The sequence below is a fragment of the Enterococcus sp. AZ011 genome, from assembly GCF_050548355.1.
Lineage (GTDB): Bacteria > Bacillota > Bacilli > Lactobacillales > Enterococcaceae > Enterococcus > Enterococcus faecalis.
In genome coordinates this window covers 870,001-985,343 of record NZ_CP172959.1, presented here as the reverse complement: position 1 = coordinate 985,343, position 115,343 = coordinate 870,001, and the positions used below count along the sequence as shown (strand labels likewise).

At 37.2% G+C, this 115,343-nt stretch carries 110 protein-coding genes, 5 tRNA genes, 2 other RNA genes, 1 pseudogene, 2 riboswitches and 1 other annotated feature (2 of these 121 only partly in view); of the genes and pseudogenes, 30 read left to right on the top strand and 88 right to left on the bottom strand.

Annotated elements, in window-relative coordinates; genetic code table 11:
• Positions 1-848: the 5' portion of a YitT family protein gene (locus tag IGL36_RS04835; protein ID WP_002381974.1), read on the bottom strand. 109 nt of this gene lie to the left of the window's left edge; the window shows 848 of its 957 coding nt (coding positions 1-848); its start codon is at positions 846-848; the stop codon falls past the left edge of the window.
• A gap of 234 nt (positions 849-1,082) precedes the next feature.
• Between IGL36_RS04835 and IGL36_RS04830 the strand changes: the two genes are divergently transcribed.
• Positions 1,083-1,577, top strand: coding sequence for a YajQ family cyclic di-GMP-binding protein (locus tag IGL36_RS04830; protein ID WP_002357974.1), 495 nt, complete (start codon positions 1,083-1,085; stop codon positions 1,575-1,577).
• A gap of 16 nt (positions 1,578-1,593) precedes the next feature.
• Here the strand turns inward: IGL36_RS04830 and IGL36_RS04825 are convergent, their stop codons facing one another.
• The 16 genes from IGL36_RS04825 to IGL36_RS04750 form a co-directional block, all read right to left on the bottom strand.
• Positions 1,594-2,277 carry an HD domain-containing protein gene (locus tag IGL36_RS04825; RefSeq protein WP_002397807.1) on the bottom strand — a complete coding sequence of 228 codons (684 nt, stop codon included), beginning with the start codon at positions 2,275-2,277 and terminating at the stop codon, positions 1,594-1,596.
• A 21-nt stretch (positions 2,278-2,298) separates the two neighbouring features.
• Positions 2,299-3,264, bottom strand: coding sequence for an asparaginase (locus IGL36_RS04820; RefSeq protein ID WP_002357976.1), 966 nt, complete (start codon positions 3,262-3,264; stop codon positions 2,299-2,301).
• Positions 3,261-5,723 (bottom strand): helicase C-terminal domain-containing protein, encoded by a 2,463-nt coding sequence (locus tag IGL36_RS04815; RefSeq protein ID WP_002397806.1) that lies wholly within the window; start codon positions 5,721-5,723, stop codon positions 3,261-3,263. The genes IGL36_RS04820 and IGL36_RS04815 overlap by 4 nt, the downstream gene beginning before the upstream one ends.
• Before the next feature lie 36 nt (positions 5,724-5,759).
• Positions 5,760-6,278, bottom strand: a complete 519-nt coding sequence (locus tag IGL36_RS04810; RefSeq protein WP_002360563.1) for a GrdB-related putative oxidoreductase — start codon at positions 6,276-6,278, stop codon at positions 5,760-5,762.
• Between the two features lie 17 nt (positions 6,279-6,295).
• Positions 6,296-7,651 (bottom strand): PTS cellobiose transporter subunit IIC, encoded by a 1,356-nt coding sequence (gene celB / locus IGL36_RS04805; RefSeq protein WP_002397805.1) that lies wholly within the window; start codon positions 7,649-7,651, stop codon positions 6,296-6,298.
• Positions 7,652-7,669: 18 nt separating this feature from the next.
• A complete protein-coding gene (locus IGL36_RS04800) occupies positions 7,670-7,999 on the bottom strand; it encodes a PTS sugar transporter subunit IIB (RefSeq protein WP_002397804.1) in 330 nt (109 codons plus the stop codon).
• 19 nt (positions 8,000-8,018) lie between these two features.
• Entirely contained in the window at positions 8,019-8,972 is a 954-nt protein-coding gene (locus IGL36_RS04795) for a N(4)-(beta-N-acetylglucosaminyl)-L-asparaginase (RefSeq protein ID WP_002380170.1), read from the bottom strand.
• Between the two features lie 169 nt (positions 8,973-9,141).
• Positions 9,142-10,440: a Sapep family Mn(2+)-dependent dipeptidase gene (locus IGL36_RS04790; protein WP_002396912.1), complete on the bottom strand. Its 1,299-nt coding sequence runs from the start codon at positions 10,438-10,440 to the stop codon at positions 9,142-9,144.
• Positions 10,437-11,201, bottom strand: a complete 765-nt coding sequence (locus tag IGL36_RS04785) for a GntR family transcriptional regulator, LSA1692 subfamily (protein WP_002357984.1) — start codon at positions 11,199-11,201, stop codon at positions 10,437-10,439. Before IGL36_RS04785 ends, IGL36_RS04790 begins: the two co-directional genes overlap by 4 nt.
• A gap of 172 nt (positions 11,202-11,373) precedes the next feature.
• A complete protein-coding gene (gene nth, locus IGL36_RS04780) occupies positions 11,374-12,021 on the bottom strand; it encodes an endonuclease III (protein WP_002397803.1) in 648 nt (215 codons plus the stop codon).
• Positions 12,022-12,035: 14 nt separating this feature from the next.
• The gene (locus IGL36_RS04775; protein WP_002357986.1) at positions 12,036-12,752 is read right to left on the bottom strand and encodes a DnaD domain protein; all 717 of its coding nucleotides are present in this window, start codon (positions 12,750-12,752) and stop codon (positions 12,036-12,038) included.
• 32 nt (positions 12,753-12,784) lie between these two features.
• On the bottom strand, positions 12,785-14,281 hold the full coding sequence (locus IGL36_RS04770; protein ID WP_002397801.1) for a carboxypeptidase M32: 1,497 nt from the start codon (positions 14,279-14,281) through the stop codon (positions 12,785-12,787).
• A gap of 18 nt (positions 14,282-14,299) precedes the next feature.
• On the bottom strand, positions 14,300-15,463 hold the full coding sequence (locus IGL36_RS04765; RefSeq protein WP_002357989.1) for a THUMP domain-containing class I SAM-dependent RNA methyltransferase: 1,164 nt from the start codon (positions 15,461-15,463) through the stop codon (positions 14,300-14,302).
• 237 nt (positions 15,464-15,700) lie between these two features.
• Positions 15,701-16,069, bottom strand: an RNA gene (gene rnpB, locus IGL36_RS04760) — RNase P RNA component class B.
• A 107-nt stretch (positions 16,070-16,176) separates the two neighbouring features.
• Positions 16,177-16,587, bottom strand: a complete 411-nt coding sequence (gene gpsB / locus IGL36_RS04755; protein WP_002357990.1) for a cell division regulator GpsB — start codon at positions 16,585-16,587, stop codon at positions 16,177-16,179.
• 93 nt (positions 16,588-16,680) lie between these two features.
• Positions 16,681-17,223 (bottom strand): DUF1273 domain-containing protein, encoded by a 543-nt coding sequence (locus IGL36_RS04750; RefSeq protein WP_002363720.1) that lies wholly within the window; start codon positions 17,221-17,223, stop codon positions 16,681-16,683.
• 62 nt (positions 17,224-17,285) lie between these two features.
• On the opposite strand from IGL36_RS04750, the gene recU reads away from it, so the two are divergent.
• Together recU and IGL36_RS04740 are read left to right on the top strand one after the other, a co-directional pair.
• Complete coding sequence (gene recU, locus IGL36_RS04745) at positions 17,286-17,903, top strand: Holliday junction resolvase RecU (protein ID WP_002388848.1); 618 nt, start codon at positions 17,286-17,288, stop codon at positions 17,901-17,903.
• 41 nt (positions 17,904-17,944) lie between these two features.
• A complete protein-coding gene (locus IGL36_RS04740) occupies positions 17,945-20,281 on the top strand; it encodes a PBP1A family penicillin-binding protein (protein WP_002360569.1) in 2,337 nt (778 codons plus the stop codon).
• An 83-nt stretch (positions 20,282-20,364) separates the two neighbouring features.
• Here IGL36_RS04740 and IGL36_RS04735 read toward each other — a convergent pair whose 3' ends face one another.
• From IGL36_RS04735 to IGL36_RS04725, 3 genes are all read right to left on the bottom strand, one after another.
• The gene (locus IGL36_RS04735; protein ID WP_002357995.1) at positions 20,365-21,975 is read right to left on the bottom strand and encodes a CTP synthase; all 1,611 of its coding nucleotides are present in this window, start codon (positions 21,973-21,975) and stop codon (positions 20,365-20,367) included.
• A gap of 307 nt (positions 21,976-22,282) precedes the next feature.
• A complete protein-coding gene (gene rpoE / locus IGL36_RS04730; protein ID WP_002357996.1) occupies positions 22,283-22,900 on the bottom strand; it encodes a DNA-directed RNA polymerase subunit delta in 618 nt (205 codons plus the stop codon).
• A 76-nt stretch (positions 22,901-22,976) separates the two neighbouring features.
• Complete coding sequence (locus tag IGL36_RS04725) at positions 22,977-23,414, bottom strand: DUF1934 domain-containing protein (RefSeq protein ID WP_002382132.1); 438 nt, start codon at positions 23,412-23,414, stop codon at positions 22,977-22,979.
• A 331-nt stretch (positions 23,415-23,745) separates the two neighbouring features.
• On the opposite strand from IGL36_RS04725, the gene IGL36_RS04720 reads away from it, so the two are divergent.
• The 3 genes from IGL36_RS04720 to yidA are packed head-to-tail and all read left to right on the top strand — an operon-like array spanning position 23,746 to position 26,759.
• Positions 23,746-24,561, top strand: a complete 816-nt coding sequence (locus IGL36_RS04720; protein WP_002397799.1) for a lipoate--protein ligase family protein — start codon at positions 23,746-23,748, stop codon at positions 24,559-24,561.
• Entirely contained in the window at positions 24,558-25,928 is a 1,371-nt protein-coding gene (locus tag IGL36_RS04715; RefSeq protein ID WP_002357999.1) for a dNTPase, read from the top strand. The genes IGL36_RS04720 and IGL36_RS04715 overlap by 4 nt, the downstream gene beginning before the upstream one ends.
• Positions 25,929-25,946: 18 nt before the next feature.
• Positions 25,947-26,759: a sugar-phosphatase gene (gene yidA, locus IGL36_RS04710; protein WP_002397798.1), complete on the top strand. Its 813-nt coding sequence runs from the start codon at positions 25,947-25,949 to the stop codon at positions 26,757-26,759.
• A gap of 63 nt (positions 26,760-26,822) precedes the next feature.
• Here the strand turns inward: yidA and IGL36_RS04705 are convergent, their stop codons facing one another.
• Positions 26,823-27,269 (bottom strand): NUDIX hydrolase, encoded by a 447-nt coding sequence (locus tag IGL36_RS04705; protein WP_002397797.1) that lies wholly within the window; start codon positions 27,267-27,269, stop codon positions 26,823-26,825.
• A gap of 148 nt (positions 27,270-27,417) precedes the next feature.
• On the opposite strand from IGL36_RS04705, the gene gloA reads away from it, so the two are divergent.
• Both gloA and IGL36_RS04695 read left to right on the top strand, forming a co-directional pair.
• Positions 27,418-27,792, top strand: coding sequence for a lactoylglutathione lyase (gene gloA / locus IGL36_RS04700; protein WP_002358003.1), 375 nt, complete (start codon positions 27,418-27,420; stop codon positions 27,790-27,792).
• A gap of 142 nt (positions 27,793-27,934) precedes the next feature.
• The gene (locus tag IGL36_RS04695) at positions 27,935-28,657 is read left to right on the top strand and encodes a gamma-glutamyl-gamma-aminobutyrate hydrolase family protein (RefSeq protein WP_002397795.1); all 723 of its coding nucleotides are present in this window, start codon (positions 27,935-27,937) and stop codon (positions 28,655-28,657) included.
• A gap of 50 nt (positions 28,658-28,707) precedes the next feature.
• Here IGL36_RS04695 and IGL36_RS04690 read toward each other — a convergent pair whose 3' ends face one another.
• Positions 28,708-29,580 (bottom strand): aldo/keto reductase, encoded by an 873-nt coding sequence (locus IGL36_RS04690; protein WP_408938825.1) that lies wholly within the window; start codon positions 29,578-29,580, stop codon positions 28,708-28,710.
• 28 nt (positions 29,581-29,608) lie between these two features.
• On the bottom strand, positions 29,609-29,971 hold the full coding sequence (locus tag IGL36_RS04685) for a hypothetical protein (RefSeq protein ID WP_002358008.1): 363 nt from the start codon (positions 29,969-29,971) through the stop codon (positions 29,609-29,611).
• A 165-nt stretch (positions 29,972-30,136) separates the two neighbouring features.
• Between IGL36_RS04685 and IGL36_RS04680 the strand changes: the two genes are divergently transcribed.
• Positions 30,137-31,057, top strand: coding sequence for a mechanosensitive ion channel family protein (locus tag IGL36_RS04680; protein ID WP_002382128.1), 921 nt, complete (start codon positions 30,137-30,139; stop codon positions 31,055-31,057).
• Positions 31,058-31,101: 44 nt separating this feature from the next.
• Here the strand turns inward: IGL36_RS04680 and IGL36_RS04675 are convergent, their stop codons facing one another.
• The 10 genes from IGL36_RS04675 to ulaG form a co-directional block, all read right to left on the bottom strand.
• The gene (locus tag IGL36_RS04675; protein WP_002397792.1) at positions 31,102-32,271 is read right to left on the bottom strand and encodes an N-acetyldiaminopimelate deacetylase; all 1,170 of its coding nucleotides are present in this window, start codon (positions 32,269-32,271) and stop codon (positions 31,102-31,104) included.
• A gap of 36 nt (positions 32,272-32,307) precedes the next feature.
• Positions 32,308-33,009, bottom strand: a complete 702-nt coding sequence (gene dapD, locus IGL36_RS04670) for a 2,3,4,5-tetrahydropyridine-2,6-dicarboxylate N-acetyltransferase (protein ID WP_002358012.1) — start codon at positions 33,007-33,009, stop codon at positions 32,308-32,310.
• A gap of 80 nt (positions 33,010-33,089) precedes the next feature.
• Positions 33,090-33,578, bottom strand: coding sequence for a cyclic-di-AMP-binding protein CbpB (gene cbpB / locus IGL36_RS04665; RefSeq protein ID WP_002382126.1), 489 nt, complete (start codon positions 33,576-33,578; stop codon positions 33,090-33,092).
• Between the two features lie 257 nt (positions 33,579-33,835).
• On the bottom strand, positions 33,836-34,546 hold the full coding sequence (locus IGL36_RS04660) for an L-ribulose-5-phosphate 4-epimerase (protein WP_002397791.1): 711 nt from the start codon (positions 34,544-34,546) through the stop codon (positions 33,836-33,838).
• Positions 34,536-35,396 (bottom strand): L-ribulose-5-phosphate 3-epimerase, encoded by an 861-nt coding sequence (locus IGL36_RS04655; RefSeq protein ID WP_002397790.1) that lies wholly within the window; start codon positions 35,394-35,396, stop codon positions 34,536-34,538. The genes IGL36_RS04660 and IGL36_RS04655 overlap by 11 nt, the downstream gene beginning before the upstream one ends.
• A gap of 4 nt (positions 35,397-35,400) precedes the next feature.
• Positions 35,401-36,039 (bottom strand): 3-keto-L-gulonate-6-phosphate decarboxylase UlaD, encoded by a 639-nt coding sequence (locus IGL36_RS04650; protein WP_010716941.1) that lies wholly within the window; start codon positions 36,037-36,039, stop codon positions 35,401-35,403.
• 13 nt (positions 36,040-36,052) lie between these two features.
• On the bottom strand, positions 36,053-36,352 hold the full coding sequence (locus IGL36_RS04645) for a PTS sugar transporter subunit IIB (RefSeq protein WP_002358018.1): 300 nt from the start codon (positions 36,350-36,352) through the stop codon (positions 36,053-36,055).
• 14 nt (positions 36,353-36,366) lie between these two features.
• Positions 36,367-37,854: a PTS ascorbate transporter subunit IIC gene (locus tag IGL36_RS04640; RefSeq protein WP_002361608.1), complete on the bottom strand. Its 1,488-nt coding sequence runs from the start codon at positions 37,852-37,854 to the stop codon at positions 36,367-36,369.
• 12 nt (positions 37,855-37,866) lie between these two features.
• Entirely contained in the window at positions 37,867-38,325 is a 459-nt protein-coding gene (locus IGL36_RS04635) for a PTS sugar transporter subunit IIA (RefSeq protein ID WP_002358021.1), read from the bottom strand.
• Positions 38,326-38,342: 17 nt separating this feature from the next.
• Positions 38,343-39,410, bottom strand: a complete 1,068-nt coding sequence (gene ulaG / locus IGL36_RS04630; protein ID WP_002358022.1) for an L-ascorbate 6-phosphate lactonase — start codon at positions 39,408-39,410, stop codon at positions 38,343-38,345.
• A 193-nt stretch (positions 39,411-39,603) separates the two neighbouring features.
• On the opposite strand from ulaG, the gene IGL36_RS04625 reads away from it, so the two are divergent.
• Positions 39,604-40,368 carry a DeoR/GlpR family DNA-binding transcription regulator gene (locus tag IGL36_RS04625; protein ID WP_002381990.1) on the top strand — a complete coding sequence of 255 codons (765 nt, stop codon included), beginning with the start codon at positions 39,604-39,606 and terminating at the stop codon, positions 40,366-40,368.
• 93 nt (positions 40,369-40,461) lie between these two features.
• On the opposite strand, the gene IGL36_RS04620 is transcribed toward IGL36_RS04625, so the two are convergent.
• Genes IGL36_RS04620 through racE form a run of 3 tightly spaced genes read right to left on the bottom strand, consistent with a single transcriptional unit; the run spans position 40,462 to position 43,162 of the window.
• Positions 40,462-40,974: a metallophosphoesterase gene (locus tag IGL36_RS04620; RefSeq protein ID WP_002386618.1), complete on the bottom strand. Its 513-nt coding sequence runs from the start codon at positions 40,972-40,974 to the stop codon at positions 40,462-40,464.
• Positions 40,975-40,986: 12 nt separating this feature from the next.
• On the bottom strand, positions 40,987-42,342 hold the full coding sequence (gene rph, locus IGL36_RS04615; RefSeq protein WP_002358026.1) for a ribonuclease PH: 1,356 nt from the start codon (positions 42,340-42,342) through the stop codon (positions 40,987-40,989).
• On the bottom strand, positions 42,335-43,162 hold the full coding sequence (gene racE / locus IGL36_RS04610) for a glutamate racemase (protein WP_002358027.1): 828 nt from the start codon (positions 43,160-43,162) through the stop codon (positions 42,335-42,337). Before racE ends, rph begins: the two co-directional genes overlap by 8 nt.
• Before the next feature lie 264 nt (positions 43,163-43,426).
• On the opposite strand from racE, the gene IGL36_RS04605 reads away from it, so the two are divergent.
• From IGL36_RS04605 to IGL36_RS04590, 4 genes are read left to right on the top strand one after another with little or no spacing between them, the layout of a single operon-like run.
• The gene (locus tag IGL36_RS04605; RefSeq protein WP_159154316.1) at positions 43,427-44,158 is read left to right on the top strand and encodes an amino acid ABC transporter ATP-binding protein; all 732 of its coding nucleotides are present in this window, start codon (positions 43,427-43,429) and stop codon (positions 44,156-44,158) included.
• A 34-nt stretch (positions 44,159-44,192) separates the two neighbouring features.
• Positions 44,193-45,020 (top strand): transporter substrate-binding domain-containing protein, encoded by an 828-nt coding sequence (locus IGL36_RS04600; protein ID WP_002360586.1) that lies wholly within the window; start codon positions 44,193-44,195, stop codon positions 45,018-45,020.
• A 45-nt stretch (positions 45,021-45,065) separates the two neighbouring features.
• Positions 45,066-45,779, top strand: coding sequence for an amino acid ABC transporter permease (locus IGL36_RS04595; RefSeq protein WP_002363695.1), 714 nt, complete (start codon positions 45,066-45,068; stop codon positions 45,777-45,779).
• Positions 45,780-45,790: 11 nt separating this feature from the next.
• Positions 45,791-46,456 (top strand): amino acid ABC transporter permease, encoded by a 666-nt coding sequence (locus IGL36_RS04590; protein WP_002382114.1) that lies wholly within the window; start codon positions 45,791-45,793, stop codon positions 46,454-46,456.
• 197 nt (positions 46,457-46,653) lie between these two features.
• Here IGL36_RS04590 and pheT read toward each other — a convergent pair whose 3' ends face one another.
• The 9 genes from pheT to IGL36_RS04545 all read right to left on the bottom strand — a co-directional run bounded on the left by pheT (position 46,654) and on the right by IGL36_RS04545 (position 62,079).
• Positions 46,654-49,077 carry a phenylalanine--tRNA ligase subunit beta gene (gene pheT / locus IGL36_RS04585; RefSeq protein ID WP_002397789.1) on the bottom strand — a complete coding sequence of 808 codons (2,424 nt, stop codon included), beginning with the start codon at positions 49,075-49,077 and terminating at the stop codon, positions 46,654-46,656.
• Positions 49,078-49,084: 7 nt separating this feature from the next.
• A complete protein-coding gene (gene pheS / locus IGL36_RS04580) occupies positions 49,085-50,131 on the bottom strand; it encodes a phenylalanine--tRNA ligase subunit alpha (RefSeq protein ID WP_002358034.1) in 1,047 nt (348 codons plus the stop codon).
• Positions 50,132-50,187: 56 nt separating this feature from the next.
• Positions 50,188-50,406 (bottom strand) — a binding site (T-box leader).
• 43 nt (positions 50,407-50,449) lie between these two features.
• Complete coding sequence (locus tag IGL36_RS04575) at positions 50,450-50,794, bottom strand: winged helix-turn-helix transcriptional regulator (protein ID WP_002358035.1); 345 nt, start codon at positions 50,792-50,794, stop codon at positions 50,450-50,452.
• 69 nt (positions 50,795-50,863) lie between these two features.
• Positions 50,864-54,658: a helicase-exonuclease AddAB subunit AddA gene (addA, locus tag IGL36_RS04570; RefSeq protein WP_002405248.1), complete on the bottom strand. Its 3,795-nt coding sequence runs from the start codon at positions 54,656-54,658 to the stop codon at positions 50,864-50,866.
• Entirely contained in the window at positions 54,651-58,241 is a 3,591-nt protein-coding gene (locus IGL36_RS04565; RefSeq protein WP_002397786.1) for a PD-(D/E)XK nuclease family protein, read from the bottom strand. Before IGL36_RS04565 ends, addA begins: the two co-directional genes overlap by 8 nt.
• A 110-nt stretch (positions 58,242-58,351) precedes the next feature.
• Entirely contained in the window at positions 58,352-58,900 is a 549-nt protein-coding gene (lepB, locus tag IGL36_RS04560; RefSeq protein ID WP_002358039.1) for a signal peptidase I, read from the bottom strand.
• A gap of 220 nt (positions 58,901-59,120) precedes the next feature.
• A complete protein-coding gene (locus IGL36_RS04555; protein ID WP_010716939.1) occupies positions 59,121-59,840 on the bottom strand; it encodes a LutC/YkgG family protein in 720 nt (239 codons plus the stop codon).
• Entirely contained in the window at positions 59,833-61,305 is a 1,473-nt protein-coding gene (locus IGL36_RS04550) for a LutB/LldF family L-lactate oxidation iron-sulfur protein (protein ID WP_002360595.1), read from the bottom strand. The genes IGL36_RS04555 and IGL36_RS04550 overlap by 8 nt, the downstream gene beginning before the upstream one ends.
• A gap of 12 nt (positions 61,306-61,317) precedes the next feature.
• On the bottom strand, positions 61,318-62,079 hold the full coding sequence (locus IGL36_RS04545; protein WP_002360596.1) for a (Fe-S)-binding protein: 762 nt from the start codon (positions 62,077-62,079) through the stop codon (positions 61,318-61,320).
• 369 nt (positions 62,080-62,448) lie between these two features.
• On the opposite strand from IGL36_RS04545, the gene IGL36_RS04540 reads away from it, so the two are divergent.
• The 4 genes from IGL36_RS04540 (at position 62,449) to IGL36_RS04525 (ending at position 65,137) form a co-directional block, all read left to right on the top strand.
• Positions 62,449-62,736: a hypothetical protein gene (locus IGL36_RS04540; protein WP_002405250.1), complete on the top strand. Its 288-nt coding sequence runs from the start codon at positions 62,449-62,451 to the stop codon at positions 62,734-62,736.
• Positions 62,737-62,916: 180 nt separating this feature from the next.
• Positions 62,917-63,102 carry a hypothetical protein gene (locus IGL36_RS04535; protein ID WP_002358046.1) on the top strand — a complete coding sequence of 62 codons (186 nt, stop codon included), beginning with the start codon at positions 62,917-62,919 and terminating at the stop codon, positions 63,100-63,102.
• A 170-nt stretch (positions 63,103-63,272) separates the two neighbouring features.
• The gene (locus IGL36_RS04530; protein WP_002382100.1) at positions 63,273-64,625 is read left to right on the top strand and encodes an amino acid permease; all 1,353 of its coding nucleotides are present in this window, start codon (positions 63,273-63,275) and stop codon (positions 64,623-64,625) included.
• A gap of 110 nt (positions 64,626-64,735) precedes the next feature.
• Positions 64,736-65,137 (top strand): YxeA family protein, encoded by a 402-nt coding sequence (locus IGL36_RS04525; RefSeq protein WP_002358048.1) that lies wholly within the window; start codon positions 64,736-64,738, stop codon positions 65,135-65,137.
• Here the strand turns inward: IGL36_RS04525 and IGL36_RS04520 are convergent.
• The 3 genes from IGL36_RS04520 to IGL36_RS04510 all read right to left on the bottom strand — a co-directional run bounded on the left by IGL36_RS04520 (position 65,134) and on the right by IGL36_RS04510 (position 69,541).
• Complete coding sequence (locus IGL36_RS04520; RefSeq protein ID WP_002397783.1) at positions 65,134-65,868, bottom strand: class I SAM-dependent methyltransferase; 735 nt, start codon at positions 65,866-65,868, stop codon at positions 65,134-65,136. The two genes, IGL36_RS04525 and IGL36_RS04520, sit on opposite strands and share 4 nt — an antisense overlap.
• Positions 65,869-65,937: 69 nt before the next feature.
• The gene (locus IGL36_RS04515; RefSeq protein WP_002397782.1) at positions 65,938-67,533 is read right to left on the bottom strand and encodes an ATP-binding cassette domain-containing protein; all 1,596 of its coding nucleotides are present in this window, start codon (positions 67,531-67,533) and stop codon (positions 65,938-65,940) included.
• 124 nt (positions 67,534-67,657) lie between these two features.
• Positions 67,658-69,541, bottom strand: coding sequence for a collagen binding domain-containing protein (locus tag IGL36_RS04510; protein WP_029888233.1), 1,884 nt, complete (start codon positions 69,539-69,541; stop codon positions 67,658-67,660).
• A gap of 334 nt (positions 69,542-69,875) precedes the next feature.
• On the opposite strand from IGL36_RS04510, the gene IGL36_RS04505 reads away from it, so the two are divergent.
• Both IGL36_RS04505 and ssrA read left to right on the top strand, forming a co-directional pair.
• A complete protein-coding gene (locus tag IGL36_RS04505; RefSeq protein ID WP_002360604.1) occupies positions 69,876-70,181 on the top strand; it encodes a DUF898 family protein in 306 nt (101 codons plus the stop codon).
• Between the two features lie 138 nt (positions 70,182-70,319).
• Positions 70,320-70,686, top strand: a transfer-messenger RNA (tmRNA) gene (gene ssrA / locus IGL36_RS04500).
• 98 nt (positions 70,687-70,784) lie between these two features.
• Here ssrA and IGL36_RS04495 read toward each other — a convergent pair.
• The 5 genes and pseudogenes from IGL36_RS04495 to IGL36_RS04475 form a co-directional block, all read right to left on the bottom strand.
• Positions 70,785-71,002 (bottom strand): annotated as a pseudogene (locus IGL36_RS04495) (helix-turn-helix domain-containing protein).
• 646 nt (positions 71,003-71,648) lie between these two features.
• On the bottom strand, positions 71,649-72,473 hold the full coding sequence (locus tag IGL36_RS04490; protein WP_002391597.1) for a hypothetical protein: 825 nt from the start codon (positions 72,471-72,473) through the stop codon (positions 71,649-71,651).
• 551 nt (positions 72,474-73,024) lie between these two features.
• Entirely contained in the window at positions 73,025-73,210 is a 186-nt protein-coding gene (locus IGL36_RS04485) for a hypothetical protein (RefSeq protein WP_002384733.1), read from the bottom strand.
• Positions 73,195-73,707: an enterococcin EntV gene (gene entV, locus IGL36_RS04480; protein ID WP_002358120.1), complete on the bottom strand. Its 513-nt coding sequence runs from the start codon at positions 73,705-73,707 to the stop codon at positions 73,195-73,197. Before entV ends, IGL36_RS04485 begins: the two co-directional genes overlap by 16 nt.
• Positions 73,708-74,066: 359 nt before the next feature.
• On the bottom strand, positions 74,067-74,270 hold the full coding sequence (locus IGL36_RS04475) for a DUF378 domain-containing protein (protein WP_002381996.1): 204 nt from the start codon (positions 74,268-74,270) through the stop codon (positions 74,067-74,069).
• 194 nt (positions 74,271-74,464) lie between these two features.
• On the opposite strand from IGL36_RS04475, the gene IGL36_RS04470 reads away from it, so the two are divergent.
• Together IGL36_RS04470 and IGL36_RS04465 are read left to right on the top strand one after the other, a co-directional pair.
• On the top strand, positions 74,465-74,758 hold the full coding sequence (locus tag IGL36_RS04470) for a hypothetical protein (RefSeq protein WP_002358125.1): 294 nt from the start codon (positions 74,465-74,467) through the stop codon (positions 74,756-74,758).
• Between the two features lie 13 nt (positions 74,759-74,771).
• Positions 74,772-75,050, top strand: a complete 279-nt coding sequence (locus IGL36_RS04465; protein WP_002363681.1) for a hypothetical protein — start codon at positions 74,772-74,774, stop codon at positions 75,048-75,050.
• Between the two features lie 21 nt (positions 75,051-75,071).
• Here the strand turns inward: IGL36_RS04465 and srtC are convergent, their stop codons facing one another.
• From srtC to ebpA, 4 genes are all read right to left on the bottom strand, one after another.
• Entirely contained in the window at positions 75,072-75,929 is an 858-nt protein-coding gene (gene srtC / locus IGL36_RS04460) for an Ebp pilus assembly class C sortase (protein ID WP_002360607.1), read from the bottom strand.
• 93 nt (positions 75,930-76,022) lie between these two features.
• Positions 76,023-77,906, bottom strand: coding sequence for an endocarditis and biofilm-associated pilus major subunit EbpC (gene ebpC / locus IGL36_RS04455; RefSeq protein ID WP_002358127.1), 1,884 nt, complete (start codon positions 77,904-77,906; stop codon positions 76,023-76,025).
• Positions 77,903-79,333 carry an endocarditis and biofilm-associated pilus minor subunit EbpB gene (ebpB, locus tag IGL36_RS04450; RefSeq protein WP_002371618.1) on the bottom strand — a complete coding sequence of 477 codons (1,431 nt, stop codon included), beginning with the start codon at positions 79,331-79,333 and terminating at the stop codon, positions 77,903-77,905. The genes ebpC and ebpB overlap by 4 nt, the downstream gene beginning before the upstream one ends.
• Before the next feature lie 3 nt (positions 79,334-79,336).
• Positions 79,337-82,801, bottom strand: coding sequence for an endocarditis and biofilm-associated pilus tip protein EbpA (gene ebpA, locus IGL36_RS04445; RefSeq protein ID WP_002371619.1), 3,465 nt, complete (start codon positions 82,799-82,801; stop codon positions 79,337-79,339).
• Positions 82,802-82,975: 174 nt separating this feature from the next.
• On the opposite strand from ebpA, the gene IGL36_RS04440 reads away from it, so the two are divergent.
• Positions 82,976-84,397: a helix-turn-helix domain-containing protein gene (locus IGL36_RS04440; protein ID WP_002382000.1), complete on the top strand. Its 1,422-nt coding sequence runs from the start codon at positions 82,976-82,978 to the stop codon at positions 84,395-84,397.
• Between the two features lie 180 nt (positions 84,398-84,577).
• Here IGL36_RS04440 and IGL36_RS04435 read toward each other — a convergent pair whose 3' ends face one another.
• The 18 genes from IGL36_RS04435 to IGL36_RS04350 form a co-directional block, all read right to left on the bottom strand.
• A complete protein-coding gene (locus tag IGL36_RS04435) occupies positions 84,578-84,973 on the bottom strand; it encodes a DUF805 domain-containing protein (RefSeq protein ID WP_002358131.1) in 396 nt (131 codons plus the stop codon).
• A gap of 70 nt (positions 84,974-85,043) precedes the next feature.
• Positions 85,044-85,757 carry a DsbA family oxidoreductase gene (locus tag IGL36_RS04430; protein WP_002369662.1) on the bottom strand — a complete coding sequence of 238 codons (714 nt, stop codon included), beginning with the start codon at positions 85,755-85,757 and terminating at the stop codon, positions 85,044-85,046.
• Between the two features lie 139 nt (positions 85,758-85,896).
• Entirely contained in the window at positions 85,897-86,343 is a 447-nt protein-coding gene (locus tag IGL36_RS04425) for a GNAT family N-acetyltransferase (protein WP_002397743.1), read from the bottom strand.
• A 369-nt stretch (positions 86,344-86,712) separates the two neighbouring features.
• Positions 86,713-86,955, bottom strand: a complete 243-nt coding sequence (locus tag IGL36_RS04420) for a hypothetical protein (RefSeq protein WP_002358134.1) — start codon at positions 86,953-86,955, stop codon at positions 86,713-86,715.
• A 70-nt stretch (positions 86,956-87,025) separates the two neighbouring features.
• The gene (locus tag IGL36_RS04415; protein ID WP_002391595.1) at positions 87,026-87,457 is read right to left on the bottom strand and encodes a universal stress protein; all 432 of its coding nucleotides are present in this window, start codon (positions 87,455-87,457) and stop codon (positions 87,026-87,028) included.
• 52 nt (positions 87,458-87,509) lie between these two features.
• Positions 87,510-87,815, bottom strand: coding sequence for a hypothetical protein (locus IGL36_RS04410; RefSeq protein WP_002397742.1), 306 nt, complete (start codon positions 87,813-87,815; stop codon positions 87,510-87,512).
• A 17-nt stretch (positions 87,816-87,832) separates the two neighbouring features.
• Positions 87,833-88,030, bottom strand: a complete 198-nt coding sequence (locus tag IGL36_RS04405) for a hypothetical protein (protein ID WP_002360617.1) — start codon at positions 88,028-88,030, stop codon at positions 87,833-87,835.
• A gap of 71 nt (positions 88,031-88,101) precedes the next feature.
• On the bottom strand, positions 88,102-88,491 hold the full coding sequence (locus IGL36_RS04400; RefSeq protein WP_002358138.1) for a hypothetical protein: 390 nt from the start codon (positions 88,489-88,491) through the stop codon (positions 88,102-88,104).
• 4 nt (positions 88,492-88,495) lie between these two features.
• Complete coding sequence (locus IGL36_RS04395) at positions 88,496-89,812, bottom strand: Y-family DNA polymerase (protein WP_002361586.1); 1,317 nt, start codon at positions 89,810-89,812, stop codon at positions 88,496-88,498.
• A gap of 771 nt (positions 89,813-90,583) precedes the next feature.
• Positions 90,584-91,738: a multidrug efflux MFS transporter EmeA gene (gene emeA, locus IGL36_RS04390; RefSeq protein WP_002358140.1), complete on the bottom strand. Its 1,155-nt coding sequence runs from the start codon at positions 91,736-91,738 to the stop codon at positions 90,584-90,586.
• A gap of 192 nt (positions 91,739-91,930) precedes the next feature.
• Complete coding sequence (locus IGL36_RS04385; protein WP_010716936.1) at positions 91,931-92,371, bottom strand: GNAT family N-acetyltransferase; 441 nt, start codon at positions 92,369-92,371, stop codon at positions 91,931-91,933.
• Between the two features lie 48 nt (positions 92,372-92,419).
• Positions 92,420-92,932 carry a GNAT family N-acetyltransferase gene (locus IGL36_RS04380; RefSeq protein WP_002384748.1) on the bottom strand — a complete coding sequence of 171 codons (513 nt, stop codon included), beginning with the start codon at positions 92,930-92,932 and terminating at the stop codon, positions 92,420-92,422.
• 66 nt (positions 92,933-92,998) lie between these two features.
• A complete protein-coding gene (locus tag IGL36_RS04375) occupies positions 92,999-93,298 on the bottom strand; it encodes a hypothetical protein (RefSeq protein WP_002384750.1) in 300 nt (99 codons plus the stop codon).
• 27 nt (positions 93,299-93,325) lie between these two features.
• Positions 93,326-93,892, bottom strand: coding sequence for a kinase (locus IGL36_RS04370; RefSeq protein WP_002414355.1), 567 nt, complete (start codon positions 93,890-93,892; stop codon positions 93,326-93,328).
• Between the two features lie 9 nt (positions 93,893-93,901).
• On the bottom strand, positions 93,902-94,906 hold the full coding sequence (locus tag IGL36_RS04365; protein WP_002358146.1) for a LacI family DNA-binding transcriptional regulator: 1,005 nt from the start codon (positions 94,904-94,906) through the stop codon (positions 93,902-93,904).
• A 6-nt stretch (positions 94,907-94,912) separates the two neighbouring features.
• On the bottom strand, positions 94,913-96,403 hold the full coding sequence (gene galT, locus IGL36_RS04360; protein ID WP_002397739.1) for a UDP-glucose--hexose-1-phosphate uridylyltransferase: 1,491 nt from the start codon (positions 96,401-96,403) through the stop codon (positions 94,913-94,915).
• Between the two features lie 14 nt (positions 96,404-96,417).
• Positions 96,418-97,407, bottom strand: coding sequence for a UDP-glucose 4-epimerase GalE (gene galE, locus IGL36_RS04355; protein WP_010716934.1), 990 nt, complete (start codon positions 97,405-97,407; stop codon positions 96,418-96,420).
• Between the two features lie 15 nt (positions 97,408-97,422).
• Positions 97,423-98,586, bottom strand: coding sequence for a galactokinase (locus IGL36_RS04350; protein WP_002397856.1), 1,164 nt, complete (start codon positions 98,584-98,586; stop codon positions 97,423-97,425).
• Positions 98,587-98,784: 198 nt separating this feature from the next.
• Here IGL36_RS04350 and galM point away from each other — a divergent pair, with 198 nt between their 5' ends.
• The 3 genes from galM to IGL36_RS04335 all read left to right on the top strand — a co-directional run bounded on the left by galM (position 98,785) and on the right by IGL36_RS04335 (position 100,879).
• Positions 98,785-99,843: a galactose-1-epimerase gene (gene galM, locus IGL36_RS04345; RefSeq protein ID WP_002397857.1), complete on the top strand. Its 1,059-nt coding sequence runs from the start codon at positions 98,785-98,787 to the stop codon at positions 99,841-99,843.
• A 130-nt stretch (positions 99,844-99,973) separates the two neighbouring features.
• Entirely contained in the window at positions 99,974-100,120 is a 147-nt protein-coding gene (locus IGL36_RS04340; protein ID WP_002384758.1) for a hypothetical protein, read from the top strand.
• 120 nt (positions 100,121-100,240) lie between these two features.
• A complete protein-coding gene (locus tag IGL36_RS04335) occupies positions 100,241-100,879 on the top strand; it encodes a sugar O-acetyltransferase (RefSeq protein WP_002379300.1) in 639 nt (212 codons plus the stop codon).
• 45 nt (positions 100,880-100,924) lie between these two features.
• Here the strand turns inward: IGL36_RS04335 and IGL36_RS04330 are convergent, their stop codons facing one another.
• From IGL36_RS04330 to IGL36_RS04310, 5 genes are all read right to left on the bottom strand, one after another.
• A complete protein-coding gene (locus tag IGL36_RS04330) occupies positions 100,925-101,356 on the bottom strand; it encodes a VOC family protein (RefSeq protein ID WP_002399473.1) in 432 nt (143 codons plus the stop codon).
• A gap of 66 nt (positions 101,357-101,422) precedes the next feature.
• On the bottom strand, positions 101,423-101,902 hold the full coding sequence (locus IGL36_RS04325) for a GAF domain-containing protein (RefSeq protein WP_002365470.1): 480 nt from the start codon (positions 101,900-101,902) through the stop codon (positions 101,423-101,425).
• 234 nt (positions 101,903-102,136) lie between these two features.
• On the bottom strand, positions 102,137-103,354 hold the full coding sequence (locus tag IGL36_RS04320) for an amidohydrolase (protein ID WP_002358156.1): 1,218 nt from the start codon (positions 103,352-103,354) through the stop codon (positions 102,137-102,139).
• The gene (locus IGL36_RS04315; protein WP_002363657.1) at positions 103,351-104,601 is read right to left on the bottom strand and encodes an amidohydrolase family protein; all 1,251 of its coding nucleotides are present in this window, start codon (positions 104,599-104,601) and stop codon (positions 103,351-103,353) included. The genes IGL36_RS04320 and IGL36_RS04315 overlap by 4 nt, the downstream gene beginning before the upstream one ends.
• Positions 104,602-106,263, bottom strand: a complete 1,662-nt coding sequence (locus IGL36_RS04310) for a peptide ABC transporter substrate-binding protein (RefSeq protein ID WP_002365468.1) — start codon at positions 106,261-106,263, stop codon at positions 104,602-104,604.
• A gap of 380 nt (positions 106,264-106,643) precedes the next feature.
• On the opposite strand from IGL36_RS04310, the gene IGL36_RS04305 reads away from it, so the two are divergent.
• On the top strand, positions 106,644-108,314 hold the full coding sequence (locus IGL36_RS04305; RefSeq protein WP_002363655.1) for a PucR family transcriptional regulator: 1,671 nt from the start codon (positions 106,644-106,646) through the stop codon (positions 108,312-108,314).
• 54 nt (positions 108,315-108,368) lie between these two features.
• On the opposite strand, the gene IGL36_RS04300 is transcribed toward IGL36_RS04305, so the two are convergent.
• The 3 genes from IGL36_RS04300 to IGL36_RS04290 all read right to left on the bottom strand — a co-directional run bounded on the left by IGL36_RS04300 (position 108,369) and on the right by IGL36_RS04290 (position 111,176).
• Entirely contained in the window at positions 108,369-108,794 is a 426-nt protein-coding gene (locus IGL36_RS04300; RefSeq protein WP_002358161.1) for a universal stress protein, read from the bottom strand.
• On the bottom strand, positions 108,794-110,392 hold the full coding sequence (locus IGL36_RS04295; RefSeq protein WP_002382010.1) for an Nramp family divalent metal transporter: 1,599 nt from the start codon (positions 110,390-110,392) through the stop codon (positions 108,794-108,796). Before IGL36_RS04295 ends, IGL36_RS04300 begins: the two co-directional genes overlap by 1 nt.
• A gap of 268 nt (positions 110,393-110,660) precedes the next feature.
• Positions 110,661-111,176 (bottom strand): AAA family ATPase, encoded by a 516-nt coding sequence (locus IGL36_RS04290; protein ID WP_002397861.1) that lies wholly within the window; start codon positions 111,174-111,176, stop codon positions 110,661-110,663.
• A gap of 314 nt (positions 111,177-111,490) precedes the next feature.
• Positions 111,491-111,658, top strand: a riboswitch (M-box (ykoK) riboswitch).
• Between the two features lie 41 nt (positions 111,659-111,699).
• Between IGL36_RS04290 and IGL36_RS04285 the strand changes: the two genes are divergently transcribed.
• The 3 genes from IGL36_RS04285 (at position 111,700) to IGL36_RS04275 (ending at position 114,886) form a co-directional block, all read left to right on the top strand.
• The gene (locus IGL36_RS04285; RefSeq protein WP_002397862.1) at positions 111,700-113,472 is read left to right on the top strand and encodes an ABC transporter permease subunit; all 1,773 of its coding nucleotides are present in this window, start codon (positions 111,700-111,702) and stop codon (positions 113,470-113,472) included.
• Between the two features lie 88 nt (positions 113,473-113,560).
• Positions 113,561-114,340: an ABC transporter ATP-binding protein gene (locus IGL36_RS04280; RefSeq protein ID WP_002360638.1), complete on the top strand. Its 780-nt coding sequence runs from the start codon at positions 113,561-113,563 to the stop codon at positions 114,338-114,340.
• A 62-nt stretch (positions 114,341-114,402) separates the two neighbouring features.
• A riboswitch (M-box (ykoK) riboswitch) is annotated at positions 114,403-114,570 on the top strand.
• A gap of 64 nt (positions 114,571-114,634) precedes the next feature.
• The gene (locus tag IGL36_RS04275; RefSeq protein WP_002397866.1) at positions 114,635-114,886 is read left to right on the top strand and encodes a hypothetical protein; all 252 of its coding nucleotides are present in this window, start codon (positions 114,635-114,637) and stop codon (positions 114,884-114,886) included.
• A 25-nt stretch (positions 114,887-114,911) separates the two neighbouring features.
• On the opposite strand, the gene IGL36_RS04270 is transcribed toward IGL36_RS04275, so the two are convergent.
• The 5 genes from IGL36_RS04270 to IGL36_RS04250 form a co-directional block, all read right to left on the bottom strand.
• A tRNA-Leu gene (locus IGL36_RS04270) sits at positions 114,912-114,995 on the bottom strand.
• 13 nt (positions 114,996-115,008) lie between these two features.
• A tRNA-Cys gene (locus IGL36_RS04265) sits at positions 115,009-115,079 on the bottom strand.
• 25 nt (positions 115,080-115,104) lie between these two features.
• A tRNA-Gln gene (locus IGL36_RS04260) sits at positions 115,105-115,176 on the bottom strand.
• A 14-nt stretch (positions 115,177-115,190) separates the two neighbouring features.
• A tRNA-His gene (locus IGL36_RS04255) sits at positions 115,191-115,263 on the bottom strand.
• 36 nt (positions 115,264-115,299) lie between these two features.
• Positions 115,300-115,343: transfer RNA gene (locus IGL36_RS04250), tRNA-Trp, on the bottom strand; it runs 30 nt beyond the window's last position.

Genomic DNA, 115,343 nt, shown 5'->3' with positions numbered 1-115,343 from the left:
CCTAAAACCGATTGTGTTGGTAAAATATTTACAAAGGCATTCTCATCGATACTGTAAACTGCTTGTTCTAAATCATAGAGTTCGTAGCGAGTAATGACCATCATAATCATCCGACCTTCTGCACCTGAATAGCCGCCGATTGAAGGCAACAAGGTCATGCCACGAGCGATTTGTTGAGAAACTTCTAAGGCAACGGCTTCTGGTCTCGTAGTGACAATCATTGCTGTGACTTTTTGGTGACTGGTATGAATCATGTCGACCACCTGACTCAAACAGTAAATAGAAATAATAGTATACAACGCACTTTCCCAGTTAAATACAAAACCAGCCAACAGCACAATAATACCATTTAATAAGAACATAAAATTACCAACGGTTTTCCCTGTTGTTTTTGAAAGAATCAGTGAAATAATGTCCATGCCGCCAGTGTTAAAGCCCATTTTCAATGAAAGCCCTGCGCCAACGCCGACTAAGACACCACCCATAATTGCGTTCATCAAAGGATTCGTTGTGACTGTTACGATTGGCACAAACATAGTGACAACGGAAATGCCAATAACATTGATGAAACTAAGAATCGTTGATTGTTTCCCTAATTTTACAAACCCTAGAATGAAGACGGGAATGTTTAAAAATAAAATGAAGATCCCTGTATTAATATGGATTCCTAAATTTGTATATAATAATGTAGCAATGATTTGCGCAATTCCGTTCATCCCTGCCGAAAAAACTTTTGCCGGAATCAAAAAGAAATTCAAACCGACCGCAGAAGTCAAAGCGGTTATCGCCATCACTGCTATTTTTTTTATCGATTCATTCCTTTGGTAAGTACTAACCAATCGACTCATTTTTCTTCGCTCCTTCGCTATTCTTCTGACTTAGAATAACAGGTTCTATCCTAAAAGAAAAGGGGCTAAAAGCGAACATTGAAAAAAATTTTTTTGCAACGTTTCCATGAAAGAATGCGGGAAGATATCCCTAAAAACTGATCTTCTTATTTCTCTATTCAAAATGATTCTAGCCTAACCTTTTTTACTATTTCATGATATGATGAAGCAAAGAATATTTTAGGAGGTTTTTACATGGCTGCAAAAGAAGCAAGTTTTGATGTAGTTTCAGAGGTCAATATGGAGGAAGTCAAAAACGCAATTCAAATTGCCTTGAAAGAATTGAAAAATCGTTTTGACTTTAAAGGGTCAATTGCTGATATTAAATTGGAAAACGATAAACTAGTAGTCGTAGCTGAAGATGATTATAAAGTCGAGCAAGTGAAGGATATTTTATTTGGAAAATTAGTCAAACGCAATGTTCCGATTAAAAATATTCATTTCTCAGAAAGTGAAAAAGCCTTAGGCGGTACCGCTCGCCAATATGGTGATTTAATCAGTGGTATTGATAAAGAAAATGCAAAAAAAATCAACACAGCTATCAAAAACTCTGGTATTAAAGTTAAGTCACAAATCCAAGAAGACAAAATTCGGGTAACTGGAAAAAGTCGGGATGATTTACAAAAAGTCATGGCTCTTTTACGAGAATTAGATTTACCCATGGCTCTTGAGTTTAATAATTATCGCTAAAAAAATCCTTCAACTGTTAATGAACAGTTGAATGATTTTTTTGTTTTGGTACCGGCCATTCTTGATTATTCAATAAAACGATTGGTCGGCGTTGGATTTTTCCTGAAAAAGCGGCAATTGCTTTGAAAACCTTTGGCATAAAATAAAACGCATTTAATTCTTCTAAATCCAGTTCTTCTTCTGCCGTAAATGAGACACAAACCTCTTGTTCTGAAAGCATAATTTCAATTTTCTTTAAAAATTGAAATTGCCGCATTCCTGGTACGAAATAACCAGCCTTTGCAACACGAGAGGTTGTAATATCTAATTTATCACTAATGATTAGCGCTAGCGTCATTAACTCTTCCGAATCAAAGCCATTACTATGATTTTCTATAGAAGATAAAATTTCTTCTTGATAAGGCAAACAAATCTTTTGCTTACGAAAATATGCTTCTGCAAATTGTTTCCCCCGAAGCGCATGTCCTGCTTTTCCTTGTAGCGCACCCACATCATGGAGCAGTGCCGCAATTTTTGCCGCTTCTAAATACTCCTCTGAAACAGCAAGTTGTTTCAAAATCATTTCCGTCATGGCCACGACATTGGTTACATGAAACCAATTGTGGTATGCCCACCCAGCTTCTTCATCTTCCATTTGACCAATTGCATCATAAATTTGTCGAATTTCAGTATCTTGATGAATGCGTTCAAACAGCTTCATTTATTTTCTCCTTAAAATTAGTTACTGTTCCAAAAATTCTTTTAACTCTGCAGGATTTTTTTCGCTGTTTAAACCAACAATTAAACGAATCCGCGCTTTCGGTCCGTTTAAACCACGGGCAAAAACGACCCCCATTTTTTTCAAGCCAACGCCACCACCAGCATAATCATAGATATCTTCAGCAATGCCATTGGAACAACGAGAAACTAAAACGACTGGAATCCCGTTGTCTAGCATTTTTTGTAATGCTGGGAGCGTTTCTGGCGGTAAATTACCCGCGCCTAGCGCTTCAATTACTAACCCATCCGTTTCTGGGGTGTTTAATAATTCAAACATCCGTTCACCCATCCCCGCATAGGCCTTCACTACGTGGACATTTCCTTTCACAGAAGAAACATCGCAGACTTCTTGCGGTAAGACCTCTTTCGCAAAAAAAGCACGTTCTTTCGCAATGGTTCCAATTGGTCCAAAAGTTGGCGTCCGAAACGTTGCTACGTTCGTTGTATGTGTTTTTGTCACATAACGCGCCGTATGAATTTCATCATTCATCACGACTAAAACACCTTTATCGTACGATTCGTCTGAACAAGCAGTCCAAATAGCACTGATGAAATTATACAAGCCATCACTACCGATTTCGTTACTTGACCGCATTGCTCCTGTTAAAACAATGGGGATTTTTTTCTCTAAGGTTATATCTAAAAAATAAGCTGTTTCTTCTAATGTATCTGTTCCATGCGTAATAACCACGCCATCAATTGGTTCAGAATAAGCTTTTTGAATCCGTTCTTTTAATTGAAACATCCGTTCTAAGGTCATGTGTGGTGAGGGAATATTAAAAATATCTTCGACAACTAAATGAACCTTGCCAGAAAATAATGCTTCTTGTTCCATCAACGGATTTTTTTCATTCGGGGCAACACTTCCTCCTGCTACTTTCGACATGGAAATGGTCCCACCTGTATGAAGGACTAAAATGGTCTTCATTTGTTTCCTCCTTTGTTTTCTTTATTTTTTAACCAAAATTGTTTCACTTGTTGAATGAGTTGTTCATTGGTGTTTGCCTTTCGATGCGCCAACCAATGCGGCGGAAAGAAACGCTGGACACTTGGTAATTCAAATCGTTCGTCTAATAACAACACAAAGCCTTTATCTTGCGCATCTCGAATGACACGTCCAGCCGCTTGCAAGACTTTATTCATACCTGGAATTTGATACGCAAATTGAAACCCTTGCCCTCGCTCTTCTTGATAAAAAGTGCGAATCAGTTCTTGCTCCGGATTCATTTGTGGTAGCCCGACACTAACAATTATCGTACCAATCAATCGGGTACCTTTCAAGTCAATTCCTTCTGAAAATATACCACCTAAAACACAAAAACCGATGAAAGTTTCTTGAGGATTCTCTTTAAATTCAGCTAAAAATGCTTCTCGCTCTTTTTCGTTTAAGTCCGTTCCCTGAATTTGAGTTTTTACTTGCGGGTAACGTTGGCTAAATACTTGATAGACATCATCCATATAGGCGTAGGAAGGAAAGAAAATTAAATAATTACCTGTTTTTGTTTCACTTAACTTCCCTAAAAGTTCACTAATCTGTGGATAACTTTTTTCACGGTTTTTATAGGTTGTTTGAAGATGACTACCAATCATCAACAATTGATTTTCTTCTGGAAAAGGATACGGAATCCGATAACGTAGGCTTTCTTCACCTCCACCAAGCACTTCTTGATAATAATTCAGAGGTGTTAAACTTGCCGAAAATAAGATACTCGCTTTCCCTTTATCTAATCGTTGTGACAATAAATAAGCCGGATCGACACAAAATTGTTTCACAACACAGTCATAGTTTCGCAAAGAAATAGACGTATAAAAGCCGTTGTCGTAATACTCGCTGATTCGAAGATAACTTAAACAATCAAAATAAAAACTGAGAATCGACGCCAATTCCTCAATGTGTTGATTTTCTGGCAACCATTCTGCAATTACTTCTGTTAATCGATGTATCTGTTTAACTAATGAATCAATTGGCGCACGTTGGGCAAAAAAATCCGTGTCTTTTTCTTCACAGATTGCTTCAATATCATCAAACGTAGTTAAGACTTTTTGACAAGCTCTTTTTAATTGAACAGATTCTTTTTGCAATCTTTTTTGAATTTGCGAAACCGCATTCCTAGAAATAGCGGCCGAATACATCTCCCGTGAACGATTAACCAAATTATGGGTTTCATCAACTAAAAAAATATTCTCTTCTGCACTTTGGGGTTCTTCAAAGAAGCGCCGTAAATAAACCGTTGGATCAAATAGATAATTGTAATCGCCAATAATTAAATCACACCAAAGACTTGCATCTAGCGACAACTCGAATGGACACAAATGGTGCTTTTGTGCATACCGTTCAATAACCTCTCTCGTTAAATGATTTTCATGTTGCAATAAATCCCACAGTCCCTCATTTAAACGATCATAATAGCCGTCAGCAAACGGGCAATGTTCTGGTGTACAATTTCGTTCAGTTAAAAAACAAATTTTATCTTTTGCTGTTAACGTAATACTCTTAGTTTGCGCTTGTTTTTCGGACAGCGCTTTGACGGCATCTTCAGCCACTTGACGCGTAATTGTCTTAGCTGTTAAATAAAAAATCCGTTCACCTTCTTCTTCACCAATTGCTTTCATCGCTGGAAAAAGAGTGGACATTGTCTTGCCTGTTCCAGTTGGTGCTTCCACGAAGAGCCGCTGTTTACTAAGAATTGTTTTATAGACGGCTACCGCCAATTCTCGTTGCCCTTTGCGATACTCCCCGTAAGGAAAACTAAGATTTTTTAATGATTTATTTCTCAAAATACGCCACTCTTCTTTAAAAATTACCCACTGTTCATAGCGCTTCATCAAATCAGTAAAAAACTCCGCTAATGCAGCTTCTGTAAAATGGCGTTCTTGTCGTGTGATTTGTTTTGTGGTGGTCTGATAATAAGTGAGTTGCAGCGTTATTTCAGAAAGTTGTTCTTGTTGGCAATACATGTGACCATAACACATCGCTTGATACCAAAACAATTCGACCTTTTCTGGCGGCAATTCTTCAAACGCTGGCTCGGATGTTTTAATTTCATCAATGACCACTTGCCCAGTTTCTTTCACAAAAATGCCGTCTGCACGACCTTCTACACAATAATTATGTCCATTTAAAGGCACCTCAATTTTTAAAGATACTTCCTTTTGATAAAGGCTCCCCGCTTCCTTTTGCAGCATTCGATGAAGGCGACTACCTTCTTGTGGTGTATGTTCACTTACATGGCGAGAATCAATACTTCCCCGCCTTAAAATAAATTCGACCACTTGACGAACCGCAATTTTTCTCGTTGATTTCACGTAATCCCACCTATCTGCCTCCCTATTATAGAACATACATTCGCTAAACAAAAGCAAAAAATCCAAAACGAACACAATCATGCGTTCATTCTGGATTTCTCTTTAGATTATCAACAATTAAAAACAACTTGTTTCTTCTAACTGTTTGGTTTCTTTTCCATTTGCTTTTGCCACGACCAATTGCGCCATTTGTTTAAACGAATTATTTAAACCAATGCCGCCCTTTTTGGGCATCTTCACAATCGGTACTTGCTGATAATAGTGACTAACTGCTGGATTTTCTTCTGCCATTGCTGCAATTGCAGGAATGCCCGCAGCATTAAACTTACAAGCTAGATGAGCGGCCATTTCTCCAAAATTAGGATAATGCATGGCAGGTCCGCAAAGAACCGCATCGGCATGAAACTTTTTTGCAAAGCCAATAAATTTCTTTGCTACCTCTTCCTCGTTTTCCAAATAATATTGGTCTCCACAATAAAGTGTCGCAACAATTTCCGCTCCTTGCTTCTGTAAAAATGGTAGCAATGTTACCCCTGGGCCTAAGGGAGCTTTTTTACCACTTGGTTTCAGCTGAGCTTGTTCATCACTGCCAAATCCTGCTAAACTGTGGTTTAAGACTAAAAGGATTTTTTTCATGCCTATTTCCTCCTTATTTATAAATCATCGAAGTCAAAGGAATCAAAATCAATTTCTTCACTCTCTTCTTCTTGTGCTTTCCATTCTTCACGTAAATATTGGTCATCCATAACTCGAATAAAAGGATAGTAAATGAACATTCCTAGTACCAATAAGAGAGCTTGCAGAATTGATCCTTGCCAACCGCTGACTAAAAATCCTGAGATAATTGGTGGGGTCGTCCACGGCAATTGAATACCATTCGTCAATGGAACTAAGCCCCAATCCATAGCAAAATAGGCAATAATAATATTAATTGCGGGTACTAAAACAAATGGAATTAAAAGGATTGGATTTAAAACAATTGGTAACCCAAAAATGATTGGTTCGTTAATCCCAAAAACACCAGGAATTAGTGAAAGTTGCGAAAGCTTTTTAATTCGTTGACTTTTACAGAATAAGACCATCACAATGATTAATGAGAGTGTGGAACCGGCGCCACCAAATGTTGCAAACATGTCTTGAAATTGTCCAGTGATGATGTTGGGAATTTCATGGCCGTCTTTAAATGCTTGTAAATTTTCAACAGACAATGCCCGCAAAACAGGATTAAAGACTGCGCCAACCACACTACCTCCGTTAATGCCAAAGAACCAAAAGAAGTGTAAAAATAAATAAGCAATGCTCATTGCACCTAAGGTATTACCAAGACTCAATAAGGGCGTTTGTAGAAATTCAAAAATAACATCTTGTAAATTACCATAAGGAGTTAAAGCAGCCAGCCAATTAACTAAAAACATGAGAGTAACAACTAAAAAACTCGGAATCAGGGCCTCAAAAGACTTAACCACTGTTGGTGGCACTCCTTCTGGCATTTTTATTGTCCACCCTTTACGAACAATGGCCACAAATAAACGAGTCGCAATTAATGCGACAATCATTCCTAAAAACAAGCCACTGGAACCCATCCATTTTAAAGGTAAACTAGTAACTTCATAAACCTTTGAACTATTTTCCGGTGTAAATAATGTTTGATAAGGCGTTACAATAAAAAATGAAACCAATGCGATAATTCCTGCTTGCATTGCATCCACATTGAATTGTTTCCCTAAACTATAGGCAATACCGACAACGGCCAGAATGGTCATTACATCAAAACTAGCACTAGCTGGAACAGACATCATTGTCGCCCATTCTTTACCAAGCAAATGAGACATCCAAGTATCCCATTGTGGCAAAGGGAAATTAGCAATTAATAAGAAGACCGAACCAACAATCAACAAGGGCGTTGATAAAAGGAAGCCATCACGAATCGCTACTAAATACTTATTTTCTCCTATCACTTTTGCCAAAGGGGTCAATACGCGCTCTAACCAATCCAAAAATTTTTGCACGGTCGTCACTCCTATCTATTATTTTTTATTTTGCTTAATTAACCGCAGCGCTTCTTTCAATGCTTTTTCGCCATCCATCATGCCATAAATTTCTGGCGCAATTGCAGCGACAGGAATCCCTTGAGGAGCAAATTGTTCTTTTGTTTTTTCTAATAAAAAACGGACTTGTGGTCCTAATAAAATAGCAACAGGCTTCTCTGCTTCAACCACTTCTTGTGCTCTTGCAATAGGAAAAGCAGTAATCATTAAAGGCATTTGATGTTTTTTCACCACTTCCATCATTTTATTCACCATAATACTTGTAGACATCCCTGCATCACAAAAAAGATAAATTTGTTTTTTACTCATGTTCCTTCACTCTCCTCATTTATTCAATTGGTGCTTTGATTCTTTTTTCATAGGCCGCTAACCATTCTTGTGAAATCGGCTGAATCTCTGTGGTATGATTCTTGCCTGGATTTGCAATATAGATTTCTGGTTGCTGCATATCAGTACCAACCGTAAAAGTAAATTCCACATTCGTAGCTACGCCCCAGTCTCCCTGTTTGTTCATGGCCACCAGTGAAAAAGCTCCTGCTTTCCCATAACGTTGGGTCAATTTTTCATGAAAAGCATAGACGGCTTGATCACATGCTTGTTGTGGCGAGCACCCTTCCCCCATTAAACGGACGATTTCATAAGAAAGACAGCCTTTCATTAAATCTTCACCTAATCCTGTAGCCGCAGCACCACCAATTTCGCTATCAACATAAAAACCAGAACCTGACAGTGGTGAATCACCAACACGTCCTGCTTTTTTCATGAAGAGTCCCGAACTGGAAGTGCCAGCTGCCATTGATCCTGTTTGGTCTAACGTAATAGCGCCGACAGTATCATGCCCATCATAGGGGTTCAACTGATTTTCCTGAATTTCTTTTAAACGCTTTTGCCACCATTGATTAGCGCGTTCTGTCAACATATTCTTTCTTTCAAAACCGTGCAACATTGAATATTTCGTTGCACCTGCGCCAACACGAAAACTATTAAACTTCTCTTTACTTAATGCTTTAGCCACTGAAATCGGATTTTTAACATCTGTAATTCCTGCCACAGCACCAATTGCAAATGTGTCTCCATCCATATAGGCAGCATCCATTTCTAAAATTCCTTCCTCATTAGGTAAACCGCCGTAGCCCACTGACTTATAAAAAGGATAGTCTTCTACTTCTTTAATTAATTGTTCCACGGCCGTGCCTGCAGCACCTCCTTGTTGTAATTCTTCTGTAGCTTTTAGTAACCCATCATGTGCCATCCGCCATGTCGCAATTGCACCCCAAGTCATTTTCCATCCGCCCTTTCGTTAACGCTTACATTTCTCCACCATTATAAACTAGTATATACTGTTTTGTATATACTGAAAATGAAATTTTATACAGAAAAATAGAAGATACACGTATGCGACCTCTACGAAACACATTGGCTTCTTCTCATACGTGTATCTTCTATTGGTTTTACGCTTCTGTTAATGCAATCATCGCTTGCATATAGATTTCCAGATTAAGCAGTAAATCTTTTTCATCCATATATTCATCTTGGTTATGCGCAATGCCTTTTTGACCAGGAAATGATGGACCAAAAGCAACGATATTCGGCATAAAACGAGCATACGTAGCACCTGTAGTTGTGACTGGCGTCCCATCTAAGCCAGTAATTTGTTCATAAACCTTGGTTAATTTTTGAACATTGCGCTCATCTTTTGGAAACAGCGTACTAGGGAGGCGGCGGATGACGGTCACTTCACTTTCTGGAAATAGTGCCTTCGTTAGCTGCGTGGTTACTTCGTTTTCTGTAATAGAAACAGGATAACGCACGGCCAATGATAACACCAATTGCTGTCCTCGTTTTTCCAACGCATAGGGCGTTAAAATCAATTGCCCACTATCCTGATCCTTAAAGTCTAGAGCTACTCCTTCGCCATAGTGCTTTTCGTGAAAACTAGCGGTTAACCAGTCGAAATACTGTAATAAATTTCCTTTGACTAACTGTTCCTCGCTAATTTTCTGTGCCAATAAAGTAATCGCGTTCTTGCCTAGTTCTGGCGCATTGGAAGGGGCGCGTTTTCCCGTGATTGCTGTTGTTTTTCCCGCAATCACCACACTTAATTGATCAGGTACGTGGTCTTTTGCTTGATCACCCATAATCTGACCAATTTGTTCACTTGAATCATCTGGGATGGTCGTTGTGATTTCATAATTAACAATCCCTCGCTCCCCATAAACTACTGGATATTTACAATCTGGAGTAAATCCAAAAACGGGTGCGTTTTCCTTCTCTAAATATAAGGGGATATCTCCACTCCCACTTTCTTCATCCGTGCCAAACATTAAGCGAATGGTTTTCTTTGGTTGGTAACCAAGTTCTTTCAGTAATTTCATTCCATACAGGCAAGCCAAGATAGGACCTTTATTATCTAGAATTCCTCTACCATACAAACGTTGATTTTTTTTCGTTAATTGAAAGGGCGGCACTGACCAACCAGAACCTTCTGGTACTACATCTAAATGACCAATAATTCCCAGATATTCTTCCGCTGTTCCCCATTGCGCATAGCCAACTGCGTCATTGACAATCCCAGTTTGAAAACCATAACGCTCTGCCAGTTTCAGCGTTTCTTCCAAGGCTCTTTTCGGTCCTTCGCCAAAAGGTGCCTCTTTTTTAGGCGACCCTTTCACACTTCGAATCGCCATAATTTTGTTTAAGTCTTCATAAAATAAATCTTTTTGAGCGGCTATTTCTTCTTTTATCTTCATTCGTTCCAAGAACCTCCTAGCTCCACTTGGTTGTTTTCAGACGGGCTATAGCGGGTCAGTGTGTTTTTAAACGTGTACCGATCTGCTCGATATAAAGAGACATCATATAAAATAGGGGTTGCATCAAGCGCATAGGTGATAGAGTGGACTTGTAAAAGTGGCTGGCCCACAGGAACATTCAATAATTCGGAAATTTCCGCTTCAACTAAGATTGCTTCAATTTCTTGATGCGAATAAGCAATCTCGACGTTCTTCTCGATTAAGCAGAAAAGAGAGCCCTCGAAGTCTTGCTTCGTATGGCCTTGTACGTATGCCTGTGGCAAATAAATTTTTTCAACTGTCATTGGCTCGCCGTCTAACATTCGGCGGCGAATCAGTTCATAAATTGCCTCATTTTTGCCTACTTGGAGCGCCTCCCGAATTTTCTCAGCGGGATGTACTACTTCTTCAAAGGAAATGACTTCTGTCTGGCTTTTTTTCCCGTAAGCTTTGGCTGCCTCAGTAAAACCTTGTAAGCCAGCGCGACCACTTTGAATTTTCGCTTGCGACATCACATAACTACCTTTACCATGTCGTTTTACCAAAATATTTTTGCGGATCAAATCATCAATCGCTTTACGGATGGTCAAGCGACTGCAGTTATATTCTTTAGCTAAATCATATTCTGAAGGTAATTTTTGTGCACTTACATACAGACCGTCTCTAATCTTCTTTTCAATTTCTGCAGAAATTTGCTTAAATTTGGGTGCATTTTCTGTCATTTCATCGCCTATCTTTCTTCAAAAAAATAAATTTTCTAGTATATACCACACTGTCTATACTAAATCAATTTTTAAGAAACCGCAATCATTTGTTGCGTTTCTTAAAAATCAAAAAAGAAAGCGAGCCACAAGTCGGTTGGACTTGTGGCTCGCTTTTTTAGGAAAAAATATGTTATTTCCCTTTCATCCGTTCTTTGCCTTCTTGACACATATAGAGTAGCGGACAGGCTTCACATTTAGGCGCTCTTGCTAGGCAGTGATAACGCCCAAATAAAATCATGGTATGGTGCGTTTTCACCCAGAGTTCTTTCGGAACTTTACGCATTAAGGTTTGCTCAACTTCAGTAACATTCGCATTTAGCTTACAAATTCTAAGGCGCTTGGACACTCGTTCCACATGTGTATCTACTGCAAAAGCCGGTTCGCCGAAAGCATCTCCCATTACTACATTGGCTGTTTTTCTCCCCACGCCAGGTAAACTGACCAGTTCATCTCTAGTTTGCGGAACTTCTCCATTGAAACGTTCTAAAAGTTGTTGTGCGCACGCTTTAATATTTTTTGCTTTATTGCGATATAAACCAATGGTTTTTATTTTAGCAATAATCTCCTCCACCGGCGCAGCTGCTAAAGCTTCTGGTGTTGGAAAAGCTGCGAATAAACCAGGAGTCGCTTTATTTACCGATACATCGGTTGCTTGCGCACTTAAAATCACAGCAATTAATAATTCAAAAGGATTCTTATGTTTTAATTCACATTCTGCATTTGGAAACATCTCATACATAATTTCAATAGCTTCCATCGTTTTCTCTTTTGATAGCATGGCCCACCTCCTTTTTATTCACTGTCTTCTGGGTTTAACCAGTTGTGTAATGTAACCTTTGGTAACGATTCTTGTGTCTGACCTTGTTGTTCAATCTCATTTTGAATCATAGAATCTTTTCGTTTTTTCTGATCAGCAGCCACTTGTTCTTTGGTGGTAATATTTTTACGCTCCCACGCAAGTAAAATACGATCAATATATTTCAAACTATACGCCTGATTTAAAACGGCTTCTCGCAACGCTAACCGGATTAACTCAGGGGAATAATGGTCCGTGTTCAACCACTGACCAATCATTTCTAATTCAATGGGTGAAAGTGGACGTCCGAATTCTTTTTCAAAGCCTTGGTAAAGCTGTTTAATTTCATCTTCGTGGTTTGCGACAACTTGTTTTTCTTTGCTCGTTTGTAAAAATAATTGAATCTTTTGAAAAACAGGCAGTAAATCATACGTATCCATCATTTGACCTTTTTGGTTTTGTTGTGTTTCAATTCGAATAAATCCGCGAGAAACCAATTGATTTAATAACTTATAAATCGTATCTGGCGTTTTGCCCATCGTCTCTGCAATCGCCATTAAGTCTGGAAATAAATCGCCTGCATTTTGCGAACGAAAAAGTTGCAGTAAAAAGAGAAATTCATCATCTTTCAAACCAATTTTTTGGTAATGATCAAATAGTAAGTTTGAGATTGTTGTTTCACCAGCTTCTAAATATTCACGAATTGATAACATTGTTGTTGTCCACTTCCCCTTGCTTGTTTCACTTATTGCACTTGATAAACATCAAAATAAATAGCTTTCATATAATCAATTAAATAACTAGGATTCAATTCTTCTCCCGTTGCATCATAAATTAATTGATTTGGTTTACGTGAAGCGCCGTACTGATGAATATGTTGTGTTAACCATTTACGGATATCAGAATAATCCTCCGAAGCTAAAATTTCATCAACAGATAATTCTTGTTTCATTGCGTGAAATAGTTGCGCAGCGTACATATAACCCAAGGCATAAGATGGGAAATAACCAAAGCTACCGCCAGACCAATGAACATCTTGAAGGACACCTTCTAAATCATTTTCAGGTGATACGCCTAAGTACTCTTGGTATTTTTCGTTCCACACTTTTGGCAAATCAGCGACTTCCAAAGAACCATTAAACAACATTTTCTCAATTTCATAACGAATAATGATATGCAAAGGATAGGTGAGACTATCGGAATCAATCCGAATCAAACTTGCTTTCGTTTCTTTTAAAGAAGCATAGAAATCTTCAAAAGTAATATCATCAAAAGTGCCCTCTGCGCATTCTTGGAAAAACGGGTATTGTTTTTGCCAAAAAGCTCGGTTGCTACCAATGATAATTTCATTAAAGAGCGATTGTGATTCGTGAATCCCCATAGAGGCGCCTTCGCTTAGTGGCGTAAAGTCAAATTTAGGATCAAAATTTTGTTCATACATCCCATGACCCGCTTCATGAATCACACCAAATGTTGCCATTGAGAAATTATTTTCTTCCCAGCGCGTAGTAATCCGCGCATCATTTCGATTTAGAGCTGTCATAAATGGATGAACTGTATCATCTAATCGGCCTTTTGAAAAATCATAGCCTAATTGTTCAACCACACCAATCACAAAACGGCGTTGTTGTTCTTTGGTCATTTTTCTAGATAAAAAGTCAGTTCTAGGCGGCATACCTTTTTCTGCTAAAACGGTCCGAATCTCTTGAATCCCTTGTTTTACTTGGTCGAATACTTGGTCTAGCTTCTCAACCGTCATCCCTGGTTCAAATTGATTTAATAACACATCGTACGGTGTTTTTTCTTCTTTTTGCCAATAAGGAATGAACTCTTTTTGGAACGCAACGACCTTCGTTAAGGTTTCTTCTAACAAGCCGAAATCTTGTGCAGCGCGTGCTTTTAGCCAATCTGTATGTGCTTGGTTTAATACTTTAACATATTCTTGCATACGTTCAGCTGGAACATTTTTATTCAAAGCATATTCTTCTTTTACTTTTTCAAAAACCAGTTTCCCTAATTCAGATAATTCTTCAGGGCGTGTCTCAAAATAGGCCAATGCTTCTTGAATAACTGGGCCAATACTTCGTTCAAAATATAATCCGGTTAAATACCCTTCTACTTCTCCTCGAAAAGGACTACTTTTTTCTGGCATCCCAGTTGATGAATCCCAGTCTAATAATGTCAAGGCATTTTTTAGTAATTGAATTTCTTTCACTTCTTGTAAAAATACAGCTTCCTTCATTTTTTTACACCAGCTTTCTTAGTCTTCCCGTGGTTTTCTTGGTGGACGTGTTCCCCAGTATTGGAATAAATCTGTTCGTAAGGCTCCGTTGTAAAGCTTCCGTTTTTTAGTAGCTTTGGCACCATAATATTCTTCAAAAGCAAGATCACTCGTCAGTATATACTTGCTCCAAGTAGTTAACGGACGGAAAACATGGCCCATTTCTTTATACAAACGGCGAACACTTTCCTCTTCTCCTAAACGCTCACCATAAGGCGGGTTAGCTACCATTACACCATATTCCTTCTCGGTTGTAAAATCTTTTAAGGCCAATTGTTTAAAGGTAATTGAATCACCTAAACCAACTTCCTCAGCATTCGCTCGTGCGACTTCAATCATTCGCCCATCAACATCTGAACCACAGATATCTAATTCAACATCGTAGTCTGCCTTTGCCTCGGCTTCGTTACGTACTTTTTCAAAAATTGCTGGATCAACCCAATCCCATGTTTCACAAGTGAAACTACGATTAAAGCCAGGGGCAATGTTATGGCCAATTAATGCTGCTTCAATACAAATTGTTCCAGAACCACAAACTGGATCATAAAAAGGACGATCTTTGCGCCAATTGGTCAACATCACTAAAGCAGCTGCCATGTTTTCCTTAAGAGGTGCGCCCCCCTTTTCAATGCGATAGCCTCGTTTAAATAAACTTGGTCCAGTCGTGTCCAACGTCAACGTCACTTTATCTTTTAGAAGAGCCACTTCTAATTTAAACAAAGCTCCTGTTTCGGTTAAAGGCACCGTCGCTGGACGATGGTAAACTTCTCTTAAACGGTTAACAATGGCTTTTTTGGTGATGGCTTGGCAATCAGGAACACTATACAATTTTGACTTAATTGATTTACCTGCAACTGGAAATTCTGCATCTAAAGGCAAATAATCTTCCCAAGGAAGTGCTTTAACTTTTTCAAATAATTCATCAAAACTATAGGCGTTAAATTCGCCAACGACGATTTTAATCCGATCTGCTGTTCGTAGCCATAAATTGGCAGTAGCAATTGTTTCAACTGTGCCTTCAAAGACGGCCCGACCATTTTCTACTTCACAGGGAATCCCTAAATCACGCAATTCTTTTCCAACTAATGCTTCTAAGCCACTAGCAGCCGTTGCAACAAGTTTGAATGTTTTTTCTTTCGTCATAAAAACTCCTTCTTGACTCTTTTTTATTGTCTGGAGCTAACAGTCCTGCCGACTACTGCTCCGCTTGTTTTTTGTAATTGTCTGCTTTCTCTGAACTAAACGGTCCTGTTCCGGCCTCTTTAGAACAGACAGCTTACTACTTTTATCTCAGTTTCTTTATTTTAACATTTTTTTATTCTTTTCGTAAAAAAAGCCTTCACAACTACGTTGGAAGGTCTTCCTGAATTACTTGTAATTTTCTATAAGCCATGTTCTGTATCACCAATTCTTCAGGAAAAATTGGTGACGGTCATCATCTATCTGCAGAGTAAACTCTGCCTCTTCTACTCGTTCATTTCCTTTAGAAGAGCGCCCCTACCATTGTTTGGGTTGCTCGCTCGAGGGGTTTACCGCGTTCCACCGATGGAGTTTCCCACATCGCTTCGTCACTGTGGCACTTTCAAGGATACTTTGACATAGTCGAAACCTTAGTCATTTTTCCTGCCGTTACTCTAAAAGAGTACCTTAGCTTATGATTTCGCTAAGCACGAACACTACAAGCATCTCAGCTTGTGCGAGCATGGACTTTCCTCAGCTTGCAAAAGCAAACCGCGATCACCCGAAAATTACAAATCTGTTTAAACGAACAGCAAAAATTTATACACTAAAACAAGTGTCCGCTATTCTAACAAATGCTTTTTGTTCCTCGTGAAAACTTGACTTAAATTGTCTTGTTAAAATTGACGTGTTTGTGCATTATCAACATCATGGTTCGCTGGTTCTGCAGTCATTGACGGTGCAGAAGGCGTTACAGGTGTTGAAGGTGTTTCATCTAACTTTTTACCAAAAACTTCACGCTCTAAGTTTGATAAACGTTTTAAAATATCAAAGTTGGTCACTGCTGCACTTTTTGGTACTTCTTGAGCAACACGAGGCGTTGGTTGGGCTTTTGATAATTGGTCTAATTTTGCCATTAAGCGGCTGTTTTCTTCTTGCAAGCTTAATAATTCTTTATTATAAGCTTCGTAGTCTTTAATGACATTGTCTAAAAATTCGTCTACTTCAATTGGGTCATACCCGTTCATCATTTTCGTTTTAAATTCTTTTTGTAAAATGTCTTTAGGACTATATACTAAATTTGCCATGTTTACACCTCATTTGTTTATTTACGATAGAAAATTTCATAGTTCCACAAATACTATTGTAACGAAAAATAGCTAGAAAATCAAACAGATTCTCTAATCAATCACCGAGTTTTGTAAATCATCCATTGTAATTAAGCGAATATCATAGGGTTCTCGTTCCGAAAAATGTTGTGCGTCCTTTAAAAAATACTCCGTTTTGCCAGGGTACTCTTTGTCATAAATAAGTAAGCTGCCCCCAGAATGTTCCAAAAGAAATTTTGTATGCATTTTTAATTGTGCTGGCGATTGATAGGGCTGGTGACTTACTGAGTTGATATAATCAGCCAAACTTTCCGCTTTCGTTAACAGTTCTCGATTTTGTTCATTCCAATTATTGCCAAAGTCTTTAAATGGATAAAGCAAACCTAGCTGAACTTCTGGATATTCCATTTTTAATTCCCCAACTACTTCAGCTGTCCAAAGTTCAACACCTAAATTGCCAGAAATCAAAATCCATTCTACTCCCGCTTCAATATAACTGGCTAACTCTTTTTTTAAGACATTTTTAATAACTGTGATTTTCGGGTCTTTTCCTTGAAATATCCCCAATTCAAAGCTGCGATAACCGGTGACATAGAGGGTTTTTATCATTTCCATAAGTCATCCCTTTTCTTTCAGGTCTTTTTTTTGGTATAATACAGGCTAGGAGTGTGATAAACGTGACGTTCCATTATCCTAACGGAATACCTTATAATCATCATGAAGCACAATCACCAAAAAAACAAGTAAAAAAGAAACGCCCCGTTGAATTTGGTAATCGCGGGATGGATTTCGAAGAAGCGATCAATCAAAGCAATCAATATTATCTATTGAATAAGCAAGCAGTCGTTCATAAGAAACCCACTCCTGTTCAAATTGTTAAAGTAGATTATCCCAAACGAAGTGCGGCTGTTATTAAGGAGGCCTACTTTAGACAAGCTTCAACGACTGATTATAACGGTGTATATCAAGGCCGTTACATAGATTTTGAAGCGAAAGAAACGAAAAATACCACGTCCTTTCCCTTTAAAAATTTTCATCAACATCAAATTGATCATATGGAACAATGTATAGCACAACAAGGGATTTGTTTTGTGCTATTATGGTTTTCAAGCTTAAAACGCTGCTTCTTTTTTAGTGGTGAAAATCTAATAACGCATTGGAAAAACCAAGCAGTTACTGGAAAAAAATCTATGCCGCTTGCACTCATCGAGAAAGAAGGAATTGAATTATCTTTTGGAATCGCACCGCGAATCCCTTATCTCGACGCAGTGGAACAATATATTCAGACACACTAGATTCATAAAGTTTTGAAAGTATAACAAAGGAGTTGCTATTTATGCCAACCGCAAATTCAGGCTCGCGAGCTGCTAGACATGCATCCAACACCTCATCGAAGTCGAGTTACAAGAAAAAGACACAACCGCCGAAAAAGAAAAAACGGCTTGTTTTAAAAATCTTTCTTGGCTTACTTATCGCTGGGATGGTCGCTTTTTTAGCAGGCGTTGGTCTTTTTTGGTTCTATGCACGACAAGCCCCAAAATTAGAAGATGACAAACTGAATGCGACAGTTTCATCGAAGCTTTACGATATTAATAATGAAATTTTTGAGGATTTAGGCGCAGAAAAGCGTGAATTAATTCAACCAAATGATGTGCCTCAATTATTAAAAGATGCCATTGTTTCTGTCGAAGACCGTCGTTTCTATAAACACATTGGTGTGGATCCGATTCGGATTATCGGTTCTGCTCTTTCAAATGTCAAAAATGGTGGATTACAAGGCGGAAGTACCTTAACCCAACAATTAATTAAATTGTCCTACTTCTCTACAAAAGAATCTGACCAAACCTTGAAACGGAAAGCACAAGAAGCATGGATGGCTGTTCGTTTAGAACGTGAAAAATCAAAAGAAGAAATTTTAACTTACTACATTAACAAAGTCTACATGGCGAATGGTTTTTATGGAATGGAAACAGCGGCTGAAAATTATTATGGTAAACATTTATCTGAACTTGATTTACCACAAACGGCCCTACTGGCAGGAATGCCACAAGCGCCAAACTCATACGATCCCTATACAAAGCCAGATACTGCTAAAGAACGCCGGGATGTTGTACTCTACACAATGTACGACAATAAAAAAATCTCGAAAGCAGAGTACGAAAAAGCTAAAGCTACCCCAATCGATGAAGGCTTAGTGCCATTAAAAGCCAGTGATGACAATCGAAAAGTCGTAGATAATTATGTCAAAGAAGTAATCAATGAAGTGAAAGCAAAAACTGGTAAAAATGTTTACACAGACGGACTAGATATCTACACAAACTTAGATATGAATGCCCAAAAACAACTTTACGATATTGTCAACAGTGATCAATACGTTGCGTTTCCAGATGATAAAATGCAAGTGGCTTCAACTGTTATTGATGTTGCCTCTGGACAAGTCCGAGCACAGATTGGTGGTCGTCACATTCCTGATGATGTGCAATTAGGAAACAATTTAGCTGTTAACACCCAACGTGATGTTGGTTCAACCGTGAAACCAATCATGGATTATGGTCCCGCAATTGAGAATTTAAATTATTCGACAGGTCGCCTCATGGTGGATAAACCAACGAAATATCCTGGTACCGACATTGATGTCTTCAACTCTGATTTAACATATCAAGGCGTCATTACTATGCGCCGTGCGATTATGGGTTCTCGTAACACGACCGCGGTCCAGACGTTTGATGAAGTTGGTAAAGAAAACATCATGCCTTTCATTAAAGGACTAGGAATTGACTATAAAAACTTAGAAGCCTCGAATGCCATTTCAAGTAACACAAGCGATGTAGATGGCGATAAATATGGAATTTCCTCATTGAAGTTAGCAGCAGCTTATGCGGCTTTCGCCAATAACGGGATATACAACAAACCGTATTACGTAAACAAAGTCGTTTTCAATGATGGAACTAGCGTTGATTATCAACCTGATGGTAAACGTGCGATGAAAGACTCTACCGCCTATATGATGACGGATATGTTAAAAGATGTTTTAAACGGCGGGACAGGATTTAACGGCGCCATTCCAGGCTTAATCCAAGCGGCCAAAACAGGGACTTCTAACTATACTGATGAAGATTTAGCACGAATGGGGACAACAGAAAAAGGAATTGCCCCGGATAGTACCTTTGTTGGTTATACAACACACTATGCCGTTTCTGTTTGGACTGGATACAATGATCGAAATACACCAATCTATCAAGAATACTATGGAATTGCCTCGGATGTTTATCGTGAAATAATGAGTTACTTATCTCAAAATGTTTCAAACGATGACTGGGTGCAGCCAGACAGTGTTGTGCGGGTAGGTAATGAATTATACGTGAAAGATGCCTATGAGGTACCAAATGTACAAGTTTTACCAAGTACTACCTCTTCAGCACCACAGCCAGAATCTAGCAGTACGGTGGAATCCTCTTCCACAAAAGAAGCGGAAAGTTCATCAAGTTCTAGTTCAGAAAGTGCGCCTTCTTCCTCTGAAGCGCCACCCTCAACCGAACAACCGGCAAGCTCTTCCTCAGCAGAGCAACCGGCAACATCGGAACAACCACCTGAACCATCAAGTTCTAGTTCACAAGAACCGCCGCAACCACCTGAAAGTAGTTCTAAACCAGATGAAAATAAAGCAGCATAAAAAGTACGGGGCTCATGATGAGCCCCGTACTTTTTTAGATTAAAAATGGACGAAGTGAACTGAATCACTTCGTCCATTTTTGCTTATTTACTTTCTTTATTTGCCAAAGCTGCACCAACAAATCCTTTGATTAAGCGTTGTGGGCGATTTGGACGAGAAATTAATTCTGGGTGGAATTGACAAGCCACAAAGAATTGTTTTTCAGGAATTTCAACAATCTCAACTAAACGATTATCTGGTGAAACTCCAGAGAAAACTAAGCCATTTTCTTCAAATAATTGACGATATTTGTTGTTAAATTCATAACGATGACGGTGACGTTCTTGGACAACATCTTCATTTCCGTATGCTGCCGCAGTTTTCGTTCCTTTTTTCAATTTACATGGATATAAACCTAAACGTAGTGTGCCACCTAAATTCTCGATGTTTTCTTGATCTGCCATTAAATCAATAATGTTATTTGTCACGTCAGGATTAGTTTCTGCAGAACCAGCATCTTCTAAGCCCACAACGTTACGACCAAATTCTACACAGGCCATTTGCATACCTAAACAAATACCAAGGAATGGTACGTCATTTTCGCGAGCAAAACGAATCGCTTCAATTTTTCCTTCAATTCCACGATCACCAAAACCACCAGGAACCAAAATACCATCTGCTGAACCAATTCTTTCAGCGACATTTTCAGCAGTTAATTCTTGTGAATCAACCCAATCAATTTCGATATCTGAATCAAAATCAAACCCAGCATGTTTTAATGCTTCTACAACAGAAATATAGGCATCTGGTAATTCAACATATTTACCAACCAGCGCAATTTTTGTTTTCTTTTTCAAGTTAAGAACTTTTTCTTCTAATGCACGCCACTCAGTCATGTCTGCAGCCGGTGCATCCAATTTTAAATGATCACAAACAATTTGATCCATGTTTTGTGCTTGAAGTGCTAATGGAATGGAGTATAACGTTTCAACATCACGAGATTCAATTACCGCTTCCGGATTAACATCACAGAATTGTGCTAATTTGTTTTTAGTGTTTTGAGAAACAGGTAATTCCGTACGGACCACTAAAATATTTGGTTGAATCCCTAAACTTCTTAATTCTTTGACACTATGTTGTGTTGGTTTAGTTTTCATTTCGCCAGCCGCTTTTAAGTAAGGAATCAAGGTTGTATGGATGTACATTACGTTGTCACTACCCATATCAGCTTTCATTTGACGCAATGCTTCTAGGAAAGGTAATGATTCGATGTCGCCGACAGTACCACCTACTTCTGTGATAATCACATCGGCATCCGTCATTTTCGCTGCACGCATGATTTTTTCTTTGATTTCATTGGTAATGTGTGGAATAACTTGCACTGTTGCACCTAAGTATTCCCCTTTACGTTCTTTACGTAAGACTTCTGAATAAATTTTCCCAGTGGTTACGTTTGAGTATTTATTTAAGTTAATATCAATAAAACGTTCATAGTGACCTAAGTCCAAATCTGTTTCGGCACCATCATCTGTGACAAAAACCTCTCCATGTTGGTAAGGACTCATTGTCCCCGGATCCACATTAATATATGGATCGAATTTTTGAATCGTAACTTTTAATCCACGATTTTTTAATAATCGTCCTAAAGATGCTGCGACAATCCCTTTTCCAATAGAAGAAACCACGCCACCTGTAACAAAGATGTATTTTGTCATAATAGTTAAAAACCCTTTCTTTGATAATATTTTGTAGAGAGAAGTAAAACAACTTTGAGACTCTTACGTTTCTCCAAATAAAAAAGAAACAAAAATAGAAAAGCTCCCTATCCATTACGAATAGGGAGCTTGTAAGTTCGTTCAAACTTCTGACCTTCTTAAAGGTGCCCAAGTAGTATAATACAAGCAAACGGACATCAGGTCAAGTACTTCTATTCAAGAAAATAATTTTTTCTATTTTCTCATTTTTCTTAAGCATTCAACTAAAAAGCTTGACTCCTTCTTAGGAATCAAGCTTTTTGGTTTCTTACTCTTCAGAATATTCGTCATCAAAATCGTCTTCATCTTCAACATCATCGTCATCAATGATCGTTAAATCTTCTTCGATTTGCGGAATGTCTTCTTCATCATCGTCTGAATCTGCACCAATCTCTTGTAAGTCAGAGTTGTATGCTTTGATTTCTTCATCTTCATCTTCTTCATCATCGTACAAGATGTCTTCTTCATCATCATTTGTTAATTCAGCATCTTCTGGATCGTCATCGTTATAGTCAATTACATCTTCATCGTTTGGATTAGTGATGAAGGCATTTACTTTTTTACGTTTTCTACGACGTGGTGCATCTTCTTCGTCTTCTTCCAAGCCATGTGTAACTTCTTCATCGATTGAATCGATTGGATACCATGAACGTAAGCCCCAACGATTGTCTCCCAATGAGATAAAGCTACCGTCGATGTTTAAATCTGTATAAAATTGTGCTAATTGGTCACGAATTTCACTATCAGACTTGCCAAGATAATTTTGGATTTGGTTAACTAAATCAGAAAAATCCATTACATCTGCATGTTGTTCTAAAATAGCGTGTGCTACTTCAATCATGGATAATTCTTTTTTGTTCAACCCTTCAAATACATTAATTTCCAAGAGGTACACGTCCTTTCACAGTCTACTCCTTATCATACAAAAACATTGAAAAAAAATCAATTCTATTCTGCAATATTTATGCAGTAAATTCTAATTCTAAATGATATTCTCCGATTCGCTCTGTTTGAGAGTATAAATCATAATCAACTAAAATCTTACCAGACATTGGTTGATCTTTTAAACTAACACGCAAATTATGTGTAAACGTACTAATCTGTAGCAAGCCATAAGGGGTTCGATAACTTGTATCTAATTTTTCCTGATAGCCAAATCTTAAACGCATCCGTAATTCACCGGCACGAATCAGCTGAACATGCCCGTCTGGTTCAATTTTAATGGTTACGGGGGTTGGTTCTGTATCCTCTAATAATTCTTCTTTGTAACGAATGTATAATGTATCACCCATTTTTACTAATTGACCTTCTAAGTCAAAGAAAAAATCTTTTTGTTCGTTGCCTTGTTGGACAATCGTTTTTAGTTGAATCGATACAGGAACGCCTGTTGATAAATCCATAATGGTCACTCCTTTTCCAAAATATAACTTTCTTATTGTTGACTTTTTCAATGTATTTGTCAACTAAAGTCAATTTTTCCTTGCTTATGTACCTTTTCTTATTGTATAAGCTCTTTTCACGGGTTGCAAGCATTTGTTTCATCTATTTAATAAGAAAACCGTTTACTATTTTAGAGAATTCCTTCAGAATTCGTTTATATAACATGCTTTTTTGCGTTTTTTGTATATAATATAAGAGAGAGTATGAAAATAAACGTATTAAATGACGTAATTATAAATAGACAGGACGTTTTTTATGAGCACAACTTTTCCCCTTCACACTGAATCATTTATGCTCCTTGATTCAGGTTGTTTAACAAACAGTGACTATTTTTTACCTTTTGCCTTGACCGATGTTTTAACCACTTTTTCAGGAATGCAGCACCAACCAATCATTCATTTCTGGCAATTGGATCAAGCTATGATTCTTGGCATGAAAGATACCCGTGTACCTCATCTAAAAGAAGGCATCACTTCTCTGCAAGAAAACGATTATTCTGTAGTCGTTCGCAATGCCGGCGGTTTAGGGGTGATTGCCGATTCGGGTATTTTAAATGTTTCACTTATTTTACCAAATAATTCTGAACACAAATTAAGTATCGATGCGGCTTATGAATTAATGTGGGCTTGGCTCCGTCAGAGTTTTCCGGAGAAAGAGATTGACGCCTTTGAAATTACTACATCCTATTGTCCCGGTACTTATGATTTAAGTATTGACGGTCAAAAGTTTGCTGGGATTGCCCAACGACGCGTCAAAGACGGTATTTCTGTCATGATTTACATCAGCGTTAACGGCAATCAACTTGCTCGTGGAGAAGTGGTTCGAGACTTTTACCTTGCTGGGTTACAAGAACAATTTGGTGAAAACGGCTATCCACCCGTTGATCCAGCAGTGATGGCAAATTTAGAAACCCTGATTGAGACTCCATTAACAATAGACGCCGTAAAAACCCGTTTAATCGAAGCATTACCTCAACAATTTGAAAAATCTATTGATCCAAACTTAACCGAACCAATTATAACCTCGGAATGGTTCCAAACAAATTTAACTGTCCAGCTGGAAAAAATGGCGCAACGAAACGCCTTAATTAAAGGAGAGATCGTATGACGATTCCGTATAAAGAGCAACGATTACCAATCGAAAAAGTTTTTCGTGATCCCGTCCATAATTATATTCATGTCCAACATCAAGTGATTTTAGACCTTATTAATTCTGCTGAAGTGCAACGATTACGTCGCATTAAGCAACTAGGCACTTCTTCTTTTACGTTTCACGGTGCCGAACATAGTCGTTTTTCCCATTCTTTGGGGGTTTACGAAATTACACGTCGGATTTGTGAGATTTTCCAACGTAACTACTCTGTGGAACGATTAGGTGAAAACGGCTGGAATGACGACGAGCGCCTGATTACACTTTGCGCAGCTTTATTACATGATGTCGGTCATGGTCCTTATTCACATACATTCGAGCATATTTTTGATACAAACCATGAAGCAATCACGGTCCAAATCATCACCTCACCAGAAACGGAAGTCTATCAAATTTTAAATCGTGTTTCGGCAGATTTTCCTGAAAAAGTCGCCAGCGTTATTACTAAACAATACCCAAATCCTCAAGTGGTGCAAATGATTTCTAGTCAAATTGATGCCGATCGTATGGACTATCTGTTACGTGATGCTTACTTTACAGGGACTGAATACGGAACCTTCGATTTAACTAGAATTTTACGTGTGATTCGACCCTACAAAGGAGGCATTGCCTTTGCTATGAATGGGATGCATGCGGTGGAAGACTATATCGTTAGTCGTTACCAAATGTATGTCCAAGTCTATTTCCACCCTGTTTCTCGTGGGATGGAAGTGATTCTTGATCATTTATTGCATCGAGCGAAAGAATTATTTGAAAACCCTGAATTTGACTATGATTTACAAGCCTCTCTGCTTGTACCATTCTTTAAAGGGGACTTCACCTTACAAGAATATTTAAAATTGGATGATGGCGTCCTCTCTACGTACTTTACACAATGGATGGATGTGCCTGATTCAATTCTAGGTGATTTAGCCAAACGTTTCCTTATGCGCAAGCCTCTGAAGTCAGCCACCTTTACGAACGAAAAAGAGAGCGCAGCAACGATTGCTTATTTAAGGGAATTGATTGAAAAAGTTGGTTTCAACCCTAAATATTATACTGCCATTAATTCAAGCTATGATTTACCTTACGATTTTTATCGTCCAAATAAAGACCGTCATCGTACACAAATTGAATTAATGCAAAAAGATGGCTCATTAGTGGAATTGGCAACGGTTAGTCCCCTAGTTGCAGCACTTGCTGGTCAAAGTCAAGGAGATGAACGTTTCTATTTCCCTAAAGAAATGCTTGACCAAGGAAATAAAAAACATTACGATTTATTTGATGAGACGTATCGTGAGTTTTCAAGTTACATTCATAATGGTGCGTTAGTTTTAAAAAAATAGGTTTTCTAGGAGGATTCTATGTCAATTAAGTTAGTTGCTATTGATATCGACGGAACATTGCTAAATTCACAACACAAGATTTCCCCACGGGTCAAAGAAGCGCTCCAAAAAGCAAATGAGCAAGGCGTTCGTATTGTTTTATGTACAGGCCGTCCTTTGCCAGGCGTGAAAGAACAATTGGATGAATTAGCCTTATATGGTGAAAATGATTTCGTGATTACCTACAACGGTTCGCTTGTCCAAGCAACCAAAGATAATACGATTATTTCACGCTATACCTTGAGTTATGAGGATTTTTTAGAAATTGAAATGTATTCTCGTAAAGTCGGCGCTCACTTGCACACAATTGATGATTCCGCTATTTACACTGCCAATCGCAATATTGGTAAATATACGATTCACGAAGCATCTTTAGTGAACATGCCTTTGAAATATCGTACGGTGGATGAAATGACACCAGAGATGAACATTATTAAAATGATGATGATTGATGAGCCGGAAGTTTTAGATCCTGCCATTGCAAAATTACCATTACATTTTACCGAAAAATATACGACTGTTAAAAGTACGCCTTTTTACTATGAAATCATGAATAAAAATGCTAGCAAAGGCAATGCTCTAGCAAAATTGGCAGACCATTTAGGCTTAAATAAAGACGAAGTGATGGCCATTGGTGACAATGAAAATGACTTATCTATGATTGATTACGCTGGGATTGGTGTTGCGATGGGCAATGCGACAGAAAATGTTAAAACAATTGCCGATGTGCATACCACTAGTAATGACGAAGATGGTGTCGCTCAAATTATTGAAAAAATGGTTTTAATTTAAACATTCTTTTCAATAACAATAACCCTCAATCTAATCAACATAGATTGAGGGTTATTCGTTATTTTATGATGATGCCGCTAGCCATTTTTCAACGGCCCAGCGGTGGCTTCCTCTTTTTAATAAACGGACTGCTTCTTCTGGTGCAACCCAATGTAAAGTATTGGTCCTTTCTAAGGGTTCGCTAAGTTGCCGCCAAGTATTCGCTACATAAAAATAGCCAGGATTATAATAGGCAGTTTGGCGATGGTTCGAATAAAAATATTCATCAGCTTCCCCTAAATAACGGCCAATTTCTACACTAATTCCTAATTCTTCTAGCACTTCTCGGTGGATCGCTTCTTCTTTCGTTTCGGTGCCTTCAATTTCGCCTCCTGGTAAAAAATAAGCTCCATTTGGCGCTTGTACCAGAACCATTGTGTTATTTTCTGGCTTTGAAACAATAATGTATGCAGCATATCTTGTTTGATAGGTCAATGTCTCTTCTCTTTTTCCAAACGTTGGCGTTTTCATTGGCGCACCTCTTCTCTTTTCATCTATTTTACCTGAGAAATTCCTTTAGAACAAGTCAGAAACCAAGCGTTTTTCTCTACATTTCACGTTTATCTATGCTACTATTAACGTTGGAAATATAATTAAGTTTGAAAGGGAGTTTTTAACTATGAAAATGGCTCATACATGTGTGCGTGTAAAAGATTTAGAGGCATCATTAGATTTCTATCAAAAAGCCTTCAATTTTGAAGAAAGTCGCCGTCGTGATTTTCCAGAAAATAAATTTACTTTGGTTTATTTAACTTTACCAGGAGACGACTACGAACTAGAACTAACTTATAATTATGATCATGAAGCATACGATTTAGGAAACGGTTATGGTCATATCGCCATCAGTACAGATGATTTAGAAGGATTACACGAAAAACATCAAGCGGCTGGCTTAACTGTCACTGACTTAAAAGGCTTACCTGGAACTGCACCATCTTATTACTTTGTTGTCGACCCAGATGGGTATAAAATCGAAGTCATTCGTGAACGTTAAAAAGTTTCACTTGTTCACTTACTGAGCTTTTTGTGTTTGAGAGCTGTCCGAGACAAAACTTGTCTCGACTTCTTCTCAAACACTTTTTTCAAAAAAAGTGCTACAATAGAACGTATGAATTTATTGAGGATGTGATGTTATTATGACAAAAAAAATTATTGGAATCGCTGGCAATCAACTTTTGCAGGCAGCTGAAGTGTTTCACGGTAACCAAGTGACTTACACCCCACAAGGTTTTGTTAGCGCTGTTCAAGCCGCAGGTGGCGTTCCTCTCGTTTTGCCAATTGGCTCCAAAGAATTAGCCGCTACGTATATACAACAAATTGATAAACTACTTTTAGCAGGCGGTCAAGATGTTGCCCCTGAATTTTACGGACAAGAACCCCATATAAAATTAGAAGAAACGAATCGTGATCGTGACGAGTTTGAATTAGCCCTAATTGAAGAAGCCTTAAAACAAAACAAACCTATTTTTGCGGTTTGCCGTGGAATGCAATTAGTCAATGTTGCTTTAGGTGGCACATTATATCAAGATTTATCGATGTATCCTCAATGGTCAGTTAAGCACGGACAACAACCCACTCAACCAATCTTTGCGACGCATCGTATTGATGTTGAACCAGACAGTCAATTATCAAACATATATGGTACAACTGGTCAAGTCAACTCGTACCATCACCAAGCACTACATACTTTAGGAAAAGATTTACGCGTTACTGCTTGGTCCTCTGATGGCCTTGCAGAAGCAGTGGAATCAACAAATGAACAGCAGCCTTTATTAGCTGTTCAATGGCATCCTGAACTAATGTACGCACGTGATGCCAAATCCCAAGCACTCTTTAACTACTTTGTTCAAAAATTATAGTAAAAACGGAGGGACGTCTTTCGCCCCTCCGTTTTTGCTTGCTATCATACTTAAAAATCAAAATTATCTGGATCTGCACCAAAACGATGATCCTTATTTAACTGATTAATTGTGGTTATTTCTTCTGGCGTTAATTCAAAATCAAAGACAGAAAAATTTTCCTGAATTCTTTTTTCGTGAACAGATTTGGGAATCACGATAATATCATTTTGTAAGTGCCAACGAATAATCACTTGGGCCGCTGATTTACCATATTTTTCACCAATTTTCACTAGTACTGGTTCAGATAATAAATTACCTTGTCCTAGAGGAGACCAAGCCTCCACGGCAATCTTATTTTCGGCTAAATATTTTCGTAGCGGTTCTTGTGTTAACGTAGGATGTAATTCAATTTGATCCACCATTGGCACAACATTTGCTTCTGTTAATAAATCTTCCAAATGATGTTGATGAAAATTGGAAACGCCAATTGCTTTGGCACGACCACTTGCGTAAATTTCTTCTAATGCTTTCCATGATTCTTTATATTTACCAGCAACAGGCCAGTGAATTAAATATAAATCAACATAGTCTAACCCTAATTTTTCTAAGCTTTTATCAAACGCTTTAATCGCATTTTCATAGCCTTGATCTTCATTCCATAATTTCGTCGTCACGAAAATTTCTTCGCGGGGAATACCCGATTGACGAATGCCTTCGCCCACCCCTACTTCGTTTTTATAAACGGCTGCTGTATCAATCAAGCGATAACCCGCTTCTAAAGCCCATTTTACTGAATTTGTTGCTTCTGAGCCATCTTCTACACGCCAAACACCTAAACCTAGGCGTGGCATTTCATTGCCGTTTGCTAATTTTTTTGTTTTATCCAAAGTCATGTGTTTCTTCAGCCCCTTCATTTTCATTACTTTTAGTATACTACGCATTCTTCTTTCACGAAACAATCACGACTCGTCAGGTCATTTTCTTTATTTTTAATAAATAACGACGCCAATAGGTCAGCACTCCGATTAGTGCCACAACTACAATTGTTCGACCGCTAACGCTTCCAATCCACAGTTTAACTGCAAGTAACCAGATACAAAAGAGATAAACACAGGACCAATTAAAGGAAACTTTCAATGTACATGATTCTGCAATTTCGATTATCTGACTACTAAAAAAACGACTCCCTAATCGTAAAGCGACTGGATTATGGAAGATGAATGTTCGTCGCTTGTCAGCCGTCAAGCGAGTGGCACATCGTTCATCAATAAAAATTGTTACAGGTAATTTAGAAAGTAAATCATTTTTTGCCCATTCAATTGAAACTTTCACGCAGCACTCACAACCTTTAACAAAATTATAAAATATATTATTTACAAAATTATAACATTCCTAAAAAAACATGTTAAGTCTTTAAAAAAACTTTCTATTTTCTTCCCCTTTCGCCGAGAGATTTAGTATACTAAAAGAAGAAATTTTAGAGAAAGTTGGATTTTTATGTTGATACTTGGTTTAGCCAGTACTGAAACAGTCGATTCTTCTGCTCCTGATTTAGCAGAAGCGACCGTAAAAAAAGTGAGCGCGCTACAACGCTTTTGGAACAATATTAATTGGGATGCCATTGTCGCTACCTTAATTGAAAAAAGTTTATCAATTTTATTTTTAATTTTTCTATTTTTTATTATTCAGCGAATCGGGAAATATTTAATTGATCGCACCTATGCAAATTATAGTAAAAAGCAACATTTTAGTGAAAGCCGTTTAAAAACGTTACACACTTTAATTATTAATGCATTTCAATATACGCTGTTCTTTTTCTTCATCTATTCTCTTTTGACCATTGTCGGTGTACCTGTTGGCTCATTATTAGCCGGAGCGGGAATTGCCGGTGTTGCCATTGGTTTAGGAGCTCAAGGATTCATGAATGACTTAATTACCGGATTTTTCATTATTTTAGAACAACAAATGGATGTAGGCGATTATATTCGCTTATTGGCGTTAAATATTGAAGGAACAGTTACTTCTGTCGGATTACGAACCACTCAAATTAAAGCGGTTGATGGAACTGTTCATTTTATTCCAAACCGAAACATCACCACAATCAGTAACCTGTCTCGTGCCAATATGCAAGTGTTAATTGATGTCCGCATCAATCCTGAAGAAGGTTATGAAAAAATTTGTGAAGTGATTACAGAAGTCAATGAAACGTTAAAAGAAAAGTATATCGAAAGTATTCAAACTGGGCCAGATATTTTTGGTATGGTCGATTTAGGCAATGGTAACTTTGCGGTGCGAACGACCATGTATGTACTAAACGGCAAACAATTTGCGGTCAAAGAAGAATTTCTAGCTCAATATATCAAAGCATTAACAGAGGCCGGCTTTACGATTCCCAATACGCCCATTATTGCAAAATAAAAAACAGCCACCAGATACTTATTAGTTATCTGGTGGCTTTTTTTCTAATTGTCCAATGATTTTAAAAAGCCACTAACTGCCTTCACTCCAAACAATAACGCCTCTTCGTTGGGTTCAAACTTGGCAGAATGAAGGCTATAAGGACTTGCCACGCCTAACCAAAACATCGTGCCTGGGACTTTAGACAATAGATAGCCAAAATCTTCACCTGTCATTGCAACCGGTGCTTGTTGAAATTGAACTGTTGCTTGTTTGCTCATGTATTCAATCAAATTCGTGGTACATGCTGGCTCATTCACTACAGGTAAATACCCTTTCTGATCAAGATGAACAGTTACTTCACATTGAAAAGATTGCGCAATACCTTCACTAATTTCGCGAATTCTTCGCTGCGTTTGTTCATTCGTTTCTGCTGTCAATGTGCGAATTGTACCAGATAAAGTTGCTTCTTCGGCAATCACATTGCAGGCAGTCCCTGCATGAAAAGTCCCAAAAGTAACGACTGCCCCGACCACAGGATCAACATTTCGACTAACGATTGTTTGCGCTTGCTGAATTAAATTGGTAGCCGCCAAGACCATATCATTCGCTTGATGCGGAAAAGCCGCATGTCCACCTTTTCCTTTTAAGGTAATGTTCACTTCACAAGTGGCAGCAAACAATGTCCCTACTCTGGTACTAATAGTTCCGACTGGCAAATCAGGATTAACATGAAGCGCATAAAATTCATCAGGTAACCATTCACCAAACGCATGGTCTTCATACATCAACATCCCCCCTGCTTCATTTTCTTCAGCAGGTTGAAATAAAAATAAAAAGTTATTGTCTGGTTGCTGTTGACTTAATTCTTTCAAAACCCCTAAACCGATTGTCATGTGAAAATCGTGCCCACAGGCATGCATAAACCCTGTTCGTTTTGATTGAAAAGCAGAAACCACTTCCTCTTGAATAGGCAAACCATCAATATCAGCACGCCAGCCGATGGTTTTCTGAGGATTTTTGCCCTCTATGAAGACTAAAATCCCCGTTTGCCATGTTCGAACTTGCAGATAAGGTTGCTTCATTTTATCAATTTCATTAAGTAAAAAGGCTTGTGTTTCCTTTTCTTCTAAACCGATTTCAGGTATTTGATGTAGTTGCCGTCTAATCGCAATTAATTCTTCTTGCTCCACAAAAGCCACTCCTTCATTTTTGGGGTAATCGAAAGCCGCCATGAAGAAGTTTCTTCATCGCGACTGACTAATTTATTTTTAGAGTTTACGTAATTCTTCTAAAATCTCTGTTTTACTCTTGGTTTTATCATCAATTTGTTTAATTACTTTTGCTGGCACGCCTGCGACAACGGTATGCGCTGGAACGTCTTCCACAACTACTGCCCCAGCAGCCACAACGGCACCTTCACCAACACGAACCCCTTCTAGTACGACCGCATTCGCTCCAATGACAACCTCGTTTTCAATAACCACAGGTGCGGCACTTGGTGGTTCAATGACACCAGCTAAAACCGTTCCTGCGCCAATATGACAATGCTTCCCTACAGTTGCACGACCGCCCAAAACAGCGCCCATATCAATCATAGTCCCTGCACCAACGACGGCGCCAATATTTAGAATAGCCCCCATCATAATCACCGCTTGATCGCCAATTTCAACTTTTTCGCGAATCAAAGCACCTGGTTCAATCCGAGCATTAATGTCTTTCAGATCAAGAAAAGGAATTGCTGAGTTACGTGCATCATTTTCTACAACATAATCCTCAATTTTTTCTTTGTTTGCTTCTAAAAAAGGTTTTACGTCAGCCCAATCGCCAAACAATGTCCCAGTTTTACAATTATTAAAGACCTTAATTGTTTCCGGAAACGTGACTTCTTTTAATTGCCCTTTCAGTGTTACTTTAACAGGCGTTTGCTTTTTGGCATCGCCAATATACTGAATAATCTCATATGCGTCCAATCACAGCACTCCTTTACTTCGTGTTATCATACAGAATAACGCATTTATGAGAAAAAAGTAAAGAGTTTCTTGCGTTTTATTTAAATTACTTTCATTTCTTCTTCTGATTTAGGCAGAACAAGATGATGTTTTTCTAATTCATGCGCCATATGATTGACCGCTTTTAAAATTTCTTTGCGTGTAATGATACCCTTAAAGCGTTGATTATCATCAACCACTGGTAAAAAAGAAGCATCTACTAATAAATGTAACACTTCTTCTAAATCCCACGATTCACCAATTACAGGAACATTGACTTCCATTACATCGGCCACAGTAAATTCATTCAATTTTTCAAAATCCACTGAAGTCAAATCAAACATTTTATCTACAACGTCTGTCAAACCGATTAAACCAACAAAGCGATCTCCCTTATCTAACACAGGAATCTTGGAATAGCGAACTTTCGATAAGACTAATGCCGCGTGACTTAAAGGATTTAAACACATTACATTGGCGACATTTTCGGCAGGTACTAAAAACGTTTCTTGTTTTTCTAATAATAATTCTTTTACAGCAGTCCCTATCATGATTGGGTTGCCTCCATTTCTAATTCTTTAACACGTAACTTATTGTACCTAATTCTGCGGAAAAAGTCTTGGAATTCGCAAATTCTTCATAACTTAACAAACGAAAATTAACGTTTTGTTCTATTCTCCCCAAAAATAAGAGAACGCTTTCTTAAAAAAATAAAAACTTAGTTGTCCCATAACAGACAACTAAGTTTTTATAAAAGACCAATTAATCAGTCAATTATACTTCTTTTTCACACATTTTATCACAGCCATCACTGACCATAATAAGCGGAAATCCCATGTTTTCTAAAATAGTGTTTATCCAATAAAAAATGATCAATTGGTTCAACATCTGGATTAATTATTTCCGTCAAACGGGCCATTGAACAGATTTCATCTAAAATCAAACTGTTTTCAACTGCTTTTTCCGGAGTCATTCCCCAAGTAAATGGGCCATGTCCATAAACTAACACTCCTGGAACTGCTAAAGGATCTAGTTCTTGTTCATGAAATGTTTCAACAATGACTTTGCCAGTCTCTTCTTCATAGTTTTCTTTAATTTCACTTTCAGAGAGCGCTCTTGTGCAAGGTACAGCGCCATAAAAAGCATCCGCATGGGTGGTACCGTAAGGAGGTAAGGCTCGCCCTGCTTGAGCCCATGTAACACTATTCAGGGAGTGCGTGTGCGCAATCGCTCCAATTTCTGGCATTTTTTGATAGAGATAAAGATGCGTGGGTAAATCAGAAGACGGCTTTAATGCATTGGTTTCCAATAGTTGTCCCTTTAAATCAGTCACTACCATCTGTTCCTTGGTCATTTCTTGATATTTGACGCCGCTTGGTTTAATTACGATAATCCCTAATGACCGATTGATTTCACTAACATTGCCCCACGTTAATTTGACTAAGCCCAGTTTTGGCAAAGCCAGATTCGCTTCATAAACACGTTGTTTCATTGCTTGGATGATCGCTTTATTGTTCATAATAACCCGCCTCTACTAATTTGGGATAGAGATACTGCTGCGCGGCTTGAATTTTTTCTTGAAAATTCAAATCCGTTTCATTCCACATTTCAATTAAAAAAGGACCACTATAGTTTAACCGCTTGAGTGTTTTCAATAAGCCTGTAAAATCAACACAGCCTTCTCCAAAAGTAACTTCCCGAAACTTCCCTTCAAATGTGTCTGTTACAGCGAAGGTATCTTTTAAGTGAATAGCAGCGATTTCAGCAATTCCCTTTTCAAGTTCAACCGCCGGATTATTTTCCGGCCAAGCAGACAAATTACCTAAATCAGGATAAACATGCAAAAAAGGAGACGGAATTTGTTCCTTAATTTCTAGAAATTTTTGTATGCTATTCATAAAAGGGTCATCCATAATCTCAACAGCCAGAATGACACCGTATTGTGCAGCTTCCTCAACGCCCTTTTTCAGACCTTGAAGAAAAAATTCCCTTGTTTCGGCAGTTTTTTCTTCGTAAAAGACGTCATAGCCAGCTATTTGAATTACCCGTATGTTTAATTGATGAGCCAAACGAATCGCTTGAGATAAAATTTTCCGTCCTTTTTCACGTGTTTCTTTATTTAAAGAGCCTAAAGGGAACCGCCGATGACCACTTAAACACAAAGAATGGATAAAAAAATCTTCTTTCACCATTAATTGAGAAAGTTCTTGTAACTGGCTTGGTGTCCAAGCCAATCGTGCTAAACGTTCATCGGATTCATCAATTGACATTTCTAAAAAATCAAACCCTAACTTTTTGGCCCATGTGAATCGTTCTGCCCAAGTTAAATTTTGCGGGAGTGCTTTTTCATATAGTCCAATTCGTGCCATTTTATCACTTCCAAATCTGATCGATTTTTTTTTGAAAATCTTTGGCTGCTTGTTCAGGATTTTTTGATTCAGTAATCCCACGGCCCGCAATAAATGTTGCAACTGCCATTGTTTGAAACAATTCAAGCGTTTCGACAGTTAAACCACCTGTGACGGACACTTCAAAGCCTAAGTCAATTAGTTCTTGAACTTTATTCAAATCTTTTTCTCCCCAGCTGCCGCCAGCTAAAAGAGCATCTCTACTTTGATGATAAATCACCTGATTAATCCCTAATTCTCGCCATTGTCGAGCTTGTTGCATTGTCCAATTTCCATATAGTTCTACTTGTAATTCTCGGACTTCTTTTTGAGCTGCAGCCATCGTTGGTAAGGTGGCGCAACAAATGACCGTCATGAAATCAGCGCCTGCTTGTGCGACATTACGAGCAACTGTACCGCCCGCATCAGCACATTTTGTATCAGCAACAATTGTTTTATTAGGAAACATGCGTTTTAAACAACGAATTGCTTTTTGGCCTTCTTGTAAACACAAAATAGTGCCAACTTCGATAATATCGACAATTTCTCCGACTTTCATACAATCTGCTAAAGCGTCTTCTAATCTATTATGATCTAAAGCGATTTGTAAGTTTGGTCTTTTCATCTTTCCCATCCTTTTATTCAGATTTTTGATAACGATCTGAAGCCATATATTTTTCTTGAATTTCTTTTGCAGACATTACATTTTTAATGCCAATCACTGTGACTCCGCGTTTTTCTGCTTGCTGAAACATTTGTAAAAAATTGACTGGAGTAAAAACAACGTCGTATTGGCTAGCAGAGCTTTTTCCTTCTGAAATGGCGCAATGATGAATTTTTGTAATCGGTACACCTAGTTCTTTCATTGCTTTTTCAACACTCCGCATCATCATTAGACTCGTGCCAGAACCATTGGCACAGGAAACAAGTATTCTCATTTTAAATTCCTCCTTTAATTCTCTTGAAATTTTTTAGCATATTGTTCATAATCATTGACAATCATAAAGTAACCTTCTGGATTTCTCCGATACTGAAGTTGCGGAATTATTAGTAACCCAATCACCACCACTGCTACGCCAACATAGCCTAGAACTTTCATAATGATTGTAAATAACGGCCAAGCTGTTGCCCAATCGAACATGCCCAAATAACCGCCATATTGAGATAATCCAATCCATGTAGCAAATAAAGCTGAGCCACCTACTTGGATTAAACCTGAAAGGAATGGGAATAAACAAGCAGCTTTTACTCCGCCACGATTATTTGCATAAACAGCTATGACAGCGTTATCAAAAAACAATGGGATAAAACCCGCAATAACGATTGTCGGAGACTTTAATAGAATCAGTAAGCCAATCATTAAAAACTGGCCTAATGCGCCAAAGAGGAACCCAATTGTTACTGCGTTGGGCGAACCAAACCCGAAAGTCGCTGCTACGTCAATCCCAGGAACAGCGCCTGGTAAAATGGTATTTGAAATCCCTTGGAATGACTGCGTCAACTCGTCAACAAAGGTTCTAACGCCTAATTGTAAGATAGCTAAATAGACAGCAAAATTTAATGAAGTGGTCATGATATAAAAGAAGAAACTCTGCCCTTCTTGCATAAATTTAGCTTGAATTAAATAATCTTGTCCCAAAACAAGCAAGATAATGCCAAAGAAAAAGAGCATCAAAATGGACGTAGCAACCATATTTTCATTAAAAATGGATAGAAATCCTGGTAATTCGATATCTTCCAATTTTTTATCGACCTTCTCTGAACGATGTTTCTTTTGATCACGTTTTTTCAACCATTCTGCTAATTTTGCAAAAATAAATATGCCAAACATTTGTTGATGGGCTACCGCAAAACCAGCACCTTCTGTTAATTCCTGCGTAATCCCTACCGTTAAATTTGAAGCAACTGCCCAATAACACCCAAGAATTAAGCCCATAAAAATTAGTACTTCGATCCTACCTAAGTTAGGAAAACAAAAGAGTAAAATCCAGAAAGCGGTAGCTGCTTGTTGAATCTGAACATTCCCTGTTGTAAAAACGGCTCTCAATTTTGTATATTTTTGAAAACGAACCAACAAAATATTCATAATAAATGCGATCAATAACAAAATCATCACATCACCAAAGGTTCGTCCAAAGGTTTTCATCAATCCAGCATCGACTGCATTTTGCCCGAAATATGGATCGGTAACCATTGCCTGTAAATTAAATCGCTCTTTCAAGCCTACTAGAATAGGGCGAAAATTATTAACCAAACCACCAGAACCAACACTCAAAATAAAATAACCAACTGTCGCTTTCAGAAAACCTGCTAAACATTCATAAAAGGGCCTCCGTAACAAGAGATAACCTAATAACACGATGAAACCAATCAAATATGCTGGCTGTGTTAAAACGTTCGTAGCAAAATAAGTCCAACTATTTAACAAGAACTCCCCCATTGATTTTTCCCCCTATAATTGATATTTCTCCATAACTTCTTTAAAATCCATTGGCGTATTTGTTTCTAACAAGTCAGCAATCACGCCATCCGTCATCAATAAATCCATCAATTGCTGAATATTTTCAAGATGTTCGGCGGGATTTTGGGCTGCCAATGTAAAAAATAATGTTGCTGTTTTTGCTTCTTGATCGCCAGCAAAAGTGACTGCTTGCTTAAATTTTGTAAAAGAAATGGCCGTTCCAAAAACGCCTGCGCTTTCCTCTGATGAATGTGGCATGGCTACTTCAGGAGCAATGATGATATAAGGTCCAAACGTTTCGACACACTGGATAATCTCATCGACGTAACTCTGATCGATGATGTGTTTTTGGAGTAAAATCAAACAACTTTCCTGAATCGCCTCTTGCCAACTAACCGGTTCTTTATCAGGGTAATGAATAAGCTCTTGCTCCCAAAAATAAGTTAACATTGTACATCCAGCCTTTCTTACAAGAATGAAGGAAATGGTGTATCATTTTCTTTAACAAAAACATCATCAAAGCCACGATCAAAGTTAAATTCTAAGTTGTCTTTGTCATCTGGATAAACAAATTTGCCACCCACTTGCCAAATATATGGTTTAAATTGATAATGTAAACGATTTTTTTTAAATTTCCAAATTTCCATGATTTCTTTTGGATCCGCCATAAAATTAGACCAAATATCATAATGAACAGGAATGACTACTTTCGCATTTAAAGATTCTGCCATTCTCAACATATCAACAGAAGTTATTTTATCTGTGATACCGCGAGGATTTTCGCCATATGCTCCTAAGCAAACATCAATTGCATATTGATTACCATGTTTCGCAAACAAGTTAGAATAATGAGAGTCTCCGGCGTGATATACCGTACCACCTGAGGTTTCAAATAGATAATTGACAGCTAGTTCATTCATGTCCTGAGGCATTTTACCTTTAAATGTATTTTCAGGATCATCAGAAGTAATTAGCGCGGTTCGATCAAAAGCTTCCAAGGCCAATACGTTCACATCATTCACTTTTATTTCTTGACCAGGCTCTATAACCCGTGTTTTTTCTGACGGAACACCCCAACGCTGCCATGTTTTCACTACTTCTTTTGGACCAATAAATAGAGCCTTAGGACAATTTTGATGAACAGCAGCAGCTGTGTGAATATCCAAATGGTCTGAATGAATATGTGTGACAACTAAAGCATCTACCTCTTTTATTTCAAAAGGATCAATCACAAAAGGTTGTGTTCTTAAATTAGGTTGCATTTTTTGGCAACCACTCATGCGCATCATTTGATGGCCATTTTTCATTAAGCCGTTCCCGTGCGTTTGTTTTCCTGTTCCACACCATAAATCACATAAAATATTCGTGTTCTCATGCGTTTTCAGCCAAATGCCTGTACAACCAAGCCACCAGAGTGCAACCGTTCCTTGAAGCACATTTGTCTGATTAATTTCTTCGTTTAAATAAGTGCCCCATTCTGGAAATGTCGCCTTCAACCAACTTTCTTTTGTAATTTCATGAATCGATTTGCTCATGCTACCACTCCTCTTCTCAAATGATTGTGTTATGCTTTATAAGAAAATCATAGCCGCAAAAAATCACAATGAAAACCCTTTTATATGATTGTTTGCACTTTTAATGATTCTTTTACGTGTTTTGTTTTCCTATGAGTTATACTATTTCATGGGGGACCGTGTCCAAAAAAATAACTAAAGGAGGTTGTATTACTTGAAAAGTTCATTAGAAACCATTGAAAAAAGGCAACAAAACATTCTCGCGCTGCTGCAAAAAAACAAACAAATGACTACCTATAAATTAGCAGATGTTTTAAATGTTTCCTTAAGCACAATTCGTCGTGATTTAAATGTCTTAGAAACTAAGAATGACATCATTCGAAAATATGGGTATTGTATTTACAACGACCAAAATCAGAAAGACTTTGATCAATCAGGACCGGAGTTATTAAAACAAGCCATTGCTCGTGTTGCTTGTAGCTATCTAAGTGATTATGATACCGTTTTCATCAATTCAAGTTCCACTGCTTTGAATATTCTCCATTATTTAAAGGCCGACCATCTGACCATCGTAACGAATAATTTAAAAATTGCCACCAAGCCTCATGTTTCTCAATACAATTATATTTTGACCGGAGGCGAATTACGTTTTCCCAAAGAAGTTCTGGTAGGAGATATTGCCATTAACACAATCACCGCAACGCATGCCGATGTTTGCGTAATTGGCTGTAGCGGGGTCAGTTTAGAACATGGCGTCACTACAAAAATTTTCAATGAAGCAAAAATTAATGAGCTTATGATAAAACAAACAACAAAAGTAAAAATTCTGGTCGCGGACCATCGAAAAATCGGCTTGACATCTAAATTTAAAATTGCTGATATTACCGCTTTTGATTGTTTGATTACAGACAAACATTGCTCATCAACTTTAATTACAGAACTTCGTAAGACCGGCTTAAAGGTTATCCAAGTCGACTAAAAAAAGAGCGTAGGACAAAAATCAAAAAGAGATTTTTGTCCTACGCTCAAAATCTGATAAATAAAAAAGTAGCACTTATTTCTTAACATTCACTTACTTCGTAAACGTTGCCTTTAATCGTTCCAATGGTTGGTGCTCTTTGTTATAGTACTGAACGAGATATTGTTCAGGTGTACTTTCAATTATGGCATATGTTTTCTCTTGAACTGGTCCACGAGGTAAACGAATACTTCCCGGATTAACAAAGAGAATGTTATTGTGTCGCTCTGCACCGAGTACATGAGTGTGACCAAATAAGGCAATTGTCGCTCCTGCTTCTTCCGCCTGTAAAGCAAGTGTCGTGAGCCCCATTCTAACATTGGCCAAATGACCATGTGTCATATAAATAACTTGATCCCCCACTTTTTTAGTCACAGTTTTGGGAAATTCATCATAAAAATCACAATTTCCTTGCACTACAATGAATTTTTGCCAAAGTTCATCTGTCGGTTCTAATTCAGAATCACCACAGTGAAAGAGTGCATCGACTTGTCCTTCATAATGATTCACTAAGTCAACCAAACAGTCGCGATCGCCATGGTTATCGCTTACTACCAAGATTTTCATACGTTTCAACTCCTATTTTTTTAGCCATTCTTCCCATTGTTCTTTTAATTTTGCCACTGCTTGTCCACGATGACTGACTTTATTTTTCTCTTCTCCAGACAATTCAGCTGCCGTCTTACCAAGCTCTGGAACATAGAAAAGTGAATCGTACCCAAAGCCTCCTTCACCACGAGGAATCGTACCGACTTCTCCTGGCCATTCAGCTTCGACCACCAGACTTTCTTTCTTTGGTTCAGCAAAAACCAATGTACAATGGAAACGCGCTTGTCTTTTTTCTTTTGGCACGCCCGTTAACTCATGTAGTAGTTTCGCATTATTTGAAGCATCGTTAGTTGGCTCACCAGCAAAACGAGCAGAATAGATTCCCGGCATTCCCCCTAACGCATCAACAATTAATCCTGAATCATCTGCTAATACTGGTTTCTGTAAAATTTCTGCAATTGTTTCAGCTTTTAGACGAGCATTTTCTTCAAATGTTCGACCAGTTTCTTCTACATCTGGCAAATTCGGATAATCTAATAACGTCTTAACTGTATATCCTTTTTCACCAAAAATTGAACTAAACTCTTTCGCTTTACCAGGATTTCTAGTTGCAATGACAATCACTTTCTCTTCTGAATCTTGCGAAGGGACTTCTTCAGAGGCTAAAGCATAAAGCGCTTCTTTCTGATACGCAATTAATTCCTCGATCCCTGTTTTTCCATAAAAGAGCATGGCATTTAACTCATCTCCTGAGAAGGTAGCTTCTTCACCCGTTCCTTGAATTTCCACAAATTCACCAGACTCGGTCATCACGATGTTCATATCCACTGCAGCATTCGAGTCCTCTGCGTAATCTAAGTCCAGCACACAATAACCATCGGGTAAAATACCCACGCTGACAGCAGCTAAATGCTCTTTAATTGGGTCTTCCGCTAGCGCACCAGTCATCAATAAATGATTAACTGCTAAGCGTAGAGCAACAAAAGCGCCTGTAATACTAGCAGTACGGGTTCCCCCATCTGCTTGAATCACATCACAATCGACAACAATGCTCCGTTCCCCTAACTTTTCTAAGTCAACAACAGCTCGCAATGACCGCCCAATCAAACGTTGAATCTCCATTGTTCGCCCTGTTAATTTTCCTTTCGCACTTTCCCGAATATTTCTTGTGTTCGTCGCGCGAGGGAGCATGCTATATTCAGCTGCTACCCAACCTGTTCCCGCGCCTCGTAAAAATGGGGGAACCTTTTCTTCGACAGTGGCTGAGCAAATTACTTTTGTATCGCCAAACGAAATAACCACCGAACCTTCTGGATGTTTAAAAACATTGGTTTCAATAGTGATCTTTCGCAATTCTTTTGGTGCACGACTATCATGTCTAATCATTTTCGTTTCCTCCTAAGTGAATCTGTTGTGCTTTTAAGTTCTCTATACCAAGCCAACTGCTTGCAATCTCTTCAAACATTTTTGCAGAACCAGTTGTATAAAATTCATGGGGCTGTGTAGGCGCTTCAGGCGTGTGGGCAATGTCAAAATAATCGAGAAGCATGCTGACTTCGCCAACTGTTTCGGCTCCTGAGTCAATTAATGTCACATGACTCCCCATCACATTTTGAATCACCGGACGTAACAACGGGTAATGGGTACAACCTAAAATCAACGTATCAAGTCCTTTTAATTGTAGTGCTTGAAGTGTTTCTGCCACAATTTTTTTTGCTACGGAAGAACGATATTGATTACTTTCAACAATGGGGACAAATTTAGGGCAAGCTAAACTAGTCACCTCAATTGCTGGTGCCTTACTTTTAATGGCGATTTCATAGGAAGCACTTTTGATTGTCCCTAAGGTACCTATGACACCAATTTTGTTATTTTTTGTGACTTTAACGGCTGCTCGTGCGCCAGGTAAAATAACACCAACAACTGGAATTGGCAAGGCAGCTTTAATTTCTTCTAATGCGACAGCCGTCGCGGTATTACATGCGATTACTAGCATTTTTATTCGTTTTTTCAATAAAAAATCGGCCATTTCCCAAGTAAACTGAACGACTTGTTCGGCTGGTCGTGGACCATATGGGCAACGGGCTGTATCTCCTAAATAAATTAATCGTTCATTTGGTAATTGCTTTAGCGCTTCCTTTAAAACAGTTAATCCACCAACGCCAGAATCAATTAATCCAATGGCTTCTTGATTGCTCATTCTCATCCTACCTTTGCCTTTTATTCACTGCCTTTATTTTCTACTTTTTAAGGACTATTGTCAATTTTTCCTGTTTTGCTCTCATTTATTTCTTTTTTTGAAGGAAATCTTTTTCGATTAAAAAACTAGTAATTCATTTTTTTGTATGTTATAATTCCTAACATTGAGAATACAATTAGAAATACATTTGGTTAATTTAATTTAAATAACACGTTTCTCACCGAATCCTCTGTTATCTTTTCTACCAAATGATTGCAAAGGAGACTGCCTATGATTTCTTTAGAACATGTAAATAAGTATTTTGGGGAGCATCACGTTTTAAAAGATATTACTTTGAATGTAGAGCAAGGAGAAAAAATTGTCATTATCGGACCCTCTGGCTCTGGCAAAAGTACATTAATTCGGTGTATGAACCAATTGGAAAAAGTCAATGATGGTTCCGTCGTAATTGATAACATTGACATCACCAAACCGAAAGCACCGATTCAAAAGGTTCGCCAGAAAGTTGCCATGGTCTTTCAAAATTTTAACTTATATGCTCACAAAACGATTATTGATAATTTAACGTTAGCACCGATTAAAGTGATGGGCGTTTCCAAAGACGAAGCGGTTCTTACTGGCATGGAGTATTTAGAACGAGTCGGTTTGGCTGATAAAGCTTCTGCTTATCCTTCGCAGCTTTCTGGCGGGCAGCAACAACGGGTCGCTATTGCTCGTGCCTTAAATATGCATCCTGAGATTATCCTTTTTGATGAACCGACTTCGGCACTTGATCCAGAAATGATTCAAGAAGTTTTAGATGTAATGGTCGATCTTTCCAAACAAAATATTACCATGGTTTGTGTCACACATGAGATGGGCTTTGCTCGTCAAGTGGCTGACCGTGTAATCTTCATGGACCAAGGACAGATTATTGAACAAGGAACGCCTGAACATTTCTTTACAAGCACTGAAAACCCTCGTGCAAAAGAATTTCTAAGTAAAATTATTCATAACGGGTAATGAATAAAAAACAAAAAATTGGAGGAATGAAGGAATGAAAAAACAAAATAAATGGCTGGCTGGACTCTCCTTACTTGTATTAGCAGGCATCATTGTGGGCTGTGGTAGCGGCAACAATGACTCAACTTCCAAAAGTGCTTCATCAAACAAAACGGTCACAGTAGAACAATTAAAAAAAGCAGGGAAAATTAAAGTAGGTGTCAAAGAAGACATTCCTAATTTTGGCTATATGAATCCTGATACAAACAAAAATGAAGGAATGGAACCAGATATTGCACGCTTGATTGCGAAAGAAATTACCGGCAGCGAAGAGAATGTGGAATTTGTGGGCGTGACAGCGAAAACGCGCGGTCCCCTTTTAGACAATGGTGAACTAGATATGGTAATTGCTACATTTACAATTACTGATGAACGTAAAAAGACTTATAATTTTACAACTCCCTATTATACAGATGAGATTGGTTTCCTTGTGCGCAAAGAGGATAACTTCTCCAGTATGAAAGATTTAGACGGAAAAACAATCGGCGTTGCACAATCTGCTACGACAAAAGAAAACTTAGAGAAAAAAGCGCAAGAGGAAGGAATCAAATTTACTTATCAAGAATTAGGTTCCTATCCAGAATTAAAAACAGCGTTAACTTCTAAACGAATTGATGCATTTTCAGTGGATAAATCAATCCTATCTGGCTATGTGGATGGCAAGACAGAAATTTTAAAAGATGGTTTTTCGCCACAAGAATATGGAATTACCACAAAGAAAGCAAATACTGAATTAAATGATTATCTAAATGGTTTAATTGAAAAATGGGAAAAAGACGGCACACTAGAAAAAATTTATCAAGACTGGGGCTTAAAAAATTAATCATTCCTAAGACTTGAAGAATCAAAAATTTTAGGAGGGATTTTTATGTTTTTGTTAGCCAATATTTCCTGGCTTGAAGAAGGGCCATTTGCCTTATATCGTTGGGAAGCTTTATTTCAAGATTGGCGAATTTTTGGTCAGGCATTTCTCTATACTATTCTGCTTTCTTTAGGAGCGATCTTAGTTGCCTTTGCTTTAGGCATTTTCTTTGGCAGTTTATCAGCGACCAAAAGTAAACTTTTACACGCAATTAGTCGTGTCTATGTAGAATTTTTTCAAAACACACCTTTGTTGATTCAATTTATCGTAGTCTATTATGGTTTTCCTCTGCTAAGCCCGCTGCTTTCATTTTCTATTACTACGATTGCCATTCTGTGTGTAGGCCTCTATCATGGCGCCTACATTTCTGAAGTGGTTCGCTCAGGAATCGGAGCTGTCCCAAGAGGGCAATTTGAAGCGGCTTACTCCCAAGGATTAACGTATGGTCAAACGATGCGGTATGTGATTTTACCACAAGCATGGCGGATTATGTTACCGCCTTTAACCAATCAAGTAGTGAACCTAATTAAAAATACGTCAACAGTTGCCATTATTTCTGGCGCTGACGTAATGTTTGCTGCCAATAGTTGGTCGTCTGTCAACTTGAACTACATTCCCGCCTTTGCGCTTGCTGGTTTCTTATATTTCATTCTTTGCTTCCCATTAGCGAATTTGGCTAGAAAAATGGAAGAAAAAAATAAGAAAGCATATAGTAGATAGGAGGAAAACAGATGCCTTTTTCAGAAGAAATGCGTCAATTACTGACAGCAAATAATTTTCAATTTCTATTTAACGGCTTAAAATTGACGCTCTATATTTCCTTCGTCTCAATTATTTTGAGTACGATTTTTGGCACCATTCTAGCCGTTTTGCGAAATCAAACCCATGGACCACTGAAGTTACTTGCCAGTATTTATGTAGAAGTGGTGCGTAATATTCCAAACTTATTGTGGATTTATGTTATTTTTTTGATTTTCAAAATCAAATCCACACCTGCTGGAATTGTGAGTTTTACTGTGTTTACTACCGCTGCTTTAGCGGAAATTATTCGTGGTGGTTTAAATGGTGTTGATAAAGGCCAAATTGAAGCGGCGCGTTCTCAAGGGTTTTCAAATTGGCAAATTCTTTATCATATTGTTTTGCCTCAAGCCATTCGCAATGTTTTACCAGCGATCGTTTCTCAGTTTGTTACTGTCATCAAGGATACAAGTTTCTTGTATTCCGTGATTGCTTTGCAAGAACTCTTTGGCAAATCTTATATCTTAATGGGGCGCTACGCACAAACAGGACAAGTATTCACTATTTACGGAATCGTCGCCCTAATTTATTTCATTATTAACTTTAGTATCTCGCAATTTTCACGTTGGCTATCACGAAATTGGGCGAAAAGTTATTAATGTAGTTAAAAACAGGAGGCTGAGACAAAAGTGTTTAGCTCCAAGAAATAAGAAGGAATTTCCGAAAATTGTTCTTTAATTTTTGGAGAATTTCGGCTTATTTCCGAAGGAGCTGCTTTTGTTCAGCTGATTATCTTAAGATTTAGAAAGTGGGGCATAAGTCATTTCGACTTATGCCCCACTTTCCTGTTTTTATTTTATCTTACTTCTACTTGATGTTTTTCAATTAGCGCTTTTTCAACTTTTTCCATTGAACGGTTAATTTCTTCATCCACTAATGTCGCTTCTGCATTAACGAAAGTTAAACTATACGCCATTGATTTTTTGCCAGCGCCTAGTTTTTCACCTTGATATACATCAAATAAATGAATCTCTTTCAAATATTTACCTGCGTTATCTGAAATAGTTTTAACTAGTTCTTGATTGGTAACTGTTTCATCGACTAATAAAGCAATATCTCGAGAAACTGCTGGGAATTTAGAAACTGCTTCATAAGTAACCCCGCCTGCTTCTGTGGCTACTAATTGTTGCAAGTTTAATTCAGCAACATATGTTTCAGGAATATCGTACGCTTTTGCTGTCGTTGGGTGAACTTGTCCGACAAAACCAACCACTTCATCTTCTAAATAAATCCATGCTGTCCGGCCTGGATGCATTTCTGGAATCGCCGTTGTCGCTTGATAACTGATTTTTTCTGTTAATCCTAAAACAGCTACAATACTTTCCACTAAGCCTTTTACTGTATAAAAATCAACGGCTGTTGCTTTTGTTTGCCAATCTTTAACCATTGTATTACCAGTTAAAGCAAGTGCTAAGTGATTTTCTTCTGTAGGTAAATTTTTTGTTGGATCTTCTGTTTGGTAGAAAACGCGTCCTACTTCGTAGAAGGCGATATTATTATTTTTACGTGCCACATTGTATGCGACATCATCTAATAAACCAGAAATTAAGTTCATACGTAACACAGAACGCTCTTCACTCATTGGCCATTGCAAACGTGTTGTTTGACTTTCTTTCATCATAAATTGACGGGATTTTTCTTCTGTTGTCAACGCATAGCTGATGGCTTCACTCGTACCATGACCTTCCAGTAAGCTCTTTAATTGGCGCGTAACATGTTGTGCTTTGGTTAGACTTCCAGCAACTGTTTCTCCACTTGGCAATGTTGAAGGTAAATGATCATATCCATAAATGCGCGCCACTTCTTCAATAATATCTGCTTCAATCGCAATATCCCAACGTCTTGGTGGAATCGTAATTTCATATGCGCCTTGATTTACTTCATAAGCAAAACCGAGTGCTTCAAAAATTTCATTCACCGTTGCTTCATCTAATGCAGTGCCTAAATATTGGTTGATTCGTTCTAAAGTCACAGCTACCTGCGCTTCTTTTACGGCCACTTCAGAACCAATTGCAGTGCCTGAGACCACTGTTCCGTTGGCTAACTCTGCAATCATCGCGGCTGCCACATCACAAGCTAGCCCAACTGTCGCTTGGTTGATGCCTTTTTCAAATCTACTTGAAGATTCACTCCGTAAATTGAATTGTTTAGACGTTTTGCGAATAGACAATGGATTGAACAATGCCGCTTCTAAAGCCACAGTTGTTGTTTCTTGACTGATTTCAGAATTAGCTCCACCCATTACACCGGCTAAGCCGACAGGCGTTTTTCCATTCGTAATGACGATATTTTCTTCTGTTAATTGACGTGTTTCACCATCTAATGTAATTAGTTCTTCTGCTGCTGTTGCTCGACGAACCAAGATTTCTTTACTATCTAATTTTTGATAATCAAATGCATGCAATGGTTGACCAAATAATAATAAAATATAATTTGTCACGTCCACCACATTGTTAATCGGACGGATTCCTTCATTCATCAATCGGTTTTGCAACCACTGAGGACTTTCTGCAATCGTCACATCTTTAATGACACGAATTTGATACGCTGGTGCATCTTGTGAATCTTCAACAGTCACTGTTACGTAATTTTCCACGTTATCTGAAGCATCTTCTTTGAGTTTGGGATCATTAAACTGAGGCGTTTGACGATAAATTGCGCCAACTTCATAGGCTACCCCTCTCATACTTAATGCATCTGCACGGTTTGGTGTAATTGATAATTCAATAATCGCATCATCCATGTCTAAATAAGGGAAAACAGGTGTCCCATTCACTGCTTCTTGAGGTAAATAATAAATCCCTTCAGCATAAGCTTTTGGTACGACATTGTCTGAATATCCTAGCTCTTCTAACGAACAAATCATTCCGTTAGAGACTTCGCCACGCATTTTACCTTTTTTAATTTTTTGATTTCCTGCAATTCTTGAACCAGGTAATGCTACGATGACTTTAATTCCTGCTTTTATATTTGGTGCTCCACAAACAATTTGTGACAATTCTTCTTCACCGATGTCTACTTGGCAAATTGATAAGTGGTCAGAGTTTGGATGAGGAACACATTCTTTTACTTCACCGACAACAATTTTCTTTAATCCTTCTTCAGGTACAGCAACGCCCTCAACTTCGATACCTGTCACAGACATTTTGTCCGCTAATTCTTGCGGAGTAACGTTTGAAAGATTAACATATTCATTTAACCATTTATAAGAAACTAACATTTTTCAACTACTCCTTTACCTTGAATTGATTTAAGAAACGTAAATCATTTTGATAAAAATTACGGATATCATTTACACCATAACGTAACATAGCAACGCGATCTGGTCCTAAGCCAAAGGCAAAGCCTGAGTACTCTGTTGGATCAATCCCTGACATTTGTAACACATCTGGATGAACCATCCCCGCACCTAAAATTTCAATCCAACCTGTATGTTTGCAGACGTTACAACCTGCGCCGCCACATTTAAAACAGCTAACATCTACTTCGACTGAAGGTTCTGTAAAAGGGAAATAGCTAGGACGTAAACGAATTTTACGATCTTCACCAAACATTTTTTTCATCATGACTTCTAACGTCCCTTTTAAATCACCCATTGTGACATTTTTATCGACAACAAGGCCTTCAATCTGATGGAATTGGTGACTATGTGTCGCATCATCTGTATCACGACGGAATACTTTCCCAGGAGAAATCATTCGTAATGCACCTTTTGAAAAATCGTGTTTTTCCATTGTTCGAGCTTGAACTGGTGAAGTATGCGTACGAATTAACATCTCATCTGAAATATAAAACGTATCTTGCATGTCGCGTGCCGGATGATCTTTTGGTAGATTCATGCGTTCGAAATTATAATGATCGGATTCTACTTCGTATCCTTCCACTACTTGATAACCCATGCCTAAGAAAATATCTTCAATCTCTTCCATAACTTGTGTCAAAATATGACGTGTGCCTTGAGGCATTTGTTTTCCAGGTAAAGTTACATCTAAACTTTCTTCTTTTAGTGCCGCATTTAACGCTTCGTTTTCTAAAACAACTTTGCGCGCTTCAATTGCTTCTGTTAATAAATCACGAATTTCATTTGCAAAGCCCCCCACCACTGGTCGTTCTTCTGGTGAAAGGTTTTTCATGCCTCTTAATACTTCGGTGATTGGCCCTTTTTTCCCTAATGTTTCTACGCGAATTTGGTTTAATTCTTTTAAAGTAGCAACTTGTGCGATTTCTTTGAGCGTATTGTCTCTAAGAGCTTCTAATTGCGCTTGTAATGTCATTATGCGTTCCCCTCTATCTTTTATTTAAACTAAAAAAAACGATAGCCCATTCCTTTCAAAGGAACGAGCTATCGTGTTACCATCCTAATTCATAACAAATTGTTGTCATGCACTCATTTCATTTAACGGCAATTACCGGTTTGCTTTCTTCTTGAAAACAAACAAACTCAGGAAGTGAATTTCGCTTGGTGACTGTGTAAATCAGCTTCCAGTCTCTGGCTGACTCTCCCTAAAACACGTCAATTCAAACTACTTGTTTCCATCACTGTTTTTTTAGTTATTTAATTACGTTTAGTTTACAAGAAGTTTTGCTTGCGGTCAACTGCATTCTTCGTCTTTTACCCATTTTTCTGCCCAATGTTGAATTTGTTCCATTGCTAATTGCAAGTCTTCGCCTTTTTCGGTCAGGAAATATTCTAAGCGATTTCCTTCACCGCAACGAACAGCTTTGGTGATAATTCCTTCAGCTTCTAGTTCCTTCAATCGCTCTACTAAGACACGATCACTTAACATTGGAATTTTTTCTTTTAATTCGCCAAAACGTTGAGGACCTCGTTCTAATAAAACATCAATAATTAAACCATTCCATTTTTTACCAAGTATTGAAAATGATTTTTCAAATTTGGGACAAAGTACAAACGATTCTGTTTTTACTTTTTCCATCTTCCTCACCTCTTCAATGAGTATAGCACATTCCTTACAAAATGTAAGTGTTTCTGCTTCTAATTTTTTCTACTTTATAAAATCTACAACATTTCCTGTCTGCATGTCAATAATTACTCCTCCATTTAATAAAATTAAATAGACGTGCGACACCTCTTTATGCGTTGCCTCTTGTAGCGCTCTACGATAAAGATTCATCTGTCCGCGATACCGTTCGACAATTTCAGAAATCGCTTGGGGAGAGGTGCCTTTTACATGATCGGTTTTATAGTCATACAAAATGCATTGATTGTCTAATTCGATATAGCCATCAATAATCCCATGAATTAATAAATCATCTTGTGTCGTCTCTGGATAATTTTGAATGAGCTCTTCTGCTTCAATCAGCATAGAAAAAGGTTGTTCCCTTCTAACGGTTTGATGGTGTTGAATCAATTGTTTTCCTAAGGCGGTGTCAAAGAAGGCCACGATTTGTTCCAGATTCATTTTTTCAGCAATTGCTGGTAAAATCAATTTATTTTCCACTAAGCGTTCTTGAACAGCTCGCACTTCCTCGTAAGAAGGTTGCTTACTTAAATCAATTAGTTGTAATAAATAATGGGTTGCTGTCCCAATTTCAGCTGCTGAGGGCGCTTGAACCGTATCTAAAAATTTAGGCTTACTTAAATCTCCTTCAATCATTCGATTGACAATCAACGGTTGCGCTTGAATAGTATTGTCTTCCCGAACCTCAATTTTACCAATTTCTTTGTTATCGGGGTCATCAAATACTCGCTTGATTTCAGAAACAGACTGATAACTGGTGGTCCGAGTAGCCACTTCAAACGGATAATTGAAACTTAACCGTGCAAGGCCACGATTGATTTTGTCAGCAGATAATTGCGCTTTTTCGGCTAAATCCTCTGCTTGTCTTTCTGGCAATTGTAATTGCTGAATGGCTGCTCGTAGTTGTTCTTCGTTGAACCACTGAATATGAAAGTTAGCTGGGTGCTTTTTGACTTGCGGAACGTTACTTACTACTACTTCTTGCTGATATTCATCGGCTTTTTGATGACGTACCAATGTCATCCCAACCCAATTCATTAAACTACTTTTACTTTGCAAGCGATTTTCAGCTGGTAGCACCAGTGTTTCTACATCGCCAACTTTCAGCCACTCTTTCCACATCGCCGCTTGGTCTTTATAGGAGCCTACCAGAAAAAGTTTCTGTTCTGCACGTGTCAACGCCACATATAACTTCCGCATTTCTTCGGATAGTAATTTTCTTAATCGTACTTGTTTAATCGCCAAAAATGGTAAAGTATCGTACATAACTCGTTCTTCAGGTTGTAAATAACGAATACCTACCCCTAAATTTTCTTCAAAGATATAGCGTTCATTCAAATCACTGACATTAAATTCTTTGGTCATATCTAAAACGAATACCACCGGAAATTCTAACCCTTTACTAGCGTGAATCGTCATGACGCGTACGGCATTCTCTTCACTTAAAACGACTGGTTCTGCTAAATCTTTGTCTTTTTCTTGCATTTTTTCGATGAAGCGAACAAATTGAAATAATCCGCGGAAGGTTGTTTTTTCATACGCCGCGGCCCGGTCGACCAACGCATATAAATTGGCTTGGCGTTGTTTGCCAACAGGCAACCCGCCAACATAATCAAGATAGGCCGTTTCCCGATAAATTGTCCACAGCAAGTTGCTAAGCTGGTTGCGTCGAGCCTGTTCCCGCCATTTTTCTAATGATTCAGCAAAACGTATAGTTTTTTCCTGAACAACTGCTTCCTCCATGGTTGGTTCCATCTTTTGATTAAACGTTAAAAATGCTTCGTAGTAACTGGTTTCCTTATTAGCCAAACGAATAAGCACTAATTCGTTTTCTTTTAATCCAACAATTGGTGAACGTAACACAGCTGCCAAAGGAATGTCTTGATAAGGATTATCAATCAATTGAAGCAAGGCAATCATTGTACGAATTTCCGTTGCTTGGAAATAATTTTGAGCATCATTGACTTGAACTGGAATTTCTAATGATTTAAAAACATCTAAAATAGTTAAATTATTTTTCTTCGTAGGCGTTAATAAGACAATATCTTGATACGTAATCGGTCGATCCGTTTTCAGCTTTTTATCATAAATTAAGAAATTTTGGTCAATTAATTCACGAATTTTCAAAGCAGTAACGTAAAGTTCCCCTTCTGTCTTATCTTCAATCAACAACTCAGGGGATTGTAATTCTGGAAATTCAACTGATTCTGTTGCTTTTTTTTCATAAATTAGCAATTCAGTTGAATAATCAGCCGCCTCCGAAAATTGATCAAAACCATGAACCAAAGCAGCTGACTCATCGTAAGCAATTTGGCCCACTCGCTCATCCATTAATTGACTAAATACTAAATTCGTAAAGTCTAAAACGTCTTTGCGGGAACGAAAATTTTCAGCTAGAATAATTCGTTTGCCCTCTTTGCCTTGCCCATACTGATTGTATTTTTCAATAAACAATGTAGGATCTGCCAAGCGGAAAGAATAAATAGACTGTTTCACATCTCCTACCATAAAAAGGTTTCCTTCTGCGCTAAGCGGGCGGCGCAACCAATACAAAATAGATTCTTGTAATTGATTGATATCTTGGTATTCATCGACTAACACTTCATCAAATTTTTCTCGATAGTAAACCGAGGCTTCTGATGCATGCCAGCCATCTGCCTGATTTTTCGCTAAAATAGCTAACGTATAATGTTCTAAATCGTTAAAATCCACTAAATTTTTAAGCCGTTTTTCTGCGCCATAGGCCTCCATAAATTGTTTCCCCACGTGAGCCATTTCTTGAACAATGGGCGTGGCCTCTTTCAAGACTTGTTTCATGGCATCTGGAGAAAGTGTAAACAGTTGCTTTTTCAAATCATTTAACGCTTTTTTATTTTGTTCTCGCAACTGTTTGGCTTGTTCCGCGGTCGGTTTCAACTCTTCGGCACGAACTGTTGGGTAGCGGTCAAAGCTTAACAATTCAGTCAAATTATAGGCGCTTTCTAAATCATTTCTCTCTAAAAATTGTAAAAATTGTTTTGTTTGTTCCTTTTCATTTTGAGCTAAATACCAAATCTTTTGAAGTTTCTCTTCGCCCTCTGTTAAGGTCACCATTTCTTCGTAACGCTGAAGAGTTCGTTGTAACGTCTCAACGGCTAGCGGTTTTAAATACGTCTGAAATAACGTTGATTCGCCTAGCTGATCCCCTACTTCGTAGGCTGGTGTTAAGCCATTAATCCACGCCTCTGGATCAGGATTGGCTTTGGCAAATTCATAAAAAGAAAAAATTAAGTTAGTGAGTCCGTCATCACTACGATCATTGGAAAAATTCGCTGTTAATTGGTAAAATTCTTCTTGATTTTCCGCATAAAATTGTTCACGTAATGCATCCCAAACATCTTCTTTTAATAACAATGTTTCTGTTTCATCTGTTAACATCCGAAAAACTGGATCTATGTCAATTAAATAATAAAAACGACGAATAACAGTTAAACAAAAGGCATGTAACGTGCTGATATTGGCTGTTGGCAAAAGAGCAATTTGACGAGAAAAATGCCGTCTTCTTTCTGGATCTTGTTCTTCATTCATTGCCTTTTGTAACGCCACTTGGATACGTTCTTTCATCTCACGGGCGGCGGCTTCAGTGTACGTCACAATCAAGAGACGATCGATATCGACGCCGCTTTTGACTTTTTCAATGACACGGCGGACTAAAACAGTGGTTTTTCCTGAGCCAGCCGAAGCAGAAACTAAGATATTTTCATCGCCATCAAACACCGCTTGCCATTGACTGTCGGTGAATTGCTCATTGGCTGGACGTAGTGGAATTGTTTTACTCATCTTCGGTTGCTCCTTCCTCATCTTTGTTTAACAAGCGCGCCATGATTTCCTCTTTGGATAAATTCTCAATACGATGATAATTATTTTCTTTTAACATCACATCAAAATCACAGACACTTCGAAACGGACAATAGCGACAAGCAATCCGTTCCTTGCCTTGATAAGCGGGATTAAGTTGAACTTCGCCGCCAATAATTTGATTCCCCGCTTCAATAAATTTATTTCGGTTATAGGAAAGCAACGCGCCTAGTTCTGGTTCTGTCACAAATTTATCTTCTTGGCGACGACCAGGTTTAATTTGTTCTTTGGCTGATTCTTCAATCGGAAACAGCAACGAACTTTGTTTAGCTTGCAGACTCGTATCTAAATGATCCAATAAATCTGGGTCTTTCATCAAAAGACCATCAAACTGATATTTTTTAAGCATTTGTTGTTCAATGTCGTCTTTGCCTTCATAAGATAACGTAGGATTGTGTACATGCAGATAAAGTGAGCCAGCAGGTTTAGCTTCTTGACCAACTAATTGCACAGCATCCATTAAAGCCACATCCAAGTACGTCAGCATTTGCATGGCTAAGCCGTAATACGCTTCTGTCATATTAAATTTACGGTGACTCGATTTATAATCAATCACACCTAAATAGGTTGATTCGGGGGTAACCAATTGATCAATCCGGTCGATTTTCCCCCGAACATGAATTTTCCCTTGATTTTTTAATGGTAATTCCAAACCAGAAATTCCTTTTTTAGCGGCAATTTGGCCAAATAACACTTCTGTTTGAACAGTCGTCATGCCACTTCGTTGGCTTTGGCGTTTCAGCGCCCAACTGACTTTTTTAATTGTTTGACTCAATTGATAGCGAATATAGTTCATGCGACTAGAGGTCGTTAATACAGAAAAACGTGCATCCCCTAAAATACTATTTAGTACTTCCTCCGCCAATAAATTGACTTCCTGATCGGTTAATTCAGATAAGTTCCGTTGATTCATAATCAATAATTTAAAGAACTGATCCAATGCTTCATGGAAAAATTCTCCTGTAGCTGCTGGTGAAAGCCCAAAGACATCTCTTTCTTTCAAACGTAAGCCATAGCGAGAAAAGTATTGATATTGACACCGATAAAAACTCTCCATCCGAGAAACAGATGTATAAATATCTTTACCATATAAAGGTTCTGCTAAGACCTCATCAATCTTTTCAGGAATATTTTGATGCGTTAAACTTTCGAAAACTTGCTTGGCTAGCGGCGCAATTGATTGGTTCATTAGCGCTTTTTCCATATTTAACCAGAAAGGCAACAATCCTTCTTGTGTTTCTTTCCGTTGTCTTTTCAAACGCGTTAATTCACCGATTAACGTCCGATACGTACTAATATGGGATAAACTGGTCGTTTCATCATCGAAAATGGTTGTTTCATTTTTTTCAAAAACGGGCAAGTTTAAATCTTTTTGGATATTTTTAAAATAAGGAGACGGTTTGACTTCTTGAGCGGTGTCTTTAACACTTGGATAGGTTAAATATAACCGTTCTCGCGCTGAAGAAAAGACGAGATACGCAACATAAGGTTCTTGCGCAATTTTGCGTCCGGTTGTCCCACGTAAATATTGGTTTTCCGTTAAAGTATCATTGATTGCCTGACGTTCTTCATCAGACAATAGTGTTTTATTTTCAATCTTTTGTGGAAAAATTTCTTCCGTCATCCCAATAGCAAAAGTAACCTTGGCAGCGCCAGGTCGAGTTAAATCCATTGCGCGAACTTGTACTTGGTCAATCGCTGTCGGCACTTTACTATAGTGCAAACCTTCCAAGCCACTAACAAATATTTCTTGAAACGTTGTAAAATCAAACGAACTTTCTCCGTAAACAGTGACGTATTCATCTAGTAACGACATCAATGCATCCCAAGTCTGTTCATGGTTACGAGCTGTTTCTAGTTGACCAGCTTCGATAGCTTGTAAGCGCCACATTTTTAATTGTGTTGCCACACCACTTTGCAGTAAAAAGTGATAGAAGACGGTCGCTGCTTCCAAACCATTTTTGGCACTTATCATTGCTTGAAAGTAACTAGGTAGCAGCCGTTGAAGCGATTGACGAATCGCATTTGACTCTTCTTCCATCGTAGCGACATCTTCTTGCTCTTCCGCTTCAAAATCATACCGAATAAATTCCCAATCTTTTTCTTGCGACCAATAATAACCTTCATAGCCGTATGCCAGGACCACATTTTCGGTAATATCAACTTTTCTGCGCCAAGCGTTCCGTTGGTTTAACCAATCAGTCAAGCTTTCTTCAGAAGTAGCGAGTTGATTCATTGGCATAAATAATTCCGTTCTCAAAAAACGGAGCACATCGCGATAACGATAATTGTACGAATGAATAGCAAATAAAGATTCAATCCATTCGACTAAAGGATGCCGATCCATAGCCATATCTCGGTCGACATAAACAGGAATCTCGTGTTCCGCAAAAATCGGTTCTAATAAATTTTCATAACAATCTAAATCACGAGTCAACACCTGAATTTCTTTGTACCGATACCCTTCTTCCACCACTAAACGGCGAATTTCGGTTGCAACATGTGTTAATTCTTCTTTAACGTTTTCAGCACGCCACAGAAGTAAGCCATCGCCCCTCCAGTCAGTTGTGCTTAATGGAGGCAGGTGTTCTTGCGATTGAATCCAATAATCATTTAATCCTTGCAAGTCTGGATTTGTAATTAATACCTCTTTCTTTTCCACATAATCTGAAAGAATCGGGATTTGCTTCTGTCTTGCTAGTTGATAAAGCTGATGATAGGTTTGTCCCGCTTCATAAAATAACGACCGCGGATCAGGTAAGTCATGCGGATATTGTTTGTCCAATAAGAGGGCTACTTTCACAGAACCTGCTTGCGCCATTAGTACTTCAATCAACTTTAATTCTCTGGCAGTAAACTGCTGATAGCCTGAAATAACGAATTGAACATTCGACAAATCAACCGTTTGTAAATACTCGCTTAAATGTTGAATAATCTCCGCTGATTCATAGCCATACTGACTCATTTGTAATTGGAATCGTGTAAAAATTAACGTTAAATCTTGAAACTTAAGTTGTAAATCTTGTCCTTTAGGGTTCTCCGTTTGTTTTTCTAAAAATGGATAAAGCTCCGCAATCTCAATATTGCCTTCGCGCATTTCTTGATAAAGCTGAAATAGTTGCTGAATAAAGCCAGGCTTGTTAATTTCACCTCTAAAAATTTTTAACTCTTCTTCTACTTCTACTAAAATTTTGCGGAAAATCATCGCAGCGCCTGCATCAGATAAAACATCTGCCGAGTAAAAAGGTGTATGTTGTAAATAGTACCAAGCCAAACGATAAAAACTAAAAACCTGCAGACGGGTACTGGTTATTGAATCAGACGTAGTTGTCTGTAATTGACGTAACTTTTGCAAGACTTGAATTTCTTGCTCAAACTTAATATGGTTCGGGACTAAATAGAATACTTCATGCTGTGCGTCTTCCTCTAGCCATTGTTTTGTCGCCTGTATAAGTGGCGCTTCTAAATCTGCCACAGCGGTTCCTCTAATAAACTGCACACTCATGGTTTCACATCCTTTTCCTTTGCACTGCCTTTATTTTACCACAAAAGAAGGACGGAAACATGTGTTTGTTTTTACACATTTCCGTCCTTCTCTTTTACTCATTGTATCTTTTATTGTTTTGACACTTCTGGTATTGGACCAAACCGTGAGAATGGCCACATAACAAATTTCACTTCACCCAAAATATCTTTTTTATGAATAAAACCAATGACACGACCGTCTTTTGAATTCCGTCGATTATCACCTAAAACAAAGTAGCTATCTGCTGGTACTTTTTCTTTTAATGAAAAATCGCCTGTCAAAGGTTGACCATCTGTTAAGGCTTTTTTAAATTCATCTAAATAGGGTTCGTCAACTTCTTTTCCATTGATGTACAACGTATCATCCTTGTACGCAATTGTATCTCCAGGTAAACCAATCACACGTTTAATATAATTTTTATCTGGTTCATCTGGCGCTGGGAAAGTAATAATATCGAAACGATTAATTTCTGTGTTTTTTAATGTAATTACCCGTTCACCATCTGCTAACGTTGGATCCATTGAATGACCTCTCACTACGACAGGCGTAAATACAAATTGTCTCAGTAAAAACAGACCCAAAGCTAAACAGGCAAAAAAGACGACTGTTTTAATTAATTCTTTTGATTTCAAACTCATTCCTCCAAAAACCTTATTATCTTATGTCTCATATTCTACCACAAAGTAAATCAATCCTATAGTGCTTAACACTCAATTAATTTTTATGTACGCTTTTTTTACAAAATGGTCAGAAAAAAAACGTATTTCTTTCAAATTTGATTCTTACTTTTTTGATCCTGCCCATAAAAAAAGCATAATCAATTCTAAAAAGGACTGAATTGATTATGCTTCTAGCGTTTTAGCGATCCATCACAACCACGTAACAAACTTCTAAAGGACCATGCAACCCGACAACCAGTTGCATTTCAATATCTCCTGAATTAGAAGGCCCTGAAATAAAGTGAATCGCTGAGCCGATTTTTTCGCCTTTTTCTATTTTATCTGTATAAAAAGCTGCTGGCTGAGTCGAACGTGGAACGAGTTTGCTAAACGGTATAATTGAAATGTAATGCTTCGGTAAAAAATGTAAGGCTCTGCCTTGTCCCGCATTGGACTCCACCACAATTGTTCCTGATTCAGCTAGTAAAAACTCAGCAAAGGCAATCGCAATATTTGCCTGAGCAGCTGTTTGAATATTCGCTTCTCGTTGCTCACTTCCAGGTTGCCATTGCTTAACAGAAACAGCCTCTAATGACTTAGCTAAATCAGCTAATCCATAGGCTTCAAAACGTGCATCTGTTGGCAATAAAAGATTGCCCCCACCAAACTCAGCAACAATTTGCTGAATCGTCGTCAGTAAATTTTCTTGTGTGGTTTCCACTAAGTTCGTGTGAATCGTTTCCACACGTTCTTTCACAATCGTTAATAGCTCTGCTGGTGTTTTATCTGCCAACTGTTCTTCTGGTAAATGATTAACTGGCTCAAATGGATGGGCCGAAACAGGCTGTTTTTCTACGCCTAATTTTTCTCGTAGATTTTGTAAAAAAGGTTCTCGATTTTGAATCGCTTCGTTAGTCATTTTTTTCACCTTCTTGATGTTTTTTGAACCAACTTCTGAAGTTTTCTGAAGATTTTGGTGGTCTTGGCAAATCACGAACATCGGTCCAACCTTTTACTAACCCTGGTCCTTTATCAAGGTAGCCCCCATGATTGTACATGTTTTCAACAGTAATGTCTTTTTGTTTACTTAAAATGCCCGCTGCAGCATGATCGACTTTCATGGCTGCTTTAAACATTGCTGGTGAACCAGTGGCTTTACCTACCATACGCATTTGGAAATCTTCAAATCCATGTTTCATTTTCAGATCATCGGTCATCACTTTACGATGTTCAATTAATAATTCGTGCAATGGAATTTTCACAGGACACGTTTCCGTACATGCCCCACAAAGACTAGACGCATAAGGCAATTCCCCAAACTGTTTATATCCACCTAAAATTGGAGAAAGCACAGCACCAATTGGTCCTGGATAAATAGAGCCATAACCGTGCCCTCCAATATGGCGATAGACCGGACAAACATTCAGACAAGACCCACAACGAATACACTGCAAGACTGGCTGAAAGGCTGTTCCTAACGCTTTTGAACGTCCGTTATCCAAAATGACCACGTGAAATTCTTCTGGACCATCGGATTCATCCGCATTTTTTTGCCCGGCAAACGTCACATACGTTGTTAAATTTTGACCAACAGCACTTCTGGCTAAAAGGTTATCTAAAACCTCTGCTTCACGCATTGTTGGTACGATTCTTTCCATTCCCATTAACACGATTTGTGTCTTAGGAATACTGATGGTCAAATCAGCATTTCCTTCATTTGTATTTAAGTTAATTAAGCCGCTATCCGCAATAGCGAAATTACAACCTGTAATGCCAATCTCCGCTTCCAAAAAGAATTTGCGCATCACTTCTCGTGCACAGCGTGCCAAATTTACCGGGTCATTATCCCCTTGATACCCTAATTTTTTCGCAAAAACCTGACGAATCTGTTCGCGATTTTTATGAATACTTGGGAAAACAATATGTGACGGCTCATCCCAGTCATCCATTTGTAAAATGAATTCCGCCAAATCTGTTTCCATCACACTAACATCGTCTAATCCCAATAACATTGGATCTATATCGACTTCGGTCGTCACCATTGATTTAGATTTCACAATTTTTTTCGCCCTTTTTTCTAGAACCACTTGTTTCACATATTCATTGGCCTCTTCGGCGGTTTGAGCAAAAAAGACTTTGCCACCTCGTTTGGCAACGTTATCACTGAACTCTTCTAAATAGTCAGGCAGATATTGAATGGTATGTTGGCGAATTTGTTCTCCCAGTTCACGCCATTGTGGCCAATTGCCTAAAGCTTCCCGCGCACCTTCTCGTTTCTCCCATTGGGCATCTTGTGCTTTGGCGACAGCCTTTTGCATAAACACATCTTTTTTACTTTCTTCAATTCGTTCACTTAACGGCTTATTGCTCGTTGATAATCCCACAGTTCTTCCCCCTTACCCTACCGATATGATTTGCGGTTGGTCCATGCGTGCTTCATCCACTTCGTGATTAAGGACTTCTGCAATATGCATAATCTTAATCTTTTTCCCATCACGATTGAATTTACCCCCGATATTCATCAGGCAACCCATATCCGCACTAATTAAAATTTCTGCGCCTGTATCAATCACATCGTTCATTTTTTCCGTCACCATTTGTTCAGAAATAGCTGGCATTTTCACTGAAAACGTTCCGCCAAATCCGCAACAATTTTCAAGATGTCCTAAAGGAATCATTTCTAATCCTTTCACATGATCCAACAAAACAAAGGGTGATTCTCGTTCATTTAAAATTCGCGTCATATGACAAGAACGATGATAAGTGGCTTTCCCATATAGCGTTGCGCCAACATCTTTGACCCCTAAGACACGATAAAGAAACTGACTAAACTCATAAGTTCGCTCAGCTAAACGTTGTGCTTTTGGTCCATAAATAGGATCATCTGCTAAAAATTTGTGGTATTCTTTCATCATGCCGACACAAGACCCCGCAGGTCCCACCACATAATCGGCACCGTCAAAACTATCAATTTGATTCTTAAGCGTTGTCGTGCTCTCTGTCACATAGCCACTATTGTACGTTGGCTGACCACAACACGTTTGGCTTGTTGGTAAAACCGTTTCACAGCCATAACGTTCCAAAACCTCTACCATTGCTTGCCCTACATTTGGAAAAAGTAAATCCACCACGCATGTCGAAAATATACTCACTTTCACGCAAAATAACCTCCTCGTTTTCTACGAAAAGGCTCCATGAAATTAATTGGGCGGCTGTCATTAAAAGTCACTTGGCTGTCGTCTCTAACTACTTCACAGTGCCTTTTCAACAAATACGTTATTTGTAACAAAAATCGTTTTTTAAAATGATTCTTATACAATAATTATTTTACCAGTATCTGGTTTTAACAGCAAACGATTCCAGAAATTTTGTGCATTTTCACACAAAAAAGGAGGCTTTTTTATAAAAGTTTCTTTTAACCCCTTTGAAATTCGTTTTTTCTGAAGAAAAGAGTGACGAAATTTTGAAATTTTGGTAAACTAAGAAAAAACGAGAAACGAGGGCCATGCATGTTCATTTCATTTAACATGTTTATTCTATTAATTGTTGCAACGATCCTAATGATTTTTCTGATTATCTATTTGACAGTCACTGGAAATGATAAAAATAATAAAAAGAAACAAAAGAAAGAAACAAAAAGAACTACGCCAACTTTAAACAAAAAAACAACTGTTCCCCCTTCTCAGAAGCCAAATGTTGTGACTGATGTTGCAAAAAAGAGCGAGCCGGAAAAGCAAACCGTACAACGAACACAGCAACTAACCACTAGAGAGGACGAGACTTCTCAATTTACACGAAGCCAACGTCATAAATGAAAATGGGACATAAGTCGAGATGACTTATGTCCCATTTTCTAATTCTTAAGATAATCAGCTGAACAAAAAATCCGCTAGTTATTTCACTTTTTCTTTTAATTAATGATAGTTTATTCTTCTTTTCAGGTGTATACTAAATGATTGAAAAGAGACTTTAACTAATTAGGAAGAGGTGATTTTTTGTCTGCAAAGCGGTTTATTCAATTATTCATTTGTTATGCTATTTCAATGATTGTCGCAATACTTTTAACGGACTTATTTAATTTCTCGAGTCCTATAGCTTATTTAGTAGTGGCTAGTATCATCGGCTATGTAGTCATTACTGTTCCATTAACAATTATGACTCTATTAAAAAATAAAAATTAATAAAAAAATTGAGCGATTTTAATCACTTAAATTGCTCAATTTTTTTATTTTCATAATATTTTTCACTTATTTTTTCATTTTCATTGACAGAATAGTTGTAATTGTCAGAAAATTGTATATAATAAAGAAAGTTATTTTCATATTATTTTTTTCAATTAAAGGAGAATCCTATGAGTGAAACACAACAAACAACCTTAAAAAAACAATTAAGCTCGCGCCACATTACGATGTTAGCCTTAGGGGGAGCGATTGGCGCAGGTCTTTTTAAAGGAAGTGGCGAAGCAATTGGTATTGCTGGTCCTTCTGTTTTAATCGCCTTTCTAATTGGCGGTGCTGTTCTCTTCATCGTCATGAGTGGTTTAGGAAAACTCGTTTTAGATGGCGGAGACACACATCATGGTTTGTCTGGCTTAGTTCGACCATTTTTAGGTGCACATTCTGCTGACTTTATTGATTGGGTTTATTATTCCATGTGGACAATTAATATTATCGCAGAAGCGGTTGCCGCAGCTTCCTTTTTACAACTTTGGTTTCCTAATATTCCTGCTTGGTTTTTTGTTTTCATTTTAGCTATTTTAACGACGCTCATTAATCTTTACTCGGTTCGTTTATTTGCAGAAACAGAATATTGGTTGGCGTTTGCTAAAATTAGTGTCATCATTTTGTTAATTATTTTTGGTGTTTATCTGGTGGGACAACAAATGCTAGGCAGTGGTGTCTTCCCTACTTTACAAAGTATCACCGATCATGGTGGCTTCGCCCCACATGGCATGAAAGGTATTGTTAATTCTTTATTAGTAGTTATTTATTCTTATGGCGGTTCAGAATTAATCGCGATTACTGTCAGTGAAGCAGATGATCCTAAAAAAGCCATTCCTAAAGCGATTCGTGGTGTGATGGGACGGATTATTTCCTTCTATATCATTCCATTATTCTTACTTTTGATTATTTTCCCTTGGAATACATTAGCAGGCACAACGGTGAGTCCATTTGTTATGGTTTTTGAAAAAATGAATATTCCTTTTGCTGCTGACATCGTAAATTTTGTGATTATTTTAGCCTTGTTTTCTTCTATTAATTCTGGGGTATACGCCTCTTCTCGCCTTTTATATTTTCGCTTAAAAGATAAAAAAGGACCCATGAGTAAACTAGCGGTTTTAAACAAGCACCAAGTACCTCAACGTTCAGTTTTCTTCTGCGCTAGTGTTTTATATCTGGGCGTTATTCTTTCTTATTTTGTTGGCGATGAATTATTTGGTTACTTAGCCGGTTCTCTCTCTTACACTGTCTTGCTAATTTGGATTTTAATTAGTGCTGCGGCGTTTGTTCTGTCTTTAAAACGAGGGTCTCTCTTTGAAAAAAGTATTAATCTCCTTGCTTTAATCATTTTAGGCCTCATCTTTATTGGCATCTTATTTACGAATTCGTTAGGCGTCACTCTTTTAACAGGCCTACTGTACTTTGTTATTTTCTTTAGTTATCGTAAGAAAAATGATTCCTTTCTACTCTCTGATGAAAGCTAAATAGACCCAAAAAAACGAACAGTTTTGTAAGACAACTGTTCGTTTTTTCGATGTTCCATCTCCTTCTTCTTTTGCTATGCTATTTTTGTAAATTGTTAGGAGGAGAAAAAATGAAAAAAATCGGCGCTATTTTATTTATTGGCTTATTCATTGTTGGTGGTTATACAGGCTATCGTTATTATGCAGATACATATAAGGGTGAAAAAGCCTATGCACAAGTTCCTCTAGAAATTCCTGAACGAAAACAAACAGTAGATGACAATCAAAAAAGCATAGATGGCCAATATTCTTTACACTATCGACTAACTTTTGTTAAAAGTAATGGAAAAACACAAGTCATGGATTACGAACGGACAGACAAAAATCCTCAACCTTTGGAACCAAATGCTTACATAGAAGCAACCATTAGTAAAAAAAGAATCATCCAATCTCCTGTCAAAATTGATAAAAAAGAGATTCCAGAAAAAGCTTTCGCACAATTAAATAACCGAAAAACAACCAGCGATAATTAGTCATCGCTGGTTGTTTTTTTACATGGAATCGCAATTAATTCATAAATAATGGTACGCTGATTTTGCTTAATTTCATGAGAACCAAAAATTTCTTGTACGCGTCGTTCTAAAATTGGAACTGACCATTGTTCTTCAAAATAGCTGCGGAAAAAGTCTTTTGAAATAGTTTCTGATGCTTCAAAGAAAAATTTTTTTGTGAAAAAAGGTCGCTGTTCTTTTTTTAGAAATGCTTTGTATTTTGCCATCCAATTTAACTGCGGGTTGCTCTCTTGCTCAAAAGGAGAAAACAACGAATCTTGCTCTTCCACTAGCCGAAATATAAGACACCATTCCTCACTTAATTGGCACAATGCATTAACTTTTTCCGGCGTATCCAAAGCAGGGTTCATCGCTGAAAAAACGACTTGAAATTTTTTCCCAGTCTCAATCAGTCTTTCTTGGCTTTGGTGAAGAAAAACAACGTTGCTTTGTGCTTTTGCTTCCGCAATCTCCAACATTCTCTGAGAAATATCGGCTAGCGTATACTCCGTGACTTGCTCTTGAAAAAAAGGTAAGTATCGTCCTGTCCCACCTGCGATATCCAGAAATGTCTGACACGGAAAAAGACCTTCTTGGACCAAGAAATCACGTAATTCTCGAGCAATTGGAAATGGCGATTCTTGTTGAATTTCTTCATATTCTTCTGCAAATTCATCCCAAAATTCCGCCAATTCTTGCTCATTATTATTCATCAACAATTGCCCCTTTCTCTCAATTCTTATAAAAAGTGTAGCAAAAGAAGCGCCAAAGAGCTAACAAGTTCACTCATTTAAATCAATAATTTCATCCACAAATCGCAGGGTTTTAGGTCGATGAGTAACCAAAATAGTCAACTTATTGTGGGTAAATTTTTGTACTTCTTGTAACACTTTTTCTTCGGTCTTTTCGTCCAATGCGGAAGTCGCCTCATCTAAAATAAGGATCTCTGCTTGTGTAAATGCTAAGCGCGTGAAAGCAATCCGTTGTTTCTCGCCACCAGAAAAATTCATTCCTTTTTCACTCACAATAGTGTTTAAACCTTCCGGCAACCGTTCATAAAGTTCCCCCAACTGAAAACGATACATAGCTTCAATTACTTGTTCATCAGAAATTTCTTGATTCAATACAATATTTTCTTTTAACGTTCCTTGAAATATTGGCACATCTTGCGATAAATAAAAAACTTTTTCATAATAATCTTCCAAATTGAATTGTGTTAGAGGAAATTGATTCACATAAACTGTCCCCTCTGTCGGTTTCAATAATCCTAAAATCAATTTAATCAGGGTAGATTTGCCTGTCCCACTTTTTCCAATCAAGCCATAGGTTTTATTCATTGAAAATTGTCGATTTTGTTGGGACATAATCGTTTGACTATCTACGCTAAAACACACATCTTTTAATGAAATTGTTTGAATTTCAGGTAACGCTTTGCCGGAAACCGCTAAATCAGGATCATCTTCTTTTTTATAAAAATCTTCCAAGCGCTGATAGGCTACTTTATCCAAATTATATTGAACAAATAAAACATTAAATATGGCTATCGGCGTATAAATTCGATCGATATACATCACTATCGCTACAAGTCCACCTAAACTTAACGTCACGACGTTAGTAAAACTAAGTACGACAATACTTACTTTGATTAGTGCGACTAACAAGGCAAAAAAGCCAAAGAAAAATTCATGGATCATAGTCATTTTTGTTATATTTTGACTATTTTCCTCTGCCATTAACGCGTAATTTTCAATCTCTTTTTTATATTTTCCATTAATTCTAAAAGTTACTAGTTCTGTCATCCCTCGTATCAAAGTAGCATTCATTGCTTCTTCGGAAATAAGTGTTTTTTCTTTCATGTTTTGTAGCGTTTTCAAAAGTATCTTGGTTAAAATAAATACAATCACATAACCAATTAGAATTGCTGGCAGTAATTTTTTATCAATCAATGCTATGAAAAATAAATTAAATAACGTCTCTGGAATTAGCTCTCGAAATAAGCGCCCATAAAAATTCAAGTGGATATTTCTCCCAGCTGCTGCACCAACTTCTACTTTTTGTAGTAAAGCTCCCGCTCCCAGTTTTAGATATTCTTCATAGGAAATCTTGCTCATTTTTATTAAACTTAATTTCTTCAAATAGAAATAGATGCCATTAGTTAAGTAAGCTTTCGGTTTCTGTTCACAGTAAGACAATAGCGGAATTAAAATAATTGTTGTTCCATACGCTACTAACAACCCTAGTTGGAAACTTTTTTGATAATGATCTAACAACTGTTGAAAAAAATAAATTGCTAAAGCACTACATAATGAAACAATCACGCCAATCAAAATGTACCAAGTGAAGCTTTTCCGAAAGTGCGACCATATTTTTTTAGTCATTTACTCCCTCCTTTTCGAGCATTATATACCTTACTGTAGCATAGTTTTTGATTGGCGCCTATCAACAATTTATCTCCAGATAATAGAAAAGCCCCCCAGCGAAAGCTGGATGGCTTTTCTATTGTTAATTCTTTCTGATTTGTAGATAACTTACACCTAAAACGGCAAATGTACTTGCCAGTATTCCTGCTATTAACATAAACGGTGTTTTTGTTGTGCCTGTTTTGGGAAGTTCTCGTTGCCCGTTTGCTTCATTTAATTTTTGAATTGGTTCACTAAGCAGTTGGGGAACCAATTGTGGGCTTCCTTCATTTTTCAATGTATTTAATGGAGCGTTTAGTATTTGTGGTTGATTTTTTGATGTAACATTTTTATTTGTCTCCACAGTTGTTTCTGTGGATGGCTGTTTTTTCTCAGTTGTAGTAATTTCTTTTGTTGGTGAGACATGGACTTCTGGTTGACTGCTTTCTGCGGTTTCTGTTGTGCCGTTCTCTTCAGTTGTTACGCTTGGTTTTTCAGGTATGATTGGTGCAATTGTACCTAGTGTTTCACTTTCATCTGGATTTTCTTCTTCTGTTGGCGACACATGGACTTCTGGTTGACTGCTTTCTGCGGTTTCTGTTGTGCCATTCTCTTCAGTTGTTACGCTTGGTTTTTCAGGTATGATTGGTGCAATTGTACCTAACGTTTCACTTTCATCTGGATTTTCTTCTTCTGTTGGCGACACATGAACTTCTGGTTGGCTGCTTTCTGCGGTTTCTGTTGTGCCATTCTCTTCAGTTGTTACGCTTGGTTTTTCAGGTATGATCGGTGCAATTGTACCTAACGTTTCACTTTCATCTGGATTTTCTTCTTCCGTTGGCGACACATGAACTTCTGGTTGGCTGCTTTCTGCAGTTTCTGTTGCGCCTGTCTTTTCACTTGTTTCTGTTGCCTGTTCCGAAGTAGGTGTCTTTGGTTCCCATTCATCTATTGTCTCTAAAGGAATGTCTAGACTTTCTTCTGTTGGCATTTCCACATTTTGATTACCGCTTGCCTCGCCTTCTACAAAAACATTTTTAACCTGTGATGTATTTTTTTCATTCGTTGCGTCTTGATTGTTTAGTTGATAATTGATGTCATAACTATTTTCAAATGTTGCTTGATGTTGGCCTGCTTCTGTGATTGTCGAAGTGTAACGGACGATAAAGGAAGTAAAGCGTGCTTTATCCTGATAAAAACGTAAATTAAAGTCGTTATCTGTCACAAAGTCAATTTTGCCATAACCTTGTTGCTCAAACTCGGCAAGTGAAATATATTTAGTTTCTTTGTCATTCACAATATCAAATGTAAAACTCTCTTTATTTAATTGTTGACCACTTCCTTGTCGATCCGCAATTGAAATATCTTCTGTGACATCGGATTTATTGAGGTTCACATTTAAAAACCAACGTACTTGATTTGACTCTCCAGCCAAATCGCCTACTTTATAAAAAAACGGATAGTCTCGCTCAATTTGGCCAGTCTCTGTGTTAGTCACTCCTTCAATCGTCAAACGTTGAGTCGCCGTTGCTGTTCCGAAATCCGTTTCTATCACGTTCGGTTGCGAACTATTGGTGATAAGCGTTTTAATCCCGAAAGAAAAATGCCCATTCACATTATGTAAAGATTCAACTTTTTCATTAAATGTTGCTACAACATGATCTTTATAGATAAAAACTTCCCCTAAACCATTTAAATTGATTTTTCGTGGTGAGCCATCGTTCTCGGTCATTCCAACTAATGCATTTGGTAAAGTTAAAGTAATAGTATCTCCAGGTTTTATTTTCTGATTTTCTTTGTCACTAAAAGATACTTTAATGGAGGTCATCTCCCCTTGATATAAAGTAGTGTGATCTAATTCTACTTTGTCAACGATTGGACTTTTGCTCAATTCGGCGCCAAACGAAATTGGACCAATCAATAACGCCCCCGCAATTGGTAGAATCATTACCAACAGTAACACTAAAAATTTTACACTTTTTGTCATAAAAAATTATTCACCCTTCTTTTCTCTTATTTTTTCCACTTAGTGGTCTTTTTCAGAAGTTGACAATAGCAAAAAGATATGTCTCGTACAATATTAATGCTCATTTAAGTAGCCTTTTTTTTAAATTTCTAATTCACTTCCTAAGGAAAACGTTTTATTATGGTAGTTACATTAGATAACATTTGTTACAAAATATCTAATGCTGCCAAGTTTGAGTTGCATAAATAACATATTTCGAACCAATAATGAATAAAAATACTTATTTCATCCTCATTTTGTTTCCCCGGCCATTTATTCTTGTTATAATAAAGTTTATGAGATAAGGAGGAAAAGAATGAAAAATTCATATTTTGACGGTGGTTTAGCCACGTATATCGGGACTTCAATTTTAGCAACCTTGATTACTGTCTTTACATTAGGCATTTGCGCACCTTGGGGAATTTGTATGATGTACAACTGGAAAATCAAGCATACCGTTATTGATGGTAAACGCCTTTATTTTGACGGTACAGCTATGCAATTATTCGGTCATTGGATTAAATGGCTTTTATTAACTATAATTACTTTAGGAATTTATGGTTTTTGGTTGAATATCCGTTTGCAACAATGGATTACAAAACATACCCACACACTTTCATAAAAAGAGGATGGATGAACTGAGTTACGGTCCATCCTTCCTCTTTTTATGAATATCTAACAGAGTGTTATCCTACTCTTTGAAAAAATAAGGAATTTATGCTATACTTTGATAAGTATCAAGGGATACTTATGTTATTTCGGGGGCGTTACGGATTCGACAGGCATAGTTGAGCTTGAATTGCGTTTCGTAGGTTACGGCTACGTTAAAACGTTACAGTTAAATATAACTGCTAAAAACGAAAACAATTCTTTCGCTTTAGCTGCCTAAAAACCAGCTAGCGAAGATCCTCCCGGCATCGCCCATGTGCTCGGGTCAGGGTCCTAATCGAAGTGGGATACGCTAAATTTTTCCGTCTGTAAAATTTAGAAGAGCTTACCAGACTAGCAATACAGAATGCCTGTCACTCGGCACGCTGTAAAGCGAACCTTTAAATGAGTGTCTATGAACGTAGAGATTTAAGTGGCAATATGTTTGGACGCGGGTTCGACTCCCGCCGTCTCCATAAGGTACAAAAAGAAAGAGAACGTTAGAAATTTCGCGCTGTTACAGTGTTTTGAAAGGATTCTAAACGTCCTCTTTTTTATTTTGACCACACTTTAAAGCCTATTCTTTTTTGGTGAGCCTGATAATTTCTGAAATATCGTCAATTTCCAAAGCATCAGTGATTCTTTCAATGTGTGGCAGATAAATTTTTCTCGTTTTTCATTAGCCAGCTTGTTAATAATTGAAGGTTCCATATCAGATAAGCGGGCTAACTCTCTTAGAGAAATTTCTCTGTTTTTCACAAGCTCTTTTAAGCCTATTTCTACTTTTCTATCCATTGTAGCCACATACTTTGTTTTCGGTAGATTTATCTTTTTGACTAGTCTGTAATTCAACCTTTTAATAAATTTGTTAAATAGATAATTGGTTTCGCTCAAATCCTCAAGTTCATTTGCAAAGGTAAGAGTTAAAAATTTTGTTTGGCTGTCGAAATTCATATTGATTAGACGCCGAATATATTGTACCTTGTTCTTATAGTAATTTTCTCTTTTTTTCCTAGCTTCAATTTATGACAGTTCATTTTTCTCTAAATTTATACTGTTCGATTTTCGCTTATTTTCAGTAGTATAGCCATAGATAACAGGAACAGCATAGAAATAAATTTCACAACTTCTAGGAATCAAAAAAAGTTGTACATTATATTCTGACATAGCATCACCACTTTTATAAACATTATTTTATTGGTAAATCGCTCTTAAATACTTATATATCATACCACCTTCTTTCATGAACTGTTTTTCTCCAGATGTTAGACTATTATAGATTTAAAAAATTTGGATATGAAATTTCTGATTAAAATATTTAATAAGAAGATTGATGAGGAAATCAAGAATTTAAAAAATTGATGTGAGATAGGTACATTCCAGAAATGGTAACAACTAAAAAACAACGAAAAAGAATTTTCCCTTTTTCGTTGTAAAATTACTATTCTTCATCAATTTCCTTGTTAAATACTCCTGTATTTAACATATTGATAAAATTAGCTAGTTTTAATTTTGGTGGTAGTTCTGCAGAATTTTCGATGACAATTTTTAACCAAGGATACTTATTTACAAATAAATTTTGCTTTCCTTCTTGCTCAGATACTTCTTTAACTTCTGCTAAAACAAGAAGCATAACAGGGTAACGTTCATTTTCACTAAGATTTATATAATTTACTAATGCTGTCATAAATTCTTGGGCTTGAACATACTCAGAGAAGAAAGTGTCTGGGAAAATAAAAACTCCTTCTTTTTTACCAAAATGTACTTTTATCTCACAGAGTTCTTTTTTAATTTCTGCAGAATCAGCATAAGCATAGGATTTAACAAAAATATCTTTGTCAGTTACTTGATTTAAAGCACGGTTAAATGTTTTAGGTCCTCGGACAACAACATCACTTTTTTCTTTTAAATCAGATAACTCTTCAGTTCCAGTCCCTCTTGTTAAAACTGCATCAATATGCTCATCTTCTTCATTACCTGAATTGCTAGTAGTTCTGTTAGGAGTTGTTCTAGGAGTTGTTCTACCACTAGTTTTTTTCTTATAAATGCTGTTATAGAGGTAATCCAATCTAGTGTCTGATTCATCTTCTCCTATGGAAACAGATACTTCTCCAATTTTTTTACTCTTTAATTTTGTTGGGTTTCGTTCAAAGTAATGTGGACATTCTTCTAAATGATTTTCATTTCTATGGGTTCTCAAAAAGTTTTCATTTTGCCCATTTACAAAATCTAATCTTGCTGAACAGCCAATTGTTGAACAACTCAACAAATGTTTTATTTCTTCGAAATTTATAGAATTAGATATTTACTCAATAGACAAAACTCTCTTATCTTGTTCACAATATGCTTCGTTAATACTTGCCATACAATTATCCTTTCTTTATTAGTTACATAGCAAAAAAATTGGGACTCCTGTCTTGTTAAGATTTACACTCTGTGTTATCATTACTTTTGTCAATTAAGATAATAACACCAATAAGTGTAGCAACGTTTGCTATGCTATTTCTATTTTATCACGAAATTTATTCAATTTAAATAAGTTCTGACCTCTGACCACTTTTTGAACTGCTTTCAAATGAAAAGTGGGTTCATTTTCTTGTTTTATAGTGCTGTAGAAAATCTAAATGCCTTGACAACAATGAATTTCTGTTTAAATGGTTTATGATTCCCGCCGTCTCCATTTTTAGAAAAGTAGAGAAAAACAAAAAAGAGCTAAAACCTTATAAAATAAAGGTTTTAGCTCTTTTTTTCTATAAGCAAGAGAAGGCTCGTTACCTCCTCTTACACTTCCTAACACATTATCTTTCTAAAACCACTTCATTTTCTTTTTCTATTGGTGATTTTGGGTATTGCATAGAACATGGCTAAAAATATTATTGTTATCAAAAGAGTTTTTAAGATTTCAATTTCTCCTGAATCTATCCAAGTATACACAAAAGCGATGATAAAAGTAATTACTATTTCCGTAACATGATCTTTTAAATTCATTAGCTTAGCCCACATTGAACTGCCCATAAAGCTAGTTGTCCAGCTACAATAATAGCATTCGTCTTTAACCCATTGGCTTTAGCGAAGCGTAATACAGTCACTGCTAATTCTTTCCAGGCTTTCTTTTGTGCAGCTTTTACAATTGCGCTGATACTAATCATTGCAAAAAACTCATCTTTGATTTTGTTAGCAACGCAACTTCCTAATGCATTCCAATTAAAACGTGCTTGAACTACTGTTGAAGCATCAGAAATATTTACATTTAACTCTTCCTCAACTGAAGAAATCTCTTGCTGAGCAAAATTATTTTTGACATAGTTTTTAAAGTTATCTTCCGTCACTCCATTCGCATACATTTCTTCCAGTCCTTTTGCTACAGCCTCAACTTCTGAATCCTCTAGCTGGTCAGATGCATAAACACTTGTACCAGCGCTGATAAAAATACCTAATGTCATTAGTAATGCCATCGCCAAACAAAAAAATTTAGCCTTTTTTGTCACCTGTAATTCCATAAATAAATCCCTACTTTCTTTTTCCTTGTTATAATCATAACAAGGAAAAAGATAATTTATCATCAAAATCCCTATTTGATGCTTATATTTTCCTATATATCCTAGAGCTGATTTTTCTCACTAGTGATCACATCAATTTGAACTAATGATTCAAAAAAAGACACAGGTTATTTGAGGTACGTTCGAGGTAATGCTAGGTTCTATTTTGAAAACAACGCAGCTCTCTTGAAATATTTTTTGAGCTTGTCTAAACCTTCTGAAACGAATATAGAAAATAAAAAAAGAGTCCCCTTTCTCAAGGAAACTCTCAATTGCTAAGTCAAAATAACTTCACGTTATCTAAATCTTTTAAATCAATCCTATGGTTCGCGGAACAAAGGAGCTAAAAACTTAATAGAATAAATCGCACAAATTCCGACAATAATATAGATAATTTTTGCTAATGGTGTGGTTGCACCGCCACTAATTGTTGCAACTAAATCAAAATTAAATGCACCAACTAATAACCAGTTTAAACCTCCGACAATCAATAAAATTAAAGCAATAATATCCAGATATTTCATTTTTAACACTCCTTCCAAATTTGATAAGCCAAGAGTAACACGTTTATTCTTTATTTACGAAAATAATGATTCAGGAAAAAAACTTTTTTCAATTATTTTCTCGAATCATTTTTTCGTTATTAAGAATTTTATGATATAACTAAAGAGTAGACAAAAACAGATTCATTATCTCTGATAAGAAATGGTGGTTTATTATGCGTGCTAAGTTATTTTTAATTTTGCGGAATCGAGTGTTATCCCGTGTTGTCTTTGTCATTCTATTTTTACATGTGCTTTTTACCACAAATGATTTCACGGTGTTGCTGCTCCTCTTACTATTGAATTATTTACTCACGCTTGAGGATAGCGCGAAAAAAAACAGAAAAATCCAAACTTGGCAGGAATTTAAACAGTCGATTGATTGGCCCTTTGTCGCTTTTTATTCAGGGCTTGCTCTTTTAGTTATTTCGTTAATACTTCTGTTTCTCTGGTTCAATTATGCACGATAAGGAGGATTAAAAATTGAAAAGCTATTTTTTTACTCTTTTTTTTAGTATGTTTAGCCTTTTCGTCATACTACTTTGGTTTTCTGGATATGATAGTAAGGGATTTCTATTGGCCCTTACAGATTTTCTAGGTTTTTCTATTATTCACCAAACGCCTGTGCTGGATACTTATTATTCCCAGCAGCCTTTAACAACCAGAATGTTGATTTCTTCTGGGCTTCATTTTTGTACTTATTTTTGCTTAGGTTTGGTCATTGATTTACTACGTAAAGGGTTTAAAAAAATAAAAACATAGTCACTTTTATTATACGAATCGTTAATTTCCATGCTTTCTGGTCGTCTTTTTCCGCCGCTTGTACCAGATAATGAAGCCGCTAATAATTAACGCACAGGCAATTAAAAGTAATGTCCATAATAGTAAATTTTGTTGTTGTGCCACTTTTTTCATCCCCGCTGCTGCTTTTTCTGGTTGATATGGGATACGATGTCCTCGAACTAATAACCGATGACTGTTTATCATATACGGTGTGCAAGTTAATAAAGTGACGAGATCTTGGCCAGACTCAATGTGTAAATCTTTTGTATCAGTTGGTTCAACGGTTTTTATTTGATCTACTTGATAAGCAAGCGTCTTCCCATTAACTTCGATATAAAATTCATCGCCTTTTTTTAATTCTGGCAAATCTGTAAATAATTTGGCTTGAGGGAGACCACGATGGCCTGAAATGACCGCATGTGTATTCGCACCACCTGTAGGATAGGAGGTTCCTTCTAACAAGGAGCTTCCTTTTTCCAATAGCAATGCATTCGTTTTATCAAAAATTGGTAAACGGACATTTATTTTTGGAATGGTTAAAACACCAATCGTATGACTTTCAAAATAGGATTTGTCTGGTTTTTTCGTTGTTTTTTGCGTTTCAGAAAAAGGATCTAATCCAGGATTGCTGCCTTTTTTCGCTAATTCTTGGTTTTTCTTTTCCATTTTTTCTTGAAGTTCAGCCATTTCTTTGGTGTTTTCTTGGCTTGCTTTTGCTTGATAATGAGCGATAATTTGTTGATCCAGATAGTTATTTAATGCATCGCTAACAAAAGGATACGCAAATGCACCTATTCCAATAATCAGTAAAAGAATCATAAAACCATCAATGATACGACGTTTCTTTTTTGACTTCATTGCTTCCTCCTTAAAAATAAAGCATGAAAGCCTGGGACAGTGATTGGCCCAGGCTCTTTGTTTTTCTAAAAATTTCTTCGGTGATGCTAGAAATTAAGCATTTTCTTTTCTACGTCTAGCAAAGTAGACTCCTGCAATAAGTAGCAAGACTGCGCCACTTCCTAAGTAAACGTAGATTCCTTTGCCACCTGTTGAAGGTAAGGTACCTTTGTGTTTGTTTGGTACTTTTTCTGGTGAAACTAGGTTTTCTGTTGTGCCATATGATTGTTCATTGACCACAAATTCAATCCGATTTGTTAACAAGACATAATCATCAGGAGCTACAGTTTCTTCTAAATAATAGGTACCGTATTTAAGCCCTGTGATATCAACTAATCCATCAGCCGTTGTTGTAAAAGTAGTTGCTTCAGCTTTTGTTTTCACCCAAGTTGCTGCTTTCGTTGTTTCATCGATTTTCAAATAATTTGCTGTGTCGCTGTTTTGATCACGGACGACAAAGGAAGCTCCCGCCAAGGCTTGTGTCGCTGTCACATCGCCATCGACTTTAATGAAACGTTTCCCACCTGTCACCACTTCAACAGTTGGTGGTGTTTGGTCGTCGGTATGACCGTTATCAACATTCGCCTCATTTTTAAAGCCTTTCGTAGGATCTGCTTTTTCATTTAAATGCATAAAGTAAACGAATTTTAGTGTGCCGCCTGGTGTTAGCGTAGGAATATACGCTGGATTAACGGCGACAGTGAAGCCATTTGCTTGTTCAGTCACTTGATAATTTTCAGGAGCGATCATTGTATCCCCATCATATAACGCATAGGCATACTCTCCAGAAGTCACGTTATCAAAAGTTAAGGCTGCATCATGTTTATCAACTAAATTGAATTTGACGTATTTATTAGCGTCGCCTTCTTTGTCTGCAATCCCCAATGGAATATTTACAGAAATTTGATATTTAATTTTTTCGCCAATTGCCACATCTTTACCATCTAAGTTTGGTGTTGTTTTATCAACTTTAGAGGTATCATTTTTGACTGTTTTTTCAACAGGTGTTTGATTGTTTGCTTCAATTGTAAATGGTGTTTTTGTTTGATTTTCAATTAATTCTGCATTATTTGGAGCTTTTACTTCTTCTAAAATATACGAACCAACCTCAAGATTTTTAACTGTTAATTCTCCCGTTCCATTCTCTGCTTCTGTAAAATCATTTTCGCCAATTTCATAACTTTTCCCAGTAATAAAGCGTTTTGCTTGTTCTTTATCCGTTGTCCATGTATATAATCCATCTTTGACTCCTTGGATATATTTTACTGTGCCTGGTGAGCCTTCGCTTTTGGAAATAACAAATTCTGCACCATTTAATCCTTCATTTTCAGCAGTTCCTACTTTTTTCACATGTAAACTACCATCATTGGCTACCACATTTTTAGGATAAATATGAACAATCGCTAATTCTTCTGTTCCATATTTATAGGAACCATCTGCTTGCTTGATCATTTCGTAAACTGGGAACGCCACCACCATATTCGTAGCAGCAACTACACCCTCTTTTGGTTCTTCTTTAATGGTATACACTGCATCTTTACCATTTTGTTTTTTAGGTAACTGAACAGTGACATTCCCATTTGCATCGGTGGTTCCTTGAGCAACAGGTTTCCCAGGAGTTAAACTTTGGACAGCTTGTTTAGCTGCATCAACGCTTGCGCCTGCCGCTCGTTGCTCGTAAAATTCGCTCGTCACGTTATAAATACTAAACGTCACATCTGCCAGTCCTTGATATTTATCAAACTCGCTCATTTCTTTCCCGCTATTTTGAATAAGCGGATCTGGTAAATCCGTCATTTTCTTTTTGTGAATCACGAGCTGTGCGCTCTCCCCATTTTCTTCTGCAAATGCAGTTGTTGTCCCTAATACACTCGTGAAAAGTGGCAAAATTAGTAACAAGGTACTAACGGTGTACCAAACTTTTTTTAATTGCTTCATTTTCTCTCTCCTCTTTTTTGTTTTTGATAAAATAGCCAAATGACTACCAGCCCAATGATTAGCAGGCCTGCAATCGTCAACCAAATAGAACGTTCTTCATTTGTTTTTGGTAAGAAGCCTGACTCTTTTACTTTTTTATTGATTACATGTAACGGTGCTGTTCGTTGTCCGTTCGTTGCATAAGAATTTTTTTCCACCGTAAAAGGAATTTCTGTTTGATTCAGAAGATAACCTTTTGGTGCAGAGATTTCTTCCAAGAAGTACTGGCCATCTTTTAAGCCTTTAACTGAAAATTCACCGGCTTGATTAGACGTGAATTTTTTAGCTAATGCTTTTTCTTTTTGCCAACGATACCCGTTTGCTGTTTCATTGAGGTATTCCCCCGCTTGATTTTTGACGATAAAAGCAGCCTCTGGCAAGGTGATTTTCGCATTTTCACTATCAACTTTGACAAAAGACTTGCCGCCTGTACGAACTGCGGCTCTTTTAGTCAAGGTATGCTTGTCCGTGACTAATTGTCCTTCGTTGTTAATCGCAGTGTCTGGTTCAGCGGTCTTTTCTAAACGCATTTGATACGACACAGTCATTGTTTGATTTGCAAAGTTTTGTAAGTCTTTAATTGAAAAATCAAGCGTAAATCCATGCTTTTGCGTCGTCAATGTGTAACCTGTAGTAACTGTTTTTCCAGCCACTTTTACCTCAATTGATTCTGGTAAAAGTGTCAACGTTGTATCCGCCTTATCTGACAAACGGAATTCCTGATATCCTAAAATATTCGCTGGAATCTGAGTCGTTAACTGATAGTTAATGTGCTCTCCTTGATTAAAGCCTTGTTGCTTATCGAGTACCGTTTTTTCAAGTGGTGGTAAGTCATAGGCATTTTCTTCATTTTTTGGATATAAATGAATATGCGTTAACGATTGCCCTTGTGGATCTTGAACAGGCAAAATCACTACTAGGTTGCTAGCTTTTTCCTTTACCACTTCTGGTGCTTCCGCTTCAACAAATAAATAGGCTTTATCTCGTTGCTGCGAATCTTTGCTAGCTAATGAAAAAGAAACCACTCCATCTTCTCCATTTATTGTCTGTGTTTTATCTTCTGCGATCGGTTTTCTATTCATTGCACCGGTTTCTGCTAATTGACGCTGTGCCTCTTGGACCGTTTTTCCTTCAGAACGAAGCTGATAAAACGGATCCGTCACATCATAGACTTGATAAGTGACGTCATTTAAGCCCCGATAATTTTGAAGCAGCGTTCCCTCTTCCCCTGTGTTTTGCTGCTGTTCTGGTAATTGACCATCAGGGAACAATAATTTGTGCAACGTAACTTGAACGCTTGCTTGCGATGCCTCTGCTAATGCTTGCTGTGAAAACCCGAAAAGAGCGAGTAGCATGACGCAAATACTTAACCAACGTGCGTTTTTCATTGATTACACACTCCCTTCTGGTCGTCTAATAAAGAGATAAACACCCGCTATCACGAATGTACTAATCGCTATCAAGTAAAACCACAAGCGTCCTATGCCACCAGTTTCAGGTAAAGGAACCTTTGCTTGGTTCGTAACATCTAAAGTAATTTGATTATTCTTCTCTCCAGAAATTAAAACATCTGCTACTTTTTCCCCATCTATCGTGACTGAACCATCTTCACGAATTATTAATTCGATTGGTTCTTTTAACCCCTGATATCCTTCTGGCGTAAAGGTTTCTGTTAGGACATATTTCCCTGGTTTTAAGTTTTCAAAAACAAAAGTATCCGTTTCTTTGCCATCTTTTGGTAATTCAATATCCGTATCTGGTCCTGTTAAACGGAATTTCGCTCCTTTAAGTGGCGTCTGATTATCGGCTTTTTTATGAACCGTTAAGTCAAAAGGTTTCAAATGATTTTGATGTGTCAGTGTCCATTCTGGCGCATTTTCTTCAATATTTTTGCCTGCATAGTGAATTTCCCCATATTTATCAACAGTAAATTCATAATTTCCAGCAAGAGTGTCGTAGCCTAATGGTCCTGATTGTTCCACCATTCGATACTCACCAGGTTCACTAATTTTAAAATAGCTCAATCCTGCAGTATCTGTTTTTTGAGTTGCCACAGTTTGGTAACTTCCTTGAGCATTTTTTCTTTGCAACGCAAAAGTCGCCTCTGCTAAGTTCACTTGTTTGCCATTTTGCATGGTGTATTTTCTAATTCTGATTGGCAAAGAAGAAAATTTATTTTCAATTTCCAATGGAATAACTTGATTTGTGGTGGTCACTTCTTGTCCATCGATGCTTACTTTGCCTTGCTCATTCACCTCAATTTGCCAAGTCGTTTTCTTACCTAACTCATGTCCTGCAGGTGCTTTTACTTCAGTTAATGTATAGCGTTCCCCTTTTTGTAGGCGCACATCTTTTGGCAAGGAATAGCTCCCATCTTTATTGTCCACTAATGTTGTTTGAACATTTTTACCACTCAATTCAAAGACGGCTCCCACTAAGTTTTTCTCACCTGAGGAAGAATTTTTGATTACTTTTAAATCTAATGGCTTGAACTGCTTCGTGTTTTTCCAAGTAGTATCGTCGATTTTTTCTTGACTGTAACCAGGAACTGCTAATTCACGGGTTGTTTGATAATTGAAAGCTTGTCCTTGATTGTTGTATTGGGGAAGTCCAAGAACTTCTTGATAGCTTTCATCCGCGGTTTTGGAAAGTTGGGTTACATTTTTGCGCTCCCAACTATTGCTGGTATCATTTTCTGGTTTTGATAATTTAATATACCCAGTTTGCCAGTTGGCTGTGTCAGTTACTTGCTTTCTACTAATTTCATAAATCACGTTATCTGGCCGACTTATTGGGTCTTGATCATACTCTTCCCAGATTTTTTTCACGTTTAACTTCACGCCAGGTGCTTTTCCCGAAGGAACCCCAAAATCAACTTTTTCAGGGGCCGTGGCTAATGGCTGAAACGTTGTCCGACCATTCATTTGATACCAAAAATCAGGTTTGAAGTTTTCTGACTCTGTTTGAATACGTACTTGATAATGAATTTGAATTTCTTGCCCTTTACCCAAATAAATCTCATTACTATTAATTGTAGCGCCTGTTAGCGACACTTCTGGTAATGTTTGAACCTGAACAGGACCCACACTTTTCATTGATAATGTATTTGGCTCGTATTTAAAAGGTTCAGCAATTGGATCAACTACTTTTCCGTTTACAACCGTTCCTGAAATCTGAACGGCTTTTTTCGCTAAATAATCAGAAATGTCTGGTGCATAATCCGCGGATTCATAATAAAGGTCTCCATTTTCATCGGCTGACACCATCTCACGCATTTTATCTTCAACTTGTTGTTTAGATAAATTAGCTCGTGGATCGCTTTGCAATTGAATGCCCAATCCATGTATTTCAATCCCACGTTGTTTTAAGGCCATTGCCTCACCTATCGTGGCGATAAACGTACTGTTAATCCGTTTATTGATATTGTTTTGATCTGGCGCATTATAGCTACCAGAGATATAAGAAGTGCTACCTGGTTGATCTTGTCGATTCGTAAATTGTGTCCCGTAAAAGCGACCATCCGCCTCTGTTTGAACTCGACTCACTTTATAAGAGAAGGTTGGGACGCCATCCGTTAAAAGTACAATGACTTTCTTATGTCCATTTGGCGTTGCTAACATATCACCAGCATCTCTTAATGCTTTTTGAGTGAAAGTTCCTCCTCTAGTGCTACTTGGCGTAATATTTTTAATTGGATTTTTGACTGTATCAAACGGTCCCATTTGAATGGCGTTGTTATTATAACCGTCACTTGAGTAGCCAACATAGCCCATGTTGATGTTATTGGTAATACCGCTATCTGCCAATGTATCAACAAAACGGTTCACTCCTTTTTGAACTTCACCAATCCGATTGTTTTCATTCATACTTCCGGACCAGTCAACGACTAAGACCAAATCCAATGGCGTGATTTCTTTCTGAACATTCCCACGCACATTAAGATATACATCAAAAAGCCCTGGTGTTGTTGTTTCTCTAGCATATTTTCGGATGGCATAATCGGCTTGGTCTCCTGTACCGCCATACTCAATATAAGAATTTGTGCGATTAGTAGGGTCCCCATTCCAACTCGTTTGGCCGTCCCATTGTGCACTACCGTCTTTATTCCCTTGATGGTTTAACACATTTTGATTGCCTGTGGGCTGCCAATTAGCTGTCGGATAAGTCCCAGAATTATCCGTCGTGTATTGTGGTGCAATTAAAGGCAGTGCCAGATTCGCTCTCAAAGTAGCTGGCGCCATTCTTGCTTCTGCAAATGGATTGGTTACCTCTTCTGTTGCGGTCGGCTGTTCTGTTTTTTCTGGAGCCGAATCATTTTTGTTAGTTTCTTTCGTATTTTCTGGTACAGTTATTTTTTCTGGTTCAGTTGATTCTTTAGCAGAATCCTCTACTGTTATTTTTTCAGAAGTAACTGAAACATCATATTCGTTGTTTTCATACAATAACTTAGGTGGCTGAGCTGTTTGAAGCGAACTTTGCTCAACAGCTAACGAAAGCTGTACCGGCTTTTTTACTTGTGCGTCCAAAGTCAGATAAAGCGTACCATTAGTCACTTGGTAAGAATATCCGTCTTTTTCAATTACAGCAGTATCCATGAACTGTGCATTTTTCAATTGAATTTCTCGTTGTAATGGCTGCTCTGTTTGGTTGAGAAGATTTAACTCGATATTAATATTCGTTTTATCATTCTCATCTGTTATCATTTGAGCGGATGTAATTTCAACTTCTTTGGCTGTTTCTGCATAGCCAATGAGCGGTATGAAATAGGATGAGACAAGTAAAAAGACTACGCCGAAAACCCCAAATTTCTTTAGTAATTTAATGTCTGTTCTCTCCTTTCTTTTATGAATTAACAGTTAAATTAGAATTGCCTAGCACGTAAAATTTCATTATTCTAATCTGATAATTATTATACAGAGAAGGAGCTCATTAAATCACACCAGCTTTCATACCAAGCGGTTTCATTTCTGAAATTGCGTTATTGTTTCGATGATTGTTTCATTAAAGTAAAGGACTTGGGAGGAAACAATATGATTAGGTTTTTAGAAAAAAATTATCGGAAAATGGAAGAAATCATTCGTGTCTTATCCATTTCTGATAAATGGATGACTAAAAAAGAACTTGCAAAATATATTGGTAGTTCTGAGTCTACTTTTATTCGTTATATTGAGGAGATTAAACAGCGTTGGGGCGAAAGTTTAACCATTAAAACATCGCATAAATTAGGCTATCGTTTAGAAAACTTTAATGTGTCCTTATATTTAAACGTGCTGACGGATATGGCAAAAACGTCAACGACCACCCAATTGCTCCATGAGTTTATCCAAAATCCTGGCAAAACCATCGAATATTATTGCGATACCATTAATATTAGTCGCTCTTCTTTTGCTCGAAAATTGAAGCAGTGTAATCAGGTCTTGGAAACTTACTCTCTTCGCGTTATCGTTGATCAAGGCTATCAATTAACTAGCCAAACAGAAGAATTGCCTTTACGTATTTTTACAACCTTTTTCTTTTTAATGTATTATGGTCATTATGAATTGCCTTATCAATTAGATAAGCAGGAAATCAAACAATTAATGCGCCGTAATCAATGCCAATTAAATATTATTAGTATGGATAACAGTTATGAACACGATTTCTTTATTATGTATTTTATTGTTGATTTATTAAGAGAGCATCAAGGATTTCAACAACGTTTCCAGAAAAAAACAGATAAAAAGAGTCCAATCAAAATGGAAGATTATCTTTTACTCAGTCGTCATTTTACTGGGCTCAGCCGTGAAACCTATCGAGAAGTTCTCCGGTATTTTCAAAGAGGCGCTTTTCAGCAATACTACTCCGAAGACCAAGAAGTCATCAGTCAAAGAATACGTGAAAATTTAAAATTTAATGCTTTTTCACAGATTGAACAATTAACAGAAGAAGTCGTCGACTTCGCTGTTCACTTGTTAACCTGTCTTTATTTGTTTTCTCAATTAGTGCCTTTTGACACCTCCGAATTGACACAAAGGGCCACCTTTTTCACTCGACAAATTCATTTTACTCAGCTTCACTTATATGCACGATTAAAAGCAGAATTGCATTTCTTTTCCGCTCTTTTAGAAACAAATCTATTAAACTATTCATCTTCTTATATTTTTTGGTTGCTTAATACTTTTCCAGAAATTAACCAGAGTTTCGACTCAAAAAAGATTTTGATTATTAGCGACATGGGCCTGAATCATAGTCAATATATTGGAAACTATGTCCACGATATTTTAGCTTTGCATCGGATTCGTTCAAATACGTTAGCAATTACGGAAGAACAATTAGGTGACCATCGACTCGAAGAATTTGACTTGATTATTACCAATCAACCAATTATTGAAACCAGTGTTCCAAGTATTTTAATTAATGATGCTATCTTATTTTCTAACAAAAGAGAATTGCTCGATTTATTAAACTTTTAACGTCTTAATGGTTTTCCCTATCTACCAAAAAGATAGCCCTTTTAGCAAGAACCGCGTAATGTGAGGTGCCATCATACAGAAGATATTTTTATTTTTCTGAAATAAAAAAGAAAATAGGACATAAGTCGAAATGACTTATGTCCTATTTTCACTCTTAAGATAATCAGCTAAACCAGCAAATTAAATTTCTGATTGATTCACTGGCCATCTTGTGTGACTTTTACTTGGCAAAATTAATGTAATGAAGATCACTAAAGTACCGATAAAAGGAAGTAAATAGAATAAAATCCACCAGTTACTGTGGTCGCGATCATGCAATCTTCTTGCTCGAACAGTAAAGTTTGCCAACCAAATTAAAGCAGTCAGCAAGAAAAAGATAATGGTCACAGTATTCCATTCTTTAATGATTGTTCCATCATTGGGTGTTACTTCAATATATCTGTAAACGCCCGTAATTGCTGAATAAATCCCTAACACCAAATAATTAATTAATTGTGGCCACCAATATTGTGCTCGTGTTGCTGACGCATTCATTGTTGTAATATTATTCCAGTATTCTCTATACGCGTTAAACATATTATCACCCCCGCATTAACTATTACAGAAGTCTTTCGTTTTGTCAAAGAATAACGTTATTTTATGCCGCTTAATGACACGTCCATGTGCCTTCCTTAAACTCACACGAAGCTGACTCTTCAGAAGAAGGAGTTAATGAAACTAACGGTTGCTGTTGTTTTTCTTCTGCGAGAATTTTTTGAATAGTTTGGCTGATTTGCTGTTTCGGTACTGCACCATTAATTAAATATTTTTGATTAATGATTAGTGCGGGAACTCCTTGTAGACCATAAGCAGAAGCTAGCGCGAAATCTTCTTGAACCGCCGTCCAAACAGCCTCGGAAGCAACAGCTTCTTTCCATAAAGCAAAATCAATCGTTGTCTCTTTTACTAGCTCCTCAATTACTTCTGGCTCTTCAATATTTAAACTTCTCATAAATAAACCTTCTTGTAACTTATCAAACAGTAACCAATAGGTGTCTTGGTTGCCAATGTATCCAGCTGCTTTTGCTGCTAATAATGCATTCTTTGATGTTGGAAAATCAAATCGTTGCTTCCTCATCCCTTCAATATTAAAACGATGCTTTGAATCGTTTTGATTGGCATGCACCCAATGCGTCAAAACTTCTTCTTTTACTGCTGCTCGTGAGCCAAACATTGTTTCAAAATCGTTTGCTGACCATCCTAACGCAAACGACCGATGAATCAATTCAATTTCAGGAAATTCTTGTTGAATCTCATGCATGCGGTCAGACATTGGAAAACAAAAACTACAAATAACATCATGGAAAAATTCTATTTTCATCCTTCCCCTCCAGTAACTCTTTTTTCAAAACAGATTGAACTAAATTTACCATTTTACTTACTAAAAGTAAACAAATGAAGCCAATTAAAAGAAAAAGGTGAAACAAAATGCGCTGTGGCTTTTGTCTCACCTGTTCTATCTACTTATTCTGATATGTCCATTCCATTACCCGCTCACCATTCGTATCTAATTCACCATTAAATACAAAACCGAGTTGTTGATACAACCGAATTGCTGAGCTGTTCGTATCATAAACACTCAAGTATAGCTTGTTTGTTTGGTATTTTTCTATTAGTTTTAACATTAAAAGTCGACAGGCTGCTTTCCCATAACCTTGTCCTTGGAACCGTTGATCAATTAAAAAGCGGTCTAGCCAAATGCGCCCATCTTGCCAACGTCCATACATGGCATAGCCGATTAATTGATTGCCGTCATAAATACCTGCCGATTCCCATTCTGGAAATTGGTCCGATTCTTTTAGATTTTCTGCCATTGATTCAATGAAGGTTTGTTGTTCAGCGAAAACTTGTAGGTTTTCCACTGCTTTACGATTATCGCTTGTTACTTTTTCAAAATGTATTTCCATTGTTTTCACCTAATTAGTTGTTATTTTCTGCATACTTGTATTCTTTCTTGCTTCTTATTTTAACATACTTATTTCCCTTTGCTTTCTCTAACTTTCTGTGATTATACGTTTCTCTTTTTTATGGGAAATCTTCCCTATAAATGGAGACTCTTTTCAAGAGATTTCTTTTTACACCACCCGTTTCAAATGATATAAATGATATATAGAGTGTTTTAACTATGTGCAACATGATTAAAAGTTAACTGTTGGGGAGCTGTTAACTTTTTCTTTTTAACCACAAAAGAGAGGATCCGCTGTGAGAAATAACTGCAGTGGATGCTCCCTTTTGTATATTATTTATTTACTAGCCGATAGTTGAAAGCTTTCCCGTTACTCAGTAGTATCGATTTTGTCTTCTTGACTATCTAAAGAACGGTCAACTTTTTCGTCGTAACTTTCCATGGAATTTTCATTTTTATGTTTCTGCTTATCGACCGTTTTATCGACTTTTTCTTTCTGTCGATCAATTGTTTTTTCCATCTCTTCGCCAGCCGAGGTACAACCACTCAGTAAAAGGAAACTTGTGAATAAAAACGCTGACAAGATAACTGTTTTTCCGATTTTTGTTTTCATAAACTCACCTCTCGTTTAATTTAAAAAAACGCCCCGATAAAACATTGTTTCCTTGATTATTTACTCACAATTAGCGAACAACTAAGACATTGCACAAAGCATGGTTAACTACATAATCTGTAGTAGAACCAATCAAGGTTCGTTGAATAGCACCTCTTCCCGTGGCACCTAGCACAATTAAATCTATGGCATAATTTTCAGAAATCGTATTGGCAAGATAACGTTTTGGGCTCCCAAGCTCAACAATTTTTTTGACTGTTTTTACACCAATTTCACTCGCTTGTTTTGCCTTTTCAGTGAGCATCTCTTCTGACTTGTGTTTTTCTAAATCATACAATTCTTCAAAAGAAAATGGACTCGTCGTAAATTCAGCATCATTAATAATTGTAGCTAAATAAAGAGTGGCTTGTTCCTCTTTAGCAATCCTGACAGCTTCATGAAAAGCTTTTTCAGATTGATCTGAGCCATCAAGAGCAACCAAAATATGTTGATATACTGACATTTTATCCGCCTCCTTAACCAAATTAAGAATCAAAACTAACACAACAGCTGTGTTACATTTTAGTGGCTATCTGTTGTAATTTTTCCACAGTTAATGCTTGATAATTTGTTTCTTCAAGTAGTCCCGTTTGAATTTCAACAGAAACATCTTCCGTACATGTTTCTAAAAACCTTGTGGCATAATCAAACTGTTGCTCTAAGAATGTTTCATATTCCAGTCGACAACGTAAAAATTCTTTCGCGGTATCCGAAACATGTAAACACATGCGGCGCTTATTCGCTTTCTTGGTTATCACAAAATAGGTTCCCTCTAAAATCGTGGTAATCTCTTCAATAATATACGCTGCATCTTTTACCATTCCGTCAATCCAGTCCTTTATTTGTTTTCAGTGTCGTTGCTTTTTTCTTTGTCGTCACTTAACAGCTCTTTAATTTTTTCACGATTGTCGTATAACTTTTTTCCTACGCCCACTAAGGCGCCGCCTGCCAATAACTTTGTTAAAAAGCCGCCATTTGCGTTTGTTTTTTTGCCATGGTGTCCTTTTAAATGATGTCCCATCCTAGCCACCTCCATAATTTTTATTTCTATTACCTATGAACATTATCTCATATGTTTTCACAAAACGCACGTATAACAATAGTTTTTTAATCAAGGCTCGACCACTTTGTAAACTCATGACTTTTAATATGACGAATCTCTTCAAATAAAATATGTGTATGTCCAACTTTTGCATACTCCATTGAACTCATCCCTTCAAAAACACCAACAATTGGCGGTTGAACACGGCCAAAATCATCCAATGTATTCAATTGGATTTCTAAAACTTGGTTATTTTTTAAAGACTGCTCTAAGTATTCTTCAATTTCTTCTGTTGTCTGTTGCGGTAAGCGTTCAAACGCTCTCTTAGAATATTCGTCAGAAGCTTCGATTCCTTCTTGTAACTCCCCCAATGCAAAAGCGGTCGCCCATTTCAGTTCAAAGGGCCGATCATGGTACTCATTATAAGGTGTAAATTCTTTTTTTGTTCGTTTCATGATGTTATCCTCCTAAACCGACATTTCCTCCAGCATGTCCACCGACTAATCCTGAACGATGAATTGCCGTCGCGCCTTCCAACAAAGAAGAGGCGTGAATTAAAGCTTGAAAGCCAAATTTTTGTCGGATTTTATCAATCAGATAGTTTAACTCCATTTCACTAATTTGCTCTTCTGGTTCCGAAAATAAATCTAATTGTAAAGATTCATTCCAAACTAATTTTCCATAAGAAAGCCCTAATTGCCGGACATCGGTTCCCGCTAGATAATGTTCTCTAAAAAGGGCTAATACATAGGTAATCAAAACTTTTGTATTGTTTGTTGCAGGAATCGTTTGTTGTTTTCGCCAACCAGTTCGTCCTTCACGGTCAATTTGACCTTTGGAATAACCAACGTAGACTGTGATACATTCCGTTTGACAATGCGCTTTTCTTAAACGAGCAGCCACTTGTTCTGTCAGTTCCTTTAAGACTAGTTCAATCTGATCTCTTCGCGCATAATCTCTCGGCAAAATCTGACTATTTCCAAATGATTTTTCAGCTTTATGTTGCGCTTTTTTCCCTAAAAAGGTACGATCAATCCCCCATGAATGAGCATACAATTGAAGCCCCATCACGCCAAATGTTTCTTGTAAAAGATGCGGATTCGCTTGCGCTAACTCATATACAGAATCAATTCCTAAACGATTCAGTCGTTTAGCCATTCTGCGACCAATCCCACAAAAATCTGTCAAAGAAGGCAACTGCCAGACAGTATCTGGTACACGATCATACCGCCATTCTGCAATAAAGTCTGGCGAATGTTTGGCGCCATTGTCCAACGCCAATTTAGCCAGTAACGGATTGTCCCCTATCCCAACGGTCACATAAATACCCACATGATTATAAACGACTCTTTGGATAATCCGAGCCATTTTATAGGCGGTTTCACAATGAAAATAACTTAAAGAAGCCGTTACATCAAGAAATGATTCATCTACACTAAACACAGAGTGATCTTCATCTGCGACAAACTTTTTATATAAATTATTGATTTCTTGATTTTTTTTCATGTACAAATTCATTCGTGGCGGAACCACATATAAATCAGGATGAGCGGGCACTTGATTTTTACGCGTAACATTTGAAACACCTAAAACTTTTTTTGCCATTGGCGATGCTGATAAAACTAATCCCCCCGCATTTTCGGCATTACTCATCACTACTAACATCGTTTTCAACGGATCTAACCCACGTTCTGCGCATTCTACACTAGCGTAAAAACTTTTGCAATCAATACAAAGAATATCGCGACTAGGTTCTTTTTCATAATCAAATTTCATAAACATCACCTCACTTGCAAAATCATTATACGAACAAATGTTCGATTAATCAAGCGAACACTGTTTATTTTTTTGTTTTTTTCAAGAACGGTCGGTGATCAAAAAAATAGTCCAACAACAAACAGAACCCTGTTGTTAGACTATTTACATATATTTGAAAAAGAACTCTCCAATAAAATAACAGTGTATTCAGATTAATACATAGAGGATAAACTTGAATAAATACTATATAAAACATGATTATTTTAATAGATTGGTGTAGTTTAATATCCAAATCAATATTATAGGTGATAATACACATAGAGAAATAAAAATAATCAAAAAATAGAACCATTTTTTAGAAACTAGCATACCTAATCCTATCGTTCCTAGTGTGTACAGTACTATCAAAATAAGATAGATTTTTGTTCCATTTCCTGAAAAATCCGTCTTGCTCACACTAGTTATCATTCGAAGAATAGCATATATAATCCCCAAAGAGCACAACATCCAAATAAAGCTACTAATATATTTAAGGAGATTCATAACCAGACCTACTTTCTATTAAATTACTAAGATTAGCCTTTCCAAGTTTGTGTGTGCGCCGCTCTAACATCAAAGTAATCAGGAAAAACATAACACACAATTCCAGAAACCGCTATCACAACTACTAACAACATATCTATATCATACTTTTTTATAGCATATTCTGCCTATAAAAAATAAATAACGGCATCAAAAGTTAGAATATTCATCTAACTTTTTGACGCCGTAACACCCTATTATCACTTTTTACATCTTATTTCGATTTAAAAATAACGATAAAAAGCCCGTTCCTAACAGAATTACTGCTGAAACATAATAAGGGAAAAAGTGATTGATATCAAATAAAGCTCCTGCTGCCATTGGTCCTAAAATATTACCAAAACTTGTAAATGTCGAATTTAGTCCGTTGATGGTTCCTTGTTGATCTCCAGCATGTTTGGATAAATAAGTAGTTACTGCTGGTCTAAACAAGTCAAACGCTAAAAAGACAATAAACGTTGAAAATACAACAACTAAATTATTTTTTGTAAAGGCAATCACGGCAATAAAAATGGCACTTGCAAAAAAGGTTAATTGGATTAAACCCATTTCACCTATTTTTTGGACGATTGCATCAAAGAAAAACAACTGACAAATCAACGCTAAAATACCACTAACCGTAATCACGATTGCTATTTCACTTGTGGTAAAGCCAAAATTAATAGTCGCCATAATACTATAAATAGATTCGAACGCTTGCAGGCCAAAAGAGGAAATTAAGATAATCACAAATAATGAGGTAAACATTGGATTTCTTAAAATATCCATAAATGAACCTTTTTTCGCTTCAACAGCGGCTAAAATTCGTTTCTCTGGCTCCTTCAAAACAGTTAATGTCAAAATAAAACCAATAAACGCTAAAAATGCGGCCGCAAAAAATGGAGCGCGAATACCTAAATAAGCAATAAAACCACCAACTCCTGGTCCGATAATAAAACCACCACTAATTGCAGCTGACACAAGTCCCATCGCTTTCGGACGTTCAGAAATCGTGGTCATATCTGCCACAAAAGCTGTCACTGACGGCATTAATAAAGCGGCGGCAATCCCACCTAAACCACGAGAAATATAAAAACCGCTTTTCGCTTGGGCTAAACCAAATAATAACTCAGAAATTGAAAAAACCAACATACCCGTCGCAATCATTTTTTTCCGACCAATTTTATCCGAAAGGACACCTGCGATTGGCGACGTGATTAATTGGGCAATCGCAAAAATAGAAATCATCATTCCCATTGTGGTACCAGAAAAATGCATTTCTTCTTTTAATTGGGGAATTACGGGAATGACTAGGCCTACGCCTAGAAAAACAAGAAATAAGTTAGAAATTGCTAAGTACATCATACTATTTTTTTTCGTCATAATTTGCCTCCTCCATAAAAAAACAGCCATCAAAAATGGCTATTTCTGTTTCTTTGTATGTACTTTCTTTGACAGTGTTTCGGCTGAAACACTCGTTGAGTCATTGAGATACATTTTACACTAATTCACTGAAAATTTCACTAGTTTTTACTTATTTTTTTAAAGGAAATTGTTATTTTTTAAAGACATAACTTAAGTATCCAAGTATTTAATGAATCGCTTTTGTTTTTTATCAGAAACATAGCCAATGTGTTCATAAAATTGATGTGCTGCTGTACGCTGTTCCCCTGAATTTAAGCGAATCGCAGACAAGTTACACTTTTTAGCTTCCGTTTCTAGTTTCGTCATTAATTGTTTGCCAATTCCACGGCCTTCTGATTCTTTTGCCACTACTAACCCCAGAACGTTCAATAACGTTTGGGAATAAATTGTTTCATACAGTTGCGCATGCACATAGCCTAAAATCTTCCCTGTCTTCGTTTCTTCATAAACATATAAAAACTCTCTGTCACTGGCTAGTAGTAATTTCTCAATCTGTTTACAGGTCACGTCAACGGGAACTTCATAGCCCAATTGTTCTTTATTAATGATAGTTAACGCCGCTGCATCTGTTGGCTTCATTTTTCTAATCAAGGGTAACAACCTCCTAAATGATATTTATAGAGTATTACTTTGGCTACTCTATAGTTTTTTCGATAAATAAAGAACTAACTCATCATCATTAACACACCGTTCGTTTGGTTTCAGCTGCTTATTTTGAAACCAGACTCCTGAACCATCTGGCACATATCCTTGTTTGATATATAATCTTTGCGCTGCACCATAACCAGGATGCAGGCCTACTCCCAAAGAAACAGTATCTGCATAACTTTTGGCAACATTTTCTGCACGATTTAATAATAACCGCCCCACTCCTTGTTTTTGAAATGGCAAGAATACATTGAAATCAGCTATTTCAGGATATAAATTTTTAAAAGGTCCTTCCTTAGCTAATGGCAGTAACGTCACATAACCTAACAGCGTTGCCTTTTTCTCCGCTACAAAAACCGTTCGTTGCTTGACTAATTGTTCTTCTAAATAGTTCATTAAAATCTCTTGGCGACTTGGCCAACCTTGTTGGACAAATTGAGTATCCAGCGCTAAGATATCTTTCTCTTGCATTTCTCTAATAACCACTAGCTCAGACATTAGCATTTCCTCCCGAAAAGCGTTTTCATTTTATAAAACGAAGCGAATACTTCTTCGCTCCCTTATTCATTTTCAAAAACCATCGAGTTGATGATATTTGGGCAAAACAGCAACACATGTTTTTTCTGAATTAACAGCAATAACGAACCCTTGCCATAAGGACCACGTCACCGCTTCACCTAATTTCTCTTTCACTCGTTGAATCATTTCAGCTTGCGTTAAGTCTCGTGCAGGAAAATGTTGAACTTTATCGTTACTGATTAAAAAAATAAATGATTCTGAAAAAGCTGTCATGACTTCAGGTGGTAAATTTTTTAATCGTTCTTGGTAATCCATTGAAACCACTCCTTCTTTTTTATCATACCACAACATCCATTTCTCTAAAAAGCGCAGCACTTACTACTGAATATCTGCTAAAATTTGCCTGATAATCTGCTTTTCAGACAGTTGTTCAGATAACCGCTGTTCTCCCGCAAGCCCTAAATAATCTTCTGGTAGCCACCAACGTTTCATTTCCACGACACCAAATTCTTGATTCTTGTTTCTCTGGCTATGTCTTTTCAACGTTTCTTCAAAAGAAATATCAAAATAATAAACCTGAACGTTTCCTTCAAAGAGATGGATTATTTCCTGAAAAAAGGAATGATAAATGGCTTTTTGAAAAATCCCTTCAACAATCACATACTGGCATTCTTGATACCCAAAAGCTACCAACTGTTTTAACAAAGCAATACTTAGATTACCTGTTTCATCTTTAACACGAAGCATTTCTCTGCGCACCACATCTTGAGAAATCAATAACGATTGTTCTTTAAGACACTGATGAAGCGCGTTAGCTATCGTTGTTTTACCACTACCAGAATTACCACGTAAAATAATTAATTTCGGTTGCATCTGTTTCCCTCCATTTTCTTGATTGTTGAAAACCAGCACAAAAGAGCAAAAAACTTGGAAAAAACTCTCCAAGTTTTGCTGTTATTTTGATGAATGTTTCGTTGAATCTCGCTGAATGAATTCCGTTCCGACAATAATTTTTCTAGGAACTGGGGGGGTATTCAAGCATAACTCTTTCATTGTCTCAACGGCTAGCTCACCCATCCATTCAGTATGAACTTTAACTGTTGTTAATGTTGGTGAAACATATTTTGCGACACTAATATCATTAAAACCAATGATAGAAATATCTTCTGGCACACGAATGGCTGCTTCTTGTAACGCCCGCATTGCACCAATCGCCAATGTATCACTTGCAGCGAAAAAAGCGGTTGGACGAGTGTCCGCTTCTTCAATAAAGTCTTTCATCGCTTGATAGCCTTCTTCAACAGAAAAAGCTGCTTCGACAACCCATTCTTGATGATAAAGGTCCAGATCTTTTAAGGTTTCTTTAAAAGCGACAAAACGTGGATCAACCAATGCCACGTGGGACTCTTTCGTATATTCTTGCCCAGAAAGCATACCAATTTTCTGATGCCCTTGCGCCAAAAATTCTTGCACAATTGTTTTAACACTTCCAGCAAAATCAACAACAATGGAGTTTTGGCCAAAAGCCATTGCATCAAAGTCTACAAATAGAAGAGGTGCGCCTAAGGCGGCTAAGGCCGCCACTTGCTTTTCATCAAATTTTCCTAGGGCAATTGTCCCGTCAAATCTTTTTTGAGACAGGTTTGTCAGAGATTCTTTGACTAAAAGAAAACCCAATTCCTCTGCCCGCTTTTCAACACCTAAACGAATCGATAAATAGTAAATATCATCCAGTTCTTCTGGATCGCTGAACCATTGGACAAACCGAATTTTCTTTTTGCCTGCTTGTTTTTTTCTGGCTCGCTTTTTATAATTTAACGTTTCTGCTGTTTCAAATATTTTCTTCTTCGTTTCATCACTAACTGATAATGTTTCATCATAGTTCAAAACTCTCGAAACTGTCGCTGAAGAAACACCGACTTGCTCTGCTATATCTTTAATGGTTACGATGTTCCTCACCTCAAATTAATCATTTTCAATACATTGAATAAATCGTTCAAAAGCACGACGGCCTTCTTCATCACGTTTAAAGACGCCGGCATCTGTTAAAATTTGAACAAAAATTGTCCCAATTCCTTGTTGGATCACTTCTTTGACATTGGCTTCAGTGATGGTTTGCTGACTGAGTTCATCCGCCCAAGCTCGATGACTTTCAGCAATTTGATTGGGTTGCTTTAATAAATACTTTTCGACTTCTCTTAATTCTTGTGCCAGCCTTGGTGGCAAAATAGCTAGTCCCATTACTTCAATTAAGCCAATATTTTCTTGCTTAATATGTTGTACTTCTGGATGTGGATGAAAAATGCCATCTGGAAATTCCTCCGAAACATTATTATCTCGTAAAACTAAATCCAATTCAAATAATGACCCTTTGCGTCGGGCAATTGGCGTAATCGTATGATGCGGTGTGCCATCTTCTGAATAGGCCCGAACTGAGACACGTTCATCAGAATAATTGCGCCATTTGGTCAAAATTAATTCGGCCGCCTCAACGAGTTCCTCTTGACGATCACTTTGAAGACGAATCACAGACATCGGCCATTTTAAAATACCTGCAGTTATCCCAGGATATTTTTTCAAAGAAAATCTTTTTTCCATTGGTGCTAAATCCATTGGAAATGTATGACGTCCTGCTTGGTAATGATCATGAGATAAAATAGAACCACCAACAATTGGCAAATCTGCATTAGAGCCCACAAAATATTCAGGGAATAACTCCGTAATTTTAAGGAGCCGCTGGAACGTTTTTTTCTCGATTTTCATTTCTCGATGTTGTTGGTCCAAGAAAATCGCATGCTCATTATAGTAAGCATATGGCGAATATTGAAAGCCCCAAGCTTCGTCCTCCAAATTTAGTCGGATAATCCGATGGTTTGTCCGTGCTGGATAATTCACACGACCATAATAGCCTTCATTCTCCATACATAACATACACGCTGGATATTTTTTTTGACTCATTTTCTTTTCAGCCAAAATTTTTCGAGCATCCTTTTCTGGCTTCGATAAGTTAATGGTAATTTCTAGTTTACCATAGGGTGAGTCCATTGGGAAAATAATATTTTTGGCGATTGCTTTCGTTTTAATGTAGTTATTCGTTTTACATAACTGATAAAAATAATCCGTTGCTTTTCGTGGAGACTCTTGATAATAATCCATAAACTTCCGATTAATAGTGGTTGGGGTCGGCGTAATAAAATCCATTAACTCCGCTTCTAGTTGTTCTGCTTCCGTAATTGAGTCATCGATTTGGTGATTGGCTTGTGCAATGTTTAAAAGCTGTTCCACCACATGCAACGGTTCTTGTTCACAAGCAACTGCTTCTGGTTGTTCAAAAAAATCACAGCCAACTAGTTTGGCAATCCGATTCGTCAAATAATAGCGGTCTGTTTCCGTCCAATCGCCATTTTCTATGATTATCTCTACAAATGCAGCAATCCATTTACTACTTTCTTTCATCATCTGATGTTCTCCTATTCATTATAGCCTTGAGGATGTTTCACATGCCATTGCCAAGCGGTGGCGATAATGTCCTTGACCTCAGTTACTTCTGGTTGCCAGCCTAAAATTCGTTTGGCTTTTTCACTAGAAGCAATTAACGTACTAGGATCCCCTGCTCGGCGTGGCGCGATTGTCGCAGGAATTTCTTGGCCTGTCACTTCGCGAGCAGCATCTAACATTTCTTTAACAGAATAACCGTTGTTGCTACCCAGGTTAAAGACGTCACTTTCACCGCCATTTTTCAAATATTCTAAAGCCAAAATATGTGCTGCAATCAAGTCTTCAATATAAACATAATCTCGAATGCACGTGCCATCTGGTGTATCATAATCATCCCCAAAAATACTTAGCTCTGCTCGTTGGCCTAATGCCACTTGTAAAATAATTGGCACAATATGCGTTTCTGGCGTGTGATCCTCACCAATTGAGGCATCTTTTTTTGCTCCCGCAACATTAAAATAACGCAAAGCAACATATTTCATTCCATAAGCGTTGTCGCACCATTTCATGATTTTTTCCATCATTAATTTACTTTCCCCATACGGATTTTTAGGATTCGTTGGGGTTTCTTCTGTAATAGGCATTGCTTTTGGTTCGCCATAAGTGGCCGCTGTGGAAGAAAAAACAATATGTTTCACTCCGAATTCTTGCATGACTTCCAAGGCAATTTGAGTGCCGTGAACATTGTTATTGAAATACATTAACGGTTTCTCCACGGATTCTCCTACTAAAGAATTGGCCGCAAAGTGCAACACACCTTCAATTGATTCCTTTTCAAAGATACTACGTAAAAAAGCTTTATCACGAATATCGCCTTCATAGAAAGTCGCTTGTTCATGAACTGCTGAACGATGCCCTGTTAATAAATTATCAACAACCACAACGGCATATCCTTTTGAAATTAATTGATCGACGGCATGTGAGCCGATGTAGCCTGCGCCACCTAATACTAAAATAGACATTTAAAGCCTTCCTTTCTAAAATAACTTTCTGGCACCATCATCAATTGATGCAGGATAAAAATCAGCAGCATAGCCAATTTTATCTTGATAACTCTGGCCAACAGCCTCAATAAATGCATCTATATTTTTCTTTGGTACCAAAGCAATACTACAACCGCCAAACCCTGCACCAGTCATCCGTGCGCCCAAAACGCCTGGTTGTTCTTGCGCACAAGCCACTAAGGTATCCAACTCAATACCGGTTACTTCGTAATCTTCTTTTAGCGAACGATGTGAGGCATTTAATAATAAGCCAAATTCTTCCAAATCCCCTTCAGTTAGCGCTTGTTTTGCCAATAAAGTTCGTTCATTTTCTGTGACGGCATGACGCGCTCGTTTAATCAACGTTGGATCTCCAATCAATGCTTGATATTGTTCAAATGTCTCGCTGTCTAATTCACCTAAAAATTCAATAGATAACTCTTTTTGAAGCAAACGAACGGCTTCTTCGCATTCTGCACGGCGTTCATTATATTTTGAATCTGCTAATTCACGACGTTTGTTAGTATTCATAATAACAATCGTATACTCACCTAATTTGGCGGGAACCATTTCATAGTGCATATTATTGGTATCTAGTAGAATAGCTTGATCTTTTTCTCCCATCCCCACGGCAAATTGGTCCATAATTCCTGAATTAACGCCAATAAATTCATTCTCCACTTTTTTACCGATTTGCACCAATTCAAGCATTGGACAGTGTAAAGCATATAAATCATTACAGATCGTCCCCATTAAAAGTTCAATAGAAGCAGAAGAAGACAATCCAGCACCATTAGGAATCGTACCGTAGAAGAGCACATCTAAGCCAGAATCAATATTGTGTCCGCTTTCAATCAAGTAATTTAAAACGCCTTTAGGATAATTTGCCCAATCATCTGAATCTGAATAGGTTAAATCTTCTAATGTAAATTCGATGAGACCAACCTCTTTAAAATTATCAGAAAACATCCGAATTTTTTGGTCGTCTCTTTTTCTTGCCACACCAAATGTCCCTAAAGTAATAGCCGCTGGGAAAACATGACCGCCATTGTAATCTGTATGTTCACCAATCAAATTAATTCTTCCAGGGGCAAAATAACAGGCTGTCCCTTTCTCACCAAATATTTCTACAAATCGATTCATTAACAGTTCTTCCATCACTAATCGCTCCTTTCACTAGTAAACAAATTGTATAATATTTACTAAACTTTTGCAAATATTTACTTAACATTTTCTTGATTGTCATTTTGATTGAAAACGTGTACAATACAATTAAATAAAGATTTATTTTCTTAGCGTTTCTTTTTGACTATTTAAATAATCTAAAAAACAAAGTTAAATTTACTAAATATTTACTTGAAGGAAGGATTGATTATTTTGACTATTTCAACTGAATCATTTGGACAAGGAATGCTTCTTTACACACTGACGAATAAAAATGGTGTGACTTTAAAAGTAACAGATTTTGGTGCGCGAATTGTTGCGCTCGACGTTCCTCTTACAAAAAATGAATCCCGATCACTCGTGCTAGGCTTTCCCTCAGCAGATGAATATTTGTCTAAAGACTTATATTTTGGTGCAACAATTGGTCGAACAGCTGGCCGAATTGCCGATGGCTCCTTTGAACTAGCGGGTAAAACGTATCAAACGATGATTAATACTCCTACTCAAACAACACTTCACGGCGGCACACCTGGGTTTGAAAGTAAAAAATGGCACAGCGAAATCCAAGAGGCACAAGTGAATCCTTCTGTGAAATTTTGGCTAGAGAGTCCTGCTGGTGAAAATGGTTTTCCTGGAAATCTCACTGTTTCAGTCACGTATACATTGACTGAAGAAAATGAATGGCAAATTGAGTATCAGGCAACTACAGATGAACAAACACTTTTTAATCCAACCAATCATGTCTACTTTAATTTAACTGGAAATCCCGCAATCCCCATTGATGCGCATGAGTTACAAATAAATGCCCAAAAGTTTGTCCCGCTTGATGAAAGAGTTTTACCATTTGGAGAATTAGCTTCCGTTGACCAGACAGCTTTTGATTTACAAAAACCTAAAAAATTAGCTGAGGTTTTTTCAAGTAACGATGAACAAATCCAAAAGATGAACGGCTTCGATCACCCTTTCATCTTAACCAATCATGATTTAATTAACCCAGATGTTATCTTAAAAAGTCCTACTAAAGATATCACCTTAGAGATGTTCACTGATCAACCTTCAGTTGTTATTTTTTCAGCAAATTTTGCTGATGACGGTCCCGATATTCAAGGGCAAAAATTAGTCAATCACGGAGCGCTCACATTTGAAACCCAAGTCTGTCCTGGTGCTGAAAGATTTCCGTTGTTCGGTTCTATCACCCTCTCACCTGAACAGGAATTTCACTCAACGACCCGTTTCAAACTAATTTATTAAGTGAAATGATGCTCTTAACCAAGCTTATCTTCGAACTAAAAAAGATAAGAATGGTTAAGAGCACTTCTATTATTTGACATTTTTAAACGCTCCATTTACACTATTTTCAATTAGAAAGGTGGTGATGTCTATGTATGCAATCAAATTTTTTCATGGCTATTTAACTGCAGATGGTAAACGTACGCGAGATAAATCAGGTTGTTTAGTTTACCACTCTGAAAAAGAAGCACAAAAATTAGCAGATAAAATTGGCGGGAGAGTTAAAAAAATTGGATAACCTTAGGTAAAGGATAGATAAGCAAGGCTATTTTGCTATCTGTCCTTTTTTATTTTACATATTCCTCGACTTATTGTATTGATTTGATACAATAGAGAAAAAGCCTAAAGGAGCGCTTACATGAAACAAAATGACTTTGATTATATGCAAATGTTAAAAGGTGAATTATATTACGCCCCCACCATTTTACCCGAAAACAAATCAACAAAAGGCAAGGTGTTAGCTCAAAAAATCAATCAACTTCCTATCGATAATGTGAAAGAAATTGTGGCCCTAGAAAAAGAATTATTAGGAAAAACTGGCAATGAGTTATATATCACCCCACCCCTCCATGTAGATTACGGTCGCCATATTGAGGTAGGAGAAAATTTTTATGCAAATATGGATTGCATTTTTTTAGATGTAAACAAAATCATCTTCGGTGATAATGTCATGGTTGGCCCTCGTGCTAGTTTTTATACTGCCGGCCATCCAATTGATCCAACGATTCGAACTGCAGAATTAGAATTCGGTACGCCAATTATTGTTGAAGATAACGTGTGGATTGGCGGAAGTGCCACCATTTTACCTGGCGTTACAATTGGAAAAAACGCTATTGTTGCTGCTGGTGCTGTGGTTACAAAAGACGTTCCTGCCAACACGATTGTTGGGGGTAATCCAGCAAAAGTCATTCGCAAAATTGATGAAAACGATCAGCAATTTTGGACAGAAAAGCAACGGCAGTATCAAATCGCTAAGAAGCAATTCTTTCATGAATAAAAAATCCCCAATCCAATGAAAATAACGGATTGGGGATTTTTTATTTTAATTTTCTTCATAATAATTAAACATCCAATGGATGCCAAACTGATCTTTTAGGGAACCATACTTTTTGGACCAAAAAGTTTCAGATAATGGCATTGTAACAGTGCCACCTTCAGATAATCGTTTAAATAAGCGATCAATTTTTTCATCATCATCTGTGCTAACCACGAGCGAAAGGTTATTTCCTTCCGTAACTTCAAAACCAAACATATCAGGAACATCTGAAATCATTACATAGGTTCCTTCAATAATGATACTTGCGTTCATCACTAAATCCTTTATCTCGTCGTTTATAGGATGCTCAGGATCCTCAGGTGCTTCGCCAAAAGTCATTAAATTTTGACATTTTGTATCAAAAACATCTTCATAGAACGCAATTGCTTCTTTTGCTTCACCTTTAAAATTTATATACAGCTCTAACAAATGACTCACCTTCTTTCATGATCAAATTTTATACTTTATTTTCTCATGATTTGTCAGAAAGCAAAAATAGTCTGCTTAAAAATCTGATTTTTCTAGTAACAAGGTAACAAATTTTTCCAAATACAGTTGGTCAACCGCATCATAGCTATTTGTTACACCACTATCAATATCTAAAACACCGACCAATTGATGATTTTTTACCATCGGTACAACGATTTCAGACATCGCAGCTGAGTCACAAGAAATATAATTGGCGTGTGTCTTCACGTTATCAACAATCAATGTAGCTTGTTTTTCCGCGGACTCACCACAAACACCTTTGCCCATTTTAATTCTGGTACAAGAGACTTTCCCTTGAAAAGGCCCCAAAACTAATTCTTCATTTTTATATAAATAATACCCAGCAAAAACGGTGTCTGGTAACGTTTGTGCAAGTAACGCGGACGAGTTTGCTAAATTTGCAATAGCATCCGTTTCTATTTCTAACAAACCGCTCAATTGTTGTAAGCACAATTCGTAGGCTGCTTTTTTGTTTTCTCTCGTTTGTTCAGTCATGCTTGGTTCATCTCCTTCATTTTGTCTTATTATAAAGGAAGATACGCAAAAGTGCTATGTTAAAGTGAGTCAAACAAACTTGAAAAGCTGATCCACGTTGTGAGCAGAAGCACTTTATACGCATTAAACTGTGACGAGTAACCGCAGGACTAACACTGTGCGTTGCTCAGAGCTGAACCCCGTTTCCTCTGTTTGGCTTTTTAGCATTCTATTTCTACCTAATTTTAAAGCAAGTTAAACCCATTGTCCTTTCAACATAATCTGGCGTTTCTGTGGTTTTCTAGCAATCACTTCTGCTGTAGAAGCTGCTTCTGTAAAGATAAAGTTTGCTTCGTCGCCTTCTGTAAACCAAAGACGTTCTTCTTCAAATGAAAAAGGTGCTTCTTTGCCGCAGCCATGGACGTAAGCTTGAGTAAGTTGCTCTTCTGTAATCTTTCCTGTCATTTCACAAAAATTACGTAATTTTTCAAATAAATCACCTGAAACATTAGAACTCCAAGAGTCAAAAAAGCCATCACTACCTAAATGAACCGATACACCAGTTTGGCGTAACACATCAATTGGTGGCAATAAATAACGAGGATCATAGGGAATTGTAGACATAATCGCCGTTTGATGCGTTGCCAAGCGTTGGTATAGTTTTTCTTTTTCTGCTGGTCGTACATCTAGCAGCGCAAAGGCGTGACTGATAGCGGTTCGCTGAGTAAATTTTCGTTCTTCCAAAATGTCTAAAAATCTATCAATTGTATAAACACCCACTTCCCCCGTATCATGCAAGTGAATATCGATTCCTACTTGAAATTCTTCTGCCAGATCGAAAATGGTTTCTAAAGATTCTTCAATTGCATAATCAATGCCTGCAGGATCTAAACCGCCAACCATTGTTCCACCATTTTTTAGGGCTTCTCTCATGAGTAAAACCGTTTGGGGATTTTTTAATAATCCATGCTGTGGAAAGACAACAATATCATAATCAATCACATGCGCATATTTTTCTAAGGCTCTTTTGACGCCCCAGAAGTTTTCTAGTTCTACATAAGGATCAATGTTGACATGTGTCCGAATATAAGAGGCTCCATAACCAATCAATTTTTCAATCATGGCCGTCGCTCGTTGTTCTGTTGACGGAGCTAACAATTTAAGTTCACTGGCTTCGTCTGCTAAACGCTCTTTTAAATTTTTAACAGGTTGGCTAGCACGCCAGCCTAATGAAAGGTAGGTTTTATCTAAGTGATTATGGCTCTCTTGAAAAGCGGGAATAGCCAGTTGTCCGTTTAAATCAGTGCCTTGTTGCTTTTCAGTGACTTGATTTTGCGGAATAATCGCTTGGATTTTGCCTTCTTGAATCGCTAAAGTATAGCGTGCGGTTTTAGTATACGTTAATTCGTGGTGGTCTTTAGCAAAACCAGTTTCTAAACGAACATTATTCAAATAAACAATGGATGCTGTCATTCTTTTTCCCCCTTTTGAACGGCTTCAACCAGTTGTCCTTTTAGTATCAGTTGTTGGATTGGCTGTTGGCGTGCAATCACGTGAGCAGTGCTCTCAGCATTAAATAGTAGGAAATCTGCAGAATCGCCGACGTTAGGCCAAACTTGCTGCCCGTTAGGATCAAGAGGCGTTACAAAATTACTCGCTAAGCCCCATAAACGATTCAAGCGATACTCATCGCTAATTTTAAATCTTTGAGCGGCTGTATTTAATTTTTCTATTGTATTGCCACTGCCAAAAGGCGACCAATGATCCGTCAAACTGTCATGAGCCACGGAGATCTTAACACCTTGTTCAACCAAGGTTGGAATCGGCATGGTGGGCATTCCAATCGGTACAGTCGAAGTCAAATCAATACCTGTTTCGATGAATTTTTGCGCAACATCTCTAATTGCTGCTTCTTCTAAGCTCCCCAAAGCTAAAGCATGACTTAAAGTGACTTTGCCAAACATTTTTGCTTGTTCTGTATAATCAACAAATTTATTAAATTCATAAAGTCCCAAAGTATCACGGGCGTGTAAATGAACATCAATTTTTTTATTAAATGTGGTAGCTAATTCAAATATTTTTGCGATTGAATGATCCACATGACGATCCACAAGGGCTGGATCAACGCCGCCGACATGAGTTGCCCCCATGCGTAAGGCTTCGCGCATCAAAGGTTCGACTTGTGAGCGGAGTAATCCGTGTTGAGGAAAAGCCACAATTTCATGAGTAATGTATTGTTCATATCGACTAAATGCTTCTTTAGTGATTTCAATATGTTTCGTTCCAATAGATGGATCTACATTACAATGACTGCGAATATGATAATGGCCTTGTTGAATATACTGCTCAATAACTTGGCAAGCACGTTCTAAACTAGTTGGTAATTGTTCAGGTAACAGCCAAGTTTCTTCTTCAATACGTGTTAAAATTCCTTTCGTTAGTGGACGACAGGCCTTCCAAGGTCCCCCAAAATACGTTTTATCAATATGAATATGCATTTCTCTTAGAGCAGGTAAAACGAGTTGCTGATTCACATCGATAACTGTTTCGTTCTCTAAAGGCCTTAACTGCGGTGCGACCGCAGTACAGACCTCGTTTTCAATTCGAATATCATAGCTAGCTGTTTCTGTCGCAACAATTCGCTGATTCACAGTAGAAAATCCTGTTTCTAATTTACAGTTTTTTAAAAGCATGACAAACCCCTTCCTACCTTCATTCAATTAGTTAACATAAGCCCATTTTAAACTGTACGTAGGTCCAAATGAATGCCAATACATATCCTTGATTTTTTGATTAGCTAATACAGAAATGCTTCGATTGTAGATTGGTGCTAAAACCGTTTCCTGATTCACCAAAATATCTTGTGCTTGAGCAAAGTCATTTAAACGAGCCTCTTGATCAGCCGCATGTGTTGTTCTAGTTTCTTGAATTAATTGATCATACGTATCACTCTTGAACGTTACGCCGCCCAAGGTACTATCCGAAGTAAAGATGCGCATAACTGTTAATGGATCACGATAATCGGTTCCCCAACCAGATAATTCTAAATCATAGTCTCTCGTTTGATCACGATCAACACGAATAGTAAAAGGAACTTGAGTAACATTCACTTCTAATCCATCTAGATTTTCTTCCAATTGAAATTGGAAAAACTCAGCAGCTTTTTTGGCGCTGTCTGTATCATCTGTTAAAAATTCTAATTTGATTTTATCCAGCCCAATTTCTTTTTTCCCTTTTTCCCAGAATTCTTTTGCTTTCGCTGTATCGTAGGTTAAGTAGTTATTTTTCTTAGCAGCTAGTTTTGTGAAATCTGTTCCATCTGGCGCAATCGTTTGTCCCGGAGGAATTACTTGATCTGTAGCCGTTGATTGATCTTGCAAGACTTCTTTTACAAAACTTTCTTTATCAAAAGCTTGTGCCAACGCTTTACGAATATTGTTGTTCGCTAAAGCCGGATTTTCTTTTCCATCACGAACGCTGTTCATTTTTAAAAAGTATGTGACGAATTGAGGAATTGAAAGAAAGGCTGGATTATCAACATAACCAGGAATAAATTCACCACTTAGCTTATTCACTACATCCAATTCATTCGAGTCAAACAAATTCACCGCTGTCGTTGGGCTCTTAATTACTGAAACTTTCGCTTCTGTTAATTTAACTTTTTCAGCATCCCAATACGTATCATTTTTTTCGTAGGTCCAGTCATCGGAAGAGGCATTATCCCATTCTTTCAATTTAAAAGGACCATTATAAATCAAATGTTCTGCATCAGTGGCATATTTATCCCCTTGTTCTTTGATATATTTTTCATTTTGTGGAAACAAAACAGGAAACGAAAGCAAAGATTTCAAATAAGGGGTGGGCCGTTCTAAAGTTATTTCTAACGTTTTATCATCTAGCGACTTAACCCCAAGAGTATTCACATCTGCGCCTTCTAAAGCAATTTCCTTAGCATTTTTAATGACATCAAAAAATAAAGCTTGATGAATCGATCCTGATTTAGGGGAAGCAACTTGTTGCCATGCATAAACAAAGTCGTTTGCTGTTACTGGATCATCATTCGACCATTTGGCATCTTCTCTAATCTTAAATGTATAAACGGTTTCATCTTCAGAAATCGCTGGTTCTTCGGCAGCGACCCCCAACTCTAATTCATCTTCTTTACCTAAAACATAGAGTCCTTCATAAACTTGATTCATGACTAAAGTCGAGGTCGTATCCCCCGCTGTGTGTGGTTCCATTGTCGAAATAGCCGCTTCAGAACTAATTGCAATTTTTTGTTCCGCTGCTTTGTTACTATCAGCCGAGTTTCCCGTTCCCGCCTGACAAGCCGTTAAAGCTAAAAGCAAACCGACGCATCCTAACATTTTTAATTTCTTCATACCAATCCCTCCATTTTACAAACTATAACCTTCAAAGTTACCAGAATTTTCTGATAAAATATAGAAAAAGAAGCATATCTGATAAGAGTCTCAAAAAACTTACAGATTATAGAAATACTTGAGAAATTTAAAGTAGCTGAAACAATAGTAAAAGCATTAAAAATTAAGTATACTATTGCTATATCTTTAAACGATGCGTTTCTATAGGTTGTAAGCGCTGATTGTTCTTATTTGGTCACTTGTGACTACCAATCACGTGATGACTTGGAACTTTTTTCTATTAGTATAAGGATACCTTATTTTCCCTAAAATAGTTTTGTAACATCTTACAATAAATACACTTAATTTTTAGATAATTCATACAAAAGGAGGCCTTGCTAATGATGACGGTCAATGATCTACTCCATGCAGAAGAACTACCTGGTTTAACCTTATTGACGCACGAGACCAATTTAGATGCGCCAATTCTACAAGCAAATATTTTAGAAAATCCTGATGCTTTTGACTGGTTAACGCCAGGAGAAATTTTATTAACTACCGGCTATATTTTCAAAGATCAGCCTTGCTTGCAAAAACGTCTTATTCAAGAACTAGCAAATATGAACTGCGCTGCTCTAGGCTTTAAAGTCCAACGTTATTTCAATGAAGTTCCACAAGAGATGATCCAATTAGCGAATGACGTCGGATTACCAATTCTCTCAATCCCTTATAATTACAACTTTTCTCAAATTATTTCATTGGTCAATCGCCGAGTCAATCAACCTGACGAAACGATTAGCCAACATTCTGTTCATATGCATAATAAATTTTATACAATTATCAAAGCTGGCGGAAAAAGTACCCAATTACTGGAAGTATTAAGTGCCGCGATTCAAGCGCCTGTAATGCTTTTAGACGAGCGTTTTCAGATTATGAATCATTTTGATTTACCTGATGCGCCAACAAGAATCACCAGTATTTTAAACAACGCGACTCTCAAAAAACAGTTTGAGACAGCTTTAAAAGCCCAGAACAATGAGCTCCTATTATTTTATAAAGAACCATTGACTGTTGAATTTTCCTTAGCGAACCATCAGTTATCTTTGCGAATTTTACCCATCAAAAAGAAAAATCTCAGCTTATCTTACTTAGTGATTTGGCAAACTACCAAAAAATTACAGACGATTGATTTATTATCTGTGGAGGTCTGTGCTCACTACCTTTTACCACAACTTCAATTAGAATCTTCGGAAAATTTAACAACGAGGCAAAAGATCGGGGCGCTGTTTCAAGACCTTATCCAAGAAAAAAATACCAATCCTCAAGCTTGGCAAGAATTTAGTAATTATCTGCAATTAAATGAAAAAGATACATTTAGTCTCTTGCTTGTAGCCATTGAACAATTGGAACAACTGTTTAATCCGACTATTCAAATGAATAGCATTGGCCATCAATTGAATCATATTTTAGAAGGATATCGACAAAAAATTACTGCCTTTCCTACACAAACTGGCTTTATTTTATTACTAGAAAATCCAGCACAAGAGGAAGCCACCTACCTTGCACAAACCTCTCATCTTGCCAAGAATTTACTAGAGCAATTAATGAAACTGAATCCAAAATTATCATTTAAATTAGCGATTGGGCCAACTGTCAAAAAAATCACCAATCTGTGTGATTCTTATAAATTAGCACAAGAAACATTCCACTTAGCACAAGCAAGTCAAGAATTACAACAACGAACTATTTTGAATTATGACGACCTCTTTTTTTATCGTTTAATGATCGAAACCCTGACCAAACAAGCCAAACAAAAAATATATCAACGATTGATTGAACCATTGGAAAAAGAAGATCAAAAACATGAAAGTTCCCTACTAGAAACCATCAACACCTACTTTCAATCGAATAAAAATATTTCGTTGACTGCCACAAATATGTATGTACATCGTAATACAATTATTTACCGCTTAAAAAAAATAGAAGAGATTCTTCACTTAACTTTAGAATTTCCTGATAGTTCGCTACAACTAAGTTTGGCTGTTTATTTATATAAACAAAAATTACTATAAAAAGGCCACCACGAATAGTAAATCGTGGCGGCTTTTTTAACTGTTTCAATTTTGTTAGCGAATAATCATTACAGAAATTGGGGCATATCGAGCCATATAAGCTGCTTGGCTACCAAAAAAGCTTTTTAATTTGCTAGTTGACTTGGAGCCAATAATTAACAAATCTGGTTTATTCAAAGGAATAAGCTTATTAATAATTAATTCTCCTGGGTTCCCTTCATTGACAATTACACTTACTTTATCGATGCCATTCGCTAACGCTTCTTGTTGATATTTTTCCGTTTGTTTCTCTAATTTCGCCAACTGTTCTTGCCAATAATTTTTATCTAACGATTGGTAAACATTAATCTCTTTCTCTTCTAAAATCGAAACAATAACCAATTCAGCTTGTTCTTCTTTTGCTTTTTGGATAGCATAATGAAATGCTTTTAACGCATCTGGCGACTCTTCAACACCAACCATAATTTTTGAAAATTTCATTATTTAACCTCCTCTACTTGTTGCTCCATAGCTGCAAGCTGCTGTGCGTATCGTTTATCACCTTTATATAATTCCACAACCGTCCAAACTAACAAGAGGATGACGAGTGCTATGATGACATAAGCAATATTATCGGCTAACGTAATTTGACTCGCTGTCGGATTATCACCGAAGAATCCTTCAATTTGATCAGGTAAGCCTTTCATATTGAGGTAAATTAAGCCAATGACAGAAACCCAGCCTAACAATTTAATTAACCACGAGTTTTTAAAATGTTCACCCATTTCAACACGGCTATCTGTAAACATCAGTAAAGGCAACATCGAAAATGGCAAAGCAAATGCTAGAAAAACTTGTGAATTGTTCATTAAATTATTAATCGCAATATGCTCCTCCACTGTACTTTTTCCGCTGGTCATTAAAACACAGATTAAGACAGGAATAACAGATAACAAACGTGTGACCATCCGACGTAACCAAATTGGTACGCGCATATGAATAAACCCTTCCATAATGATTTGACCAGTTAACGTTCCTGTAATTGTTGAATTTTGTCCTGATGCCAATAAGGCTACCGCAAATAAAATTGATAAAATTCCAGAACCTGCAATATGCGCTAAAATAGAATTACTCATAACCGCTGGATTTGATAAAGCATCAAACAAACCAAAGAATGAAGGATCTTTGACACTGCCGGATTTAAAAACGGCCACACCCATAATCAATAACAAAGAGTTAACAAAAAATGCCATCGTTAATTGAATATTAGAATCCCAAGTTGAAAAGCGTAAAGCGCGTTGAATATCGGTTTTATCTTTACGATCAATTTTACGACTTTGCACAACAGAAGAATGTAAATACAAATTATGAGGCATCACTGTTGCACCAATAATCCCCAATGCACCTGTCAATGGCGTTTGCCCATTCACCGCATGTGATGTAGAAAAAGCTTCTGCGCTAGGAACCAGCCCTTTAATTACATCTCCCCATACTGGATTTGACAATGCCACTTGATAAGCAAAAATCACAAAAATAACAACAATTAAAGCAACAACAATAGCTTCAATTTTTCTAAAACCAATTTTTGTCAATAACAACAAAAGTAAAACATCAAATACCGTAATGAAGACAGCCAGACCTAAAGGAATATGAAATAATAAATATAAGGCAATTGCGCCCCCGATAACTTCAGCGATATCTGTAGCCATAATTGCTAACTCTGTTAAAATCCATAATACAATACCTAACGTCTTACTAGTTCTAGCACGAATCGCTTGTGCTAAATCCATCTGTGAAACAATGCCTAATTTAGCAGCCATATATTGGAGCAACATTGCAATCAAACTGGAAATTAAAATAATCGACATCAATAAATATTGAAAATTTTGTCCCCCAGTAATTGAAGTAGACCAGTTTCCTGGATCCATATACCCCACTGCTACCAATGCCCCTGGACCTGAGTAAGCAAATAACGTTTTCCAAAAACTCATATTTTTAGGCACGTCGATGGTGCCATTAATTTCTTCAAGCGAAGGACCATTTGCATATTCAATCAAATGATGTCTTTGCTTTGGTTCATGTTCTTCTGAATTTTTCAATTCAATTCCTTCTTTCGTTTTGCAATAATTTTAAAAGGCCCTTCCCGTTAGAAGGTTAACCTCTAATATATTTTAGGTACACCTAAAATATACTGCTAAAAATAACAAAATGCAAGACTTGAAAGAAAATTTTGACAGTGTAAAAATAGATTGTCGTAAATGTGCGATCTTAAAGTTTGAAGAAATCAGGGTAGCTGGTAGTTGATTATCTTAAGAAGTAGAAAATAAAGGACCTAAGTCATTTCGGCTTAGGTCCCTTATTTTGTTTTTATTCGGTTATTCTATTAAGAATGGTTGCTACAATTTCTGTCGTGTCAGCTGAATGATTTCTAAAAATCTCGGTAAACTGAATCTGACGAAAACCTTCAAGTACTTCGGGCAACTTATTTTTCCCCCATTCAAAAGTTCCATCATTTCTTTTCAATAATCTCTGTAAAATTTCTTCTTTCTCGACCGCTAACAAAAAATGATAAACGTCAATGCCTGCTCGTCTCAGATATCCAATCAGCTCTTCTTCATATTCTTTTTTATAAAGGGTCATTGGAACAATAATCGGCCGTCCAGACTCTTTGGACATTCGTTTTAATAAATGAGCATTCCAGCAACGCCATTCCTGATACTCTTGAAAATCATTTTCTTTCATTTCTTCGGGAACTAACTCCATCAATGCACTACCAATAATTTCTGGATCATAAATGATTGCATTGGGAAGTTTTTGTTGTAACTCATGTGCAATGGTCGTTTTTCCGGCTCCAAACGCACCGTTTAACCAAATAATCATCATAATTTCCTTTCTTCTGAACAAATTTCTTTGTTGTTTAATTTAGGTGCCAGATTACTTTTAATTTTTTTAGCCATTCACGTATAGTTACTACTTACATCTTTAACAGTAAACGAGACAAACTAAAAATACAACATCCTATACTATTCACCTTGCGTTACATAACATACTCATCTGATAATTTCTCCCTAAAAAAACAGAATGTGGGCAATCTTTTTAAGAATCATTGAATAGAATAACAACAAACAGTAATTCAGGTATAACCAGCTAGAAATTGTTTTATTTTTAGTCACGAGTATGATAAGCATGTAAATCAAATAGAATCATATTAGGTGAGGTTACTCTGAAGAACACAGGTTATCGCTCGGAAATGTCGAGAGACAGTAACGAGTAAAGCAGGGATTGTCGAATTAAGGCTTTCCTAAGATAACTAGAATTTTTTTCTTACGTCTCAGAAAGCCAAAGCTCAATTATTGTGATTACCCTATAATCTTCTTTTATTCGGCGACCTCTTTAATATGATTAATTGGAGGTTTTTAAATTGAAAGCTGTCACTGCATCATCTAAGAAAAATACCCTACTTGCTAAAAGTATCGGGAATCTTACCTTGCTCATCATTTTAGGCATTTTCATTTTTATCATCGTCTTCTCTTGGCTAAAAATGAATCGCCCTCTCCACACCCTTCCCTCAGAAGAATTCCTCGCAACACCAAGTAAAACAGATGATTTCTTATCTCCATCAAATCTTTTTTACTTTTCAATTCGAACCATGTTTCGAATGATTGTGGGGATGGCTTGGTCCTTCCTGTTTTCCTTTGTTTTTGGTATTTTAGCCGTAAAATATAAAACGGCACGAAGAGTCATTTTACCATTAGTTAATTTCCTTGAATCTGTTCCATTGCTAGGTTTTTTGACCTTTACAACTGCTTGGTTACTTGGTTTATTTCCAGGAAATGTGATGGGCGCAGAAGCGGTTGCTATTTTTGCCATCTTCACAGGTCAAGCTTGGAACATCATGTTGACTCTTTATCAAATAATGGAAGTTATTCCTTCAGATCTAGTCAATGTGACCGATCAGTTCAAGTACAATGCTTGGGAAAAATTTTGGCGGCTTGAATTTGTTTACTCAATTCCTGGCTTACTTTGGAACGTTATTATTTCTCAAACTGCGGCTTGGTTTGCCTTGGTGGCCAGCGAGCAAGCTTCTGTTGCCTTTCCTAAAGAAACCAACCTTTATTTACCAGGAATTGGTTCTTATATCCAAGTAGCATTAAATCGAGCCGACTTTAAATCCTGTTTATGGGCTGTTTTTGCCTTATTAATCAATGTGGTGATTTTAAACTTTTTAGTTTTTCAACCTTTAGTTCGAGCCACTTATTATTTTAAATATGAAACAGATGTCGAAAGTACGACGCCACCTAAATCCATCATTTATCATTTATTAAAAAAAGCAACTTTAACGAAATACTTTTCAAAAGCTTTTGTGAAATTCAGTCATTTTTGGATTTACGGTTTACCAAAAGTTTGGTACTTTTTCAAGCTAGACTATCTCTATCGATTACTAGCAAAATTACGCCATTTCTTCAAAACATTATGGTATGTCAGCTTAACCATTATTGGGGTTTATTGTTCTATTAAGCTCTATCATTTTTTGCCCCATCAAGATTTCAGCATGATTCCTAGATTAACCCTTTATACTACGCTACGGGTTACCTTGGCTATGGTCGTTGCTGGCATTATCTTTACTCCCTTAGCAATCTGGGTTGCGAATGATAATCGGCGCTTAAGTATCGTTCAACCGATTGGACAAATTTTAGGCTCCATTCCGTCAAATGTTTATACTCCATTCATTGTGTTGATTATTAGTATGGGCTTCAACAAATTAGAATGGTGGATTTTACCACTCATCATGGTTGGTTGCCAATGGTATTTTTTCTTTAATGTAATTGCTGGCTACTTAGCCATCCCTGATGATATTCGTGACGTAACCAAACTTTTTAAATTATCTAAATGGCAATGGTGGACAAAATTTTTGATCCCTTCTATTTTACCTTACCTCATTACAGCAATTATTAACGCTGCTGGTGCTGCTTGGAACGCTGATATCGCAGCAGAAAGCATTCAATGGGGCAAAAAATCAATAGATGTTACTGGCCTAGGACAATATATTGCGGCAAACGATGGCGTAAAAGATAAATCTGCCTTAGGAACCTTAGCGATGTGTTTCGTTGTTGGTTTATGTATTGCCTTTGTTTGGCAACCTTTATATCGAGCAGCAAAACAAAAATTTCACTATTAATAGCTGGACGACTCAACTCGACTAAATTTTTAAGATAAACTAGAGAGGAGAACGATAGGTGATTTCCCTTGACCTATCTAATAAGACGATGGAAAATAAAGAATTATTAAGCATAAAATCAGTATATAAAGAATTTGAAATTGAAGGACATTCAGAACATTTAAAAGTCCTTGAAAATATTGATTTAACAGTTAAAACGAATGAATTTTTAAGTATTATCGGACAATCAGGAACAGGAAAATCAACGTTGCTCAGAAGTATCGCTGGACTTCTTCGTACAACTAGAGGTGAAATTACTTTTGAAGATAAAATCATTAATGAGCCTGATGCCAATATCGGCATGGTTTTTCAACATTTTGCCCTTTTTCCTTGGTTGACAGTTGAAAAAAATATCAGCTTTGGCTTAGAAAACCGTAAAGAAATTTCTCGCGAACAAATAAATAAAAGAGTCAGTAATCTCATTGAAATGATTGGTTTAACTGGTTTTGAAAAAGCTTATCCCAGAGAGTTATCTGGTGGAATGAAACAGCGTGTAGGCTTTGCTCGTGCTTTAGCCATCGAACCTAGCTTATTGCTCTTAGACGAACCTTTTTCAGCTTTAGATATCATTACAGCCAGCCAATTATCTAACGATTTATTAGAAATTTGGCTAAACAATCAAATTGCGACTAAATCAATTGTGATGATCACGCATGATGTTCAACAAGCAGTTCAACTTTCTGATCGGGTTGTATTAATGGATGCAAATCCTGGTCGTATTGCCAAAATTTACTCAATCGATATCCCCAGAAATCAACGTTCGCCAAAAACAACCATTGATATTGTAGAACAAATAACAGAAGAAATGGTTCGTCGCATTCATTTGTAAATAGAACTGTTTTGACTACTGCTTATGTCTTGACAAAGAGTTACTTAAAAGACTATTATTTCTTTGTAATAAGTTAGGTGAGGCTCCTATACAAACATAGGCTATTGCTCAGAAATGTCGAGAGACACCAATGAGTAGAACAAGACTGGTCGAGGAGAAGGCTTTTCTCAAAATAGCTAAGAGTGATCTTTACGTTGTATAGTGCTAAAGCTCAACGTTCATGTTGATGTATATTTTTAGTCTCTAGTTAATCAGTTAAGTACTTTTATTTAAAATTAAGAGAGGAGTGAAAGTATGACTACTATGTTAGCAATCATTGGAACTGTTGCAATCATCACAGTTCAAGTTATTGAATATAATATGACAGAAATTCATATTCCTACTGCAGGAACATTTAATGACGATGATGCAGAACCCCCACATTCTTCTGTAACCCTTGTATTTATTCGCACTATACTTATCACTCTCTCACTTAACTTTCCATCTCATTTTTTTGAGATGGTTTTTTTATGTATTCTAGAAAATAATAACGAAAAAGACTGTTAAATCATTGATTTAACAGTCTTTAGTATACCGGCGGCCGGGGTCGAACCGGCACTCCCGTGAAGGAACTGGATTTTGAGTCCAGCGCGTCTGCCAATTCCGCCACGCCGGCAAGATATTTTGGAAGGCGGTAACCGGATTTGAACCGGTGATGAAGGTTTTGCAGACCTCTGCCTTACCACTTGGCTATACCGCCATATTCCATTTTTGTTACAAAAAAACTGGGGTAGCTGGATTCGAACCAACGCATGACGGAGTCAAAGTCCGTTGCCTTACCGCTTGGCTATACCCCAATAAAATTACAAAGGGCGACCGATGGGAATCGAACCCACGAATGCCAGAGCCACAATCTGGTGTGTTAACCACTTCACCACGATCGCCGTAATCTTAAAAAGTGTATCTATTAAATAATTAAATGGCAGGGGCAGCAGGAATTGAACCCACACCAACGGTTTTGGAG

Bases quoted from the DNA above. Each gene is read 5' to 3' on its own strand.
- IGL36_RS04830 (WP_002357974.1), top strand. From the start codon at position 1,083: ATGGCTGCAAAAGAAGCAAGTTTTGATGTAGTTTCAGAGGTCAATATG.
- IGL36_RS04825 (WP_002397807.1), bottom strand. From the start codon at position 2,277: ATGAAGCTGTTTGAACGCATTCATCAAGATACTGAAATTCGACAAATT.
- IGL36_RS04820 (WP_002357976.1), bottom strand. From the start codon at position 3,264: ATGAAGACCATTTTAGTCCTTCATACAGGTGGGACCATTTCCATGTCG.
- IGL36_RS04815 (WP_002397806.1), bottom strand. From the start codon at position 5,723: ATGATTGTGTTCGTTTTGGATTTTTTGCTTTTGTTTAGCGAATGTATG.
- IGL36_RS04810 (WP_002360563.1), bottom strand. From the start codon at position 6,278: ATGAAAAAAATCCTTTTAGTCTTAAACCACAGTTTAGCAGGATTTGGC.
- IGL36_RS04800 (WP_002397804.1), bottom strand. From the start codon at position 7,999: ATGAGTAAAAAACAAATTTATCTTTTTTGTGATGCAGGGATGTCTACA.
- IGL36_RS04795 (WP_002380170.1), bottom strand. From the start codon at position 8,972: ATGACTTGGGGTGCAATTGCGACATGGCGGATGGCACATGATGGGTTA.
- IGL36_RS04790 (WP_002396912.1), bottom strand. From the start codon at position 10,440: ATGAAGATAAAAGAAGAAATAGCCGCTCAAAAAGATTTATTTTATGAA.
- IGL36_RS04785 (WP_002357984.1), bottom strand. From the start codon at position 11,201: ATGACAGAAAATGCACCCAAATTTAAGCAAATTTCTGCAGAAATTGAA.
- nth (WP_002397803.1), bottom strand. From the start codon at position 12,021: ATGCTATCAAAAGAGAAAACGATGGAAGCTATTGAAATTATGTATGAG.
- IGL36_RS04775 (WP_002357986.1), bottom strand. From the start codon at position 12,752: ATGTTATCAATTCGTGAATATTTAGAAGCTGGTGAAACAACAATCTCA.
- IGL36_RS04770 (WP_002397801.1), bottom strand. From the start codon at position 14,281: ATGAAGGAAGCTGTATTTTTACAAGAAGTGAAAGAAATTCAATTACTA.
- IGL36_RS04765 (WP_002357989.1), bottom strand. From the start codon at position 15,463: ATGACGAAAGAAAAAACATTCAAACTTGTTGCAACGGCTGCTAGTGGC.
- gpsB (WP_002357990.1), bottom strand. From the start codon at position 16,587: ATGGCAAATTTAGTATATAGTCCTAAAGACATTTTACAAAAAGAATTT.
- IGL36_RS04750 (WP_002363720.1), bottom strand. From the start codon at position 17,223: ATGGAAATGATAAAAACCCTCTATGTCACCGGTTATCGCAGCTTTGAA.
- IGL36_RS04740 (WP_002360569.1), top strand. From the start codon at position 17,945: ATGCCAACCGCAAATTCAGGCTCGCGAGCTGCTAGACATGCATCCAAC.
- IGL36_RS04735 (WP_002357995.1), bottom strand. From the start codon at position 21,975: ATGACAAAATACATCTTTGTTACAGGTGGCGTGGTTTCTTCTATTGGA.
- IGL36_RS04725 (WP_002382132.1), bottom strand. From the start codon at position 23,414: ATGGATTTATCAACAGGCGTTCCTGTATCGATTCAACTAAAAACGATT.
- IGL36_RS04720 (WP_002397799.1), top strand. From the start codon at position 23,746: ATGCTCCTTGATTCAGGTTGTTTAACAAACAGTGACTATTTTTTACCT.
- IGL36_RS04715 (WP_002357999.1), top strand. From the start codon at position 24,558: ATGACGATTCCGTATAAAGAGCAACGATTACCAATCGAAAAAGTTTTT.
- yidA (WP_002397798.1), top strand. From the start codon at position 25,947: ATGTCAATTAAGTTAGTTGCTATTGATATCGACGGAACATTGCTAAAT.
- IGL36_RS04705 (WP_002397797.1), bottom strand. From the start codon at position 27,269: ATGAAAACGCCAACGTTTGGAAAAAGAGAAGAGACATTGACCTATCAA.
- gloA (WP_002358003.1), top strand. From the start codon at position 27,418: ATGAAAATGGCTCATACATGTGTGCGTGTAAAAGATTTAGAGGCATCA.
- IGL36_RS04695 (WP_002397795.1), top strand. From the start codon at position 27,935: ATGACAAAAAAAATTATTGGAATCGCTGGCAATCAACTTTTGCAGGCA.
- IGL36_RS04690 (WP_408938825.1), bottom strand. From the start codon at position 29,580: ATGCGTAGTATACTAAAAGTAATGAAAATGAAGGGGCTGAAGAAACAC.
- IGL36_RS04680 (WP_002382128.1), top strand. From the start codon at position 30,137: ATGTTGATACTTGGTTTAGCCAGTACTGAAACAGTCGATTCTTCTGCT.
- IGL36_RS04675 (WP_002397792.1), bottom strand. From the start codon at position 32,271: ATGGCGGCTTTCGATTACCCCAAAAATGAAGGAGTGGCTTTTGTGGAG.
- cbpB (WP_002382126.1), bottom strand. From the start codon at position 33,578: ATGATAGGGACTGCTGTAAAAGAATTATTATTAGAAAAACAAGAAACG.
- IGL36_RS04660 (WP_002397791.1), bottom strand. From the start codon at position 34,546: ATGAACAATAAAGCGATCATCCAAGCAATGAAACAACGTGTTTATGAA.
- IGL36_RS04655 (WP_002397790.1), bottom strand. From the start codon at position 35,396: ATGGCACGAATTGGACTATATGAAAAAGCACTCCCGCAAAATTTAACT.
- IGL36_RS04650 (WP_010716941.1), bottom strand. From the start codon at position 36,039: ATGAAAAGACCAAACTTACAAATCGCTTTAGATCATAATAGATTAGAA.
- IGL36_RS04645 (WP_002358018.1), bottom strand. From the start codon at position 36,352: ATGAGAATACTTGTTTCCTGTGCCAATGGTTCTGGCACGAGTCTAATG.
- IGL36_RS04640 (WP_002361608.1), bottom strand. From the start codon at position 37,854: ATGGGGGAGTTCTTGTTAAATAGTTGGACTTATTTTGCTACGAACGTT.
- IGL36_RS04635 (WP_002358021.1), bottom strand. From the start codon at position 38,325: ATGTTAACTTATTTTTGGGAGCAAGAGCTTATTCATTACCCTGATAAA.
- ulaG (WP_002358022.1), bottom strand. From the start codon at position 39,410: ATGAGCAAATCGATTCATGAAATTACAAAAGAAAGTTGGTTGAAGGCG.
- IGL36_RS04620 (WP_002386618.1), bottom strand. From the start codon at position 40,974: ATGAAAATCTTGGTAGTAAGCGATAACCATGGCGATCGCGACTGTTTG.
- rph (WP_002358026.1), bottom strand. From the start codon at position 42,342: ATGATTAGACATGATAGTCGTGCACCAAAAGAATTGCGAAAGATCACT.
- racE (WP_002358027.1), bottom strand. From the start codon at position 43,162: ATGAGAATGAGCAATCAAGAAGCCATTGGATTAATTGATTCTGGCGTT.
- IGL36_RS04605 (WP_159154316.1), top strand. From the start codon at position 43,427: ATGATTTCTTTAGAACATGTAAATAAGTATTTTGGGGAGCATCACGTT.
- IGL36_RS04600 (WP_002360586.1), top strand. From the start codon at position 44,193: ATGAAAAAACAAAATAAATGGCTGGCTGGACTCTCCTTACTTGTATTA.
- IGL36_RS04595 (WP_002363695.1), top strand. From the start codon at position 45,066: ATGTTTTTGTTAGCCAATATTTCCTGGCTTGAAGAAGGGCCATTTGCC.
- IGL36_RS04590 (WP_002382114.1), top strand. From the start codon at position 45,791: ATGCCTTTTTCAGAAGAAATGCGTCAATTACTGACAGCAAATAATTTT.
- pheT (WP_002397789.1), bottom strand. From the start codon at position 49,077: ATGTTAGTTTCTTATAAATGGTTAAATGAATATGTTAATCTTTCAAAC.
- pheS (WP_002358034.1), bottom strand. From the start codon at position 50,131: ATGACATTACAAGCGCAATTAGAAGCTCTTAGAGACAATACGCTCAAA.
- IGL36_RS04575 (WP_002358035.1), bottom strand. From the start codon at position 50,794: ATGGAAAAAGTAAAAACAGAATCGTTTGTACTTTGTCCCAAATTTGAA.
- addA (WP_002405248.1), bottom strand. From the start codon at position 54,658: ATGAGTAAAACAATTCCACTACGTCCAGCCAATGAGCAATTCACCGAC.
- IGL36_RS04565 (WP_002397786.1), bottom strand. From the start codon at position 58,241: ATGAGTGTGCAGTTTATTAGAGGAACCGCTGTGGCAGATTTAGAAGCG.
- lepB (WP_002358039.1), bottom strand. From the start codon at position 58,900: ATGAGTTTGAAATCAAAAGAATTAATTAAAACAGTCGTCTTTTTTGCC.
- IGL36_RS04555 (WP_010716939.1), bottom strand. From the start codon at position 59,840: ATGACTAACGAAGCGATTCAAAATCGAGAACCTTTTTTACAAAATCTA.
- IGL36_RS04540 (WP_002405250.1), top strand. From the start codon at position 62,449: ATGTTTATTCTATTAATTGTTGCAACGATCCTAATGATTTTTCTGATT.
- IGL36_RS04530 (WP_002382100.1), top strand. From the start codon at position 63,273: ATGAGTGAAACACAACAAACAACCTTAAAAAAACAATTAAGCTCGCGC.
- IGL36_RS04525 (WP_002358048.1), top strand. From the start codon at position 64,736: ATGAAAAAAATCGGCGCTATTTTATTTATTGGCTTATTCATTGTTGGT.
- IGL36_RS04520 (WP_002397783.1), bottom strand. From the start codon at position 65,868: ATGAATAATAATGAGCAAGAATTGGCGGAATTTTGGGATGAATTTGCA.
- IGL36_RS04515 (WP_002397782.1), bottom strand. From the start codon at position 67,533: ATGACTAAAAAAATATGGTCGCACTTTCGGAAAAGCTTCACTTGGTAC.
- IGL36_RS04510 (WP_029888233.1), bottom strand. From the start codon at position 69,541: ATGACAAAAAGTGTAAAATTTTTAGTGTTACTGTTGGTAATGATTCTA.
- IGL36_RS04505 (WP_002360604.1), top strand. From the start codon at position 69,876: ATGAAAAATTCATATTTTGACGGTGGTTTAGCCACGTATATCGGGACT.
- IGL36_RS04485 (WP_002384733.1), bottom strand. From the start codon at position 73,210: ATGTGGGCTAAGCTAATGAATTTAAAAGATCATGTTACGGAAATAGTA.
- entV (WP_002358120.1), bottom strand. From the start codon at position 73,707: ATGGAATTACAGGTGACAAAAAAGGCTAAATTTTTTTGTTTGGCGATG.
- IGL36_RS04475 (WP_002381996.1), bottom strand. From the start codon at position 74,270: ATGAAATATCTGGATATTATTGCTTTAATTTTATTGATTGTCGGAGGT.
- IGL36_RS04470 (WP_002358125.1), top strand. From the start codon at position 74,465: ATGCGTGCTAAGTTATTTTTAATTTTGCGGAATCGAGTGTTATCCCGT.
- srtC (WP_002360607.1), bottom strand. From the start codon at position 75,929: ATGAAGTCAAAAAAGAAACGTCGTATCATTGATGGTTTTATGATTCTT.
- ebpC (WP_002358127.1), bottom strand. From the start codon at position 77,906: ATGAAGCAATTAAAAAAAGTTTGGTACACCGTTAGTACCTTGTTACTA.
- ebpB (WP_002371618.1), bottom strand. From the start codon at position 79,333: ATGAAAAACGCACGTTGGTTAAGTATTTGCGTCATGCTACTCGCTCTT.
- IGL36_RS04440 (WP_002382000.1), top strand. From the start codon at position 82,976: ATGATTAGGTTTTTAGAAAAAAATTATCGGAAAATGGAAGAAATCATT.
- IGL36_RS04435 (WP_002358131.1), bottom strand. From the start codon at position 84,973: ATGTTTAACGCGTATAGAGAATACTGGAATAATATTACAACAATGAAT.
- IGL36_RS04430 (WP_002369662.1), bottom strand. From the start codon at position 85,757: ATGAAAATAGAATTTTTCCATGATGTTATTTGTAGTTTTTGTTTTCCA.
- IGL36_RS04425 (WP_002397743.1), bottom strand. From the start codon at position 86,343: ATGGAAATACATTTTGAAAAAGTAACAAGCGATAATCGTAAAGCAGTG.
- IGL36_RS04420 (WP_002358134.1), bottom strand. From the start codon at position 86,955: ATGAAAACAAAAATCGGAAAAACAGTTATCTTGTCAGCGTTTTTATTC.
- IGL36_RS04415 (WP_002391595.1), bottom strand. From the start codon at position 87,457: ATGTCAGTATATCAACATATTTTGGTTGCTCTTGATGGCTCAGATCAA.
- IGL36_RS04410 (WP_002397742.1), bottom strand. From the start codon at position 87,815: ATGGTAAAAGATGCAGCGTATATTATTGAAGAGATTACCACGATTTTA.
- IGL36_RS04405 (WP_002360617.1), bottom strand. From the start codon at position 88,030: ATGGAGGTGGCTAGGATGGGACATCATTTAAAAGGACACCATGGCAAA.
- IGL36_RS04400 (WP_002358138.1), bottom strand. From the start codon at position 88,491: ATGAAACGAACAAAAAAAGAATTTACACCTTATAATGAGTACCATGAT.
- IGL36_RS04395 (WP_002361586.1), bottom strand. From the start codon at position 89,812: ATGAAATTTGATTATGAAAAAGAACCTAGTCGCGATATTCTTTGTATT.
- emeA (WP_002358140.1), bottom strand. From the start codon at position 91,738: ATGACGAAAAAAAATAGTATGATGTACTTAGCAATTTCTAACTTATTT.
- IGL36_RS04380 (WP_002384748.1), bottom strand. From the start codon at position 92,932: ATGCTAATGTCTGAGCTAGTGGTTATTAGAGAAATGCAAGAGAAAGAT.
- IGL36_RS04375 (WP_002384750.1), bottom strand. From the start codon at position 93,298: ATGTTGTGGTATGATAAAAAAGAAGGAGTGGTTTCAATGGATTACCAA.
- galT (WP_002397739.1), bottom strand. From the start codon at position 96,403: ATGAAAGAAAGTAGTAAATGGATTGCTGCATTTGTAGAGATAATCATA.
- galE (WP_010716934.1), bottom strand. From the start codon at position 97,407: ATGTCTATTTTAGTATTAGGTGGCGCAGGCTACATCGGCTCACATGCC.
- IGL36_RS04350 (WP_002397856.1), bottom strand. From the start codon at position 98,586: ATGGAAGAACTGTTAATGAATCGATTTGTAGAAATATTTGGTGAGAAA.
- IGL36_RS04340 (WP_002384758.1), top strand. From the start codon at position 99,974: ATGTATGCAATCAAATTTTTTCATGGCTATTTAACTGCAGATGGTAAA.
- IGL36_RS04335 (WP_002379300.1), top strand. From the start codon at position 100,241: ATGAAACAAAATGACTTTGATTATATGCAAATGTTAAAAGGTGAATTA.
- IGL36_RS04325 (WP_002365470.1), bottom strand. From the start codon at position 101,902: ATGACTGAACAAACGAGAGAAAACAAAAAAGCAGCCTACGAATTGTGC.
- IGL36_RS04320 (WP_002358156.1), bottom strand. From the start codon at position 103,354: ATGACAGCATCCATTGTTTATTTGAATAATGTTCGTTTAGAAACTGGT.
- IGL36_RS04310 (WP_002365468.1), bottom strand. From the start codon at position 106,263: ATGAAGAAATTAAAAATGTTAGGATGCGTCGGTTTGCTTTTAGCTTTA.
- IGL36_RS04305 (WP_002363655.1), top strand. From the start codon at position 106,644: ATGATGACGGTCAATGATCTACTCCATGCAGAAGAACTACCTGGTTTA.
- IGL36_RS04300 (WP_002358161.1), bottom strand. From the start codon at position 108,794: ATGAAATTTTCAAAAATTATGGTTGGTGTTGAAGAGTCGCCAGATGCG.
- IGL36_RS04290 (WP_002397861.1), bottom strand. From the start codon at position 111,176: ATGATGATTATTTGGTTAAACGGTGCGTTTGGAGCCGGAAAAACGACC.
- IGL36_RS04280 (WP_002360638.1), top strand. From the start codon at position 113,561: ATGGAAAATAAAGAATTATTAAGCATAAAATCAGTATATAAAGAATTT.
- IGL36_RS04275 (WP_002397866.1), top strand. From the start codon at position 114,635: ATGACTACTATGTTAGCAATCATTGGAACTGTTGCAATCATCACAGTT.